Source organism: Kitasatospora sp. YST-16 (assembly GCF_026802215.1).
In the GTDB taxonomy this organism is placed as follows: Bacteria; Actinomycetota; Actinomycetes; order Streptomycetales; family Streptomycetaceae; genus Kitasatospora; species Kitasatospora cineracea.
Genome location: NZ_CP113837.1, coordinates 1530876 through 1645240, shown reverse-complemented (window position 1 = coordinate 1645240; position 114365 = coordinate 1530876). Strand labels below are relative to the sequence as shown.

At 73.8% G+C, this 114365-nt stretch carries 99 protein-coding genes and 1 tRNA gene (2 of these 100 cut by a window edge); 57 read left to right on the top strand and 43 right to left on the bottom strand.

Going from position 1 to position 114365, the window contains the following annotated elements; translation table 11 throughout:
* Positions 1–857 carry the 3' portion of an aspartate-semialdehyde dehydrogenase gene (locus tag OU787_RS07470; RefSeq protein WP_268658891.1) on the top strand. The gene continues 172 nt to the left of window position 1, outside the view, so 857 of the gene's 1029 nt are visible here — the last part of the coding sequence; its start codon lies beyond the left edge, outside the window; its stop codon occupies positions 855–857.
* A gap of 71 nt (positions 858–928) precedes the next feature.
* Here OU787_RS07470 and OU787_RS07465 read toward each other — a convergent pair whose 3' ends face one another.
* Positions 929–1723 carry a hypothetical protein gene (locus tag OU787_RS07465; protein ID WP_268658890.1) on the bottom strand — a complete coding sequence of 265 codons (795 nt, stop codon included), beginning with the start codon at positions 1721–1723 and terminating at the stop codon, positions 929–931.
* Positions 1724–2065: 342 nt separating this feature from the next.
* Here OU787_RS07465 and OU787_RS07460 point away from each other — a divergent pair, with 342 nt between their 5' ends.
* The 4 genes from OU787_RS07460 to OU787_RS07445 all read left to right on the top strand — a co-directional run bounded on the left by OU787_RS07460 (position 2066) and on the right by OU787_RS07445 (position 6004).
* Positions 2066–3247, top strand: coding sequence for an NYN domain-containing protein (locus tag OU787_RS07460; protein ID WP_268661828.1), 1182 nt, complete (start codon positions 2066–2068; stop codon positions 3245–3247).
* A 66-nt stretch (positions 3248–3313) separates the two neighbouring features.
* Entirely contained in the window at positions 3314–4279 is a 966-nt protein-coding gene (locus OU787_RS07455; protein ID WP_380370446.1) for an ABC transporter ATP-binding protein, read from the top strand.
* Positions 4276–5070: an ABC transporter permease gene (locus tag OU787_RS07450; RefSeq protein ID WP_030463817.1), complete on the top strand. Its 795-nt coding sequence runs from the start codon at positions 4276–4278 to the stop codon at positions 5068–5070. The genes OU787_RS07455 and OU787_RS07450 overlap by 4 nt, the downstream gene beginning before the upstream one ends.
* Before the next feature lie 226 nt (positions 5071–5296).
* On the top strand, positions 5297–6004 hold the full coding sequence (locus OU787_RS07445) for a DUF2567 domain-containing protein (protein WP_268658889.1): 708 nt from the start codon (positions 5297–5299) through the stop codon (positions 6002–6004).
* 22 nt (positions 6005–6026) lie between these two features.
* Here OU787_RS07445 and ybaK read toward each other — a convergent pair whose 3' ends face one another.
* The 3 genes from ybaK to OU787_RS07430 form a co-directional block, all read right to left on the bottom strand.
* Positions 6027–6518 carry a Cys-tRNA(Pro) deacylase gene (gene ybaK / locus OU787_RS07440; protein WP_123556537.1) on the bottom strand — a complete coding sequence of 164 codons (492 nt, stop codon included), beginning with the start codon at positions 6516–6518 and terminating at the stop codon, positions 6027–6029.
* A 21-nt stretch (positions 6519–6539) separates the two neighbouring features.
* Positions 6540–7268 carry an LON peptidase substrate-binding domain-containing protein gene (locus OU787_RS07435; protein ID WP_030463814.1) on the bottom strand — a complete coding sequence of 243 codons (729 nt, stop codon included), beginning with the start codon at positions 7266–7268 and terminating at the stop codon, positions 6540–6542.
* Between the two features lie 74 nt (positions 7269–7342).
* On the bottom strand, positions 7343–8995 hold the full coding sequence (locus OU787_RS07430; protein WP_030463813.1) for a hypothetical protein: 1653 nt from the start codon (positions 8993–8995) through the stop codon (positions 7343–7345).
* A 94-nt stretch (positions 8996–9089) separates the two neighbouring features.
* Between OU787_RS07430 and hisD the strand changes: the two genes are divergently transcribed.
* Genes hisD through hisF form a run of 8 tightly spaced genes read left to right on the top strand, consistent with a single transcriptional unit; the run spans position 9090 to position 14844 of the window.
* Positions 9090–10397 carry a histidinol dehydrogenase gene (gene hisD, locus OU787_RS07425; protein WP_030463812.1) on the top strand — a complete coding sequence of 436 codons (1308 nt, stop codon included), beginning with the start codon at positions 9090–9092 and terminating at the stop codon, positions 10395–10397.
* Entirely contained in the window at positions 10394–11494 is a 1101-nt protein-coding gene (locus tag OU787_RS07420) for a histidinol-phosphate transaminase (RefSeq protein ID WP_030463811.1), read from the top strand. Before hisD ends, OU787_RS07420 begins: the two co-directional genes overlap by 4 nt.
* 4 nt (positions 11495–11498) lie before the next feature.
* On the top strand, positions 11499–12092 hold the full coding sequence (gene hisB / locus OU787_RS07415) for an imidazoleglycerol-phosphate dehydratase HisB (RefSeq protein WP_030463810.1): 594 nt from the start codon (positions 11499–11501) through the stop codon (positions 12090–12092).
* A complete protein-coding gene (locus tag OU787_RS07410; protein WP_030463809.1) occupies positions 12092–12235 on the top strand; it encodes a hypothetical protein in 144 nt (47 codons plus the stop codon). The genes hisB and OU787_RS07410 overlap by 1 nt, the downstream gene beginning before the upstream one ends.
* A gap of 11 nt (positions 12236–12246) precedes the next feature.
* Entirely contained in the window at positions 12247–12882 is a 636-nt protein-coding gene (gene hisH / locus OU787_RS07405; RefSeq protein ID WP_030463808.1) for an imidazole glycerol phosphate synthase subunit HisH, read from the top strand.
* 32 nt (positions 12883–12914) lie between these two features.
* Positions 12915–13643 carry a bifunctional 1-(5-phosphoribosyl)-5-((5-phosphoribosylamino)methylideneamino)imidazole-4-carboxamide isomerase/phosphoribosylanthranilate isomerase PriA gene (gene priA, locus OU787_RS07400; RefSeq protein WP_030463807.1) on the top strand — a complete coding sequence of 243 codons (729 nt, stop codon included), beginning with the start codon at positions 12915–12917 and terminating at the stop codon, positions 13641–13643.
* Complete coding sequence (locus OU787_RS07395) at positions 13640–14077, top strand: RidA family protein (RefSeq protein ID WP_051817946.1); 438 nt, start codon at positions 13640–13642, stop codon at positions 14075–14077. Before priA ends, OU787_RS07395 begins: the two co-directional genes overlap by 4 nt.
* Positions 14074–14844: an imidazole glycerol phosphate synthase subunit HisF gene (gene hisF / locus OU787_RS07390; RefSeq protein WP_030463805.1), complete on the top strand. Its 771-nt coding sequence runs from the start codon at positions 14074–14076 to the stop codon at positions 14842–14844. Before OU787_RS07395 ends, hisF begins: the two co-directional genes overlap by 4 nt.
* A 27-nt stretch (positions 14845–14871) precedes the next feature.
* On the opposite strand, the gene OU787_RS07385 is transcribed toward hisF, so the two are convergent.
* The 3 genes from OU787_RS07385 to OU787_RS07375 all read right to left on the bottom strand — a co-directional run bounded on the left by OU787_RS07385 (position 14872) and on the right by OU787_RS07375 (position 16713).
* Entirely contained in the window at positions 14872–15633 is a 762-nt protein-coding gene (locus OU787_RS07385; RefSeq protein ID WP_030463804.1) for a VOC family protein, read from the bottom strand.
* A 95-nt stretch (positions 15634–15728) separates the two neighbouring features.
* Complete coding sequence (locus OU787_RS07380) at positions 15729–16373, bottom strand: TIGR03085 family metal-binding protein (RefSeq protein ID WP_030463803.1); 645 nt, start codon at positions 16371–16373, stop codon at positions 15729–15731.
* A gap of 25 nt (positions 16374–16398) precedes the next feature.
* Positions 16399–16713, bottom strand: a complete 315-nt coding sequence (locus tag OU787_RS07375; protein WP_268658888.1) for a hypothetical protein — start codon at positions 16711–16713, stop codon at positions 16399–16401.
* A gap of 337 nt (positions 16714–17050) precedes the next feature.
* On the opposite strand from OU787_RS07375, the gene OU787_RS07370 reads away from it, so the two are divergent.
* A complete protein-coding gene (locus OU787_RS07370) occupies positions 17051–17368 on the top strand; it encodes a hypothetical protein (protein ID WP_030464592.1) in 318 nt (105 codons plus the stop codon).
* Positions 17365–19059, top strand: coding sequence for a WXG100 family type VII secretion target (locus tag OU787_RS07365; protein WP_030464593.1), 1695 nt, complete (start codon positions 17365–17367; stop codon positions 19057–19059). Before OU787_RS07370 ends, OU787_RS07365 begins: the two co-directional genes overlap by 4 nt.
* Positions 19060–19103: 44 nt before the next feature.
* On the opposite strand, the gene OU787_RS07360 is transcribed toward OU787_RS07365, so the two are convergent.
* Positions 19104–19706, bottom strand: coding sequence for a hypothetical protein (locus tag OU787_RS07360; protein ID WP_030464594.1), 603 nt, complete (start codon positions 19704–19706; stop codon positions 19104–19106).
* Positions 19707–19932: 226 nt separating this feature from the next.
* Here OU787_RS07360 and hisI point away from each other — a divergent pair, with 226 nt between their 5' ends.
* From hisI to OU787_RS07280, 16 genes are all read left to right on the top strand, one after another.
* Positions 19933–20307 carry a phosphoribosyl-AMP cyclohydrolase gene (hisI, locus tag OU787_RS07355; RefSeq protein ID WP_030464595.1) on the top strand — a complete coding sequence of 125 codons (375 nt, stop codon included), beginning with the start codon at positions 19933–19935 and terminating at the stop codon, positions 20305–20307.
* A 44-nt stretch (positions 20308–20351) separates the two neighbouring features.
* On the top strand, positions 20352–21857 hold the full coding sequence (locus tag OU787_RS07350) for an anthranilate synthase component I (RefSeq protein ID WP_030464596.1): 1506 nt from the start codon (positions 20352–20354) through the stop codon (positions 21855–21857).
* Positions 21858–22675: 818 nt separating this feature from the next.
* The gene (locus tag OU787_RS07345) at positions 22676–23221 is read left to right on the top strand and encodes a TIGR02234 family membrane protein (RefSeq protein ID WP_051816928.1); all 546 of its coding nucleotides are present in this window, start codon (positions 22676–22678) and stop codon (positions 23219–23221) included.
* A gap of 146 nt (positions 23222–23367) precedes the next feature.
* On the top strand, positions 23368–23616 hold the full coding sequence (locus tag OU787_RS07340) for an HGxxPAAW family protein (RefSeq protein ID WP_030460103.1): 249 nt from the start codon (positions 23368–23370) through the stop codon (positions 23614–23616).
* Between the two features lie 121 nt (positions 23617–23737).
* The gene (locus tag OU787_RS07335) at positions 23738–24178 is read left to right on the top strand and encodes a DUF2752 domain-containing protein (RefSeq protein ID WP_030460102.1); all 441 of its coding nucleotides are present in this window, start codon (positions 23738–23740) and stop codon (positions 24176–24178) included.
* Positions 24179–24331: 153 nt separating this feature from the next.
* Positions 24332–25144 carry an indole-3-glycerol phosphate synthase TrpC gene (gene trpC / locus OU787_RS07330; RefSeq protein WP_030460101.1) on the top strand — a complete coding sequence of 271 codons (813 nt, stop codon included), beginning with the start codon at positions 24332–24334 and terminating at the stop codon, positions 25142–25144.
* A 9-nt stretch (positions 25145–25153) separates the two neighbouring features.
* On the top strand, positions 25154–25303 hold the full coding sequence (trpM, locus tag OU787_RS07325; RefSeq protein WP_198544994.1) for a tryptophan biosynthesis modulator TrpM: 150 nt from the start codon (positions 25154–25156) through the stop codon (positions 25301–25303).
* Between the two features lie 53 nt (positions 25304–25356).
* Positions 25357–26589, top strand: coding sequence for a tryptophan synthase subunit beta (trpB, locus tag OU787_RS07320; RefSeq protein WP_030460100.1), 1233 nt, complete (start codon positions 25357–25359; stop codon positions 26587–26589).
* A 1-nt stretch (position 26590) separates the two neighbouring features.
* Positions 26591–27400 (top strand): tryptophan synthase subunit alpha, encoded by an 810-nt coding sequence (gene trpA, locus OU787_RS07315; protein ID WP_030460099.1) that lies wholly within the window; start codon positions 26591–26593, stop codon positions 27398–27400.
* A 166-nt stretch (positions 27401–27566) separates the two neighbouring features.
* On the top strand, positions 27567–27737 hold the full coding sequence (locus tag OU787_RS07310; RefSeq protein WP_157852330.1) for a hypothetical protein: 171 nt from the start codon (positions 27567–27569) through the stop codon (positions 27735–27737).
* Between the two features lie 129 nt (positions 27738–27866).
* Positions 27867–28379: a MauE/DoxX family redox-associated membrane protein gene (locus tag OU787_RS07305; RefSeq protein WP_030460098.1), complete on the top strand. Its 513-nt coding sequence runs from the start codon at positions 27867–27869 to the stop codon at positions 28377–28379.
* Positions 28380–28456: 77 nt separating this feature from the next.
* A complete protein-coding gene (locus OU787_RS07300; RefSeq protein WP_030460097.1) occupies positions 28457–29314 on the top strand; it encodes a DsbA family protein in 858 nt (285 codons plus the stop codon).
* Positions 29315–29394: 80 nt separating this feature from the next.
* Positions 29395–30378 (top strand): prolipoprotein diacylglyceryl transferase, encoded by a 984-nt coding sequence (gene lgt / locus OU787_RS07295; protein WP_030460096.1) that lies wholly within the window; start codon positions 29395–29397, stop codon positions 30376–30378.
* Positions 30379–30559: 181 nt separating this feature from the next.
* Positions 30560–31300: a VIT1/CCC1 transporter family protein gene (locus tag OU787_RS07290; RefSeq protein ID WP_030460095.1), complete on the top strand. Its 741-nt coding sequence runs from the start codon at positions 30560–30562 to the stop codon at positions 31298–31300.
* A gap of 428 nt (positions 31301–31728) precedes the next feature.
* Positions 31729–36324, top strand: coding sequence for a glutamate synthase large subunit (gene gltB, locus OU787_RS07285; RefSeq protein ID WP_030460094.1), 4596 nt, complete (start codon positions 31729–31731; stop codon positions 36322–36324).
* The gene (locus tag OU787_RS07280; RefSeq protein ID WP_030460093.1) at positions 36317–37777 is read left to right on the top strand and encodes a glutamate synthase subunit beta; all 1461 of its coding nucleotides are present in this window, start codon (positions 36317–36319) and stop codon (positions 37775–37777) included. The genes gltB and OU787_RS07280 overlap by 8 nt, the downstream gene beginning before the upstream one ends.
* A 156-nt stretch (positions 37778–37933) precedes the next feature.
* On the opposite strand, the gene OU787_RS07275 is transcribed toward OU787_RS07280, so the two are convergent.
* Positions 37934–38296 (bottom strand): nuclear transport factor 2 family protein, encoded by a 363-nt coding sequence (locus tag OU787_RS07275; RefSeq protein WP_030460092.1) that lies wholly within the window; start codon positions 38294–38296, stop codon positions 37934–37936.
* A gap of 96 nt (positions 38297–38392) precedes the next feature.
* Between OU787_RS07275 and OU787_RS07270 the strand changes: the two genes are divergently transcribed.
* The 4 genes from OU787_RS07270 to OU787_RS07255 all read left to right on the top strand — a co-directional run bounded on the left by OU787_RS07270 (position 38393) and on the right by OU787_RS07255 (position 43783).
* The gene (locus OU787_RS07270; RefSeq protein WP_268658887.1) at positions 38393–41095 is read left to right on the top strand and encodes an AAA family ATPase; all 2703 of its coding nucleotides are present in this window, start codon (positions 38393–38395) and stop codon (positions 41093–41095) included.
* Positions 41083–41271 (top strand): helix-turn-helix domain-containing protein, encoded by a 189-nt coding sequence (locus OU787_RS07265; RefSeq protein ID WP_268658886.1) that lies wholly within the window; start codon positions 41083–41085, stop codon positions 41269–41271. Before OU787_RS07270 ends, OU787_RS07265 begins: the two co-directional genes overlap by 13 nt.
* Before the next feature lie 127 nt (positions 41272–41398).
* Positions 41399–42268 carry a helix-turn-helix domain-containing protein gene (locus OU787_RS07260; RefSeq protein ID WP_030460090.1) on the top strand — a complete coding sequence of 290 codons (870 nt, stop codon included), beginning with the start codon at positions 41399–41401 and terminating at the stop codon, positions 42266–42268.
* 57 nt (positions 42269–42325) lie between these two features.
* Positions 42326–43783 carry an aldehyde dehydrogenase family protein gene (locus OU787_RS07255; RefSeq protein WP_030460089.1) on the top strand — a complete coding sequence of 486 codons (1458 nt, stop codon included), beginning with the start codon at positions 42326–42328 and terminating at the stop codon, positions 43781–43783.
* Positions 43784–43814: 31 nt separating this feature from the next.
* Here the strand turns inward: OU787_RS07255 and OU787_RS07250 are convergent, their stop codons facing one another.
* The 11 genes from OU787_RS07250 to OU787_RS07200 all read right to left on the bottom strand — a co-directional run bounded on the left by OU787_RS07250 (position 43815) and on the right by OU787_RS07200 (position 57211).
* A complete protein-coding gene (locus OU787_RS07250; protein WP_030460088.1) occupies positions 43815–44954 on the bottom strand; it encodes an acyl-CoA dehydrogenase family protein in 1140 nt (379 codons plus the stop codon).
* Positions 44951–45778, bottom strand: coding sequence for an HAD family hydrolase (locus OU787_RS07245; RefSeq protein WP_035955181.1), 828 nt, complete (start codon positions 45776–45778; stop codon positions 44951–44953). The genes OU787_RS07250 and OU787_RS07245 overlap by 4 nt, the downstream gene beginning before the upstream one ends.
* The gene (locus OU787_RS07240) at positions 45775–47226 is read right to left on the bottom strand and encodes a condensation domain-containing protein (protein WP_035955179.1); all 1452 of its coding nucleotides are present in this window, start codon (positions 47224–47226) and stop codon (positions 45775–45777) included. The genes OU787_RS07245 and OU787_RS07240 overlap by 4 nt, the downstream gene beginning before the upstream one ends.
* Before the next feature lie 47 nt (positions 47227–47273).
* Positions 47274–48539, bottom strand: coding sequence for an MFS transporter (locus OU787_RS07235; RefSeq protein WP_035955177.1), 1266 nt, complete (start codon positions 48537–48539; stop codon positions 47274–47276).
* 103 nt (positions 48540–48642) lie between these two features.
* The gene (locus OU787_RS07230; protein ID WP_030460086.1) at positions 48643–49392 is read right to left on the bottom strand and encodes a class II aldolase/adducin family protein; all 750 of its coding nucleotides are present in this window, start codon (positions 49390–49392) and stop codon (positions 48643–48645) included.
* Complete coding sequence (locus OU787_RS07225; RefSeq protein ID WP_268658885.1) at positions 49389–50111, bottom strand: dihydrodipicolinate reductase C-terminal domain-containing protein; 723 nt, start codon at positions 50109–50111, stop codon at positions 49389–49391. The genes OU787_RS07230 and OU787_RS07225 overlap by 4 nt, the downstream gene beginning before the upstream one ends.
* A complete protein-coding gene (locus tag OU787_RS07220) occupies positions 50104–50367 on the bottom strand; it encodes a hypothetical protein (protein WP_030460084.1) in 264 nt (87 codons plus the stop codon). Before OU787_RS07220 ends, OU787_RS07225 begins: the two co-directional genes overlap by 8 nt.
* A gap of 26 nt (positions 50368–50393) precedes the next feature.
* On the bottom strand, positions 50394–51869 hold the full coding sequence (locus OU787_RS07215; protein WP_030460083.1) for a class I adenylate-forming enzyme family protein: 1476 nt from the start codon (positions 51867–51869) through the stop codon (positions 50394–50396).
* A 7-nt stretch (positions 51870–51876) separates the two neighbouring features.
* Positions 51877–53094 carry a nitroreductase family protein gene (locus OU787_RS07210; RefSeq protein ID WP_030460082.1) on the bottom strand — a complete coding sequence of 406 codons (1218 nt, stop codon included), beginning with the start codon at positions 53092–53094 and terminating at the stop codon, positions 51877–51879.
* An 883-nt stretch (positions 53095–53977) separates the two neighbouring features.
* Positions 53978–55141 (bottom strand): hypothetical protein, encoded by a 1164-nt coding sequence (locus OU787_RS07205; RefSeq protein ID WP_268658884.1) that lies wholly within the window; start codon positions 55139–55141, stop codon positions 53978–53980.
* A 228-nt stretch (positions 55142–55369) separates the two neighbouring features.
* On the bottom strand, positions 55370–57211 hold the full coding sequence (locus OU787_RS07200; RefSeq protein WP_268658883.1) for a bifunctional metallophosphatase/5'-nucleotidase: 1842 nt from the start codon (positions 57209–57211) through the stop codon (positions 55370–55372).
* A 393-nt stretch (positions 57212–57604) separates the two neighbouring features.
* Between OU787_RS07200 and pyk the strand changes: the two genes are divergently transcribed.
* Positions 57605–59032, top strand: coding sequence for a pyruvate kinase (pyk, locus tag OU787_RS07195; protein WP_030460079.1), 1428 nt, complete (start codon positions 57605–57607; stop codon positions 59030–59032).
* A gap of 162 nt (positions 59033–59194) precedes the next feature.
* Complete coding sequence (locus OU787_RS07190; protein WP_030460078.1) at positions 59195–60124, top strand: hypothetical protein; 930 nt, start codon at positions 59195–59197, stop codon at positions 60122–60124.
* Between the two features lie 88 nt (positions 60125–60212).
* Here OU787_RS07190 and OU787_RS07185 read toward each other — a convergent pair whose 3' ends face one another.
* Positions 60213–60995, bottom strand: coding sequence for a hypothetical protein (locus OU787_RS07185; protein ID WP_030460077.1), 783 nt, complete (start codon positions 60993–60995; stop codon positions 60213–60215).
* Between the two features lie 108 nt (positions 60996–61103).
* A tRNA-Leu gene (locus OU787_RS07180) sits at positions 61104–61186 on the bottom strand.
* 62 nt (positions 61187–61248) lie between these two features.
* On the opposite strand from OU787_RS07180, the gene OU787_RS07175 reads away from it, so the two are divergent.
* A complete protein-coding gene (locus OU787_RS07175) occupies positions 61249–61932 on the top strand; it encodes an ANTAR domain-containing response regulator (protein ID WP_369794951.1) in 684 nt (227 codons plus the stop codon).
* A gap of 76 nt (positions 61933–62008) precedes the next feature.
* Here the strand turns inward: OU787_RS07175 and OU787_RS07170 are convergent, their stop codons facing one another.
* From OU787_RS07170 to OU787_RS07140, 7 genes are all read right to left on the bottom strand, one after another.
* Positions 62009–62725 carry an ABC transporter ATP-binding protein gene (locus OU787_RS07170; RefSeq protein WP_030460075.1) on the bottom strand — a complete coding sequence of 239 codons (717 nt, stop codon included), beginning with the start codon at positions 62723–62725 and terminating at the stop codon, positions 62009–62011.
* Positions 62722–63570: an ABC transporter ATP-binding protein gene (locus OU787_RS07165; RefSeq protein WP_030460074.1), complete on the bottom strand. Its 849-nt coding sequence runs from the start codon at positions 63568–63570 to the stop codon at positions 62722–62724. The genes OU787_RS07170 and OU787_RS07165 overlap by 4 nt, the downstream gene beginning before the upstream one ends.
* On the bottom strand, positions 63567–65516 hold the full coding sequence (locus OU787_RS07160) for a branched-chain amino acid ABC transporter permease (protein WP_063759612.1): 1950 nt from the start codon (positions 65514–65516) through the stop codon (positions 63567–63569). The genes OU787_RS07165 and OU787_RS07160 overlap by 4 nt, the downstream gene beginning before the upstream one ends.
* Positions 65517–65521: 5 nt before the next feature.
* Entirely contained in the window at positions 65522–66451 is a 930-nt protein-coding gene (locus OU787_RS07155) for a branched-chain amino acid ABC transporter permease (protein ID WP_030460072.1), read from the bottom strand.
* A 94-nt stretch (positions 66452–66545) separates the two neighbouring features.
* Positions 66546–67787, bottom strand: a complete 1242-nt coding sequence (locus tag OU787_RS07150) for a branched-chain amino acid ABC transporter substrate-binding protein (protein WP_030460071.1) — start codon at positions 67785–67787, stop codon at positions 66546–66548.
* Positions 67788–68101: 314 nt separating this feature from the next.
* Positions 68102–68761: a Tat pathway signal sequence domain protein gene (locus OU787_RS07145; protein ID WP_268658882.1), complete on the bottom strand. Its 660-nt coding sequence runs from the start codon at positions 68759–68761 to the stop codon at positions 68102–68104.
* An 84-nt stretch (positions 68762–68845) separates the two neighbouring features.
* Positions 68846–69298: a PaaI family thioesterase gene (locus OU787_RS07140; RefSeq protein ID WP_030460069.1), complete on the bottom strand. Its 453-nt coding sequence runs from the start codon at positions 69296–69298 to the stop codon at positions 68846–68848.
* Positions 69299–69447: 149 nt separating this feature from the next.
* On the opposite strand from OU787_RS07140, the gene polA reads away from it, so the two are divergent.
* From polA to OU787_RS07125, 3 genes are all read left to right on the top strand, one after another.
* Positions 69448–72180, top strand: coding sequence for a DNA polymerase I (gene polA, locus OU787_RS07135; RefSeq protein ID WP_268658881.1), 2733 nt, complete (start codon positions 69448–69450; stop codon positions 72178–72180).
* Positions 72181–72223: 43 nt separating this feature from the next.
* Entirely contained in the window at positions 72224–72793 is a 570-nt protein-coding gene (locus OU787_RS07130; RefSeq protein ID WP_268658880.1) for a GNAT family N-acetyltransferase, read from the top strand.
* A gap of 265 nt (positions 72794–73058) precedes the next feature.
* Positions 73059–73550 carry a hypothetical protein gene (locus OU787_RS07125; protein WP_030460066.1) on the top strand — a complete coding sequence of 164 codons (492 nt, stop codon included), beginning with the start codon at positions 73059–73061 and terminating at the stop codon, positions 73548–73550.
* Positions 73551–73557: 7 nt separating this feature from the next.
* Here the strand turns inward: OU787_RS07125 and hrpB are convergent, their stop codons facing one another.
* Positions 73558–76095, bottom strand: a complete 2538-nt coding sequence (gene hrpB / locus OU787_RS07120; protein ID WP_268658879.1) for an ATP-dependent helicase HrpB — start codon at positions 76093–76095, stop codon at positions 73558–73560.
* 5 nt (positions 76096–76100) lie between these two features.
* Positions 76101–77024, bottom strand: coding sequence for a class I SAM-dependent methyltransferase (locus tag OU787_RS07115; protein WP_442788623.1), 924 nt, complete (start codon positions 77022–77024; stop codon positions 76101–76103).
* Between the two features lie 431 nt (positions 77025–77455).
* On the opposite strand from OU787_RS07115, the gene rpsA reads away from it, so the two are divergent.
* From rpsA to OU787_RS07100, 3 genes are all read left to right on the top strand, one after another.
* Positions 77456–78946, top strand: a complete 1491-nt coding sequence (gene rpsA, locus OU787_RS07110; RefSeq protein WP_030460063.1) for a 30S ribosomal protein S1 — start codon at positions 77456–77458, stop codon at positions 78944–78946.
* A gap of 341 nt (positions 78947–79287) precedes the next feature.
* Complete coding sequence (locus tag OU787_RS07105) at positions 79288–81405, top strand: MMPL family transporter (protein ID WP_268658877.1); 2118 nt, start codon at positions 79288–79290, stop codon at positions 81403–81405.
* A 27-nt stretch (positions 81406–81432) separates the two neighbouring features.
* Complete coding sequence (locus OU787_RS07100) at positions 81433–82077, top strand: MBL fold metallo-hydrolase (protein WP_030460061.1); 645 nt, start codon at positions 81433–81435, stop codon at positions 82075–82077.
* 33 nt (positions 82078–82110) lie between these two features.
* Here OU787_RS07100 and OU787_RS07095 read toward each other — a convergent pair whose 3' ends face one another.
* Complete coding sequence (locus tag OU787_RS07095; protein WP_327059358.1) at positions 82111–82995, bottom strand: alkaline phosphatase family protein; 885 nt, start codon at positions 82993–82995, stop codon at positions 82111–82113.
* 207 nt (positions 82996–83202) lie between these two features.
* Here OU787_RS07095 and coaE point away from each other — a divergent pair, with 207 nt between their 5' ends.
* The gene (gene coaE / locus OU787_RS07090) at positions 83203–83799 is read left to right on the top strand and encodes a dephospho-CoA kinase (protein ID WP_030460059.1); all 597 of its coding nucleotides are present in this window, start codon (positions 83203–83205) and stop codon (positions 83797–83799) included.
* 7 nt (positions 83800–83806) lie between these two features.
* On the opposite strand, the gene OU787_RS07085 is transcribed toward coaE, so the two are convergent.
* On the bottom strand, positions 83807–84331 hold the full coding sequence (locus tag OU787_RS07085) for a hypothetical protein (RefSeq protein ID WP_268658876.1): 525 nt from the start codon (positions 84329–84331) through the stop codon (positions 83807–83809).
* 402 nt (positions 84332–84733) lie between these two features.
* On the opposite strand from OU787_RS07085, the gene OU787_RS07080 reads away from it, so the two are divergent.
* The 5 genes from OU787_RS07080 to OU787_RS07060 all read left to right on the top strand — a co-directional run bounded on the left by OU787_RS07080 (position 84734) and on the right by OU787_RS07060 (position 92131).
* Positions 84734–86845, top strand: coding sequence for an MMPL family transporter (locus tag OU787_RS07080; protein WP_268658875.1), 2112 nt, complete (start codon positions 84734–84736; stop codon positions 86843–86845).
* A 152-nt stretch (positions 86846–86997) separates the two neighbouring features.
* Positions 86998–88242: a helix-turn-helix domain-containing protein gene (locus OU787_RS07075; RefSeq protein WP_268658874.1), complete on the top strand. Its 1245-nt coding sequence runs from the start codon at positions 86998–87000 to the stop codon at positions 88240–88242.
* Positions 88243–88296: 54 nt separating this feature from the next.
* Entirely contained in the window at positions 88297–89061 is a 765-nt protein-coding gene (locus OU787_RS07070) for a toll/interleukin-1 receptor domain-containing protein (RefSeq protein WP_268658873.1), read from the top strand.
* The gene (locus OU787_RS07065) at positions 89058–90995 is read left to right on the top strand and encodes a hypothetical protein (protein ID WP_268658872.1); all 1938 of its coding nucleotides are present in this window, start codon (positions 89058–89060) and stop codon (positions 90993–90995) included. The genes OU787_RS07070 and OU787_RS07065 overlap by 4 nt, the downstream gene beginning before the upstream one ends.
* Positions 90992–92131, top strand: coding sequence for a hypothetical protein (locus OU787_RS07060; RefSeq protein WP_268658871.1), 1140 nt, complete (start codon positions 90992–90994; stop codon positions 92129–92131). Before OU787_RS07065 ends, OU787_RS07060 begins: the two co-directional genes overlap by 4 nt.
* A 55-nt stretch (positions 92132–92186) precedes the next feature.
* On the opposite strand, the gene OU787_RS07055 is transcribed toward OU787_RS07060, so the two are convergent.
* The 3 genes from OU787_RS07055 to soxR form a co-directional block, all read right to left on the bottom strand.
* Positions 92187–93074 (bottom strand): sulfurtransferase, encoded by an 888-nt coding sequence (locus OU787_RS07055; protein ID WP_387853638.1) that lies wholly within the window; start codon positions 93072–93074, stop codon positions 92187–92189.
* Between the two features lie 70 nt (positions 93075–93144).
* On the bottom strand, positions 93145–93993 hold the full coding sequence (locus tag OU787_RS07050) for an SAM-dependent methyltransferase (protein WP_030460107.1): 849 nt from the start codon (positions 93991–93993) through the stop codon (positions 93145–93147).
* A 159-nt stretch (positions 93994–94152) separates the two neighbouring features.
* The gene (soxR, locus tag OU787_RS07045) at positions 94153–94650 is read right to left on the bottom strand and encodes a redox-sensitive transcriptional activator SoxR (RefSeq protein ID WP_268658869.1); all 498 of its coding nucleotides are present in this window, start codon (positions 94648–94650) and stop codon (positions 94153–94155) included.
* A gap of 65 nt (positions 94651–94715) precedes the next feature.
* On the opposite strand from soxR, the gene OU787_RS07040 reads away from it, so the two are divergent.
* Positions 94716–95489 carry a transketolase gene (locus OU787_RS07040; protein WP_442788433.1) on the top strand — a complete coding sequence of 258 codons (774 nt, stop codon included), beginning with the start codon at positions 94716–94718 and terminating at the stop codon, positions 95487–95489.
* 91 nt (positions 95490–95580) lie between these two features.
* Positions 95581–96471, top strand: coding sequence for a transketolase family protein (locus OU787_RS07035; protein ID WP_268658868.1), 891 nt, complete (start codon positions 95581–95583; stop codon positions 96469–96471).
* Between the two features lie 94 nt (positions 96472–96565).
* Here the strand turns inward: OU787_RS07035 and treZ are convergent, their stop codons facing one another.
* The 4 genes from treZ to glgX form a co-directional block, all read right to left on the bottom strand.
* A complete protein-coding gene (gene treZ / locus OU787_RS07030) occupies positions 96566–98308 on the bottom strand; it encodes a malto-oligosyltrehalose trehalohydrolase (RefSeq protein ID WP_268658867.1) in 1743 nt (580 codons plus the stop codon).
* Positions 98308–100698, bottom strand: a complete 2391-nt coding sequence (treY, locus tag OU787_RS07025; protein ID WP_268658866.1) for a malto-oligosyltrehalose synthase — start codon at positions 100696–100698, stop codon at positions 98308–98310. The genes treZ and treY overlap by 1 nt, the downstream gene beginning before the upstream one ends.
* A 61-nt stretch (positions 100699–100759) precedes the next feature.
* Positions 100760–101584, bottom strand: coding sequence for an SDR family oxidoreductase (locus OU787_RS07020; RefSeq protein WP_268661826.1), 825 nt, complete (start codon positions 101582–101584; stop codon positions 100760–100762).
* 119 nt (positions 101585–101703) lie between these two features.
* Positions 101704–103812 (bottom strand): glycogen debranching protein GlgX, encoded by a 2109-nt coding sequence (glgX, locus tag OU787_RS07015; RefSeq protein WP_268658865.1) that lies wholly within the window; start codon positions 103810–103812, stop codon positions 101704–101706.
* A gap of 396 nt (positions 103813–104208) precedes the next feature.
* Here glgX and OU787_RS07010 point away from each other — a divergent pair, with 396 nt between their 5' ends.
* Both OU787_RS07010 and OU787_RS07005 read left to right on the top strand, forming a co-directional pair.
* On the top strand, positions 104209–105456 hold the full coding sequence (locus OU787_RS07010) for an SAV2148 family HEPN domain-containing protein (protein WP_030460115.1): 1248 nt from the start codon (positions 104209–104211) through the stop codon (positions 105454–105456).
* A 126-nt stretch (positions 105457–105582) separates the two neighbouring features.
* A complete protein-coding gene (locus tag OU787_RS07005; protein WP_268658864.1) occupies positions 105583–106287 on the top strand; it encodes an exonuclease domain-containing protein in 705 nt (234 codons plus the stop codon).
* Positions 106288–106306: 19 nt separating this feature from the next.
* Here the strand turns inward: OU787_RS07005 and OU787_RS07000 are convergent, their stop codons facing one another.
* From OU787_RS07000 to OU787_RS06990, 3 genes are all read right to left on the bottom strand, one after another.
* Entirely contained in the window at positions 106307–107212 is a 906-nt protein-coding gene (locus OU787_RS07000; protein ID WP_268658863.1) for a polysaccharide deacetylase family protein, read from the bottom strand.
* 210 nt (positions 107213–107422) lie between these two features.
* Entirely contained in the window at positions 107423–108301 is an 879-nt protein-coding gene (locus tag OU787_RS06995; protein ID WP_442788431.1) for an aminoglycoside phosphotransferase family protein, read from the bottom strand.
* A complete protein-coding gene (locus tag OU787_RS06990; RefSeq protein WP_268661824.1) occupies positions 108298–110535 on the bottom strand; it encodes an MMPL family transporter in 2238 nt (745 codons plus the stop codon). Before OU787_RS06990 ends, OU787_RS06995 begins: the two co-directional genes overlap by 4 nt.
* Before the next feature lie 505 nt (positions 110536–111040).
* On the opposite strand from OU787_RS06990, the gene OU787_RS06985 reads away from it, so the two are divergent.
* The 3 genes from OU787_RS06985 to OU787_RS06975 form a co-directional block, all read left to right on the top strand.
* Complete coding sequence (locus OU787_RS06985; protein WP_268658862.1) at positions 111041–113197, top strand: MMPL family transporter; 2157 nt, start codon at positions 111041–111043, stop codon at positions 113195–113197.
* Between the two features lie 306 nt (positions 113198–113503).
* Positions 113504–113707: a cold-shock protein gene (locus OU787_RS06980; RefSeq protein ID WP_030460121.1), complete on the top strand. Its 204-nt coding sequence runs from the start codon at positions 113504–113506 to the stop codon at positions 113705–113707.
* Positions 113708–113900: 193 nt separating this feature from the next.
* Positions 113901–114365 carry the beginning of a DEAD/DEAH box helicase gene (locus tag OU787_RS06975; protein ID WP_268658861.1) on the top strand. The gene runs 1332 nt beyond the window's last position, so the window shows 465 of its 1797 coding nt (coding positions 1–465); it begins with the start codon at positions 113901–113903; its stop codon lies off the right edge, out of view.

Genomic DNA, 114365 nt, shown 5'->3' with positions numbered 1-114365 from the left:
CCGACTACAGCGGCCTGGACATCGTGATCTTCTCGGCGGGCGGCGCCACCTCCAAGGCGCTCGCCCCCAAGGTCGCCGCCGCCGGAGCCGTCGTCATCGACAACTCCTCCGCCTGGCGCCGCGACCCCGAGGTCCCGCTGGTCGTCGCCGAGGTCAACCCCGACGCGATCGCCGAGCGCCCCAAGGGCATCATCGCCAACCCGAACTGCACCACCATGGCCGCGATGCCCGTGCTGCGCCCGCTGCACGAGGAGTCCGAGCTGGTCGCCCTGGTGGTCTCCACCTACCAGGCGGTCTCCGGCTCCGGCCTGGCCGGCGTCTCCGAGCTGCACGAGCAGGCCCGCAAGGTCGTCGACGGGGCCGCCGCCCTCGTCCACGACGGCGCCGCCGTCGAGTACCCGGCGCCCGGCGTCTACCAGCGCCCGATCGCGTTCAACGTCGTCCCGCTGGCCGGCTCGATCGTCGACGACGGCAGCAACGAGACCGACGAGGAGCAGAAGCTCCGCCACGAGAGCCGCAAGATCCTCGGCATCCCCGAGCTCAAGGTCTCCGGCACCTGCGTGCGCGTCCCGGTCTTCACCGGCCACTCGCTCCAGGTCAACGCCCGCTTCGCCCGCCCGCTCAGCCCCGAGCGCGCCACCGAGCTGCTCACCGGCGCCCCCGGCGTCCAGCTCACCGACATCCCCACCCCGCTGCAGGCCGCCGGCCAGGACCCGAGCTACGTCGGCCGGATCCGCGCCGACGAGACCGCCGAGCACGGCCTGTCGCTGTTCCTGTCCAACGACAACCTGCGCAAGGGCGCGGCGCTCAACGCCGTGCAGATCGCCGAACTGGTCGCCGAGGAACTGCGCGGCTGATCCGGGCCGCACCCCTGCGACGGGCCCCCGGGACGACGACCGCCCCGGGGGCCCCTCGCGTCCGCACCGGCTCACTGGCCCGGATGCGCCCCCGCCCCGTCGACCTCCAGCGGCAGCACCTCGGACACCGCGCCCGCCGTCCACTTGTCGCCCGGCGCGTACCACTGGAACGCGCCCGGGCCGCGGGCCGGCACGTTCACCGCGAGCAGGCCGTCGGCGTCCGTGCGGGCGGTGGCCAGGGTGGTCCAGGTGTCGCTGCCCACCGGACGGAACTGCAGGTACGCGGCGGTGCCCTGCTGCGGGACCTCGGCCTTGCGGTCCCAGTCGGCCCGCTGCAGCCGGGCCCGGACGGTGACCGCCCCGCCCTCCGCCACCCGGGCCGGATCGGCGGCGGCCAGGTCGAACCGGGCGGAGCGCTTCAGCGAGAACCCGGCGGCGTTCTTCGAGACGTAGCGGTCGCCGTCGGCGGCCCGGATCCGCAGGTCCACGAACCAGGTGCCGGCCTGGTCGTCGAAGAGCGCCCGCGAACCGGCCGCGACCGTCGCCTCACCGCTGCACCGGGAGGTCGTCCCGCCCGCGGACAGCGGCACGCAGGACATCGGACCGACCTTCAGGGTCGCGTAGTTGGGCCCCCACAGGCCGATCGGATCCACCGCGCGGATCCCCGAACGGTCGCTCGCCGTCACCTCGACCTCGATCGTCCGGGTCTCGTCCGGGCCCAGCTCGACCGTGCGGCCGTGGTTGACCACCACCGAGACCAGCGCGGTGTCCCCGCCGGAGACCTCCGGCGAGGTCGCCGGGACCAGGACGACGGCCACCGCCCCGACCGCAGCCACCGCGCACATCGCCACCGCACTCTTCCGCACGGTGTCCCAGTATCCAGGGTCGGCGCGTGAGGACGGCGTGAGCGAGGGGGGACGGGTGGGGAGACGGGTGGGGAAGCGGCGGGCTGGGGCTGGGGTGGCGGGGGTCGGTGCGTGAGGGCGGCGTGAGCGAGGGGGAGACGGTCGGGGCGGTGGCGGGCTGGGGGCTGGGGGCTGGGGGTGGCGGGGGTCGGTGCGTGAGGGCGGCGTGGGCGAGGGTGGGGGAGGCCCGGGGGAGGTGGGCGGTTCGGCGGGCGAGCGGGGGGTAAAGGTGTGCCCAACGGTCTCCGGGCCGCCGGGCGGCGCCCCACCGCCGGGGGCCGGGCCGAGGAGGAGGTGCCGGAGATGGACCGCTGCGTCGTCCTGGTCGACGCGGGCTACCTGCTGGGCGCGGCCGCCAGCCTGCTCGCGGGGGAGCCCGGCCGGGCCCGGATCGCCGTTGACCACCCGGTGCTGATCGCCGCGCTGCGCGAGCGGGCCGAGGCCGAGACCGGTCTGCCGCTGCTGCGGATCTACTGGTTCGACGCGGCCGTCGACCGCCGCCCGGCCCCCGAGCACCGCCGGCTGCGGGTGCTGCCCCGGGTCACCGTCCGGCTCGGCGCGCTGACCAGGGCCGAGGGCCGCTGGGTGCAGAAGGGCGTGGACGCCGCGATGCACGCCGAACTCAGCGAGCTCGCCCGCAACCACGCCTGCGCCGACGTGGTGCTGGTCACCGGCGACGGGGACCTGCTGCCCGGCGTCGCCTCCGCGAAGGAGCACGGCGTCGCGCTGCACCTGTGGGCGCTGGAGGCCGCCGACGGGGACTTCAACCAGTCCGAGGAACTGGTCGGCGAGGCCGACGAGCGCCGGGTGTTGGACCGGGCCTGGATCCAGCGCTGGGCCCGCCCCCGGGAGGCCGCCGCCGAGCCCGCCGTCGCCGTCGCCCCGGTCGCGGTGCTGCCCGCCCCGGCCCGGCCCCGCACCGTCCCGCTGGTGCCCGCCCCCGCGCCCGCCGCCGTCGTCGCGGCCGCCCGCAGCACCCCGCTGCGGGTCATCCCCACCCCCAAGGACCTGGCCGGGCGGGCCGCCACCGGCCCGCCCGCCGGGCCCGCCGCCCCGGCCGGCCCGGTGCTGCGCTGGTCCTCCGACCGCGGCCTGGTCGACCGCGCCGACGCCGCCACCGCCGCCGACGCGCTGCCCACCCTGGACCGGCTCACCACCTCCGCCCAGCGCTGGGCGGACCGCGAGGAGGACATCACCAGCGTCGGCGGCGACCCGCAGGAGGTCGGCCAGGTCTTCGCCCGCCGCTGGCTCGACCGCCTCGCCGACGCCGGGCGCCCCGCCCTGCTGTGGGCCGACCACCCGCGCATCCCGCACCGCCTGGACGGCGAACTGCTGCGCTACGCCGCCCGGTTCGGCCTGCTCGCGCACAAGGAGGACCAGATCGACGAGCAGGACAGGTACGCGATCCGGGAGGGCTTCTGGAAGGAGCTCGCCGCCCGGGTCCCCGACGCCCGGCAGCCCCCGGAGGCCCTCCGGGAGGACTGACGCCCGGGGCGCGGCCCGGACCCCGCGTGTCCGGAACGCCCCTTACGGCGCGTAGAGTCTTCCGTCGTGAGCAAGGCACCTCAGGGCTGTTGCACGGTCAGCGGCCTGGTCAAGACCTACCGGGCGGGCGGCACCGAGGTCAGGGCCAACGACGGCATCGACCTCGACGTCCGGCGCGGCGAGGTCTTCGGCCTGCTCGGACCCAACGGCGCCGGCAAGTCCACCCTGGTCCGCCAGCTCACCGGACTGCTCCGCCCCGACGCCGGCACCATCGACCTGCTCGGCCACGACATCGTCCGGCACCCCGAACGGGCCGCCCGGCTGCTCGGCTACCTCGGCCAGGAGTCCACCGCCCTCGACGAGCTCACCGTCGCCCTCGCCGCCGAGACCACCGGTCGGCTGCGCGGCCTCACCCGGGCCGCCGCCCGCGCCCAGACCGCCGACGTGATCACCGAGCTCGGCCTCGAACCGCTCGCCCACCGCCCGCTCGCCAAGCTCTCCGGCGGCCAGCGCCGGCTCGCCTGCTTCGCCGCCGTCCTGGTCGGCGAACGCCCGCTGCTGGTCCTGGACGAGCCCACCACCGGCATGGACCCGGTCGCCCGCCGCGCCGTCTGGAGCGCCGTCGACCGCCGCCGGGCCGAACACGGCACCACCGTGCTGCTGGTCACCCACAACGTCATCGAGGCCGAGACCGTCCTCGACCGGGTCGCCGTGGTCGACGCCGGCCGGGTCATCGCCTGCGACACCCCCGGCGGGCTCAAGGCCCTGGTCGACGGCCACGTCCGGCTCGACCTGGTCTGGCGCACCGACGCCCCGCTCACCGTCCCCGCCGTCGCCCAGCTCGCCGAACGCGCCGAACGCACCGGCCGCCGCTGGACCCTGCGCACCACCCCCGACGAGGCCCGCGAACTGGTCGCCGCCGTCACCACCGGCCCCGCCTTCGCCGCCCTCGACGACTTCACCCTCGCCACCCCCACCCTGGAGGACGCCTACCTCCGGCTCGGCGGCCGGCCCGGAGGACTCGCCCGATGACCCTGCTCGACGCCCCCGCGGTCGCCACCGAGCCCGCGCCGCTCGCCCCCGCCGCCCGGCTGCTGCCCGCGCTGGCCGCCGTCTACCGGGCCCAGCTGGCCCGGGCCAGGGTCTCCCGGATCCCGCTGCTGTTCGTCGCCACCTTCCAGTCGATCGGCATCCTGGTGATGATGCGCGGCGTCGTCGACCCCGGCGACAACCCCTCCGCGCACGCCGTGGTGGCCGGCTCCGCCGTCCTGGTCGTCGCCTTCGTCGCGCTCAACCTGCTCGCCCAGTACTTCGGCCGGCTGCGCGCCACCGGCGGCCTCGACCACTACGCGACGCTGCCGGTGCCGCCCGCCTCCGTGGTGCTCGGCACCGCCGCCGCGTACGCCTCCTTCACCGTGCCCGGGGTCTTCGTCACGGCCGGCGTCGGCAGCTGGATGTTCGAACTGCCGCTCGCCCGGCTGTGGATCCTGCTCGCCGTCGTCCCGCTCTCCGGCGCCGCCCTGGCCGGCCTCGGCGCGGCCCTCGGCCTGCTCGCCCCCCGCCAGGAGCTCGCCACCCTGGCCGGACAGCTCGGCATGTCCGCCGCCCTGCTGCTCGGCGTGCTGCCCGCCGCCCGGCTCCCCGAGCCCGTCCAGTGGCTGCGCGACCTGCTCCCCTCCAGCTACGGCGTCGACGCCTTCGCCCTCACCTTCGCCCCGCACCCCGACTGGGCCCGCGTCCTGCTCGACCTGGGCGTCTGCGGCGCGGTCGGCCTGGTCTCGCTCACCCTCGCCACCTGGGCGTACCGGCGCGCCGCGGCCTGAGCCCCCGGGGCCGGGGCCGTCGACGAGCGGAGATCGACACCTTCCCGGCCCGACGTGCGCGTTGTCCGGCCTGGCGGCGTGCGGTCGGTGGCAGCCGTTGGCAAGCGGAGATCGACACCTTCCCGGCCCGACGTGCGCGTTGTCCGGCCTGGCGGCGTGCGGTCGGTGGCAGCCGTTGGCGAGCGGAGATCGACACCTCCCCGGCCCGACGTGAAACGATGGGGCCGTGACCGTACCGAACACACCTGCGGGTAGCACGCCCGGGTCGGACCCCTTCGCCCCGCCCTTCCCGCCGCAGCCGTCCGTCCGCGCGAAGCGGCCGCCGCTCGGTCCCGAGCTGCGGATCGGAGCGATCATCGTCCTCGCCGGAGCGGTCCTCGGCGTGGTGCTCGGCCTGCTCTGGCTCTGGCTCGCCCCCCGGGTCGGCTACGCCGTCCAGGACGACCACATCCTGTACCGGGACCCGGAGGGCGAGGAGCTGATCGGTGCGGTCGGCGTCTTCTCGCTGCTCGGGCTGGCCCTCGGGCTGCTCACCGCGCTCGGCGCCTTCCTGTGGACCCGGGGCCGGGGCGGCGGCATCGCCGTCGCGGTCGGCCTCGCGGTCGGCGGCCTGCTCGGCTCGGTGATCGCCTGGCAGCTCGGCACCCACCTCGGCGCCACCCCCGACCTGCGGGCGCACGCGCTCTCGGTCGGCAACGGCGGCACCTTCGACGGGCCGCTGGAGCTGACCGCGAAGGGGGCGCTGATGGTCTGGCCGATGACGGCGATGATCCTGCTGCTGGCCCTCTCCGCGACGTTCGGCAAGCGCGAGCCGGACCGCCCGCCGTACTGGGAGGCGCCGGAGCCGCTGCACCCCGGCCCGCTGGAGCCGGGCCCGACCCGGCCCGGTCCGGTGCAGCCCGGTCCGGTGCAGGGACCGCCGCCGGCCGAGTAGGCGCTCCCCGGCGGCCCCGGGCTCAGCCCTTGGCGATGGGCGCGGTGAGTGCGGCGGTGAGGCGGACCAGGTCGGCGGGCGCGAGTTCGACCTCGGTGCCGCGCTTGCCCGCGGAGACGAAGACGGTGGGGTGGGCGAGCGCGCCGGAGTCGACGACGGTGCGGAGCCTGCGGCGCTGGCCGAGCGGGGAGATGCCGCCGACCACGTAGCCGGTGGAGCGTTCGGCCGCGGCGGGGTCGGCCATCGCGGCGCGCTTGGTGCCGAGCGCGGCGGCGAGCGCCTTGAGGTCGAGCTGGCCGGAGACCGGGACGACGGCGACCGCGAGGGTGCCGTCGGTCTCGGCGAGCAGGGTCTTGAAGACCCGGTCGGGGGAGACGCCCATCGCCTCGGCGGCCTCGGCGCCGTAGGAGGCGGCGGCCGGGTCGTGGGCGTACTCGTGAACGGTGAACGGGACGCCGGCGGTGTCGAGGGCGACGGTGGCGGGGGTGCCGCCGGGGCTCTTCTTCCTGGCCAAGGGGTTGCTCCTCCAGGGTCTTCAGTTGGGGCTGAACGCCTGGCGGGTGAGGTCGGCGGCGGGCAGCGAGGGAAGTTTCGCCAGGACCGCGCTCTCGTGCCGGAGCAGGGCGAGTTCGCGGGTCAGGCGCTGGGCGGTGTCGGGGCAGGCGAGGAGTTCCTGCTTGTCCTTGGTGGACAGCGAGGTGGCGGCGGCGACCAGGTAGGAGAGCACCTGCGGGTCGTCGGGGAGGTCGGCTTCGCCGCTGAGGGTGGCCTCGCGGGCCCCGGCCAGCCGCTTCTGGTAGGTGCGGAAGGCGCGTTCGACGCCGGCCGCGAGCGCGCCGGAGCCCTCGCCGGGCTCCTCGGCGAGCACCGAGACCTCGCCGACCAGGTAGGGGCCGGTGGCGTCCAGGGCGCGCAGCCGGAACCGGGTGGTGCCGGTGACGAGGAGTTCGTAGCGGCCCTCGGGCTGCTCCCGGACGGAGGCGACGTCGGCGACGCAGCCGACCGCGTGCAGGGCGTCCAGCGGGTCGCCGCCGGGGGCGCCGAGGCCGTCCAGCGGGCCGGCCGGGCCCTCGTGCTCGCGGACCGGTGCGGTCTCCCGGCCGTCCTTGATGGCGACCACGCCGAACCGCCGGGGCTCGTCCTCGGGCTGTTCGAGCAGGTCGGCGACCAGGCGGCGGTAGCGCTCCTCGAAGACGTGCAGGGGCAGCACCAGGCCCGGGTACAGAACCGTGTTCAGCGGGAAGAGCGGGAGCCGATCAGTCACGGCGGACAGCGTAGTTGGCGGCGGGCCGCCGCCGCGCCGCAGTTTGTCGCCGGACGGCGCGGCGGCGGCCGGCGTCAGCCGCGCTGGAGCAGCCGGGTGACGCCCGCGACGGCGGTGGTGGCGAGCACCCAGCCGGTCAGCACCAGGGCGGTGGCGACCCACTGGCCGGTGGGGCCCGGGTCCCAGCCGTTCTGGCCGAGGTCGATCAGCGGGAGGACCTTCCCGGCCGCGTACAGAGCGGGGTTCCACACCACGTGCTCGTCGGCCTTGATCGGGGCGGGCCGGTGCGCGGCGAAGTACGCGGTGCCCAGCGCCCAGGCCAGCACCAGCCAGGCGGCGGCCCGGCCGGGGCGGTAGCCGTAGCCGACGGCGGCGTCCTGGAGGTGGCCCCAGATCCGGCCGGGCAGCGGCAGGGTGCGCCGGCGGCGGCGCTGCTTGGCGTACAGGACGGTGCGGGCGTCCTCGTCGGCGCCGTCGCGGCGCAGGGCGGCGGCGAGCTGCTCGTACGCCTCGGGGCGGAACTCCCGGCCGGAGTCGACCCAGGCGATCCGGCGCTCCAGCGGGAAGGGCTCGGTGGGGCGGAGCGACTCGTAGCTGAAGCCGGTGAGCGAGACGTGGTGCTCGGTGGGCCAGGCGGCGGGGGCGTCGACCAGGTTGCCGATCCGGGCCCGGTTGAGGCTGACGGCGCCGGTGGGCGGGGTGTCACAGGTGAAGCGGAGTTCGGGGGTCTGGATCCGGCTGAGCGCGAGCTCCTCGCCCTCGCCGAGGTGGAACTCGGCGTTGGTGATCAGGACGGCGTTCTCGAAGCGGCCGTCGGAGAGCCGGATCCGGCCCCAGGAGCGGAACGGGGTGTGGGTGGTGTCCCGGTAGGGGGCGGCGGCCGTGGACCCGCCGTAGCCGGAGCCGTAGACGGTCCGCGAGCCGGTCCAGTTGGCGTCCTCGGAGCCGGACAGGTACAGGGTGTGGCCGACGGTGATCCGGGCCGCGTTGATCGCGTTCGGGTTGTCCGGTCCGGCGGCCCGCAGCGAGCCGCCGCGGAGCGAGAGCCGGCCGCCGATCCGAGCCGAGCGCAGGCTCAACTCGCCGAGCAGGTCGAGGCGTTCGGCCTCGCAGTCCTGGTTGATGGAGATCCCGTCGGCGGACACCGCCCGCCCGTACGCGTCGGGGCCGACGGCGGACTGGTTGAGCAGCAGGTCGGTGCCGATCCGGGCGTCGGTGAGCCGGACGCCGCCGGGTATCCCGCAGCGGGCGAGGTGCACGTCGCCCTCGCTGGCCAGCCGGGACGCCTCCAGCCGGGGGAGGGCGCAGGAGACGATCCGCAGGGTGCCGGCGGTGGCCTCGGAGAGCAGCAGCTTGCGGTCGAAGCGGCAGAGCTGGAACTCGACGTAGCAGCCGATCCGGCCGCCGGCCAGGGTGAACTCGCCGGTGACGCGGGCGCCGATGAGCTTGAGCGCGGCGACCTTGCCGGGCGCGGCGGCGGGGCCGTGCAGCAGCAGCCGGGCGATCGCCTCGGCGCGGACCGTCCGATCGGGGCCCCACTCCCCGGCGGCGAACGGGTCGTCCGGGCCGTGCTCCTCGTCGCCCGGACGGGTGGTGTGCCCGGCGGGGGCGGGCAGCAGGAGGTCGGCGGGGCCGCTCCCGGCCCGCAGGTCGTACACCTCGCCGTGCCGGAAGGCCTCCCACAGGCCCCGTTCGGTGTCGGTCCAGTCGTCCGGTGCCTGCTCCACCGCGCCCCCCGATGATCTTGGTCTCGTCTCACCCTTCGTATCACGGACTGAAATGCCGGGCTGCCGGTTTTCGCCACTCCTTACACTTGGGCCTGTGATCTCTCGAATCGACCTCCGCGGCTCCTCCACGGACCCGCGCGACGTGCTGCCCCGTGCCGAGTTCGACGTCGAAGCCGCCCTGGAGAAGGTGCGGCCGATCGCCGAGGACGTGCGCCATCGCGGGGTCGCGGCGCTGATCGAGATCACCGAGCGCTTCGACGGCGTCCGGCTGGAGTCCACCCGCGTCCCGGCCGAGCAGATCGCCGAGGCGCTGGAGCAGCTGGACCCGGAGGTCCGCGCCGCGCTGGAGGAGTCGATCCGCCGGGCCCGCGCCGTCCACTCCGACCAGCGCCGGGTCGGGCACACCACGCAGGTGGTGCCCGGCGGCACCGTCACCCAGCGCTGGGTGCCGGTCGACCGGGTCGGCCTGTACGTGCCCGGCGGCCTCGCCGTGTACCCGTCCTCCGTGGTGATGAACGTGGTGCCCGCCCAGGAGGCCGGGGTGGCCGGCATCGCGGTCTCCTCGCCGCCGCAGAAGGCGTTCGGCGGGCGCGTCCACCCGGCGATCCTGGCCGCCTGCGCGCTGCTCGGCGTCGACGAGGTGTACGCGGTCGGCGGCGCCCAGGCGGTGGCGATGTTCGCGCTCGGCACCGAGGAGTGCGCGCCCGTCAACCTGGTCACCGGCCCCGGCAACATCTACGTTGCCGCCGCCAAGCGCCTGTTCGCGGGCCGGATCGGCATCGACTCGGAGGCCGGCCCGACCGAGATCATGGTCCTCGCCGACGACACCGCGGACGCCGCGGAGGTCGCCGCCGACCTGATCAGCCAGGCCGAGCACGGCCCGACCTCCGGCTCCGTGCTGGTCACCGCCTCGCCGCTGCTGGCCGACGCCGTCGAGGCCGAGCTCAAGACGCAGGTCGCCCGCACCAAGCACTCCGAGCGGGTCGCGGAGGCGCTCGGCGGCCCGCAGTCCGGGATCATCCTGGTCGACGACCTGGAGCAGGGCCTCGCCGTGGTCAACGCCTACGCCGCCGAGCACCTGGAGATCCAGACCGCCGAGCCGCACGCCGTCTCCGAGCGGGTCCGCAACGCGGGCGCGATCTTCCTCGGCCGCTACACCCCGGTCTCGCTGGGCGACTACGCGGCCGGCTCCAACCACGTGCTGCCCACCGGCGGCTGCGCCTGCCACTCCTCGGGCCTGTCCGTGCAGACCTTCCTGCGCGGCGTCCAGGTCGTCGAGTACGACCGCGAGGCGCTGGCCGGGATCGCCGCGCACGTGGTCAACCTGTCCGCGGCCGAGGACCTGCCCGGCCACGGCGACGCTGTCAAAGCCCGATTCGACTGGACGGTACCCGGCGCGTGACGAAGATCGACGACCTGCCCATCCGGGACGAGCTGCGCGGCCAGTCCCCGTACGGCGCACCGCAGTTGGACGTGCCCGTCCAGCTCAACACCAACGAGAACCCGTACCCGCTGCCCGAGCCGCTGGTGGCCCGGATCGCCGAGCGGGTCGCCGAGGCGGCCCGCCACCTCAACCGCTACCCGGACCGGGACGCGGTCGAGCTGCGCACCGGCCTGGCGGCTTACCTGAGCGACACCACCGGCTTCGGCGTGACCAAGGACCAGGTCTGGGCCGCCAACGGCTCCAACGAGGTGCTCCAGCAGCTCCTCCAGACCTTCGGCGGGCCCGGCCGCACCGCGATCGGCTTCGAGCCCTCGTACTCGATGCACGCCCTGATCGCCCGCGGCACCGGCACCGGCTGGGTCTCCGGCCCGCGCAACGAGGACTTCACCATCGACGTGGACGCGGCCCGCGCGGCGATCGCCGAGCTGCGCCCCGACGTGGTGTTCGTCTGCTCGCCGAACAACCCGACCGGCACCGCCGTCGAGGCCGACACCGTGCTCGCCCTGTACGAGGCCGCGCAGGCCGCCGGGCCGAGCATGGTGGTCGTCGACGAGGCGTACGTCGAGTTCTCGCACCGCGCCTCGCTGCTGCCGCTGCTGGACGGCCGCCCGAACCTGGTGATCAGCCGCACCATGTCCAAGGCGTTCGGCGCGGCCGGCCTGCGGCTCGGCTACCTGGCCGCCGACCCGGCCGTGGTCGACGCGGTCCAGCTGGTCCGGCTGCCCTACCACCTGTCGGCCGTCACCCAGGCCACCGCGCTGGCCTGCCTGGAGCACACCGGCACCCTGCTCGGCTACGTCGACCGGCTGAAGTCCGAGCGCGACCGGGTCGTCCTCGGGCTGCGCGAACTGGGCTTCGAGGTCACCGAGTCCGACGCCAACTTCATCCAGTTCGGCCGCTTCGCCGACACCCGTGCGGTGTGGCAGGCGATCCTCGACCAGGGCGTGCTGATCCGCGACAACGGCGTTCCCGGATGGCTGCGCGTCACCGCCGGCACCCCCGCCGAGAACGACGCCTTCCTGACCGCCGTCGCCACCGTGAGCAAGGAGCTGTAACCGCATGTCCCGCATCGGCCGCGTCGAACGCACCACCAAGGAGACCTCCGTCCTGGTCGAGATCGACCTCGACGGAACCGGCAAGACGGACGTCTCCACGGGCGTCGGGTTCTACGACCACATGCTCGACCAGCTCGGCCGCCACGGCCTCTTCGACCTCACCGTCAAGACCGAGGGCGACCTGCACATCGACACCCACCACACCATCGAGGACACCGCCCTCGCGCTCGGCGCCGCCTTCAAGCAGGCGCTCGGCGACAAGGTCGGCATCTACCGGTTCGGCAACTGCACCGTCCCGCTGGACGAGTCGCTCGCCCAGGTCACCGTCGACCTCTCCGGCCGCCCGTACCTGGTGCACACCGAGCCCGAGAACATCGCCCCGATGATCGGCGCGTACGACACCACGATGACCCGGCACATCCTGGAGTCCTTCGTCGCCCAGGCCCAGGTCGCCCTGCACGTGCACGTGCCGTACGGCCGCAACGCGCACCACATCGTCGAGTGCCAGTTCAAGGCGCTGGCCCGGGCGCTGCGCTACGCCTCCGAGCGCGACCCGCGCGCCGCGGGCATCCTGCCCTCCACCAAGGGCGCGCTCTGATGGCCTCGGTGCTGATCTTCCTCGGCCTCTTCTTCGCGGCGGGCGTCTGGTCGTTCTGGAAGCAGGAGAAGCCCAAGAGCGTCATCCTCGTCCTCGGCTTCGCCTCGGCCATGTGCCTGGCCGCCGGCATCATGCGCTACTAGGAGACCGCGAGATGTCCAAGAACGTCGTGGTGCTGGACTACGGGTCCGGCAACCTGCGCTCCGCCCAGCGCGCCGTCGAGCGCACCGGCGCCACCGTCACCGTCACCTCCGACTTCCAGGAGGCGCTGGACGCCGACGGCCTGCTGGTGCCCGGCGTCGGCGCCTTCGAGGCGTGCATGCGCGGCCTGAAGGCCGTCCGCGGCGAGCAGGTCATCGGGCGCCGGCTGGCCGGCGGCCGCCCGGTGCTCGGCATCTGCGTCGGCATGCAGATCCTGTTCGAGAAGGGCGTCGAGCACGGCGTGGAGACCGCCGGCTGCGACGAGTGGCCCGGGGTGGTCGAGCCGCTGGACGCGCCGATCGTCCCGCACATGGGCTGGAACACCGTCGACGCCCCCGAGGGCACCCGGATGTTCGCCGGGATGGACGCCGACACCCGGTTCTACTTCGTGCACTCCTACGGGGTGCGGCACTGGGTGCTGGAGACGCACTCCGAGAAGATCCGCGCCCCCAAGGTCATCTGGGCCACCCACGGGCAGCCGTTCGTCGCCGCCGTGGAGAACGGCCCGCTGTGGGCCACCCAGTTCCACCCCGAGAAGTCCGGCGACGCCGGCGCCGCCCTGCTGACCAACTGGGTCGACACCCTCTGACGTCCCTCCGAAGACTGAGAGTCCTTCAGAACATGACCAACCGCCTCGAACTGCTGCCCGCCGTCGACGTCCGCGACGGCCAGGCGGTCCGCCTGGTCAAGGGCGCCTCCGGCACCGAGACCTCCTTCGGCGAGCCGCTCGCCGCCGCCCTCGCCTGGCAGAGCGCCGGCGCCGAGTGGCTGCACCTGGTCGACCTGGACGCCGCCTTCGGCACCGGCAGCAACCGCGAGCTGCTCCGCGAGGTCACCGGCCGTCTCGACATCAAGGTCGAGCTGTCCGGCGGCATCCGCGACGACGAGTCGCTCGCCGCGGCCCTCGCCACCGGCTGCACCCGGGTCAACCTCGGCACCGCCGCCCTGGAGTCCCCCGAGTGGGTCGCCAAGGTCATCGCCGAGCACGGCGACCAGATCGCCGTCGGCCTCGACGTGGTCGGCACCACCCTGCGCGGCCGCGGCTGGACCCGCGACGGCGGCCAGCTCTACGACGTGCTGGCCCGCCTCGACGCGGAGGGCTGCGCCCGCTACGTGGTCACCGACGTCAACCGCGACGGCACCCTGACCGGCCCCAACCTCCAGTTGCTGCGCGACGTCTGCGCCGCCACCGACCGGCCCGTCGTCGCCTCCGGCGGCGTGTCGTCGCTCGACGACCTGCGTGCCATCGCCACCCTGGTACCGGAGGGCGTCGAGGGCTCGATCGTGGGGAAGGCGCTCTACGAGCAGAAGTTCACCCTCGAAGAGGCCCTGGAGGCTGTGTCCCGATGACCGACGAAACCCCGGCCACCACCACCGCCCGCCCGTCCCGACAGTCCCCCTACGAGGACCAGTACGGATTCGCCCGGGCGGTGGTGGCCGGGGACTTCGTCCTGGTCGCGGGCTGCACCGCCTACGACGACGTCGACGCCGTCGTCGAGGGCGACCCGTACGAGCAGACGCTGGCCGCCTTCCGGACGGCCCTCGACGCGCTCGACGGCTACGGACTCACCGCCGCCGACGTGGTCCGCACCCGGATGTACCTCACCCACGTCCGGGACTGCGACGAGGTCGGCCGCGCGCACAAGGAACTCTTCGCCGGAGTCCGCCCGGTCACCACCATGGTGGTCGTCCAGGGCCTGACCGACTCCCGGATGATGGTCGAGGTCGAGGTCGAGGCCCACCGGCCCGGCCTGGCCCGCACTTTGGAAGGCACCCAGCCGTGACACTCGCAGTACGCGTCATCCCCTGCCTGGACGTGGACGCCGGACGCGTCGTCAAGGGCGTCAACTTCCAGAACCTGCGCGACGCCGGGGACCCGGTCGAGCTCGCCAAGCTCTACGACGCCCAGGGCGCCGACGAGTTGACCTTCCTCGACATCACCGCCTCCTCCGGCTCCCGGGAGACCACCTACGACGTGGTCCGCCGCACCGCCGAGCAGGTCTTCATCCCGCTCACCGTCGGCGGCGGCGTCCGCGCCGTCGAGGACGTCGACAAGCTGCTGCGGGCCGGCGCCGACAAGGTCGGCGTCAACACCGCCGCCATCGCCCGCCCCGAACTCGTCCGCGAGATCGCCCAGCGCTTCGGCCGCCAGGTGCTCGTCCTCTCGGTCGACGCCCGGCGCTGCCCCGAGGGCACCGAGACCGCCTCCGGCTTCGAGGTCACCACCCACGGCGGCCGCCGCGGCACCGGCATCGACGCGATCGAGTGGGCGGTGCGCGCCGCCGAGCTCGGCGCCGGCGAGATCCTGCTCAACTCGATGGACGCCGACGGCACCAAGGACGGCTACGACCTGGAGATGATCCGGGCCGCCCGCAAGGCCGTCTCCATCCCGGTGATCGCCTCCGGCGGCGCCGGCAAGCTCGCCGACTTCGCCCCCGCGGTCGACGCCGGGGCCGACGCCGTCCTCGCCGCCAGCGTCTTCCACTTCGGCGACCTGACCATCGGCCAGGTCAAGGACGAACTCCGGGTCACCGGGCACCCCGTCCGCTGACGGCCGCTCCGGAACCCCGCGGGTGCGCTACCGGCGGGGTTCCGGCTCCAGCAGCGCGAACTGGGCGCCGAACGGGTCCGCCAGCACCGCGATCCGGCCCACCGTCGGCACCCGCTCCGGCGGCACCAGCACGCTCCCGCCCAGCCGGCGCACCTCATCGGTGGCCAGCAGCGCGTCCGGCACCGCGAAGTGCGCCAGCCAGCCCACGTCCACCCGCGGGTGCACGCCCGCGACACCGCCGAAGTCCGCCCCGCCGTCCGCCGGTCGCAGCACCGTGTACTCGGCCCCCGGCACCACCGAGTCCCTGGTCCGCCAGCCGAACAGGCCCTGGTAGAACCGCAGCGACCCCGGGACGTCCGAGGTGTGCAGCTCGGCCCAGCACAGCGCGCCCGGCCCGCCCGCCGCCTCCAGCCCGGCCGTCCCGCCGGCCTGCCAGACCGCGAACCGGCCGCCCGCCGGGTCCGACAGCTGCGCGAACCAGCCCTCGCCGGGCACCTCCGACGGCGGGACGCGCACCGTCCCGCCCGCGCGCCGCACCGCCGCCGCGGTGCCGTGCGCGTCCGCCGCCGCGAAGTACACCGTCCAGGCGGGCAGCGCCTCCGCCTCGGTCAGCGCGCCCACCCCCGCCACCGTCCGTCCGCCGCTGCGGAAGAACGCGTAGCCGTTCGGGCCGGCCGGGTCCAGGGTCCAGCCGAACACCGAGCCGTAGAACGACTCGGACTCGGCGAGGTCCGGACTGCCCAGACCGAGCCAGTTCGGCGAACCGGGCCGGAAGTCGGTGCTCACCATGGCGCGCGCTCCTGAAGGTGCGAAGGACGGGGGGACGGCCCGTCGGGCCACGGCCAGGCTGGCACACCGACCGGACAAAACGGACCGACGCGCCGTCAGGCCCCCGGCTCCGGCAGCGGCAGCACGTGCGCCAGCGTCTCCACCGCCTCCGGCGCGCCCTCCGCCACCACCGTGGCCCGCGCGCCCCGCCCGTACAGGAACAGCACCAGCTCGCCCGGCTCCCCGCTCACCGTCACCACCGGCGTCCCCCGCCGACGCACCGTCACCTCCCGGCCGTCCGGGTGCACCAGCCGCAGCGAGACCGGCGCCTTCGCGTCACCGAACCGGGCCACCATCGGCACCCGCTTCCACAGCGCCTCCGCCAACTCCGGCCCCACCGGCTCCGGTTCGAACGGCACCGCCCGGCGGACGTCCTCCGCGTGCACGAAGAACTCCACCAGGTTCGCCGCCCCGTCGACCCCCGGCAGGTTGAACGGCGAGAAGGCCGGCGGCCCCGACCGGAACGACTTCACCAGCCCCTCGTACCCCCGCCCCGCGACCTTCCCCTGCACCCGCTCCGTCCACCCCGCCAGCGCCCCCACCCGGATCCCCGCCGCCGCGTCCGGCCGCCCCTCCCGCACCACCAGGTGCGCCGCCAAGTCCCGCGCCACCCACCCCTCGCACAACGTCGGCCCCTCCGGCCCCGCCGCCGCCAACAACCGACTCAACCGGGCCCGCTCGCCCTGCGCAAGACTCACCATGCGCCCAGCGTACGGGGCGGGACGGCTAGTGGAGCGGGGCGGTCATCTTGCGGTCCGGCTGCTGGTTGCTGACGGTCACGGTGCAGCTGACATCCCGGTAGCCCTGCTGGTAGTACTTGGTCAGCGGGACGATCGGGCTGTTGTTGTACAGGTCGGTGCCGTTCTTCTGCTGCTGCACCGCATGGAACGACGGCGCGCAGAGCTCCAGCAGGGCCTTGTTCATCCCCCGGTCGTCGGCCAGGCCCTCGGGCATCACCACGTTGGCGGTGGTCTCGGCGTCGTGCGGCTGGTCGCACGGGGTGACGGTGCTGTCCTTCACCCCGCTGATCCAGGGCATCAACAGGCAGGTGCCCGGCGGGTAGAAGGGGTACGGGTAGGTCTTCGACGGGCTGGGGGCGGGGGTGGGGGCGGGCTGGTGGTGGGGGTGGGGGTGCGGCGGCGGGTTTGTTCGGGGCGGGCCACAGGGCGATCGCCCCGGCCGCGACGAGTGCGGCCACCAGGACCGCGAGAAACGCCTTCTGTCGTCCGTTCATGCCAACCCCCCTGGATCCAAGGCCATTCTGAGGGCACAACAGCTGTCACGTCAGTCCTTTTCGGGCATCAGTTTGCTCATCCTTTGCATGCTGATCAGTACGATGACCCGTCTGTCACAGGGATGTACGAGAAAGGCAACTGTCATGGGGGACAGCGGGTTTCAGGTCGAGCCCAGTGCGCTCGACCGGTACTCGTCACTGCTTGCCGAGCAGGCCGAGCAGCTGAACCGGATCGCCGAGGCCACCGCCGCGATCACCATCTCCTCGGACGCCTTCGGGCACCTGCCGAACGCCCAGCACCTGGCGTCGGCGTTCCAGGAGCACGCTGGTGCCAGCCGCGAGAACGTCGGGATGCTCGGCAGTGCGGTGAACGGCAGTTCGCAGGGGCTGGCCGGGGTGTCGCGCAACTACACGGACCACGAGGAGTACGTCGTGGGCACCATGAGCGGGGGCCAGGCGTGAGCGGGACTTCGTCCGGCAAGGGCAAGAGCGGCGGTTCGGGCGGCTCGTCCGGGAAGCGGAACGACTCGCACCAGCGGGTGAGCAACCCGTCCGAGGTCGGCAACCGGCCGCGGCAGACCACCACGGCGCCCGCGCCCGCGCCCGGCCGCAGCACCGGGACGGCGCCGCACGTGGGGGACCCGGGGCAGATCCGTCCCGGGGGGCAGCGGACCGGCGGGACCGGGGCGGCGGGGGACGGCGGCGAGGACGGGGCGCCGGCCGACCCGCGGCAGTCCTGGTTCAGCGGCATGCTCAAGGATGCCGGGAGCAACGCCGTCAGCAGCGCGGCGGGCAGCCTCGGCGGCAAGGCCGGCGACTACCTCGGCGGCAAGCTGTTCGGCTCCGGCGAGGAGCCGGCGGGTGGTGAGCCGGCCGGGGAGTCCGCGGGGGACGCCCCGATGGCCACCGGGATCGCCGGGCCGGCGATCGAGGCGATCCGGCAGGCCCAGGCCGAGCAGCAGCAGCGGGCCCGCGAGGGCGTCACCACGCTGCCGGCCCCGGCCCCCGGGTACGGGACGGGCGGGATCGGCGGCGGGTACGGCGGGGCGAGCACGATGCCCGCGTACGGGTCGATGCCGGGTTACGGCGCGCCGGGCCGGCAGAGCGACGCGTACGCCTGGGCCCACGCGCAGATCGAGCGTTCCATCCAGGACCTGCCGGAGGCCGAGCACAAGTCGCGCGGCGGCCTGGGCGGGGCGCTGGACCAGGCGGTCGAGTGGGCGCTGGAGGAGTCCGGCCTGCTGGACATGCTGGAGAAGGTCACCGGCAACCTGGCGGAGCTGAACGCGGCCACCATGGAGTGGCAGGCCCAGGCGGGCGCGGTGCGCTCGGTGGCGGCGGAGCTGCGGTCGGGCGTGGCGCCGGTGGCGGAGAGCTGGCAGGGGTCGGCGAGCGACGCCTTCGGCGGCCACATGGGCAACGTGGCGGACGCGCTCGACCAGACCGCCGAGGAGATGATGCAGACCGCGCAGATCATCAACTCGGCGGCGCAGGAGTGCGCGATGGCCGAGGGCCTGGTGATCGAGATCATCACCGAGGCGATCGAGGCGCTGATCGCCTCGCTGGCCGCGGAGGCGGTGCTCTCGCTGGTCACCTTCGGCGCGGCCGCGGTGGTCGGCGCGCTGATCGACGAGGCCGAGATCGGCGTCTTCGTCGCCCGGGTGGCGCAGGTCTCCACCAAGCTGGCCAAGGCCCTGGAGGAGCTGCTGAAGGCGCTCCAGGAGATGGGCAAGGCGGTCAAGGCGACCCGGAAGCTCGGTGACATCGCCAAGGTCATGGAGAAGATGAAGAAGGTCGAGACGGCCTTCAACGACGTCCGGAAGCTGGAGGAGGGCACCAGCAAGGCCGCCAAGATCGCCCAGAAGATCGACCAGAAGGTCACCGAGAAGGCCGGGGCCTGGGCCCAGGACAAGATCAAGGAGGGGCTGGGCATCGACCAGGACGACCGCTCGGGCGTCCAGATCGGCGACGGCACCCTCAAGGGGAACCTCAAGGCGGCCGGGAAGTCGGCGCTGGGCGTCGCCGAGGAGGGCCTGAAGAGCGACGTCAACAAGAACGCCGTCGAGCAGGAGCTGCTGAACGACATCGGTCTGAACCAGGAGCCGACGCCCTACCGGGTGGACCGCTCGCGGATCCAGACCGCGTTCGGCTGACCGGCCCGCCGGAGCCCGGCTCGTCGGAGCCGGGCTCCGGGCGGTCAGCGCCCCGCCGCCGCGGCGCGGAACGCCTGCAGGTCGCTCTCGCCGTCGAAGGCCAGCGCCAGCCAGGAGCCGTCCGCGAACAGCAGGTCCTGCCGCTGGGCCCACACGTCGTTCGGGGTGTCCGGGCGCAGCCACCAGCTGCCGGCGGGCAGTTCGAGCAGCGGGGTGGCCCGGTAGTGGTCGTCGGCCTGGCGGGCGGTCCAGCGGCTGAGCACCAGCAGCCGGCGGTCGGTGAGCAGCAGGGTGAACAGGTCGTGGTCGGCCTTGAGCTTCTCGCCCGCGGTGGTGCGCACCGCCCGCCAGAACAGCCGGGCGGTGGAGCCCTCGGGGGCGTGCCAGGAGCCGCCGTGCAGCGGGCGGCGCAGCGCCCGGTAGGCGCGCCGGGTCAGCGAGAGGCCGTAGGGGCGGCGGCCGTAGGCGCTCGGTCCGAAGATGTCGACGAACCAGCGCGGCAGGAAGTAGAGCCACAGGCCGCGCCAGACGGATTTGCAGAAGTTCATCGCCCAGACGAGAGGAGCGAAACCGGCGGCGCGCACGGTGTCGCGGTCCCACCAGAGCGGCAGGAGGCGGTCCAGTTCGACCGCCCACGTGCCGATCATCGGCTCGCCCGGATACAGGTGCTCACCTGCGGTTCGCTGGAGCCGGTAATCCCCGTAAGCGACCGCCGGAAGCGGTTGCTGGTGATAGGCGCTCATTCGACAAATCCCCCATTTCCCCATGCGGTTCGGTTTTCCGCGGGGAGCAGGCTACCCGGTGGGGGAAGCAATTCCGACCGCACCCCGGAAGGCGGTCCGGCAGCCTGTTCGGGCCTGCCAGAATGGGAGTATGTCGACCACTCCCGCCGCCCCCGGCAGCACCGCCCTGGACCCGGCGATCGCCGCCCGCCTCAAGCGCACCCCGGACGGCCTGCTGCCCGCCGTCGCCCAGCAGTACGACACCGGCGAGGTGCTGATGCTCGGCTGGATGGACGACGAGGCGCTGCACCGCACCCTGACCACCGGCCGCTGCACGTACTGGAGCCGCAGCCGCAGCGAGTACTGGGTGAAGGGCGACACCTCGGGCCACGTCCAGCACGTCAAGCAGGTCGCGCTGGACTGCGACGGCGACACCCTGCTGGTCAAGGTCGACCAGGTCGGCGCGGCCTGCCACACCGGCGACCGGACCTGCTTCGACGCCGACGTGCTGCCGCTCGCCCAGTAGCCTGTCCCCCGACCAGCCCGCCCCTCCCAGCCGATCGGTGTCCCATGGAACTTGAGGCTTTCCGCACGCTCGCCGCCGACACCCGGGTCATCCCGGTCACCCGCAGGCTCCTGGCGGACGGCCTCACCCCGATCGGCGTGTACCGCAGCCTCGCCGCCGAGCGCCCCGGCACCTTCCTGCTGGAGTCCGCCGAGCAGGGCCGCAGTTGGGCCCGGTACTCCTTCGTCGGGGTCCGCTCCGGCGCCGTCCTGACCGTCGGCGAGGACGGCGGCGCCCGCTGGCTCGGCGAGCCCCCGGTCGGCATCCCCACCACCGGCGACCCGCTGGAGGTGCTGCGCGCCACCCTGGCCGCCCTGCACACCCCCCGGCACCCGGACGACGGCCTGCCGCCGCTCACCGGCGGCCTGGTCGGCTACCTCGGCTACGACGTGGTGCGCCGCCTGGAGAAGCTCCCGGACCTCACCCCCGACGACCTCAAGCTCCCCGAGCTGACCCTGCTGCTCGCCACCGACCTGGCCGTCCTCGACCACGCCGACGGCACCGTGCTGCTGATCGCCAACGCGGTCAACCACAACGACCTGGCCACCGGCGTCGACGAGGCGCACGCGGACGCCGTCGCCCGCCTCGACGCGATGGAGGCCGACCTGCGCCGCCCCGTCGACCCCGGCCTCGCCACCTACACCCCGACCGCGGTCGACGCGCACTCGCCGTTCGGCGGCGAGCCGTACCGCAAGGCCGTCGACGTGGTGAAGGAGCGGATCCGGGCCGGCGAGGCGTTCCAGGTCGTCCCCTCGCAGCGCTTCGAGGCGCCCTGCCCGGCCTCCGCCCTCGACGTCTACCGGGTGCTGCGCACCACCAACCCCAGCCCGTACATGTACCTGTTCCGCTTCCCCGGGCCGGACGGCGGCGCCGAGGGCGGCTTCGACGTGGTCGGCTCCAGCCCGGAGGCGCTGGTCAAGGTGGCCGGCGGCGAGGCGATGCTGCACCCGATCGCCGGCACCCGGCACCGCGGCGCCACCCCGCACGAGGACGCCGAGCTGGCCGCCGAGCTGCTCGCCGACCCCAAGGAGCGGGCCGAGCACCTGATGCTGGTCGACCTGGGCCGCAACGACCTGGGCCGGGTCTGTGCGCCGGGCTCGGTCGAGGTGGTGGAGTTCATGACCGTCGAGCGCTACAGCCACGTCATGCACATCGTCTCCACCGTCACCGGCAAGGTCGCCGAGGGCCGCAGCGCGTTCGACGTGCTCACCGCCTGCTTCCCGGCCGGCACCCTCTCCGGCGCGCCCAAGCCGCGCGCCATGCAGATCATCGAGGAGCTCGAACCCACCCGCCGCGGCCTGTACGGCGGCTGCGTCGGCTACCTGGACTTCGCGGGCGACTCCGACACGGCGATCGCCATCCGCACCGCGGTGATCCGCGACGAGACCGCGTACGTCCAGGCGGGCGCGGGCGTGGTCGCCGACTCCGACCCGCACGCGGAGGACACCGAGTGCCGCAACAAGGCAGCCGCGGTCCTGCGCGCCGTCGCCACGGCCAACACCCTCCGCTGAGCCGGGGGCCCGGCCGGGCCGAGCCGCAGGCGGGGGAGGGGAACAGCGGCTCGGCCGGGCCGGGGGCCGGTGGGCGGGGGTGTGGTGCCTCCGGCGGGCCGGGGTCGGTTCGGCTGTGTCGGGGAGGAACCGCAGATCGCCGGGCCGGAGGCCGCAGGCCCGGCGCCTCCGGTGTCCCGGGCCTCCGGGGCTGCTCGGGCTCGGCCGGGCCCGGGGATGCGTGCCTCCGGCGGGCCGGGGTCGGTTGGGCTGTGTCGGGGAGAAACCGCGGATCGTCGGGCCGGAGGCCGTCGGCCGGGCCGGGGGTCGGCGGGTGGGGGTGTGGTGCCTCCGGTGGGCTGGGGCCAGCCAGGCTGTGCCGGGGAGGAAGCGCGGATTGCCAGGCCGGAGGCCGCAGGCCCGGGACCTCTGGCGTCCCGGGCCTTCGGCGCTGCTCGGGCTCGGCCGGGCCGGAGGCCGTCGGTCGGGCCGGGGGTCGGCCGGGTGGGGGATGTGTGCTTCTGGCGGGCTGGGGTCGGTTCGGCTGTGTTGGGGAGAAACCGCGGATCGTCGGGCCGGAGGCCGTCGGCCGGGCCGGGGGTCGGCGGGTGGGGGTGTGGTGCCTCCGGTGGGCTGGGGCCAGCCAGGCTGGGCCGGGGAGGAAGTGCGGATCGCTGGGCCGGAGGCCGCGGGCCCGGCGCCTTCGGTGCTGTTCGGGACCGGTCGGGCCGGGCTGGAGGGGTGGTGGGTGGGGGTGGGGTGAGGTCGGGGACACTGGGGGGGTGAGTGAGACCTCTGCTTCCCCGAAGGCCCGTGGCTCCCGTGGCACGTTGGGGCTGATGCTGTTGCTGACCGCGCTGGGCGCCGTGCTGGTGCTGACGGCGGTGGGGCGGACCTGGGCGGAGGGGGTGGCGCCGGGGATGGGCGGCAGCCGGATCGCGGTGCAGGCGAGCGGGAGCAAGCTGACGCAGTTGCCGACCGGGATGGCGCTGGTGGCGATGGCGGCGGCGGTCGCGGTGTTCGCGGTGCGCGGCCGGACCCGGGTGCTGGTGGGGGCGCTGACGGTGCTGGCGGGGGTGGGGGCGGTCGTCGGGGCGGTGATCGGGTACACCGACACCGCCGGGCTGCACGCCGTCGCGGCCGGTCAGCTGGCGCTGTCCAGCGGCCGGGCCGAGGAGATCACCCGGACGGCGTGGCCGTGGGTGGCGCTGGCGGGCGGGGTGCTGCTGGTGGCGGCGGGGGCGCTGACGGCGCGGTTCGGCAGCGGCTGGCCGGCCATGGGCTCCCGGTACGAGGCGCCGACCCGGAAGGCGGCCACGGGGAAGGCGGCCGGCCCGGCGGACCTGTGGAAGGCGCTGGACCGGGGCGAGGACCCGACCGGCTGACCGCCTGCGGCGCAGTGTGCGCGGCACCACGCACGCCCCGGCTTGGGTGTGCCGTGTTCGGCCCGGCACAATGGAGGCGTCAACCCGTCGAGCGCCGTCCCAGGGCCGCCCGACCGGGCCCCGGAGAAACAAGGAGCACCAACAAGATGGCTGCAGCAGCGCACGGCCACACCCCCGCCGCGTGGACCGGCGTGGTCATTTCCTTCGTCGGCTTCTGCGTCGCGGGTGTCGCGATGATCATGCCGAACGTCGTGCTGGTCATCGCGGGCCTCGCCGTGGTCCTGATCGGCGGCGTGGTCGGCAAGGCCATGTCGATGGCGGGCATGGGCAAGCAGCCCAGCAAGAACTTCGCCCCGATCGGCGCCGAGGAGCGCAGCGCGGTCACCGCGGGCTGAGTGCCGGTAGGGCGAGAGCGGAAGCAGCACGGAGCGGACGGCGGGCCACGGGCCCGCCGTTCGGCGTTTCGCGGGCCGGGGTGGGGCCGTCCGGGGGTGCGGCGGGGGCACAATCGTGCCCGTGAACGCTCCCGCCGCCCCGTCCGCCGCCGCCGGTCCGGCGCGCCGTCTGGTCCGTCCGCTGGCGGCGCTGGTCTCGGTCGCGCTGCCGGTCGGGTTCGTCGCGCTGGTGGACCCGAACGCGCCCGGCCACTACCCGGTCTGCCCGTTCCTGCGGGCCACCGGCTGGTGGTGCCCGGGCTGCGGGGGGCTGCGCTGCGTGCACGCGCTGACCAGGGGCGACGTGCTGACGGCCGGGCACGACAACCTGCTGGTGGCGGTGGGGGCGTTCGTCCTGCTGGCGCTCTGGGTGCGCTGGGCGGTGCGGGCGGTGCGCGGCCGGCCGGGCGGGGGGTGGCGGGTCACCGGGCGGCAGGCGGGGGTGCTGGTCCTGGTGCTGCTGCTGTTCGCGGTGGTGCGGAACCTGCCGGTCGGGACGCTGCTGGCGCCGCCGGCGGTGTGAGCCGGGCGCGCGCGGTGTCCGCCGGGCGGTCCGCCGATCGAGACGCGCGCCGGTCGGATGCGGAGTGCGCCCCCCGCGCCCGATACCATCGAAGGGCCGGGACCGCGCTCGACGCCCCCGGCCTCACCACCGAAACACGATGGGGGCGCACGCGTGACTGTGCTCGACGAGATCATCGACGGGGTCCGGCAGGACCTCGCCGAGCGACAGGCCCGGGTCTCCCTGGACGAGCTCAAGGAGCTCGCCGCGAAGGCGCCCGAGGCGAAGGACGGCGTGGCCGCGCTGCGCGGCGACGGCGTCCGGGTGATCTGCGAGGTCAAGCGCTCCAGCCCGTCCAAGGGCGCGCTGGCGGCGATCGCCGACCCGGCCGCGCTGGCGGTCGACTACGCGGCCGGCGGGGCCGCCGCGATCAGCGTGCTCACCGAGCAGCGCCGCTTCGGCGGTTCGCTGGCGGACCTGGACGCGGTGCGCGCGGCGGTGCCCACCCCGATCCTGCGCAAGGACTTCATCGTCACCGCCTACCAGCTGTGGGAGGCCCGCGCGCACGGCGCGGACCTGGCGCTGCTGATCGTGGCCGCGCTGGAGCAGCCGGCCCTGGTCTCGCTGATCGAGCGGGCCGAGTCGATCGGGCTGACCCCGCTGGTCGAGGTGCACGACGAGGAGGAGATCGCCCGCGCGGTGGACGCCGGCGCGCGGATCATCGGCGTCAACGCCCGCAACCTGAAGACCCTCGAGGTCGACCGGAACACCTTCGGCAACGTGGTGGACGCCATCCCGGCGCACGTCGTCAAGGTCGCCGAGTCGGGCGTGCGCGGGCCGCACGACCTGATCACCTACGCCAACCAGGGCGCCGACGCGGTGCTGGTCGGCGAGTCCCTGGTCACCGGCCGGGACCCGAAGGCCGCGGTCGCCGACCTGGTCGCCGCCGGGGCGCACCCGGCGCTGCGCAACAACGGGCGGGGCTGAGCCCCGGCCATGTCGATCGCCACCCGTCTCGCCCCCGGCTGCCGCCCGCGCGGCTGCCGCGCGCCCGCGCGCCGGGCGCTGGGGCGGCGGGTGCGGTACGTGATCGGCTGCGAGCCCGGACAGGTCCCCGGACGCCGATGGCGCGGCACCCGCGGCTGACGATTCGCCGCAGGTTCCCCCTTCCACGCCGTCAATCCTTCATCCGAGGACGGATCATGTCCGAGCACTACCTTCCGGGCGCCCAGGTGCCCGACGCACGCGGTTACTTCGGCGCCTACGGCGGCCGCTTCATCCCGGAGGCGCTGGTCGCCGCCGTGGAGCAGGTCGCCGAGGAGTACGAGAAGGCCAAGAACGACCCGGCGTTCGCCGCCGAGCTGGACGCCCTGCTCAAGGACTACACCGGCCGGCCGAGCCCGCTGACCGACGTCCACCGGTTCTCCGCGGAGGCCGGCGGGGCGCGGGTCCTGCTCAAGCGCGAGGACCTCAACCACACCGGCTCGCACAAGATCAACAACGTGCTGGGCCAGGCGCTGCTGACCAAGCGGATGGGCAAGACCCGGATCATCGCCGAGACCGGCGCCGGCCAGCACGGCGTGGCCACCGCCACCGCCTGCGCGCTGTTCGGCTTCGACTGCACGGTCTACATGGGCGAGGTCGACACCGAGCGCCAGGCGCTGAACGTGGCCCGGATGCGGATGCTGGGCGCCGAGGTCGTCCCGGTGAAGTCCGGCAGCCGGACCCTGAAGGACGCCATCAACGAGGCGTTCCGGGACTGGGTCGCCAACGTCGACTCCACCCACTACCTGTTCGGCACGGTGGCGGGCCCGCACCCGTTCCCGATGATGGTCCGCGACTTCCACCGGGTCATCGGCGTCGAGGCCCGGCAGCAGGTGCTGGACCGCACCGGGAGGCTCCCGGACGCGGTGGTGGCCTGCGTCGGCGGCGGCTCCAACGCGATGGGCATCTTCCACGAGTTCATCCCGGACGCGGGCGTGCGCCTGGTCGGCTGCGAGGCGGCCGGCGAGGGCGCCGAGACCCCCAAGCACGCGGCCACCCTGACCAAGGGCGACCCGGGCGTGCTGCACGGCTCGCGCACCTACGTGCTGCAGGACGAGGACGGCCAGACCATCGAGTCGCACTCGATCTCGGCCGGCCTGGACTACCCGGGCGTCGGCCCGGAGCACGCCTGGCTGAAGGACACCGGACGGGCCGAGTACCGCCCGGTGACCGACGCGCAGGCGATGGAGGCGCTGCGGCTGCTGTCCCGCACCGAGGGCATCATCCCGGCGATCGAGTCCGCGCACGCCCTGGCCGGCGCGCTCGAACTCGGCCGCGAGCTCGGCCCGGAGGCGACCATCCTGGTCTCGCTCTCCGGCCGCGGCGACAAGGACATGCACACCGCTGCCGAGTACTTCGGCCTCTACGACGCCGAGGGGACCAACTGACATGGCCGACACCAAGCTCACCACCGCGCTGGCCGCCGCGAAGGCGGAGGGCCGGGCGGCCCTGATCGGCTACCTGCCGGCCGGCTTCCCGACCGTGGACGGCGGCATCGCCGCGATCAACGCGCTGATCGAGGGCGGCTGCGACGTCGTCGAGGTCGGCCTGCCGCACTCGGACCCGGTGCTGGACGGCGCGGTCATCCAGACCGCCGACGACATCGCGCTGCGCGGCGGCGTGAAGATCAAGGACGTGCTGCGCACCGTCGCCGAGGTCGCCGCGGCCCACCCGGCCGTGCCGGTGCTGGTGATGACGTACTGGAACCCGGTGGACCGCTACGGCACCGCCCGGTTCGCCGCCGACCTGGCCGCGGCCGGGGGAGCGGGCTGCATCCTGCCGGACCTGCCGGTGGAGGAGTCCGAGGAGTGGCGCAAGGCGGCGGCCGAGCACGGTCTGGACACCGTGTTCGTGGTCGCCCCGTCCTCGAAGGACCACCGGCTGGCCGAGGTCACCGCGGCCGGCTCCGGCTTCGTGTACGCGGCCGCCGTGATGGGCGTGACCGGCACCCGGGCCGCGGTCGGCAACCTGGCCGAGGACCTGGTGGCCCGCACCCGCGCCACCACCGCGCTGCCGGTCTGCGTCGGCCTGGGCGTCTCCAACGCCGACCAGGCCGCCGAGGTCGCGGCCTTCGCGGACGGCGTGATCGTCGGCTCGGCGTTCGTCCAGCGCCTGCTGGACGCCGAGGAGTTGGCGGACGGCACGGCCGCCGTCCGGGCGCTCGCGGGCGAGCTGGCGCAGGGCGTCCGCCGGAAGTAGCACCGCAGCGCGCGAAGGGCCGCCCGGGGAGCAACTGCCGCTCCCCGGGCGGCCCTTTGCGTTCCGCGCCTACTCCGCGAGGGTGAAAAACCGGCGGGTGCTGGTACTCCCGTCCCCGCCGGAGCCGTTGGACCCTCCGGTGGTTCGTCGGCGAAAGGGCATCCGGATGGCGCGGGTTCACAGGGCGGTGCTGCTGCGGGCGCTGGCGGCGGGGCTGGCGCTGGCCGCCGCGCTGGCCGGAAGCGGGGGCGTGGAACGGGAGTTGGCGCGCCGCGGGGCGGAGCGGGCGGTGCTGTGCCGGCAGGCCGACCAGGTCTGCAGCCCGCCGGCCCGATGATCCGGAAAATCGGACGTATGACCGTTTAAGGTCGCTCAAACGGCTTAACTCGCCAATGTGGAGGAACCCCCCGCCATCCCCTACGGTTCATCAGGCAGGAAACGGTGGAACGCGCCCGAGGGGGAACTGATGGCCAGTCAGCAGGCCGACCGGGGCCGGGTGAGCGGGATCCGCCGGGCGGTGGACGGCTCGGCGGCCGAGTGGTTCGGGCTGGCGGTGCGGCTGGGCCTGGCGCTGGTCTGGGGCTGGGCGGGGCTGGCGAAGGTGGCCGACCCGGCGGAGGCGGCCCAGGCGGTGCGGGCGTACGAGATCCTGCCCGAGTCGCTGGTCAAGCCGGTCGGCTGGGGCCTGCCGTTCCTGGAGCTGGCGCTGGCCCTGCTGCTGCTGCTCGGCCTCGGGACCAGGATCGTGGCGATCGTCTCGGGCGTGCTGCTGCTGGTCTTCATCGCCGGGATCTCCTCCGCCTGGGCGCGCGGCATCTCGATCGACTGCGGCTGCTTCGGCGGCGGCGGCGCGGTGGACGAGTCGCAGACCGAGTACCTGCAGGAGATCCTGCGCGACTCCGGGTTCCTGCTGCTGGCGGCCTGGCTGGTCTACCGGCCCCGGACGAAGCTCTCGCTGGACGCCTGGCTGGCCGCCTGACCCCCGGCGCGCCCCTCCCCACCGATCCGCGCCCGCGGACCCCGACGACCCGACCCCTGGACTGGCAAGAGCACCCCATGAGCGAGAAGAACCGAGAAGGCAAGCGCAACGCCCGGGACAAGATGAAGGAGGCCCGGGCCGCCGAGGAGGCCAAGGCGCGGCGGAACAAGAAGCTGGCGGTCGGCGGCGTGGTGGCCGTGGTGATCGCGGCCGCCGTGGTGGTCGGCGTGGTGGTGCAGAACCAGCGCTCCAAGCCGGAGACCCCGACCGCCGCCCCGGCCGGCACGATCGGCGACAAGAACCTGGTCATCCCGGTCGGCGCCGCCAACGCCCCGTCCACGCTGACGGTCTACGAGGACCCGCGCTGCCCGGCCTGCGGCAGCTTCGAGCGGACCTTCTCGCCGACCGTCGACCAGTTGGAGGACGCCGGCAAGGTCTACGTCAACTACCACATCGTCTCGTTCATCGACCGCTCGCTGGGCGGCAGCGGCTCCAAGTACGGCGCCAACGCGCTGGGCTGCGCGCAGGACGCCGGGCACTTCCGCGACTACCACGACGTGCTCTACCGCAACCAGCCGGAGGAGACCGAGGACTCCTTCGGCACCAAGCAGACCCTGATCGACCTGGCCAAGCAGGTCCCCGGGCTGGACACCCCCGCGTTCCAGTCCTGCGTCAACTCCAACAAGTTCGGCGGCTGGGTCTCCGCGGTGCAGCAGGACTTCGACAAGTCCAGCTACAAGTCGACCCCGACGGTGCTGCTGAACGGCGAGGCGATCTACCCGAAGAAGGGCGACGAGCAGATCAGCCCGGAGAACCTGGTGAAGTGGGTGGACGCGGCCAACCAGGGCAAGCAGCTCGGCACCCCCGGCTCCCACGGCCAGAGCCCGGCGCCCAGCTCGACCGCCGCCGAGTCCAACACCCCGCCCTCGCCCTGACCGGCCGCCGCCGCGTGACGCTACCGTGACCGGCTCCGGTGCCGGTGTGACCGGTGGGACACGGTAGCGTCGAGAGTGCCATGGATCTCGCATACATTCCGAGCCCGTCGCGGGGCGTCCTCAACCTGGGGCCCATCCCGCTGCGCGCCTACGCCTTTTGCATCATCATCGGTGTCGTCGTGGCCGTGTGGCTCGGCAGCAAGCGGTGGGTCGCCCGCGGCGGCGGCCGCCACACGGTCGGCGACATCGCGGTCTGGGCGGTGCCGTTCGGCCTGGTCGGCGGCCGGCTGTACCACGTCATCACCGACAACCAGCTGTACTTCGGCGAGGGCAAGCACCCGATCGACGCGCTGAAGATCTGGGAGGGCGGCCTCGGCATCTGGGGCGCCATCGCCTTCGGCGCGGTCGGCGCCTGGATCGGCGCCCGCCGCCGCGGCGTCCCGCTGCCCGCCTACGCCGACGCGATCGCCCCCGGCATCGTGCTGGCCCAGGCCTGCGGCCGCTGGGGCAACTGGTTCAACCAGGAGCTGTACGGCCGCCCCACCACCCTGCCCTGGGGCCTGAAGATCGACAAGACGCTCCCGGACGGCACCGTGGTCCAGGGCGTCTACCACCCGACCTTCCTGTACGAGTCGATCTGGTGCGTGCTGGTCGCCGTCCTGGTGATCTGGGCCGACAAGCGCTTCAACCTCGGCCACGGCCGGGCCTTCTGGCTGTACGTGGCGGCCTACACGGTCGGCCGGTTCTGGACCGAGTGGCTGCGGATCGACGAGGCGCACCGCTTCTTCGGCCTGCGCCTGAACGACTGGACCGCGATCCTGGTCTTCGTCGGCTCGGTCGCCGCCTTCGTGCTCTCCGCCAAGCTCCGCCCCGGCCGCGAGGACCCGGACTCGATCGACCCGCAGGCCACCGCGGAGCGCGCCGAGGCCGCGGCGGCCGCCGAGTCCGCCCCGGCCGGGGACGCCCCGGTCGAGTCCGCCTCGGGCGAGGGTCCGGCCGACGTCGCCGAGCCGTCGCAGGACGCCCCCGTCGAGCTCTCCAAGGACTCCGAGAAGCCCTCCTGAGCTGCCGCGCCCGCCCCCGTTGGGGCCGCCCCGCCGAGACCGGCGAGGCGGCCCCAACTGCCTTTGGGCAGGCTTACTTTGCTGGAAACTCGCAGGTCAAACGGCTACGTTCGAGGAGCAGCAAGCCCGGCCGGCGCCCGCCCCGGGGGGAACCGCCGTGCCCGGAAGGGGAGCCGTCCGCATGAGCACCATCACCGCAGACCCGCACACCGACAGCCCGCAGCCCCGGATACCCGACGCCGGCCACCACCGGGACGTCAACGGCGGCTGGCTGCGCCCCGCCGTGTTCGGCGCGATGGACGGCCTGGTCTCCAACTTCGCGCTGATGACCGGCGTGGTGGGCGGCGACGCCGCGCCGAGCACCGTGGTGCTCACCGGCCTGGCCGGCCTGGCGGCCGGCGCGTTCTCCATGGCGGCCGGCGAGTACACCTCGGTGGCCTCCCAACGCGAGCTGGTGGAAGCCGAGTTGGAGGCCGAGCGGATCGAGCTGCGGCGCAACCCGCACGGCGAACTGGCCGAACTGGCCGAGCTGTACGTGGCCCGGGGCGTCGAGCCGGAGCTGGCCCGCGAGGTGGCCCGGCAGCTGTCCGCCGACCCGGACACCACGCTGGCCGTGCACGCCCGCGAGGAGCTCGGCGTCGACCCGGACGACCTGCCCTCGCCGCTGGTCGCCGCGGTCTCCTCGTTCGGCTGCTTCGCGCTCGGCGCGCTGCTCCCGGTGCTGCCCTACCTGCTGGGTGCGACCACGCTCTGGCCGGCCGCGCTGCTGGCGGTGCTCGGCCTGTTCGGCTGCGGCGCCGTGGTGGCCCGGGTGACCGCCCGCAGCTGGTGGTTCTCCGGCCTGCGGCAACTGGTGCTGGGCGGCGCCGCGGCGGGCGTCACCTACCTGCTGGGACGGCTGATCGGCGGGGCGATCGGCTGACCGGCCACCCGGTCGGCCCTGTACGAAAACCCAGACCTCTGTATAGTTATGCCATGGAACGCGTGATGTTCCGCACATGGGCCCGAGCCCGCACCTTGCCCTAGTCTCGACATCCGGCTGTCGACCCCCGCAATCGAAACCGGGGGCGGCGTCGACTTCGAAGAATCCCAGGTAGGGACACCCCAACGGCTGTTCCGGGGGCGTTTCGCCCCCGTTTCACGCCCTTCGGCACCGGGCACACTGGAGGGAACGCGCGACGCTGCGCCACCCCCTCCATCCGCCCCCTGACCTGGGGATCATCCCGAGATGTGGACGTCTGAATCCACTTCCCGGGACAAGCGGCATCATGTAACCTGCACCGACAAATCGCATCAGGGCCAACGTCGTCCCTTTGCATGAAGCAACTGTTTACGACGACGGGAGAGCCGATGCTGTCTGCATCCCTGCCCTCCGGCCACGAGGACGCCAAGGCCACCGGCCCCTACGCCCTCGTCCCGGATGCGCGCCCCCAGGCCCAGGGTCTCTACGACCCGCGCAACGAGCACGACGCCTGCGGCGTCGGCTTCGTGGCCACGCTGACCGGCATCGCCGACCACAAGATCGTCGAGCAGGCGCTGACCGTCCTGCGCAACCTGGAGCACCGCGGCGCCACCGGCGCCGAGCCGGACTCCGGCGACGGCGCGGGCATCCTGACCCAGGTCCCGGACGCGTTCCTGCGCGCCAACACCGACTTCGAGCTGCCGGCCGCCGGCTCCTACGCCGTCGGCATCGCCTTCCTCCCGCAGGACGACGAGGAGGCCGCCGCCGCGGCCACCCGGATCGAGGTCGTCGCGGCCGAGGAGGGCCTGACCGTCCTCGGCTGGCGCGACGTCCCGGTCACCCCCGACCTGCTGGGTGCCACCGCCCGCAGCGTCATGCCGCGCTTCCGCCAGCTCTTCGTCACGCACGGCGAGCGCACCGGCATCGCGCTGGACCGGGTCGCCTTCGTGCTGCGCAAGCGCGCCGAGCGCGAGGCCGGGGTGTACTTCCCCTCGCTCTCCGCCCGCACCCTGGTCTACAAGGGCATGCTGACCACCGGCCAGCTGGAGCCCTTCTTCCCCGACCTGTCGGACCGGCTCTACGCCTCCGCGATCGGCCTGGTGCACTCCCGCTTCTCCACCAACACCTTCCCGAGCTGGCCGCTCGCCCACCCGTACCGCTTCGTCGCGCACAACGGCGAGATCAACACGGTCAAGGGCAACCGCAACTGGATGACCGCCCGGGAGTCCCAGCTCGCCACCGACCTGATCCCCGGCGACCTGGACCGGATCTTCCCGATCTGCACCCCGGACCACTCCGACTCGGCGTCCTTCGACGAGGTCCTGGAGCTGCTCCACCTCGGCGGCCGCTCGCTGCCGCACTCGGTGCTGATGATGATCCCGGAGGCGTGGGAGAACCACGCCACCATGGACCCGGCCCGCCGCGCGTTCTACCAGTACCACTCCAACCTGATGGAGCCCTGGGACGGCCCGGCCTGCGTCACCTTCACCGACGGCACCCAGATCGGCGCGGTCCTGGACCGCAACGGCCTGCGCCCGGCCCGGTACTGGATCACCGAGGACGGCCTGGTCGTGCTCTCCTCCGAGGTCGGCGTGCTCGACATCGACCAGGAGAAGGTCGTCAGGAAGGGCCGCCTGCAGCCCGGCCGGATGTTCCTGATCGACACCGCCGAGCACCGCATCGTCGAGGACGAGGAGCTCAAGGCCGCCCTCGCCGCCGAGCACCCCTACGAGGAGTGGGTCGCGGGCGGGCAGATCCAGCTCGCCAAGCTCCCCGAGCGCGAGCACATCGCGCACACCCACGCCTCGGTCACCCGCCGCCAGCAGACCTTCGGGTACACCGAGGAGGAGCTGCGGGTCATCCTCGCGCCGATGGCCAAGACCGGCGGCGAGGCGCTCGGCTCGATGGGCACCGACTCGCCGATCGCCGCGCTCAGCGAGAAGCCGCGCCTGCTGTTCGACTACTTCACCCAGCTGTTCGCCCAGGTCACCAACCCGCCGCTGGACGCGATCCGCGAAGAGCTGGTCACCTCGCTGCACAGCAACCTCGGCCCCGAGGGCAACCTGCTGGACGCCACCCCGGCGCACTGCCGCTCGGTCGGCATCACCTTCCCGGTGATCGACAACGACGAGCTGGCCAAGCTGATCCACATCAACAAGGACGGCGACCAGCCCGGCCTGAAGGCCGTCACGCTCTCCGGCCTGTACAAGGTCGCGGCCGGCGGCGCGGGCCTGGCCGCCCGGCTCGCCGAGATCGCCGCCGAGGCCGACGCCGCGATCGCCGACGGCGCCCGCATCGTCGTGCTCTCCGACCGGCACTCGGACGCCGAGCACGCGCCGATCCCGTCGCTGCTGCTCACCTCGGCCATCCACCACCACCTGATCCGCACCAAGCAGCGCACCCAGGTGTCGCTGCTGGTCGAGGCCGGCGACGTCCGCGAGGTGCACCACGTCGCGCTGCTGGTCGGCTACGGCGCCGGCGCGGTCAACCCGTACCTGGCCATGGAGTCGGTCGAGGACCTCGTCGCCCAGGGCGTGTTCGTCCAGGGCATCGAGCCCGAGAAGGCGATCCGGAACCTGATCTACGCGCTCGGCAAGGGCGTCCTGAAGGTGATGTCCAAGATGGGCATCTCCACCGTCGCCTCCTACCGCGGCGCGCAGGTCTTCGAGGCCATCGGCCTCGCCCAGGAGCTGGTGGACGCCTACTTCGCGGGCACCACCACCAAGCTCGGCGGCATCGGCCTGGACGAGATCGCCAAGGAGACCGCCGCCCGGCACGCCAAGGCGTACCCGGCCTCCGGCATCGCCGCCGCGCACCGCGCGCTGGAGATCGGCGGCGAGTACCAGTGGCGCCGCGAGGGCGAGCCGCACCTGTTCGACCCGGAGACGGTCTTCCGCCTCCAGCACTCCACCCGCACCAAGCGCTACGACGTCTTCAAGCAGTACACGGACCGGGTCAACGCCCAGTCCGAGCGCCTGATGACGCTGCGCGGCCTGTTCCAGCTGGACGCCCTCGGCCGGACCCCGATCTCCGTCGACGAGGTCGAGCCGGTCTCCGAGATCGTCAAGCGGTTCTCCACCGGCGCGATGTCCTACGGCTCCATCTCGATGGAGGCGCACGAGACCCTCGCCATCGCGATGAACCGGCTCGGCGGCAAGTCCAACACCGGCGAGGGCGGCGAGGACCCGGAGCGCCTGTACGACCCGGCCCGCCGCTCGGCGATCAAGCAGGTCGCCTCCGGCCGGTTCGGCGTCACCTCCGAGTACCTGGTCAACGCCGACGACATCCAGATCAAGATGGCCCAGGGCGCCAAGCCCGGCGAGGGCGGCCAGCTGCCCGGCCACAAGGTCTACCCGTGGGTGGCCAGGACCCGGCACTCGACCCCGGGCGTCGGCCTGATCTCCCCGCCGCCGCACCACGACATCTACTCCATCGAGGACCTGGCTCAGCTGATCCACGACCTCAAGAACGCCAACCCGGACGCCCGCATCCACGTGAAGCTGGTCTCCGAGGTCGGCGTGGGCACCGTCGCGGCCGGCGTCTCCAAGGCGCACGCGGACGTCGTCCTGGTCTCCGGCCACGACGGCGGCACCGGCGCCTCCCCGCTCACCTCGCTCAAGCACGCGGGCGGCCCCTGGGAGCTCGGCCTCGCCGAGACCCAGCAGACCCTGCTGCTCAACGGCCTGCGCGACCGCATCGTCGTGCAGACCGACGGCCAGCTGAAGACCGGCCGCGACGTGGTCATCGCCGCCCTGCTGGGCGCCGAGGAGTTCGGCTTCGCCACCGCCCCGCTGGTGGTCTCCGGCTGCATCATGATGCGGGTCTGCCACCTCGACACCTGCCCGGTCGGCGTCGCCACCCAGAACCCGGTGCTGCGCGACCGGTTCTCCGGCAAGCCCGAGTTCGTGGTCAACTTCTTCGAGTTCATCGCCGAGGAGGTCCGCGAGCTGCTCGCCGAGCTCGGCTTCCGCTCGATCGAGGAGGCCGTCGGCCACGCCGAGCACATCAACGCCCAGGCCGCCATCGACCACTGGAAGGCCGCCGGGCTCGACCTGGCCCCGCTGTTCCACGTCCCGGCGCTGCCCGAGGGCGCGGCCCTGCACAACACCACGGGCCAGGACCACGCGCTCGACAAGGCCCTCGACAACCAGCTCATCGAGCTCGCCGAGGACGCCCTGGAGCGCGGCGAGGCCGTCCGCATCCAGCTGCCGGTCCGCAACGTCAACCGCACCGTCGGCACCATGCTCGGCCACCAGGTCACCAAGCGGTACCGCGGCGAGGGCCTGCCCGAGGGCACCATCGACATCACCCTGACCGGCTCGGCCGGCCAGTCGTTCGGCGCCTTCGTGCCCAGCGGCATCACGCTGCGCCTGGAGGGCGACGCCAACGACTACGTCGGCAAGGGCCTGTCCGGCGGCGTGATCGTGGTCCGTCCCGCCCGGGACGCCGCCGCGATCGGCGCCGACGCGCAGAACCACGTCATCGCCGGCAACACCATCGGCTACGGCGCCACCTCCGGCCGGATCCACCTGCGCGGCAAGGCCGGCGAGCGTTTTGCGGTCCGCAACTCCGGTGCGACCCTGGTGGTCGAAGGCGTGGGCGACCACGGTCTGGAGTACATGACCGGCGGGCGGGTGCTGATCCTCGGCGAGACCGGCCGCAACCTGGCGGCGGGCATGTCCGGCGGCATCGCCTACGTGCTCGACCTCCGCCCGGCCAACGTCAACAGCGGCATGGTGGGCATCGAGGCCCCCGGCGCCGCCGACCGCGAATGGCTGCGCGAGACCGTCCAGCAGCACTACGAGGAGACCGGCTCCACCGTCGCCGCCGAGCTCCTGGCCGACTGGGGCAGCGGGGTCTCCCGCTTCTCCAAGATCATGCCCACCGACTACAAGGCTGTGCTCGCCGCCAAGGACGCCGCTGAGCGCGATGGCCTCTCCGAGGTGGAGACCACTCGCAAGATGATGGAGGCGGCAAATGGCTGACCCCAAGGGCTTCCTGACCACGCCCAAGCAGCTGGCGGAGCGCCGTCCGGTGGACGTCCGGCTCCGCGACTGGAACGAGGTCTACGTCGAGCGCAGCCTCCTTCCGATCATCACCAAGCAGGCCGGCCGCTGCATGGACTGCGGCATCCCGTTCTGCCACAACGGCTGCCCGCTCGGGAACCTGATCCCCGAGTGGAACGACCTCGCCTACCGGGACGACTGGTCCGGCGCGATCGAGCGGCTGCACGCCACCAACAACTTCCCGGAGTTCACCGGCCGCCTGTGCCCGGCTCCGTGCGAGTCGGCGTGCGTCCTGGGCATCAACCAGGACGCGGTGACCATCAAGAACGTCGAGGTCACCATCATCGACAAGGCCTGGGACCGCGGCGGGGTCACCCCGCAGGTCCCGGAGCGCCTGTCCGGCAAGACCGTCGCCGTGATCGGCTCCGGCCCGGCCGGCCTGGCCGCCGCCCAGCAGCTCACCCGGGCCGGGCACACCGTGGTGGTGTACGAGCGCGCCGACCGGATCGGCGGCCTGCTGCGCTACGGCATCCCCGAGTTCAAGATGGAGAAGCGCCACATCAACCGCCGCATCGAGCAGATGCGCGCGGAGGGCACCCGCTTCCGCACCGGCGTCGAGGCCGGCGTCGACATCAGCGGCCAGGACCTGCGCTCGCGCTTCGACGCGGTCGTCGTCGCGGCCGGCGCCACCACCGCCCGCGACCTGCCCGTCCCCGGCCGGGAGCTGAACGGCGTCCACCAGGCGATGGAGTACCTGCCGCTGGCCAACAAGGTCCAGGAGGGCGACTACGTCGACTCCCCGATCTCGGCCAAGGGCAAGCACGTCGTCGTCATCGGCGGCGGCGACACCGGCGCCGACTGCGTCGGCACCGCGCACCGCCAGGGCGCCCTCTCGGTCACCCAGCTGGAGATCATGCCGCGGCCGTCCGAGGACCGCCCGGCCAACCAGCCCTGGCCGACCATGCCGATGACCTACAAGGTCACCTCGGCCCACGAGGAGGGCGGCGAGCGGATCTACTCCGTCTCCACCACCCACTTCGCCGGCGACGAGGACGGCAACGTCCAGGAACTGCACCTGGTCGAGGTCGAGTTCAAGAACGGCAAGTTCGAGCCCGTCCCCGGCAGCGAGAAGGTCATCCCGGCCCAGCTCGTCACCCTCGCCATGGGCTTCACCGGCACCGACGTCAAGAACGGCCTCGTCGAGCAGCTCGGCGTCGACCTCGACGCCCGCGGCAACGTCGCCCGCGACGGCAAGTTCGGCACCAACGTCGACGGGGTGTACGTTTGCGGTGACGCCGGTCGCGGCCAGTCCCTGATCGTCTGGGCGATCGCGGAAGGCCGCTCGGCCGCCTCGGCGGTCGACGCCTACCTGGGCGGCAAGACCCCGCTCCCCGCCCCGATCAAGCCGACCGACCGCTCGCTGGTGGTCTGACCGACCGCCGCCCCACGAACGCCCAGCCCCCCGCGAGGGGGGTACGGCCGACAAACACCGACCCGCCAGAGCCGCCGGGACCCGGTCATCACGACGCCTGCCCACTCCCCGACCAGGTAAGGGCAGGCGTCGTTGTCGTTCCCGGACCCGGCGCGTTCAGGCCGCCGGGACCTTGTCCAGGAAGCCGACCACGGTGGCGATCCGGCCGTCCCCGTCCGCGGTCAGGACGTCGAAGCCGACCACCAGGGGCTCCGCGGCGCCCTCCGGGGCCAGCTCCCAGGTGAAGCGGGCCACGTCGTGGTGGGCGTCGACCGGGCCGAGGCGGAACACCAGGCCCGCGAACTGGGCCTGGACGGCGGCCAGGGCGGCGTCGAACTGCTCGTGGCCGCGGGTCTCGACCAGCGGGTCGGTGTAGCTGCCGTCGGGGGCCCAGGTCTCCTCGACGAGCTTGCGGCGCGCGGCCGGGTCGGTCTCGTTCCAGGCGGCCAGGTAGCGCTCGGCCAGGTGCTGCAGGTCCATCGTGGTCTCCTTCTGAGCTGCGGTTCCCCTTGCAGGACAAGAAGTTACGGAGATCGCCCGGCCGGGGAATCGGTCACCCATAGGTAGGGTCGACCCATGCTGTACGGACGGGGGACGGAACGGGCCGCGGTCGACCGGCTGCTCGCGGCGGCCGGCGGGGGACGGGCCGGGGCGCTGGTGCTGCGCGGCGAACCGGGCATCGGGAAGAGCGCCCTGCTGGACGCGGCCGCCGAAGCCGCCGCCGGATGGCGGGTGCTGCGGGCCGCCGGAGTGGAGAGCGAGGCCCGGCTGCCGCACGCGGTGCTCAGCCAACTGCTGGCCCCCGCCCTGGGCGAACTGGACGGCCTGCCCGGACCGCAACGGGCCGCGCTGGAACGGACCCTGGGCCTGGCCGACGGCCCCGCCGGGGACCGGCTGCTGGTCGGCCTCGCGGTGCTCACCCTGCTCGGCGACCTCGCCGAACGGCAGCCGGTGCTGGCCCTGGTGGACGACCTCCAGTGGGCCGACCCGGAGTCCGCAGCGGTGCTGCGGCTGGCCGCCCGCCGGCTCGGCGCCGAACGCGTCGCCCTGCTGCTCGCCACCCGGGAGGACGACGGCCCCGACCCGGCCGGACTGCCCGACCTGCGGATCGGACCGCTGGCCGAGCCCGACGCGGCCGCCCTGCTGCACCACCTCGCCCCCGAACTCCCCGACCCCGCACGGGTGCTGGCCGCCGCCGCCGGCAACCCGCTGGCCCTGCGCGAACTCCCGCACGGCGCGGACACCGGCGCCCTGCCGCCCGCCGGACGGCTCCGGCTCGCCTACCACGGCCAGGTCAGCCGCCTGCCCGGCCGCACCCAGCGCTGGCTGCTGCTCGCCGCCCTGGAGGAGACCGGAGCCCTGGAAGTACTGCTGCGGGCCGCCGCCGAGAGCGGACTGGACGCCGCCGACCTCGCCCCCGCCGAGGAACAGGGCCTGCTGAAGGTCGACCTGACGGCGGGCCGGGTGGCGTTCCGCCACCCGCTGCTGCGCTCCGCCGTCGCCGACCGGGCCCCGCTCGTCGACCGGCTGGCCGCGCACCGGGCCCTGGCCGCCGCCCACGGGCCCGCCGAACCGCTGCGCCGGGCCTGGCACCGGGCCCTGGCCGCCACCGGCCGGGACGCCGACGCCGCCGGCGAACTCGCCGCCGCGGCCGGGGCCGCCGCCGCCCGCGGCGGGCACACCGGGGCCTCCGCCGCCTACGAGCGGGCCGCCCGGCTCAGCCCCGACCCCGACCTCGCCCGCCGCTGGACGGTCGAGGCGGTCGAGGCCGCGCTGGAGGCCGGCGAAGTGGACCGGGCCGAACGGCTCGCCCTCGCCGCCGACCGGCCGGACGCCGACCCGGTGACCCGCGCCCACCTGCTGTTCGCCCGCGGCGTCGCCGAGTTCTGGCGCGGCGAGCACGGCCCCGCGCACCGCCGGCTGACCGAGGCCGCCGCACTGGTCGCCGACCCGCACCCCGGCCCGGCCGCCCGCGTCCTGGTGCAGGCCGTGCACGTCGCCTGGTACGACGGCCTCCCGGCCGTCCGGGACACCCTGACGGCGCTCACCGCCCTGCCGCTGCCCGTCGACGACCCGCTCGCACCGGTCGTCCGCTACCTGGCGGCGGCGCTCGGGCCGCTGGTGGGGGAGCAGGGGCAGGAGCAGGGGCAGGAGCCGGACGCGGATCCGGCCGGCGCCGGGGGAGCGGGTGTCGGTGTGGAGGGAGAGGGAGTAGAAGGGACAGGCGCTGGGCGAGCGGGCGTTGGGGCCCCGGCAGCAGGCGCGGATCCGGCCGGCGCCGGGGCAACAGACGCTGGGCGAGCGGGCGTTGGGGCAGCGGACGCTGGGCGAGCGGGCGTCGGGGGTCCCACGTTGCCCGAGGCGGAGCGGGCCGCGCGGGCGGCCGGGGCGGCGGTGCCCGTCGACCTGGCGCTGGCCTGCGGGGCGGGGCTGGTGCCCGGCCACGACGCGGAGGTGCTGGACCTGGCCCGTCGGCTGGTCCGGGAGGGGCGGGAGGCCGGGGCCTTCGGGACGCTGCCGACGCTGCTGTTCTTCCTCGCCGAGGCCGAGCTCTTCGACGGCCGCCCCGGCCTGGCCGCCGACCACGCGGCCGAGGCGCTGGGGCTGGCCCGGGACACCGGACAGCCGCTGTGGACCGGGCAGTTGCACGGATTCCTGGCCTACCTGTCCGCCGTCCGCGGCGACGGCGACCCGTGCCGGGAGCAGGCCGCCGCGGCCTTCGCCCGGGGCGGCGCGGGCGCTCCCTGGGCGCGCTGGGCGCTGGGCGTGCTCGACCTGGGCGCGGGCCGGGCCGAGGACGCCCTCGGGCAGTTGGCCGCGCTCACCGGCGGCCCGCACGCGCACCACGTCAGCGCGGTGCGCGCGGTGCCCGACCTGGTGGAGGCCGCGGTGCGGCTGCGCCGGGAGGAGCGGACCGCCGGGCCGCTGGCCGGGTTCGAGCGCTGGGCCGCGCGGGCCGACCGGCCGTGGGCCCGGGCCCTGGTGCACCGCTGCCACGCGCTGCTGGCGCCCGACGAGCTCGCCGAGGACCGCTACCTGGCGGCGCTGGCCGAGCACGCCGAGCAGCCCCGGCCCTGGGAGCAGGCCCGGACCGAGCTGCTGTACGGCGAGTGGCTGCGCCGCGGCCGCCGCAAGGCGGAGGCCCGGCCCCGCTGCGCTCCGCCGAGCAGGCCTTCCGGCGGCTGGGCGCCGGGCCGTGGGCGGAGCGGGCCCGGCTGGAGCTGGACGCCACCGGCGGCCCGGCCGCCGCGGGCCCGGACCGGACGGTGGCCGGGCTGACCCCGCAGGAGTCGCAGATCGTCCGGCTGGCCGCGCAGGGCCTGTCCAACCGGGAGATCGCCGCGCAGTTGTTCCTGAGCGCCCGCACCGTCGGGCACCACCTGTACAAGGCGTACCCGAAGCTCGGCGTGGGCTCCCGCACCGATCTGGCGGGCGTGCTGCCGGCGCTGTCCTGAGCGGAGTCGAAACCCGGGCCCGTACAACGGATTGGCCAAATACCGGAAGGATCTCGCGGAGTGTCGTCGCGCAGTGGCAGACTGCATCCCACGGGGTCCAATCGGCGTTCCTGGGGCGGAGGTTTGCATGACGGGCCTGCAGACGGGCAGCGGTGCGACCGCGCGTCGCATCCAGTTGGGGGCCCAGTTGCGGCGCCTGCGCGAGGCCCGCGGCGTGACCCGGGAGGACGCCGGGTACTCGATCCGGGCCTCGGAGTCGAAGATCAGCCGGATGGAGCTCGGCCGGGTCGGCTTCAAGCAGCGCGACGTGGCGGACCTGCTGACGCTCTACGGCGTCGACGACGAGGAGTCCCGGGCCTCGCTGCTCGGCCTGGTCGGCGGCACCAACGCCCCGTCCTGGTGGCACGGTTACGGGGACGTCGTCCCCGGCTGGTTCCAGACGTACCTCAACCTGGAGGACGCCGCGGACCTGGTCCGCAGCTACGAGGTGCAGTTCGTGCCCGGGCTGCTGCAGACCCCCGAGTACGTGCACGCGGTGATGCGGGCGGGCAGCCCGGCCGCGCCGGAGGAGGAGATCGCCCGCCGGGCCGCGGTCCGGCTGCGCCGGCAGCAGCGCTTCCTGGCCGAGGGGGCGACCGCCCGGCTGGAGCTGATCGTCGACGAGACGGCGCTGCGCCGCCCGTGCGGCGGCCCCGAGGTGATGGGCGGTCAGCTGGCCCGGCTGGCCGAGCTCTCGCGGCGCGAGACGATCAGCCTGCGGGTGCTGCCGCTGGGGATGGGCGCGCTGGCGGCGGACAGCGGGGCGTTCACCGTGCTGTGCTTCCCCGAGCCGGACCTGGCGGACGTGGTCTACGTCGAGCAGTTCACCACCGCGCTGTACCTGGACAAGCCGGTCGAGGTGGCGGAGTACACGACCGCGCTGGAGCGGGTGGCGGCGGCCGCGCTGTCCGAGGAGGAGACCAGGTCGCTTCTCGCGGAGATCCTCCAAGACGCCTGAACCGCAATTAGGATGATGATCCGTCAGTAGGAGATCGTCAGCGCCGAGAGGGATCGGATGTCCTTGATCGCGGAACTCGCCCTGCAGTACATCGACGGCCAGTGGCGGCCGGGCACCGGCTCCTGGGACATCGTGGACCTGGACCCGTACAGCGGGGAGAAACTGGCCTCGTTCACGGTCGCCACCGCCGAGGAGATCGACCTGGCCTACCGCGCCGCCGAGCGGGCCCAGCCCGCCTGGGCCGCCACCAGCCCCTACGAGCGGCGCCTGGTCTTCGAGCGCGCGCTGCGGGTGGTCGAGGAGCGCGAGGCCGAGATCCTCCGGGTGATGACCGTCGAACTCGGCGGCACCCTGGGGAAGTCCGCCTTCGAGCTCGCCCTGGTCAAGGACATGCTGCGGGAGGCCGGCGCGCTGGCCCTGCGGGCCGAGGGGAAGATCCTGCCCTCGCCCGTCCCCGGCAAGGAGAACCGGCTCTACCGGCTCCCGGTCGGCGTGGTCGGCGTGATCAGCCCGTTCAACGCCCCGGTCTTCCTCTCGCTCAAGGCCGTCGCCCCGGCGCTCGCGCTCGGCAACGCGGTCGTCCTCAAGCCGCACCAGGACGCCCCGGTGGCCGGCGGCACCCTGATCGCCAAGGTCTTCGAGGAGGCCGGGCTGCCGGCCGGCCTGCTGAACGTGGTGCTCACCGACATCGCCGAGATCGGCGACGCCTTCATCGAGCACCCCGTCCCCAAGGTGATCGCCTTCACCGGCTCGGACTCCGTCGGCCGGCACGTGGCCACCGTCGCCGCCGCGCATCTGAAGCGGACGGTGCTCGAACTCGGCGGCAACAGCGCGCTGGTGGTCCTCGACGACGCCGACCTCGACTACGCGGTGGACGCCGCCGTCGCCAGCCGCTTCACCCACCAGGGCCAGATCTGCATGGCCGCCAACCGGATCCTGGTCGACCGCGCGGTGCTCGCCGAGTTCAGCGAGAAGTTCACCGCCAAGGTCGCCTCGCTGACCGTCGGCGACCCCGGCGACCCGGCCACCCAGCTCGGCCCGCTGATCAACTCCGCCCAGGCCGAGGCGATCACCGCCGAGGTCGACCGCGCGATAGCGGACGGTGCCCGCCCGCTGCTGCACGGTACGACCGTCGGCACCCTGGTCCGGCCGACCGTCCTCACCGACATCCCCGCGGACGACCCGATCCTGCGCCGCGAGGTGTTCGGCCCGGTCGCCCTGCTGATCCCCTTCGACGGCGAGGAGGAGGCCGTCCGGATCGCCAACGACACCCCGTTCGGCCTCTCCGGCGCCGTCCACACCGCGAACGTCGAGCGCGGCGTCCGGTTCGCCCAGCGGATCGACACCGGCATGATCCACGTCAACGACGGCACGATCGCGGACGAGCCGATCGTGCCGTTCGGCGGCGAGAAGGGCTCCGGCGTCGGCCGGTTGAACGGCGACACCAGCCTGGACGCGTTCACCACCGTCAAGTGGATCTCGATCCAGCACGGGCGCTCGCGCTTCCCGTTCTGACAGTCGCTGCGCAGCCCGTCGCGCCCCCGGGTCAGGCCAGGCCCTGGGCGATGACCAGCCGCTGGATCTGGTTGGTCCCCTCGACGATCTGCAGCAGCTTGGCCTCGCGCATGAAGCGCTCCACCGGGTGGTCGGCGACGTAGCCGGCGCCGCCGAGCACCTGGACGGCGTCGGTGGTCACCTTCATCGCCATGTCGGTGGCGAAGAGCTTCGCCTTCGCCGCCTCCAGCGAGTAGGGCAGGCCGGCGTCCTTCAGGCGGGCGGCGGCCAGCGTGAGCGCCCGCGCGGCGGCGACCTGGGTGGCCATGTCCGCCAGCATGAATCCGACGCCCTGGAAGGAGATGATCCGTTCTCCGAACTGCCGGCGGTCCTTGGCGTACCGCACGGCGTAGTCGACGGCGGCCTGGGCGAGGCCGACCGCGCAGGCGGCGATGCCCAGCCGGCCGCAGTCCAGCGCGCCCATCGCGATCAGGAAGCCCTTGCCCTCGCGGCCGACCAGCCGGTCGGACGGGACCCGCACGGAGTCGAAGCCGATCTGCGCGGTGGGCGAGGACCAGACGCCGAGCTTCTTCTCGCGCTCGTGCACCACCATGCCGGGCGTGCCCGCGGGCACCACCAGGCAGGACAGGCCGCGGGCCCCCGGGCCGCCGGTGCGGCTGAACACGTTGTAGAAGTCCGCGTGACCGGCGTGGGTGACCCAGGACTTGGTCCCCGAGATGCGGTAACCGCCGTCCTCCTTGGTCGCCCTGGTCGAGAGCGAGGCCGCGTCCGAACCGGCCTCCGGCTCGGACAGGCAGTACGCGCCGAGGAGTTCGCCGCTGAGCATGTCGGGCAGCAGTTCCTCGCGCTGGGCCCGGGTGCCGTACGTGGCGGTGCCGAAGCACGCGAGGTTGTGCACGTTGACCGACTCGGCCACGGCCAGCCAGTGGTAGGCGACCTCCTCCAGCGCCTGGAGGTAGACCTCGTAGGGCTGCCCGCCGCCGCCGTACTCCTCGGGGTAGGGCAGGCTCAGCAGCCCGGCCTTGCCGAGCGTGCGCACGACCTCCCGGGGGAACTCGTGATTGGCCTCGAACTCGGCGACCCGCGGGGCGAGTTCGTTGGCGGCGAGGTCCCGGACCAGGTCGAGCAGGTCGGCGGCCTCCTCGCTGGGCAGGATGCGCTGGATCTTCATCGGGCCACCTCGGTGAGCGTCGGGTGCTGCGGCCGCAGCAGGTTCTCCAGGACGACGGCGACGCCGTCCTCGGCGTTGGAGGGCGCGATCAGGTCGGCCTCGGGGTGCAGGGCGGGATCGGCGTTCGCCATGAACACCCCGCGACCGGCCCAGCGGATCATGTCGAGGTCGGTCCGGGCGTCACCGAAGGCGATCACCTCGGCGGGGGCGATGCCGCGCTCGGCGCAGAGCTTCTCCAGCGAGGCGATCTTGCTCACCCCGTGGGTCACCAGGTCGACGACACCGCTGTGGTGGTGGGAGACGGTGACCAGCCCGCCGAGGATCTCCTCGACCTCCGCGGTGTCGATCTCGCGCAGCCGGGGCGAGACGGCGAAGAGCTTGAGCACCGGGACGTCGATGGTCGCCGGGTCGGCGCGGTAGGACTCGCCGATCAGCAGCGGCTCGGGGTAGTCGGGCGCGTAGCCGACGCGCCGGTCCGCCAGCATCCAGCCGATCGCGGCGTCCGGCAGTGCCCGCTTCAGCCGGGCGGCCGTCTCGCGTGCGGTCCCGGCGTCGATCGTGAAGGCCTCCGTCAGTTCCATCGACGGCACCTGCCAGAGTGCGGCGCCGCCGCAGCAGATCGCCTCCCCGGTCAGGTCCAGGGCCTCGACGATGTACTCGACGGCGGCGGCGTGGCGGACGGTCACGAAGACCGTCTCGATGCCGTGCTCGTGGGCCAGGGCGACGGCCCGGCGGGTCCGCGGCGAGACCGAGTAGTCGGGGCGCAGCAGGGTGCCGTCCAGGTCCACGGCGATCAGGCGGGGCAGGTCGGGGACGGCGGTCATGCGGCGAGCTCCTCGATCGGGGTGTCGGGCGCGTCCACGCCGTGCTGCAGGAACGCGTGGATCAGGCGGAGGAAGCGGGTGGCCCAGCCGCGGCCGTAGAGGTCGTGGCGGTAGCGGAGTTCGATCGCGATGCCGTCCTTGCGCCGGTAGCCGATGACCCGCAGGCCGCCCCGCGGTACCTCGGGCATCGGGATGCCGATCGGCTGCACGTCGAGGCCGGTCGGGCGGAGCAGCGGCTCGCGCTCGTCCTCCACCATGTCCATGTCGAAGTTGAGGTAGATCGGGACGCTGCCGGGTTCGCGGAAGCGGACGCCGTACTGCTCGGGGGCGAGTTCCCGGCTGATCAGCGAGAACGGAATCCGCTGGTGGCGCATCGCGTTGAACAGCGTCTGCGCTTCCAGGCGGACGAGTTCGCCGAAGGGCGTCCTCCCGGTGAAGCGGGTGCGGAAGGTGGCCGGGGTGGCCACGTAGCCGACCATCGCGTCGGTCTCCGGCCGGGTCCGGTTGGCGAGCGAGCCGAAGGTCGCCACGTCGCCGGCGGCGTCCTCGCCCACGGTCTCCAGGCGCAGGCGCCACATGGCGGCCTTGAGCGCCGCGGCGAGCACCACGGCCGAGGTCACCCGCTCGCGCACCGCGAACTCCTCGACGGCGGCGCTCAGTTCCGGTCCGACCGGTTCGAGCGACTTGGTCACGCCCGGCTCGGCGCCGGTGGGCGCGTCCGGGTCGGCCAGGCCGGAGGCGGGGATCGGGGTGATGCCGTCGAGCTGCTTGCGCCAGTAGCCGAGCTGGCGCTCCAGCTGCACGTCGCCCAGGTGGCCGTGCTGCCAGAGGGCGAAGTCCGGGAACTGGACGGGGAGTTCGGGGAGCGGCGGTACGTCGTCGCCCTGTTCCGAGGCGTAGATGGTCAGCAGGTCGTTGATCATGATCCGGGCCGACCAGGCGTCGAAGACGATGTGGTCGGTGGTCATCGAGAGCACGTGCAGGCTCTCGCTCACCCGGCCGAGCACGGGGCGGAACAGCGGCCCGGCGGCCAGGTCGAAGGGCTGGTTGGCGTGCTCGGCGAGCAGCGCGAGCACCCGCGGCAGGCGGGTCTCCGCGGGCTCGTCGGGCGCCTCCAGGACGGGGAGGGCGCGAGGCTGCGGCGGGAGCAGCAGCATCACGTGCTCCTCGGAGGACTCCCCGCCCACCTCGGGGAAGACCGTGCGCAGCGTCTCGTGGCGTTCGGCCAGCAGGTTGAGGCTGCGCTCCAGCAGGGCGACGTCGAGCCGCCCGTCGAAGCGCAGGCCGAGCGCGATGTTGTTGTTCACCTGGTGCACGTGCCGGCCCCAGATCAGGCGCTCCTGCTGGGTGTGGGTGGCCGGCACCGCCGCGCCCCGGGTGGCGGGGCGGACCTCCGTGGAGGTGTTGGGTGTCGGCAGGGTGACGTGGAAGGTGGAGGGGATCGTCATGGTGTGGCGGTCCGTTCGCAGGGAGGGGCCCGGAGCGGCCCCGGGCTTCAGGCGGATCGGTTCGACTTCGGGTGCAGCGCGGGATGGGCGAGGAAGGGCAGCAGCAGGACGATCGCGGACAGCGCGCTCAGGGTGGCGAAGCCGAGCCGTTCGAGGACGACGCCGGACAGCGCGGCCCCCGCGGCCGCGGCCAGGTTCATCGCCATGTCGGAGAACCCCTGGGCGGCCGGCAGTTCGGCGACCGGGACGCTCTCGGAGAGCCGGACCGAGGCCGCCACCAGCACCGCCGACCAGGAGAGCCCCAGCAGCGCCAGCGCGACGGCGAGCTGGACGACGTCGCCGCCGCCGGCGGTGCCGCAGAGCCACAGCGAGAGCAGCATCGCGGCGGTGCCCCCGTAGAGCACCGGGGTGCTGCGGAAACGGTCCACGGCCCAGCCGAACACGGTGGAGAACCCGTACATCCCCGCCAGGTGGCCGCTGAGCACCATGCCGATGACACCCAGCCCGGTGCCGGCGTGGTGCATGTGGATGCCGGTCATCGACATCACCGCGATCATCACCAGGTGCCCGGCGACGATGCTGAGGATCGCCAGGACGGCCGGGCGGTTCCCGCGCAGCGCCTTCAGCATGGCGCGCAGCGGCGGCGGCTTCTCCCGCTCCCCGGCCTCGTCCTGCCCGCGTGCCAGCAGCAGCGGGTCGGGGCGCAGGAAGACGGTGATCGCGGTGAACGCGGCGGCGAAGCCGACGACCGCGAACAGGTAGGTGCCGGACAGCGGCGGCAGGCCCAGGCGTTCGGCGATCGCGGCACCGGGCCCGGTGAGATTGGGCCCGATCACGGCGCCGACCACGGTGGTGGTGAGCACCAGGGACATGGCCCGGCCCCGGCGCTGCGGCTCGGCCAGGTCGGCGGCGGCGAACCGGGCCTGCAGGCCGGTGGCCCCGGCGGCCCCGTAGAACACCATGCCGAGCAGGAACAGCGGGAAGCTGTGCACCACCGCGGCCACCACGCAGGCCACCGCGCCCACCGCGGCGGCCAGGTACCCGGTGGCCAGCCCGGGGCGCCGCCCCCGGACGTGGGTGATCGCCGCGATCGCCCCCACCGCGGCCGCGCCGCCGAGCGTCGCCGCGGTCTGCGACAGGCCGGCGACGCTGGCGCTCCCGCCGAGTTCCTCGGCCAGCAGGCTGGTGACGGCGAAACCCGTGGCGATGCCGCTGCCGCTGATCACCTCGGCGACCACGAGGGTCCGGACGGTCCGTCGCTGCACCCGGGCACGGTCGTGGCGCGGCGGGTCGGCGGTGGTCAAGGTCGGCATGGCGCTCCGGCTCTGTGCGTGGGTGCGTGGGTGCGTGGGTGCGTGGGCGGGGAGGGACGGGCCCGGACCGCTCCGGGAGCCGTCCGAGGCGGGGGGACGAAGGTCAGCCGCGGGTCCAGTCGACGGTCTCGGGCCAGTGCCGGCCGACCCGGCGGACGGCGTAGTCCCAGTACGAGCGGACGGAGAGGTCGGCGTAGATGAAGTCCTGCTTGGCGGCCACGTCCTGCTCGGTGGACCAGACGTACGGGACGCCGGTGCCCTCGGCGGTCAGCTGGAGCCGGCAGGCGCGCTCCAGCACCTGCGCGAAGACGGCGGCGTGCCGCACGCTCTTGCCGACGATCACCCCGCCGTGGTTGCGCAGCAGGACGGCCGGGTGGTCCCCGAGGTCCTTGGCGATGGCGTCACCGGTCCCGATGTCCAGGACCGTGTTGCTGGTCTCGGTGAACAGGCCGATCCGGTCCCGGAAGTACGCGCCGTCGTGGGAGATCGGGCGCATCGGCAGGTCGGTGGCCCCGAACAGCAGGGTGTACGGCGCGTGGCTGTGCACGATGCCGTTGACGTCCGGACGCGCCCGGTAGATCGCCTGGTGCAGCGGCAGCTCCGGGGGTGCCAGCGGCGGGGCGGGCAGCGTGTGGTCGACCGAGCAGCGGACCACGTCGGCGGGGGCGGCCTCGTCGAAGCCGACCAGGGCGCCCTTGATGAAGAACTCGTCGCGGCCGGGTATCCGGGCCGAGATCTGGCCCTGGTTGAAGTCGTCGTGCCCGTCGAGGGAGAGCATCCGGGCACCGACCGCGACCTGGAGGACGAGCCGGCGTTCGGCGGGGCTGAGCGGCCGCCCCTCTGCGGTGGTCATGGCGTGCTCCTTGCTGTCAGGTCGTCGTAGACGGTCCGCATGGTGACCAGGCCGGGCGCGGCGGTGCGGGCCCAGCCGGCGGCGGTCAGCGCGCCCCGGGCCGGTACCGCCCAACTGCCGACGTGGTGGCGCACGTGCAGCGACTCGCCGTCCCAGGTGTGGGTCAACTCGTGTTCGCTGACGGGAAGTCCGGCGCGTTCGTCGGCGATGTCGGCCACCGTCCGGCCGCTCGCCCCGGCCCAGGTCTGCGCCAGGACCAGCGCGGTGGCGCTCGGCCGGTGCGCCTTTCCGATCGGGTGCCTCTCCCGGACGGTGGTGGTGGTCGGGCCGAGCGGGCCCCGGGTGAGGGCGGCGGTGAACTCGGCGATGCGCAGCTGGACGTAGTGGGCGAAGGACAGGTTGGTGGCGCGCACCACCGGCACCACCGCCGCCAGCTCCTCCAGGGACGTCCACTGGGCGTCCGTCAGGTTGGAGACGCAGGCGACCAGCGGCACCCGGTACGCCGTGCAGTACGCGAGGACGTCCGGGTGCGCGCCGGGCGCGCTCGCGTCGACCAGGACGTCGGGCACGGCGTCGGCCTGCCAGCCGTCGCGGCGGGAGGCGGTCAGCGACACCCGCGTGCCGTCGGCCCGGCAGGCCGCCAGCAGGGCCGAGCCGAGCCGCCCGCGACCGACGACGCCCAGGGCGGGGCCGCCGGCCGCGGGCACCTCGTCAGGCATCGGCGCCGACACCGCTGGCGACCACCAGGGCCGCGACGCTGTCGATGGTCTCGTAGTGCTCGGCGCCGACCTCCGGGTCCAGGTAGACGCCGAGGACGTTCTCGATGCTGTCGATCAGGCGCATGTAGGAGAGCGAGGAGAAGCTGACCGCGCTCAACGAGTAACCGGCCTCGGCGAGTTCGCCGGCGGTGAAGCTGCCGTCGCCGGCCGCGACCGCGAGGTCGAGGATCTTGGTACGGAGAGAGCTGTTGTCCATGGTGGGCTCCTGGGCTGGGGAGGGGGTCAGTTGTTCCGGGCTTCGGCGAGCAGCCGCCGCAGGCGCTCGACCGACGGCTTGCCGATCGAGTTCACCGGTATCCGGTCCACCAGGTGGAAGACCGAGGGCACCTTGAAGGAGGGCAGCAGCGCCGCGCAGTGGGCGCGCAGGGACTGCACGGTGGGACCGGCCTCGACGGCCAGGACGGCGGCCAGGACCGGGTCGCCGTGCCGGCCCTCGGCCTCGAAGGCGACGACGTCGAGCACTCCGGCGGCCTTCCGCAGCACCTCGGCGATCTCGATCGGGTCGATCTTGCGTCCGCCCACGTTGACCATCCGCCCGGTGCGGCCGGTGAGGTGGAGCACGCCGTCGAGCAGGTGGCCCTGGTCGCCGGTGCGGTAGCGGCCCTCGTCGTCGACCCGCGCTTCGAAGACCCCGGGGGCGTTGAGGTAGCGGGAGCCCATCGACTCGCTCCGGACCCGGAGCCCCTCCTCGTCCGCGATCACCTCCACACCGGGCAGCGGGGTGCCGAGCCCGGTGCCGGTGCCGTCGGCGGCGAAGGTCAGGGGCCCTGCCTCGGCCACGCCGTAGTAGTTGTGGATCGGCACGCCGGTGAGCCGGGTGAACTCCGCACGGACGCCGTCGCGCAGCGGGGCTCCCGAGGAGATCGCGGCGCGGACGCCGGCGAAGCCCCCGGTGGAGGAGCGCCGCACGATCGACTCGTACAGCGCCGGGAAGGCCACCAGCCGGGTGGCCCCGGTGCTCTCCAGCAGCCGCACGATCCGGGAGGCGGTCGGCAGGCCGCGCGACAGGTGCAGCGAGGCACCGGGCAGGAAGGCGGCGAGCAAGGAGGTGTTGAAGGCCAGGCCGTTGGAGAGCGCGGCCAGGCAGGCGATCCGGTCCTCGGCCGAGAGCCCGGTTCCCGCGACCCAGTTGCGGGCCGCCGCCAGCACGGCCGCGCCGGAGAACTCGATGCAGTTGGGCCGGCCGGTGGAGCCGGAGGTGAAGCGGCAGACCTCGGTGTCGGGCAGCAGCGGTGGGGCGGGGGTGTCGAAGCGGCGCACCCGGCTGACCGTGAGGCCGCCGAACCCGCCCCCCGCGAACCCGACCGCGCCGGTGACCTGTTCGGTGACCTGTTCGGTGACCTGTTCGGTGACCTGCTCGACGTCGGCATCCGGTGCGTGGACCAGCAGGTCGAGTCCGCAGTCCTCGGCGATCCGGGCCAGCTCGAACGGTCCGAAGGCCGAGTCGGCCAGGAAGGGAACCGCGCCGGCGAACAGGGCAGCCAGGTAACCCACCACGTAGTCGGTGGAGTTGGCGGCGTAGAAGCCGATCCGCAGTCGCTCGCCGGCCGCGCCGTGCGGGGCCAGCCGGGCGGCGGCGGCCCGGGCCCGGTCGGCCAGTTCGGCGTAGCTGAGCGAGCTGTCGGCGTCGGTGACCGCGACACGGTCGCCGTGCCGGGCGAGGGCGTCCGCGAAGGCGCCGGGAAGGACGGCGTTCATCGCGGCCTCACCGCTCGTTCTGGGCGTGGGCGGTGGCGAGCCGGTCGAACTTGATGCCGGAGTCGTCCGGACGCCCGAGCAGCAGGACGTAGAGGATCTCGTCGCTGTCCGGCAGCCCGGCCAGCGAGTGCCAGAGCGCCGCGTCGAAGCCGCCGACGCCGGTCACACCGATCCCGGCGCGAGTCGCCCCCAGGTACAGCAACTGCCCCAGGGCGCCGCAGCGGAAGGCGAGTTCGCGCAGGTCCTCGCTGCCGGCGGCCGCCTCGGCGGCGGTGCCGCTGAGCGCGGTTCGCGGCGCGTGCAGCAGGACGACGGCTGCGCTGTCGGCCAGGCTGCGCTGCTGCATGCAGGCGCGGACCACCTCGTCGGTGGACGGCAGCCGGCCGGGTCGCCGGGCACCCTCGCCGGTCAGCAGGTGGACGGCGTTGTGCTCGGGTTCCTCCGCCGACCGCAGGACCAGGGTGGCGCCCATCGGGGAGTCGGCCGGCAGGTCCGTCCGCACCGGCGTGGACAGGGCCGAGACGGCCCGCCAGACGTCGGCCGCGGGGACGGTGCCGGGAGCGAACGCCTTGCTGGAGGCCCGCGCGGCGAGCAGTTCCGGCCAGTCGGACGGATCGCCCAGGCCGTCCTGCGCGCCGGTCGGCCGGCCGCTGTCGGGCAGCTGCGCGAGGGGCGCGGGGGCGTCCGGCGCACGGGTGCTCCCGGGGTGCTCCGCCCGTGCGGAGAGGGAGTCCCAGCAGGTCTCCTCCAGCCAGGACCGCCAGGCCGGCTCGCGCCGCTCCCGGTCGGCCTCGTCGTGCACGGTCCAGCGGGCCCAGGCGTCGTCGGCCTCGGCCGCCGGGACCAGGAGGGCGGAGTGCACCTCCCGGCAGTTCTCGCGGGCCTCCAGCAGGTCCGACAGGGGCGAGCGGGGGAAGCGCAGCCGCAGCGTGCCCGGCGCGCGCCGGCCGGTGGTGGCCAGCAGCAGGTTCCCGGCGGCGTGCCCGGCATCGAGCTGGGTGTACAGGTAGCCGCGGTCGCCGTACTTGCGCATCGACAACCAGGGGCGGGTGAGGGCCACGATCACCGCGCCGCCGTCCGCGGGGATCTCCAGCGTCGAGGCACGCAGCGCTCCGGCGACGTCCCCGGCGGCCAGCCGGGTGCAGGTGCGGCGGTCGGAGTCGACCAGGAAGGCGGTCGGCCGGCCGTTCTCCATCGTGAGGACGGCGAACTCGTACGGGTACACGGCCCCGGCGGACGGTACCGCCCGCGCCCCGTGCGACCCGCGAGAACGCGCGCCCCGGCTGGTCAGCACGCCCTCCTCCAGGAGGGACAGCGCGAGTTTCAGACCCGCGGCCGAGGGCGGTTCGGCGGGCGCTAAGGACGGTGCCGCCGGCAGGGCCATCCGGGCCCACATGTCGGTCTCGAAGTCCGGTGGCGCGTGCTCGGCTCTCCGGGCGATCCGCCGTGCGTGAACCGGTCGTGCGGATTTCGTTTCTGCATTGCTTTGCACGTCTGACGAAACCTCATCCCGTCTGGTGGCACTGCCGACCAGGCATGCGAGAGGGCAGGCGAAAGCCCCGGCCTGTTCAGCAGATGGCATGCGGCGGACACGGGGAAATGTGCAAGGACTTCGATCCGACTGTGCCGCCTGCGCCATTGCAAGCTCCGGCAGCCTGTCCCCCGTGAACGGCCTACGAAGTGGATGAATCACCTGTTCCGCGCCCTGAACCAGCGGCGGCTGACGATCATCCTGGGGCACCCGCGTGAGCGCTGTCAAGGATTGGAGTAGACCACATTCCGGTTGGGCCGGGCTTCCGGCGCGGCTGGTCGAGACCCGCCGGAAGAGGTTCCGCGCATGTCTGACGAACCATCAACTTGCCTGTATGTCGGGATATCTTGCGGGAACTGCCGACATCGGGCACAAGCTCGCCCGCCCCGGCCCGCCGGTCGGCGTTCCGGCCCGCACGGGCCGGGACACCCGCCCGGGGGCGACTTGACAGCTCGCGTGTACGCGGCGCGGCCCGGGTGCCGGTCGGGCCGCCGACCGGCGGGCCGGGGCGGTCCCGGTCCGGAACGGAATACGGAAGGAAATCTCCGTTAGATCTCCCGGGAAATCTCCCGGAGAATCACCCGGGAAAGCTCACCGGCCCGAGCTGGCGGCCCGATTCGGTGGCCCATGAAAATCGCCGACGGTGGGTCGGTGGAGAATCGGCTGGGCCGTTTCCTGATCGCCGGTGATTGGTTTCCGGCCCTCGCCGGTGAGTCGCTGTTCGAAGCAGTGGGCACATCCGCTCCGAGACATTTCCGGCGCCCGCCGGGGAGGGGGCGGCGGCCCGGCCGCCGGCGTCAGCCGAGGTGGCCGAGGCGGCCGAGGCGGCCGAGGGGAGCTGGGGCCGGCCGTCGGCGAGGCCCAGGACGGTGCGGGCGCCGAGCGGGCGGGAGAGGCGGAACTCGACCGGCGTGGAGCGCGCGGCGGCGTCGCAGGCCCGGGCGGGAGCGCGGTCGACGCGGCCGATCAGGACGACCGCCAGGTCGGTCTCGTGGACCTCGCCGGGGCGGACGGTGTCGCAACTGCCGTACGAGACCACGGCGGTGACGACCAGGCCGTCGGCGGAGACCGAGTCGAGCACGGTGGAGGAGCCGTCGAAGGTGTTCGCGGTGGGGCCGGCGGCCGGGGCCTGGGAGAGGACGGCGGGGTAGCGGAACGGCCGGTCGTAGCCGGAGAGGGTGAACTCCCAGACCGGGACGGTGGCTTGCCCGCGGGAGGTGGCCACGGTGGTGGTGCCGGGCCGGACGGCGGTGACGGTCAGCCGGCTGTCGCAGTGGGTGGCGCAGACGTCGCTCCGGGCGGTCAGCCGGGCGAAGACCTCCTTCGCGGAGCGCTGCGGCAGGGTCAGCCGGGAGCCGTCCGCGAACCGCACCTCGGCGGTGCCGGAGACGGACACCGGCAGCGTGGTTCCCAGGTCGAGATGCCCGGAGAGGTAGGCGGCCTTGTCCGCGCCACTGCGGAACGCCCCCGCCGGCATCCACTCGGTGGTGTCCTCGACCGGGAAGTAACCGTGCTCCCAAGCCTGTTGGGCGGCCGACCCGGGCCAGGCCGCCGTCACCTCGGCCGCCCGCCGCGCCGCGTCCCCGGTCGCGGCGCGCACCTCCGGCCCGGCCGTGACCAGGCTCGGCCCGGCCGTGACCGGGCTCGGCCCGACCGCCGTGCTCTGCGGGCCGGGTTCGCTCGCACACCCGCCCACCAGCAGCAGCAGCGCCATCGCCGCCGTCGCGACTCGTCCACGCATCTCGCGATCCCCTCAACGCCCCTGTGCGGGTCGTGAGTCGGACGGTCCTCCCGGCGGTTCGGTTCCGGGGGCTCGGAGCGGCAGCGGGTGGTCGGCGTCGGGCAGCCGGACCGGCCCGCAGCAGCAGCGCGGGCACGACCGCCCGGAGTGATCTCCAGGGGTCGTGCCCGCGCGGCCGTCCGATCGAGCTCGGCGGCGGCTGTCGCCGGTCGGGGTCGGAAGTCGGGGTCAGAAGACCGGGACGCCGGCCCGGACCAGGCGCCAGCCGCCGTTGGCGCCGCCGGAGAAGTCGGCCGGGTCGATGACGCCCTTGGCCTTGACCCAGGCGATCATCGTGTTGCGGATCTCGTCGGAGTTGGCCCACACCTGCTGGGCGGCCGCGACGTGCGGGAAGTTGCCGCCGCCGTTGGCGCGGTAGTTGTTGACGGCGAGGACGAACTGCGCGGCCGGGTCGACCGCCGCGCCCTGGTACGACAGGTTGACGATGCGGCTGCCGACCGGCTGCGCGATGTCGATGTCGTAGGACAGGCCGTAGAGCGAGTCGTAGTTGTAGTCGGGGGTGTTGTTGGCCTGGTTGGTCAGGGTGTCCCGGTCGATCGGCGCGCCGGGGGCGACCTGGGCGTAGTACTTGGCGGAGTACTCCAGGTAGTCCTTGAGCTGGGCGCCGGTCAGGATCCGGGCTTCCAGGGTGTTCTCGTAGATGTACAGGCCGGCCGCGTCGCGCAGCTTGACCTCGCCGGCCGGGATGACCGCGGTGCGGTTGAACGGCGCGGCCTGGGCGAGCACCGGCAGCGCGGCGTACTGGCCGCCGGCCAGCGCGGCGCGGACGGCGTCGGCCTGGACCCGGCCGATCAGGTCGATGATCGGGGTGTCCCGGAACCGGGACTCGGCGATGGAGAGGCTCTCCTTGCAGGTGCCGATGACCTGGTTGACGTAGGCGACGACCTTCTGGTGCTGGTCCTTGACCAGCTTGACGATCTTCGGGTCCTCGGTGACGGTGTTGGAGTTCAGCAGCCGGGCGCTGACGCCGGTGACGGTCCAGTGGCCGCGGGAGAACTCGACCTCGAAGTCGAAGCAGGTCAGCCGCTCGCCCCAGAGCGCGGGCTCGGAGAGCACGACGTTCTTGCCGGTCTGCTGGTTGACCACGATCCGCTGCGGGATCTCCTTGTGGGCGTGGCCGACCAGGATGGCGTCCACGCCGGGGACGGTCGCGGCGATCTCGGCGCCCGCGTTCTCCGAGAAGGGCAGCTGGTCGCCCCAGGAGGAGGCGCCGTCCACGCCGGTGTGGGCGGTGATCACGACCACGTCGGCGCCGGCCGCGCGGACCTTGGGGACCCACTTGGCGGCGATCTCGGGGATGCCCGGGAAGGCCAGCTTGCCCTGCACGTTGGCCTTGTCCCAGATGGCGATGCCGGGGTTGGTCAGGCCGAGGATGCCGACCCGGACGGGGCGGCCGTGGCCGAGGTGCAGCTCGCGGATGACGTACGGCGGGAAGGCGGGCTTCTCGCTCTTGGGGTCGACCGCGTTGGCGCCGAGCAGCGGGAACTCCAGCTGGTCCTGGTAGGCGCGCAGCAGCGGGATGCCGTAGTTGAACTCGTGGTTGCCGAGCGCGGCGGCGTCGTAGCCGATGGCGTTCATGGCGGTGGCCATCGGGTGGCGCGGGGCCTTCTTGCCGGTGATCGGCTCGATCCGGGCGAAGTGGTAGGAGAGCTGGGTGCCCTGGATGGTGTCGCCGGCGTCGATCAGCAGGGTGCGGCCGCGGCCCTTCTCCTGCCGGACCTGCTCGACCAGGGTGGAGATCTTGGCGAGGCCGACGTCGTTGTGGGCGTTGTCGTCGTACTCGGAGTCGGTGAAGTACTCCCAGTTGAGGACGTGGCCGTGCAGGTCGGTGGTGCCCATCACGGTGAAGGCGCCCTTGAACGGGACGGGGCCCCTGCCGTGGGACTCGTCCCGGTCGTGGTCCGCGGCGGCGGCGGGGGTGGCCGCGGCGGCGGACAGGCCGCCGACCAGGGCGGCACCGGCCGCGGTGGCGGCGGAGCGGGTGACGAAGTCACGGCGGTTGAGGGACATCGAGGACTCCAAGTCGGGCGGTACGGGCGGTCAGCCGGCGTCCGGGGCGGGGCAGGTGACACCCCGCCACCCGTGGTGACGCGCGTAGAAAACGCGACTGGCAGTCTGCCGGTTTCCGGCCCCCGAGGCCAGACCCATTCGCCATCCAACAGGTGAGATCCGGGTGACCCCCGGGTGGCGCGCCCGCCCGCGACAGGCCCGTCCCGGGGCCGCCGGACGCCCGCACGGCGCCCGCCGGGCGAACTGCCGTGCGTCAACCCGGGCGGCGGGCCCTCACTCCGCGCGCCACCGCCCGCGCGGTGCAGGTCCGTTCACCAAATCTTTTGCCAACTGCCATGGGAGGACTGGCCGGAACCGCGCTGTTACGACCCGGTAATGCCTAGGCTCTGCTGTATGCGCCGAGCAAAAATCGTTTGTACTCTCGGGCCTGCCGCGGACTCGTACGACCAGATCAAGGCCCTGGTCGACGCCGGCATGGACATCGCCCGACTGAACCTCAGCCACGGCTCCCACGCGGAGCACGAGGAGCGTTACCACCGGGTCCGCAAGGCCTCGGACGAGTCGGGCCGCAGCGTCGGGGTGCTGGCCGACCTCCAGGGCCCGAAGATCCGCCTCGCCACCTTCGCCGACGGGCCGGTCCTGCTGGAGCGCGGGGACGAGTTCACCATCACCGTCGACGACGTCCCCGGGGACCGGGAGATCTGCGGCACCACGTACAAGGGCCTGGCCGCGGACGTCTCGCGCGGCGAGCGGATCCTGGTCGACGACGGCCGGGTCTGCCTGGAGGTCACCCACGTCGAGGGCCCCCGGGTGCACTGCATCGTGATCGAGGGCGGACTGGTCTCCGACCACAAGGGCCTCAACCTCCCCGGTGTCGCCGTCTCGGTGCCCGCGCTCTCCGACAAGGACGTCGAAGACCTGCGCTGGGCCCTGCGGACCGGGGCCGACGTCATCGCGCTGTCGTTCGTGCGCAGCGGGAAGGACGTCGAGGCGGTGCACCGGATCATGGCCGAGGAGGGCCGCCGGATCCCGGTCATCGCCAAGATCGAGAAGCCGCAGGCGGTGGAGAACCTCGAGTCCATCGTGGACGCCTTCGACGGCATCATGGTGGCCCGCGGCGACCTGGGCGTCGAACTCCCGCTGGAGCAGGTGCCGATCGTCCAGAAGCGCGCGGTCAAGCTGGCCAAGCGCAACGCCAAGCCGGTGATCGTCGCCACCCAGATGCTGGACTCGATGATCAACGCCTCCCGGCCGACCCGCGCCGAGGCGTCCGACGTGGCCAACGCGGTGCTGGACGGCACCGACGCGGTGATGCTCTCCGGCGAGACCTCGGTCGGCAAGTACCCGGTCGAGACGGTCAAGACGATGGCCCGGATCGTCGAGGCCGCCGAGCAGGACGTCCTCGCGGCCGGCCTGCCCGAGCTCACCCCCAGCAGTAAGCCCCGCACCCAGGGCGGCGCGGTGGCCCGGGCGGCCGCCGAGATCGGCGACTTCCTGGACGCCAAGTACCTGATCGCGTTCACCCGGAGCGGCGACACCGCCCGCCGGCTGACCCGCTACCGCTCGCCGATCCCGGTCCTGGCGTTCACCTGCGAGCCCGCCGTGCGCAGCCAGTTGGCGCTCACCTGGGGCGTGGAGACCTTCCTCGGCCCGTTCGTCACCACCACCGACGAACTGGTCGCCCAGGTCGACTCCGCGCTGCTGAGCCTGGGCCGCTGCAAGCCCGGCGACGTCGTGATCATCACGGCCGGCTCCCCGCCCGGCCTGGCCGGATCGACCAACCTGGTGCGGGTGCACCACGTCGGCGAACCGGCCAACTGACCCTGCGGCCGGGGCCGTTCCGTCCGCTCCGGACGGGGCGGCCCCGGCCGTCGCGTGACGTCCCGTCAGTCACCCGCCGCACCACCGCCACCGCTGTGGGTAGCATGCCTCGGGCGGGCCCCCGGGGTCGGGCCCGCGCCGCGAACGGGGGGTTGGAACCGCTTGATACGCCGCCGCACCGCTGCGCTCTGCGCCGCGGCCGTGCTCACCGCCGGCTGCACCCCCTACGGCGCGGACACCCTGCAGGCGGTGGCCTCCGCGAGCCCGGTGCGGCCGGTGGCCCGGAGCGTGGCGGTGGACCGGACGGCGTGGTGGGGCGGCAGCTCCTACCGGCTCACCGGGGTGACCGCGACCGCGCAGCCCGACGGCCGCACCGAGGTCGAACTGGTCCTGGGCGTCGTGGTCGAGTCGCCGGTGCCCGCCGCCTCCGCGCTGCCCCGGGTGGCGCTGGAGCAGGAGGGCGTCGCGGTCAGCGGCCCGCTGGAGGTCCAGCCGCCGCCGTTCGGCCGGGCCTCGCTGACCGTCACCGTGCAGGACGTCGGCCCGCCCGGGCAGCTGCTCGACCCGAACCGGCTCGCCCTGGTGCTGGCCGCCCCCGGGGCCGCCCGCGCGGTGCTCCCGATCGGGGCCCGCTCCGGGCAGGACCCGGTGGACCTCCGGCCGACCGTGCTGCACCCCTCCGCCGACACCGTGCGCGCCGGCCGCTACCGGCTGGTGCTGTCCTCGGCCCGGCTGCGCGAGGACTGCACCGGCAACCCGGTGCCGGCCCGGGCCGTGCCGCTCGGCACCACGCCCTTCGTGCCCCGCTCGCTGCGCGCCCTGAAGCCCGGTCAGCACAGCGTGGAGGTCCTGTTCGAGGCCCCGGCCGGCACCACCCCCGAGCAGTTGGTGCTGCACCTGACGCTCCCGGACGGCCGCCGGCTCGCCCCGAGCACCCCGGTCGACGCCACCGCCCACCCGGGCCGGCCGGACACCGTCAGCCTGGCGGCCTGGTTCGACTTCTACGGCGACACCGCCGGCACATACACCCTGGAGGCCGCGGACGCGCAGCAGCCGGACGAGCCGACGGTGCTCACGCTGGTGGCGCGGTGAGGGCGTCGGGCAGCGCGACGGCTCCGAGGCGGCGCGGCCTCGGTCGGCACGTACCCGGTCGAGACGGTCAGGACCGTGGCCCGCACCGTCAGTCCTTCGGGCCGACGTGCGCGTCCAGTAGTTCCACGGCAGCCCGGCGGGCGATCGAGACGTTCACCGCTCCGGACGCCCGCCGGTTCGACCTCCACGGCACGCCGACGGCATCAAGGGCGTCGGTGAACAGCCGCACGATGTCGGGCGAGGTGTTGGTGAAGAGGTACCGCGGGTACGCATGGTGCCGGACCTCGCCGCGTACCGTCCGGGTCGCCCGGTTGGTGATCCGGCAGCCGTCGGAGTGGATCAGCCCGCGCAGCAGCTCCCAGGGGTGGCGGTCGGTCAACTCCCGCTGCCAGGGCTCGAGGACGATGGGGCGTTCGTGCTTCTTCCCGGGACCGTGCTGGGGGAAGTGACAGACCAGGTGGGTCGAGTAGACCTTGACGTCGTGGCAGCCGGTACGGCGAACCCGGCAGGGTCGGTTGTGGGGCAGCACCACGCGCATGGTCCGCTCGACGGAGTCCGTCACCCCGGGCCACTTGTCGTCGCAGGTGATCGAGAGAGCCGGGCTGCGGTGCTGCGCGGGGTGCGTGATGTGGCCGTCCCCGAGGTAGAGGCCGAGGAGGTAGCAGTAGGCGGGGCCGTCGAGGGGATCGCCGAAACAGTGAGGGCAGGTCGACCGCTTCCGGCCGGGGAGCATGCCCCGTCCGGCGAGGTCGCGGTGTTTCCACCACGCGACCGTGCCGCTCGGCACGCACAGCCTCCGGGCGACGTCGGCGTTCGAGACCCCCTGTCGCAGCAGGTGGGTCGCCTGGTCCCGGATCGATCGTTCAACCATGGCAGCAGCTTCGCCGGTAGTGGACCCGCGAGGGGCTGACTCGCCGGACTTCACCCCAAGAGGTGAGCCGTGGGCAGTCCTGCCCTTCGAGTGGAAAGTAATCGTGAGTGCCGGGTGCGGGATTCGAACCCGCAAGCCCTCTCGGGCAGATGTGTTTGAGACATCCGTGTATGCCGTTCCACCAACCCGGCAGGGGTGGGTGGCAGAAGGATACCCTGTGCGCGCTCCCGGTTGCAGCTGGGTAGGCTCATGCATGCAGCACCCCGCCGGACCGAGGAGCCCCGTGAGCACCGCCGACGAGCAGGCCCAGCCGCTTGACACCGACTCGCCCCAGATCACCCGAATCGTCATCGCCGAGGACGAGGCACTGATCCGCCTCGACCTCAAGGAGATGCTGGAGGAGGAGGGCTACACCGTCGTCGGTGAGGCCGGTGACGGCGAGACGGCGGTCAAACTGGTCGAGGAGCTCAAGCCCGACCTGGCCATCCTGGACGTGAAGATGCCCGTCCTGGACGGCCTCTCGGCCGCCGAGCGGATCCACGAGCAGCACCTCGCCCCGGTGCTGATGCTCACCGCGTTCTCCCAGCGCGAGCTGGTCGACCGGGCCCGGGACGCCGGTGCGATGGCCTACATCGTCAAGCCGTTCAGCAAGAGCGACCTGGTGCCCGCGATCGAGATGGCGGTCTCCCGCTACACCGAGATGCGCACCCTGGAGCAGGAGATCGCGGACCTCTCGCAGCGGCTGGAGACCCGCAAGCTGGTCGACCGCGCCAAGAGCGTGCTGCAGACCAAGTTCGGCCTGAACGAGCCCGCCGCGTTCCGCTGGATCCAGAAGACCTCGATGGACCGCCGGATGACCATGGCCGCCGTCGCCGAGGCCGTGATCGAGGAGGGCGCCGCCCAGGACCGCAAGAAGGCCGACACCGCCGAGGGCTGAGCCGGCCCCGCACGCGAAGGAGCGCCCCCGCCCGGACACCGGTCCGGACGGGGGCGCTCCCGCGCCCGACGGGCGGTCAGTCCTCGCCCAGGTACTGGCGGCGCACCGACTCGTCGTGCAGCAGCTCCGCGCCGGTGCCGGACAGCGTGATCTTCCCGGTGGTCATCACGTACGCCCGGTCCGAGAGCGAGAGCGCGGCCTGCGCGTTCTGCTCCACCAGCAGGATGGTGGTGCCCGCGGCCTTCAGCTCCACGATGGTCGCCATGATCTTCTGCATCATCAGCGGCGACAGGCCCATCGACGGCTCGTCCAGCATCAGCAGCTTGGGCCGGGACATCAGCGCCCGCCCCATCGCCAGCATCTGCTGCTCGCCGCCCGACAGGGTGCCGGCGGCCTGCTTGCGGCGCTCGGCCAGGATCGGGAACAGCGTGCAGGCCCGCTCCACGTCCTCGGCGATGCCCGCCGCGTCGCGCCGCAGGAACGCGCCGAGCAGCAGGTTCTCCTCGATGGTCATCCGCGGGAAGATGTGCCGGCCCTCGGGGGAGTGGGCCAGGCCCAGCGCGACGATCCGGTGCGCGGGCACCGTGTCGATCGCCTGCCCCTCGAACAGGACCTTGCCCGCGGTCGGCCGCAGCAGCCCGGACAGGGTGCGCAGGGTGGTGGTCTTGCCGGCGCCGTTGGTGCCGATCAGGGTGGTGACCTCGCCCTGCTCGACGGTGAACGAGATGCCCTTGACGGCCTCGATCTTGCCGTAGGCGACACGGAGGTCCTCGACCTCCAGCAGAGCGGTCACTGGCCGTCCTCCTGAGCTGCGGTGGTTCCTTCGAGCGGGGCGCCCAGGTAGGCGGTGACGACCCGTTCGTCGTTCTGCACGGTCTCCCGGTCGCCCTCGACGATCTTCTGGCCCTGCACCAGCACGGCGGTCCGGTCGCACAGGTTGAAGATGAACTTCATGTCGTGCTCGATCACCAGCACCGCGATGCCCAGGTCCCGGATGGCGAACACCAGTTCCTCGGCGGCCCGGGTCTCCTGCGGGTTCATGCCCGCGGTCGGCTCGTCCAGCAGCAGCAGGCCCGGCTCGGACGCCAGCGCCCGGGCGATCTCCAGCTTGCGCTGCTCGCCGTAGGGCAGGTTCCGGGCCAGGTGGTCGGCCTTCGCGCCGAGCCCGCAGAACTCCAGCAGCTCCCGGGCCCGCTCCCGGCCCTCCCGCTCGGCCCGCCGGTAGCCCGGGCCGCGCAGGATCGCCGAGAACAGCCCCTCCTTGGTGCGGGTGTGCCGGCCCACCAGGACGTTCTCCAGCGCCGTCATGTTGGCGAACAGCCGGATGTTCTGGAAGGTCCGGGCGATCCCGGCCTGGGTCACCAGGTGCGGCTTCGGCGGCAGCACCCGGCCCTTGTACGTCACGGTGCCCTCGGTCGGGACGTACAGCCCCGTCAGGCAGTTGAAGAAGGTGGTCTTCCCGGCCCCGTTCGGGCCGATCAGACCGACGATCTCACCCTGGCGGACCGTCAGGTCCACGTTGTTGACCGCGGTGAGGCCGCCGAAGCGCATCACCACGCCGGAGGCCTCCAGCACGGTCTCGGCGGACGGCGCGGGCGCCGCGGCGGCGGGGGCGGTGTCGGTGGTCACGGCGCTCACGCCCCTGCCTTGGTCGGTACGTCGTCGGTCGGGGCGGCCTGCGCGGGCAGCTGCGCCTCGTGGAACTCCAGCTGCTGCCGCCGGCCGGCGATCAGGCCCTCCGGGCGGAAGCGCATCAGCAGGATCAGCGCCACGCCGAACGCCAGCAGCTGGTAGGACTGCAGGAACTCCAGCTTCGCCGGGATCAGGAACAGCAGCGCCGCGCCCACCAGCGGGCCGCTGATGGTGCCCATGCCGCCGAGGATCACCGCGGCCAGCAGGAACGCCGAGTTCGGCGGCGTCGGGCTGCTGAACAGGTACTGGTCGGGCGAGATCGCGCCCGACACGTGCGCCTGCACCGCGCCGGCCAGGCCGGCCAGCGTCGCGCCCAGCGCGAAGGCGATCAGCTTCACCCGGAAGCCGTTGATGCCCATCGCCTCGGCCGCCGTCTCGTCCTCGCGGATCGCCACCCAGGCCCGGCCGATCCGGGAGTTGGCGACCCGGCCGAACACCGTCACCACGATCGCGGTGGCCACCAGCATCAGCAGCAGGTAGTTGCCGTTCTTGCCCAGGTGCAGGCCCGCGAAGTCGTGCGCCGAACCGAAGTCGAAGCCGAACAGGTTGACGTCCGGGATCGCCGCGATGCCGTTCGGGCCGTTGGTCAGGCTCGGGCCGGAGCGGCCGTCCAGGTTGTTCATGGCGATCCGGAAGATCTCGCCGAAGCCCAGCGTCACGATCGCCAGGTAGTCGCCGCGCAGCCGCAGCGTCGGCGCGCCGATCACCACGCCGAACACCAGCGCCGCCAGCGCGCCGATCAGCACCGCCACCGGGAACGGCAGGTGCACGCCGCTGAACACCGAGAACTGCGAGCCCGACACCAGCGCCGCCGCGTACGCGCCGACGCCCAGGAAGGCCACGTAGCCGAGGTCCAGCAGGCCGGCCAGGCCGACCACCACGTTCAGGCCGAGCGCCACCGTGGCGAAGATCAGGATGTTCGTGCCGATCAGCACGTACGTCTCGCTGCCCTGGGTGAACGGGAACGCGCCCGCCGCCGCGAACGCCGCGCCGGTGGTCACCGCCCGGTTCCGGGCGGTCAGTTCGCGCAGCCGGCCGATCGCGCCCGAGGCGAGCAGCGCCGCGGTGCCGAAGGCCGTCAGCAGCAGGAAGCCGACGAACAGCTCGCCGTACTCGGTGGAGACGCCGAACTCGACCACGCCCAGGCCCACCGCGAACACCGCGGTGACCACCAGGATCTCCGCCCAGGCGGGCAGCTTCCGGGCGGCGGGCAGCGGGCGCTCGATCCGGCCGATCCGCAGCAGGCCGTCCAGCAGCCGCCACAGCCGGAACCCGGCGATGGCCAGCGGCAGCGCGACGAAGAACCACAGGTTCTCGGTGAAGATCGGCCGGATGCCCGGCGGCACCGCGTGCAGCGCCCAGCCCTGGCCGAAGCCGACCCGCAGCACCACCGAGACCAGCAGCGCCGCGTACAGGCTCCAGTGCAGCTCGGGGTGGCGGACGGTGCGGCGGCGGTCCAGCGGCAGGCCGAGCGCGCCGAGGACGGCGAGCAGCGAGCCGGCCGCGGCCAGCCAGCCGCCCGGGTCCAGGTTGACCAGGCCGTTCAGCTCGACGGCGATCGCCACCACCGCGTACCAGCACACTGCCATGGTGCCCAGCGCGGCGAGCAGCACGCCGTTGTGGCCGCCCGAGGGGCTCAGCCAGCGCAGGCCCTTCAGGCCGGCCGCGGCCAGCGCCAGCAGCGCGGTCAGCAGGCCGCCGGCCAGCGCCAGCCACTGCAGGCCGGCCGGGGAGCCGTAGTACGTCAGGTCGCCGGGGAAGTCCGGCGTCCAGGTCCAGGACATGGCCGCGGAGGCGGCGGCGAGCACGCCGCCGAGCACCGCCGCGCCGTAGCCGAGCCGGGCGGGCAGCGGCAGGACGGGGGAGGTCTCGTGGGTCGTCGCAGTCGTCATCGTCCTCACACCCGATCCGCGACGCGCTCGCCGAGCAGGCCCTGCGGCCGCACCAGCAGGACCACGATCAGCAGCACGAACGCCCACACGTTGGCCCAGGCGCCGCCGCCGAGCTGGTGCATGCCCGGGACGTCCTGGATGTACGCGGTGGCCAGCGACTCGGCGACGCCCAGCACCAGGCCGCCCAGCATCGCGCCGTAGATGTTGCCGATGCCGCCCAGCACGGCCGCGGTGAACGCCTTCAGGCCGGCCAGGAAGCCCATCGTGAAGTCGACCTGGCCGTACCGCAGGCCGTGCGCGACGGCCGCGACGGCGGCGAAGGCCGCGCCGAGCGCGAACGCCACCACGATGATCCGGTCGGTGTCGATGCCCATCAGCTTCGCGGTGTCCGGGTCCTGCGCGGTGGCCTGCATCGCCCGGCCGGTGCGGGTCAGCCGCACGAAGGCGGCCAGCACCAGCATGCACAGCGGCGCGGCGACCAGCAGGAACAGGTCGTTGCGCTGCAGGTGGAAGGAGCCCAGGCCGATCGGGTCGCCCTCGAACTGCGGGAAGGACAGCGCCTTCTTGGCGCCCGGGTAGAACGCCCACACCACCTGCTGCAGCGCGATCGACAGGCCGATCGCGGTGATCAGCGGCGCCAGCCGGGGCGCCGTGCGCAGCGGCCGGTAGGCGAACCGCTCGGCGGCGGCGGCGGTGAGCACGGAGGCGAGCACACCGCCGAGGATCATGACCGGCAGCGCCAGCCAGAGGGAGGTGCCGTGCGGCAGCGCCGCGTAGGCGGTCAGCGCGCCGAAGCCGCCGATCATGAATATCTCGCCGTGGGCGAAGTTGATGAGCTGGACGATGCCGTAGACCATCGTGTAGCCGATGGCGATCAGGCCGTACATCAGGCCGAGCATCAGTCCGTTGGCCAGGTTTTGCGGCAGTTCGTGCACCGCGGGCCTCCGTGGATAGGGGGGTACGAGGAGGCGGAGGGCACTTGTGGTGCCCTCCGCCGTCACGGCTGTCTTGCGGGGGGAACGGTGCGGATCAGCCGGAGTAGGTACCGCTCTTGACCTTCTTCCACGCGCCGCCCTGGACGCTGTACACGGTGAGCTGCTTGTTGGTGGTGTCGCCGTACTCGTCGAAGGAGACCGGGCCGGTGACGCCGGTGAACTTCACCTTGCCGAGCTCGTCCAGCACCTTGGTGCGCAGGTCGTCCGGGACCTTGCCGCCGTTGTGCTCGACCGCGGCCTTGACCGCCTCGATGACCGACCAGGCGGCGTCGTAGGAGTAGCCGCCGTAGGCCGCGTACGGGTCCTTGTAGCCGGCCTTGGCGTAGTTGGCGACGAACTCCTTGGCGGTGTCCAGCTCCTCGACCGGGACGCCGACCGAGGTGGCCAGGTCGCCCTCGCCGTTGCCGTTGGCGAGCTTGATGAACTCCGGGTCGTAGATGCCGTCGCCGCCGAACAGCGGGACCTTGGCGCCGCCCTTCTTGATCTGGTCGCTCAGCGGGCCGGCGTCCGGGTACTCGCCGCCGTAGTAGACCGAGTCGGCGCCGGAGGAGGCGACCTTGGTGGCGACCGCGGAGAAGTCCTTGTCGCCCGGGTTGATGTGGTCGGCGCCGACCACGGTGCCGCCGAGCTGCTTGAACTCGGCCTGGAAGATGGCGGCCAGGCCCGCGCCGTAGGTCTTCTTGTCGTCGATGACGTAGACCTTGGTCTTCTTCGCGTCGTTGTACAGGTACTGGGCGGCGAACTTGCCCTGCACCACGTCGGTGGTGGCGGTGCGGAAGTACGACTTGTACTGGCGGGCGAACTGGTTCTCGCCCCACTTCGGGCCGAGCGACAGCTCCGGGCTGGTGTTGGCCGGCGAGACCTGGGCCAGCTTGGCGTCGTCGAAGACCTTCTGCATGGTCTGCGAGACGCTGGAGTTGAGCGGGCCGACCACGCCGACGACGCCCTTGGTGTCGACCAGGGCGGTGGCGTTCTGCTTGCCGGTGGTCGGGTTGGCCTGGTCGTCCTTGGCCTCGATGGAGAAGGTCACGCCGGGGACGTAGTTCTTCTCGTTGGCCTGCTTGGTGGCGAGTTCGACCGAGTTGCGGATGCCCAGGCCGAGGGCCGACAGGCTGCCGCTGATCGGCGCGTCGACGCCGATGACGACCTTCGTCCCGCCGCTCGCCTTGTCGGATCCGGAGCCGGAGCCGGAGTTGCCGCCGCGCGAACCGCAGGCGGAGAGGGTGAGCGCTCCGGTTACCGCAACGGCCACGACGAGAAGTGAGCTCTTTCGCACGACGAGGGTCTCCTTCTGGATCTGGAGGACACGCGCACAGGGCTGGCGGTGCCGGTAGCGACGGCCCGGCCCGAGAACCGGACGGAGCGGTGACTGGGCGTGACTCTAGACCGCCGCTGCCGACTCGGGCAGTGGGACGGGAGAGGCTGTGATTCTCTTGTTATGACCACGGCGGATGTTGATCTCACATCATGGTCGAAAACCCCAGGTGGAGCCCGAAATTCCGGGATCCGTCCCGAGTAGCGGATGGCCTCCTTCCTCAACTCCCTGGTCACGCAAGGGTTCACCGATTATCGGACAGGTTTGTCCGGAGCTCACGGGGTGGTCGTGGGCGTCCGATAATCGGTACCGTCGCAGGCGGAATGCAGGGCGGCGGAGAGATCGCGGGCATAGGCGTCCCCCAGGATCTGACTCACGGTCTCCATTGCACGCGTATTACGCAGCGTTACATCGAGGAAAGGAAGGGTCGCGTCCGCCGGGGCTCCCGAGCAGTCCGTCACCTCCAGCCCCACCCGCAGCTCGATCGCCGTGCCGGACGGCACCGTCTGCGGCAGCCAGCCCGACACCCGCACGGTCAGGCCCGGGTAGCCCTGGCTCACCCCCAGCACGTCCACCGCGGCCGGGCCGGTGTTGCGCACCGTCAGCCGGAGGGCGAAGGAGTCCTGGTACCGGGGGGCCGGGCCGCCGTACTGGAACCTGGTCGACTGCGAGGGGAAGGGCGGCAGCTGCTGGTGCGGCGGGGGCGAATTCGCCGCCTGCTCAGGATGGTTCGCGGCGTGCGCGATCGTCAGCCCCAGCGCCGCGATCAGCAAGAAACTTGCCAGCAGGTACTTCTGACGCCTGCTCAGCAGCCGCGGCGGGCGCTCCGGCGGCGGTTCCGGGCGCAGCACGAGCGGCGTCCAGGTGCCCTCGCCCGGCTCGACCGGACCGAGGAACCCCCCTGGGCCGCTTGGCAGTTCGCGCTCTCCGGACATGGCGGCGCCCCCTCGTCCAGCCCAGGTTGCCCTTGGCGGGGCCCGGCCAAACTCCGAGGGGGCGCGTGCGGGACCGCGGTGCCGCTACAGGTCGCGCAGCATGCAGGTCAGCCGGCAGGAGGTGATCCGGCGGCCGGTGTCGTCCGTCACCGCGATCTCGTACGTCGCCGCGGTGCGGCCCTTGAAGACCGCCGTCGCCACGCCCGTCACCAGGCCCGAGGTGGCCGACCGGTGGTGCGTCGCGTTCAGGTCCACGCCCACCGCGTAGCGGCCCGGGCCGGCGTGCAGCATCGCGCCGATCGAGCCCACCGTCTCGGCCAGCGCTGCCGACGCCCCGCCGTGCAGCAGCCCGTACGGCTGCTGGTTGCCCTCGACCGGCATCGTCCCCACCACCCGGTCCGGGGACGCCTCGACGATGGTGATGCCCAGCTTCTCGCCCAGGTGCCCGCCGGAGAAGGTGCTCGGGCTCACCCCCAGCTTGGCGAAGTGGTCCAGCACGTCCTGGGGCACTTTCAGTACGGGCGCCGAGTCGGTCATGGTGCTCCTGCTTCCGGGGGTTCGCTTCGTTGCGCGTCGATCGTACGACTGTCTACCCGCCGGTAGGGAGGCCCCGCGCCGCGCCGGGGATGTCGGCGCCGGGCCATAGGATCGGGGAGGCAGAGCAACCGGCAGGAACGGGACGTGACGTGGCGACACAGGGTGCGGGCAAGAGTGCGGCCGAACGGCCCCGGCTGATGCTGCTGGACGGGCATTCGATGGCCTACCGGGCCTTCTTCGCCCTGCCGGTGGAGAACTTCTCCACCGCCACCGGACAGCACACCAACGCGGTCTACGGCTTCGCCTCGATGCTGGCCAACACCGTCCGCGACGAGCGGCCCACCCACCTCGCGGTCGCCTTCGACCTCTCCCGGCAGACCTTCCGGTCCGCCGAGTACCCCGAGTACAAGGCCAACCGCTCGGCCACGCCGGACGAGTTCCGCAGCCAGATCCCGCTGATCGGCGAACTCCTGGACGCCATGCGGGTGCCCCGGATCACCGCCGAGAACTTCGAGGCCGACGACGTCATCGCCACCCTGGCCACCGCCGCCGCGGCCGAGGGCTTCGAGGTGCTGGTCGTCACCGGCGACCGGGATTCGCTGCAGCTCGTCAACGAGCACGTCACCGTGCTGTACCCCACCAAGGGCGTCTCCGAGCTGACGCGCTACACCCCCGAGAAGGTCGCCGAGAAGTACGGCGTCCGCCCCGACCAGTACCCGGACCTCGCGGCCCTGCGCGGCGACCCGTCGGACAACCTGCCCGGCATCCCCGGCGTCGGCGAGAAGACCGCCGCGAAGTGGGTCAACCAGTTCGGCTCCTTCGAGGAACTGGTCAACCGGGCCGACGAGGTCAAGGGCAAGGTCGGCGAGAAGCTCCGCGAGCACCTCGACTCCGTCAAGCGCAACCGCTTCCTCACCGAGCTCGTCCGGGACGTCGAACTCCCGCTCGGCGTCGCCGAACTGGCCCGCGCCCCGTTCGACAAGGACGAGGTCGCCCGGCTGATGGAGGCGCTCGAGTTCCGCAACCCCAACTTCCGCGACCGGGTGGCCGGCATCGACCCGGCCGGCGCCGAGTCCGCCGCCGCCGTCGAGGTCCCGGCCGGCCCCGCCGTCGACGGCGACCTGCTCACCGTCCCCGGCGCGCTCGCCGCCTGGCTGGAGGAGCATACCGGCGAGGCCGGGCGCACCGCGCTCGCCGCCGACTACAGCTGGGCCCTGGGCACCGGCAAGGTCGAGCAGGTCGCCCTCGCCACCGGCACCGCCGCCGCCTGGTTCGACCCGGCCGCGCTCGGCGAGGACGACGACCGCGCCTTCACCGCCTGGCTCGCCGACCCCAAGCGCCCCAAGGCCCTGCACATCGCCAAGCAGGTCATGCGGGCCTTCGCCGAGCAGGGCTGGCAGTTCGCCGGCGTCACCGCCGACACCGCGCTCGCCGCCTACCTGGAGAAGCCCGGCCGCCGCGCCTTCACCCTCGACGTCCTCGCCGAGGAGTACCTGGGCCGCTCGCTCGCCCCCGCCGCCGAGGCCGAGACCGGCCAGCTCAGCTTCGACTCCGACGAGCCCGACCCGACGGCCGGCGCCCAGGCCCTGATGACCCGGGCCCGCGCCGTCCACGACCTCGCCGTCCTGTTCGACACCCGGCTCGCCCAGGTTGGCGCGGTCGAGCTGTTCCACGACATGGAACTGCCGATCGCCGAACTCCTGGCCCGGATGGAGCGCCACGGCATCGCCGCCGACCGCGCGTGGCTGCAGGGCCTGGAGTCGCAGTTCGCGGTCGAGATCCAGCGCTGCGTCGAGGAGGCGCACGCCGCGGCCGGCCGCGAGTTCAACCTCGGCTCGCCCAAGCAGCTCCAGGAGGTCCTGTTCGGCGACCTCGGCCTGCCGAAGACCAAGAAGATCAAGACCGGTTACACCACCGACGCGGACGCCCTGACCTGGCTCGCCACCCAGACCACCAACGAGCTCCCGGTGATCCTGCTCCGCCACCGCGACCAGGCCAAGCTCCGCACCACCGTCGAGGGCCTGCTCAAGACCGTCTCCCCGCAGGGCCGGATCCACACCACCTTCAACCAAATGGTCGCCGCCACCGGCCGGCTCTCCTCCCAGGACCCGAACCTGCAGAACATCCCGGTCCGCACCGAGGAGGGCCGCGCCATCCGCCGCGCCTTCGTGGTCGGCGCGGGCTACGAGACGCTGCTCACCGCCGACTACTCGCAGATCGAACTGCGCATCATGGCCCACCTCTCCGAGGACGAGGCCCTGATCGAGGCCTTCGCCAGCGGCGAGGACCTGCACACCACAGTCGCCTCCCAGGTCTTCTCGGTCGCCCCGGCGGACGTCGACGCCGAGATGCGCCGCAAGATCAAGGCCATGTCGTACGGCCTCGCCTACGGCCTGTCCGCGTACGGCCTCTCCCAGCAGCTCGGCATCAAGCCCGCCGAGGCCCAGGGCCTGATGGACACCTACTTCGAGCGCTTCGGCGGCGTCCGCGACTACCTGCACAACGTGGTCGAGGAGGCCCGCGCCGTCGGCTACACCGAGACGCTGCTCGGCCGCCGCCGCTACCTGCCCGACCTCACCAGCGACAACCGGCAGCGCCGCGAGATGGCCGAGCGGATGGCCCTCAACGCCCCGATCCAGGGCACCGCCGCCGACATCGTCAAGATCGCCATGCTCCGGGTCGACGAGGCCCTGCGCGCCGCCGGCCTCACCACCCGGATGCTGCTCCAGGTGCACGACGAGATCGTCCTGGAGGTCGCCCCCGGCGAGCGCGAGCAGGTCGAGGCCCTGGTCCGCGAGCAGATGGCCGGCGCGTACCCGCTGCGCGCCCCGCTGGACGTCTCGGTCGGCGCCGGGGCGAACTGGGAGGCCGCGGCGCACTGATATTGCGTTGCGGGCGTCCGGCCGGCCCTCCGAGACTGGCCGGATGCCCACCTTCTCCGACAAGCCCACCCTGCTGGGCGAGAAGGTCCTCCTGCGGCCCGTGCGGCCGGAGGAGGACCTCCCGATGCTCCGCGTCATGCTCAACGACCCGGACGTGCTGCGCTACACCTCCAACGTGTACACCCCCGTCGCCCCCGAGTGGGACGAGGCGATGGAGCGCCGCGTCGTCGAGTGGTACACCACCCGCAACGAGCAGAGCGACCGCCTCGACCTGATCGTCGTCGACCGGGCCACCGGCCGCGGCGTCGGCGAGGTCGTCCTCAACGAGTGGGACGAACCCAACCGCGCCTGCAACCTCCGCATCGCGATCGGCCCCGACGGCCGCGACCGCGGCCTGGGCACCGAAGCCGTCCGCCTGCTCACCGACCACGCCCTCCGCGCCCTCGGCCTCAACCGGGTCTCGCTCTCGGTCTACGCCTTCAACGCCCGCGGCCGACGCGCCTACGAGAAGGCCGGCTTCAAGGTCGAGGGCGTCCGCCGCCAGGTGCTGCGCTACGGGGACGAGTGGATCGACGACATCGACATGGCCGCCCTCGCGGACGACTGGACCTGACGGCCCCGTCCCCGCGGGCGGCCGCTAGTGCCGCGTCAGGCAACCTTCGCCCGTCGCGACGCCCGGCACGCGCCCTCCTTGCCCGCCATCGGGCAGGAGGGGCCCGCTCGCCGCACCGGCCGAAAACCCGAGTACATCCAGTACGAGGGCTTCCGGCCGGCACGCCGAGAGCACGCACCGGACACCGCTCCTTCCCGGCGAAGGTTGCCTGACGCGGCACTAGGCTTCGCACACCGAGGACCGGCGCGAACGCAGAGGTGGGGCCGTGAAGGCGTGGCAGGGGAAGGGCCGTCGGGCCGGGATCGTGGCGGCGGTGGCCGCCGCAGCGGTCGGCGGGGCGGTGTGGGCGGCGGTACCGGGTTCCGGTCCGCACCCGGCGTCGGACCCGGCGCCGCAGGCCGCCCCGGCGACACCGTCCCCCGGGACCACGACGGCTGCGCCCGAGGTGTCCCCGTCCCCGAGCGCCACGCCGAGCCCCACCCTCACCGGACCCCCTGCTGACGACTCCCCGGCGGCGGCCGCCACCCCGCACCCGACCGCCACCAAGCCCAGGGCGGCGAAGACCACTCCGCGCACCGAGGTCAGCCCCAAGCCCGCGCTGCCGGGCGAGGAGGGCACCTACGCCCGGCGTCCGGGCTGCTTCTACGACCCGCAGGGCCGGTTGATGACCTGCGACCCGGTCCTCACGGCGACGCCGCTGCCCAACCCGGCCGTCCCGGGCATCCCGTACGCCTCGCCGTCCCGGCAGACTCCCTGACGGCCCGTCACTTGCGCGGGTTGGCCCGGCGGGTGGCCTCCGCCGTGGTGGGGTCCTCGGGCCAGGGGTGGCGGGGGTAGCGGCCGCGGAGGTCGGCCCGGACCGCGGGGTAGCCGGTGCGCCAGAAGGCGGCCAGGTCGCCGGTGACGGCGGCCGGGCGGCCGGCGGGGGAGAGCAGGTGGACGGTGAGCGGGACGCGGCCGCCGGCCAGGGCCGGTGCGGCGGACCAGCCGAACAGCTCCTGGAGCTTGACGGCGAGGACGGGCCGCTCGGGGTCGCTCGCGTAGTCGACCCGGATCCGGCTGCCGCTGGGGACGGTGATCCGCTCCGGGGCGAGCTCGTCCAGCCGTCCGGCCTGGCCGCTCGCCCAGGGCAGCAGGCGTGGCAGGGCGGCGGCGGTGTCGATCCGTTCGAGGTCGGCGCGGCGGCGGGCCCGGGAGAGTTCGGGCTCCAGCCACCGGTCGGCGGCGGCCAGCAGCGCGGCGTCGTCGACGTCCGGCCACGGGTCGCCGACCGTCCGGTGCAGGAAGGCGAGCCGTTCGCGCAGCCCGCTCGCGGCGGGCGGCCAGGTCAGCAGCGCCGAGACGCCCTCCCGTTCGAGCCCGTCCAGCAGCGCGGCCCGCAGCAGCGCCGGGTCGGGGGCGGCGAGCGGGGCGGCGGCCAGTTCGATCGCCCCCAGCGCCTCCACCCGGCGGGAGGTCACCTCGCGCTGCCGGGCCGACCAGTGCACCTCCTCGCGGGCGGTCAGCAGCGGCCCGGCCGCCCGCCGGGCGGTCGCCTCGTCCACCGCGACCGCCCGCAGCACCCGCGCGGACGGCGACCCGGCGGGCCGGTCGGCGACCGCGACGGCCAGCCATCCGCCGGCCGGCAACCGCGTCCCGGCCGGCAGTTGGGCGGCCGTCCCGGAGGCCATCAGGTACGCGCCGTCCCCGCCGTCCCGGGCCCGCGCCACCCGCTCCGGGTACGCCAGCCCGACCACCAGCCCGGCCGCGACGGCGTCGGACGGCCCGGACCCGCCGCCTGCCCCGCCGCCGGACTCCCCGTCGGACCCGGCGGGCAGCGCGCGTTCGAGGCGGCGGGCCTCGTCCTTCCAGCGCCGGGCGTACGGGTCGCCGGCGGCCCGGCGGACGGTGCGGTGGATCTCGGCCAGGTCGTCGCCGAGGGCGCGCGGCGGCTCCTCGGAGAGCAGCGCGACGAGTTCGGCGGCGCGGCGCGGCCCGACCGCGGGGGCGCCGTCGAGCAGCGCGCGGGCCAGCCGGGGGTGCAGGCCGGTGCGGGCGATGGCGCGGCCGCGGTCGGTGGGGCGGCCCGCCCCGTCGACGGCGGCCAGGGCGCGCAGCACCTCGCGGGCGGCGGCCATCGCCCCGGCCGGCGGCGGGTCGGGCAGGGTGAGCCCGGCGGCGTCGGGGTCGCCCCAGCAGGCGGCCTGCAGGGCGAAGGAGGTGAGGTCGGCGAGCGCGATCTCGGGGGTGGGGAAGCGGGCCGCGCGGGCGTCCTCGGCCTCGGCCCAGCACCGGTAGACGGTGCCGGGGGCCTCGCGCCCGGCCCGCCCGGCGCGCTGCCGGGCGGCGGCCAACGAGGTGCGGACGGTGACCAGGGCGGACAGGCCGCGGGCGTGGTCGGTGCGCGGTTCCCTGGTCAGTCCGGAGTCGACCACCACCCGCACGCCGGGCACGGTCAGCGAGGACTCGGCGACCGAGGTGGCCAGCACCACCCGCCGCCGCTCCCCGGCGGCCAGCGCCGCGTCCTGCACGGCCTGCGGCGCCTGCCCGTGCAGGTGCAGCACCTCGACCCCGTCCGGGGACAGCTGCCCGGCCACCCGGGCGATCTCGCCCACGCCGGGCAGGAAGCACAGCACGTCGCCGTCCCGTTCGGCCAGCGCCCGGCGGACCGTCGCCGCGACGTGCGCGAGCAGCGCCGGGTCGACCCTCGTGCCGTGCGGCGGGCGGACGGCCGACGGCGGCGGCGCCCACACCGTCTCCACCGGGTGCGAGACGCCCGCGGCGGCCACCACCGGTGCGCCGCCCAGCAGTTCGGCCCAGGCCGCGGTGTCGGCGGTCGCCGAGGCCAGCAGCAGCCGCAGTTCGGGGCGGAGCGCGGCCCGGACGTCCAGCAGGAAGGCGAGCGCGGTGTCGGCGTCCAGGTGCCGCTCGTGGCACTCGTCGAGCACCACCGCGTCCACGCCCGGCAGTTCGGGGTCGCGCTGCAGGCGCTGCAGCAGGACGCCGGTGGTGACCACCTCGACCCGGGTGCCGGGCCCGACCTTCCGCTCGCCGCGGACCGTGAACCCGACCGAGGCGCCGACCGGCTCCTCCAGCAGCCAGGCCATCCGCCGGGCCGCCGCCCGCACCGCGAGCCGGCGCGGCTCGGCGACCAGCACCCGGCGGGGCGGGCCGCCGAGCAGCCCGGCCAGGGCCAGCGGCACCAGGGTGGTCTTGCCGGTGCCGGGCGGCGCGGACAGCACCGCCGCGCCGCTGCCGTCCAGCGCCGCGGCCAGCTCGGGGAGCACCGCGGCGACCGGCAGTGAGAGCCCCCCGGGACGCACCGCGGTCAGCCGTTCCGGCGGGCGACGAAGATCGCCGTGCCGGGGATGTGCGCGCCGCGCAGCGGGCTCCAGCCGCCCCACTCCTGCTCCAGCTCCTCCGGCCACTCCGGCTCGACCAGGTCCAGCAGCACGAACCCGGCCGCGACCAGCTCCCGCACCCGGTCGCCCAGCGTCCGGTGGTGCTCGACGTAGGTGGCGACGCCCTGCTCGTCCTGCTCGACGTACGGGGTGCGGTCGAAGTACGAGGAGGTGGCGGTCAGCCCCTCCACCCCCGGCTCGTCCGGGAACGCCCAGCGGATCGGGTGCGTCACCGAGAACACCCAGCGCCCGCCCGGCCGCAGCACCCGGTGCACCTCGCGCATCAGCCGCCCGGTGTCCGCGCTGAACGGCACCGCGCCGTACGCCGAGCACGCGTGGTCGAACGAGCCGTCCGCGAACGGCAGCACCGCGGCGTCCGCCTGCACCACGGCGACGGGCTCCAGCCCGCGGCCGAGGTCGATCCGGCGCGAGTGCTGCAACTGCCGGTAGGAGATGTCCAGCGCGACCGGGCGCGCGCCCCGGGCGGCCAGCCAGCGCGAGCACTGCGCGGCGCCCGAGCCGATCTCCAGCACGTCCGCGTCCTTGAGTTCCGCCGGGTCGCCGAGCAGCCGCGCCTCGGCCTCGTCCACCCCCTCCGGGCACCAGGTGAACCGGTCGTCGCCGAGGAACTCCCCGTGCTCGTCCTGGTAGTCGTCCGCGTTCCGGTCCCACCAGTGCCGGCTGGCCCGGCTCGACTCCTGCTCCCCGGCGTCCCGCCGCAGCGCCTCGTCGCCGTCCTCCTCCCCGTCCGCCGGCTGCGGGACGGAGGGCACGTCGTACCCGGACGGGTCGTACCCGCCGGGCTCGTCGTCGCGGGGCTCGTCGGGACCGGGGGCGGTGGAGTGGGTCATGGAATCCGTCACGTAGGCTATGGGCTTGCGGAAGCGCCGCTGCCGCGGAGCCGGCCCTGTACGGGGACCGGGTCGGGCGGTGGCATTCGGGGTAGGGCCGCTGCTCCTGGTCGGTGCGAGAAGCGCCGTTGGAGGATATGGCCTGATCCGTCCCGGCCTCTACCGGTCTCGTCGGCTTCGACGTTGACCGTGCCGGGGTGTCCCCGTATGCTACAAGTTGCGCTGCGGGCCTGCGCGCCTCGGACGGAGCAGGTCGCGCTCGCATCTGTCGAAGACCCCACGGTCGTCAGACGGACGCCGGGATCCTCCACTCGCATGGGGATTCTTCCGGTGGGCCGTTCTCTGGCCTGTACGGCTTTCGGTGGGAGCGATCAGGGCCCCCCGCGTGGCATTACCTACGACTTCATGTCCGTACCGGAGCCCTTTTCCTAATGACGAGCCCCACCGACACCTCTGTCAGCACCACCCCGCAGGTCGCGGTCAACGACATCGGCGACGCGGACGCGTTCCTCGCCGCGATCGACGAGACCATCAAGTACTTCAACGATGGCGACATCGTCGAGGGCATCATCGTGAAGGTCGACCGTGACGAGGTGCTCCTCGACATCGGTTACAAGACCGAGGGTGTCATCCCCTCCCGCGAGCTCTCGATCAAGCACGACGTTGACCCGCACGAGGTCGTCAAGGTCGGCGACGAGATCGAGGCCCTGGTTCTCCAGAAGGAGGACAAGGAGGGTCGCCTCATCCTGTCCAAGAAGCGTGCGCAGTACGAGCGCGCCTGGGGCACGATCGAGAAGATCAAGGAAGAGGACGGCATCGTCACCGGTACCGTCATCGAGGTCGTCAAGGGTGGTCTCATCCTCGACATCGGCCTCCGCGGCTTCCTCCCGGCCTCGCTGGTCGAGATGCGCCGCGTCCGCGACCTCCAGCCCTACGTGGGCAAGGAGCTCGAGGCGAAGATCATCGAGCTGGACAAGAACCGCAACAACGTGGTCCTGTCCCGCCGCGCCTGGCTGGAGCAGACCCAGAGCGAGGTCCGCCAGACCTTCCTCACCACCCTGCAGAAGGGCCAGGTGCGCTCCGGCGTCGTCTCCTCGATCGTCAACTTCGGTGCGTTCGTGGACCTCGGCGGCGTCGACGGTCTGGTGCACGTCTCCGAGCTGTCCTGGAAGCACATCGACCACCCGAACGAGGTCGTCGAGGTCGGCCAGGAGGTCACCGTCGAGGTTCTCGACGTGGACATGGACCGCGAGCGCGTCTCCCTGTCGCTGAAGGCGACCCAGGAGGACCCGTGGCAGCAGTTCGCCCGGACCCACCAGATCTCGCAGGTCGTCCCGGGTAAGGTCACCAAGCTGGTTCCGTTCGGTGCGTTCGTCCGCGTGGACGAGGGCATCGAGGGCCTGGTCCACATCTCCGAGCTGGCCGAGCGCCACGTCGAGATCCCGGAGCAGGTCGTCCAGGTCGGCGACGAGATCTTCGTCAAGGTCATCGACATCGACCTCGAGCGCCGCCGCATCAGCCTCTCGCTGAAGCAGGCCAACGAGTCCCTCGGTGCCGACCCGGCGTCGGTCGAGTTCGACCCGACCCTGTACGGCATGGCCGCGTCCTACGACGACCAGGGCAACTACATCTACCCGGAGGGCTTCGACCCCGAGGCGAACGACTGGCTGCCCGGCTTCGAGAAGCAGCGCGAGGAGTGGGAGCGGCAGTACGCCGAGGCCCAGGCCCGCTTCGAGCAGCACCAGGCCCAGGTCATCAAGTCCCGCGAGGCCGACGCCGCCGCTGCGGCCGAGGCCGGCGAGGAGGCCCCGGTGTCCGGTGGCGGCTCGTACTCCTCCAGCAGCGACGAGGGCTCCGGCGCGCTCGCCTCGGACGAGGCCCTGGCCGCGCTCCGCGAGAAGCTGGCCGGCGGCCAGAGCTGAAGCCCCGCGCTTCGGCAGCTGCCTAGCTGACTGACAGCAACCCCCCGTTCCAGGGTCTCCCTGGGCGGGGGGTTGCTGCTTTTCGCTGCCCGTCCGCCCGTGCGCGCAGTGGGCATGGACGGGGCGTGGCGCTTAAGTGGCGTTTATGTGAAGGGAATTGTGAGATGAGGCTCATCGTCCGTCTATAGGACGAAAGCGAAGTCGCACATACATTGAGGGGACTTGTCCGAAAGGCTCCCCGCATGCGCAGCTCCCGCTCCACCGCAGCAGAGGTCCAGGTTTCCCAGGTTTCCGGCCGGTTGGCCGCGCTGGGGCGAGTGTGTTTCCGGCACCGGCGTTGGGTGTTGGCGTTCTGGGCGCTGGTGCTCGCGGTGGGGGTGGTGTTCGGCGGGCGGGTGTTCGAGGGGTCGGTGGCGGCGACCGGGAGCGGCGGGTCGGAGTCCGCGGCGGGGACGGCGGTGGTGCAGGCCGCAGATCCGGTGCAGGGCACGGTGACGGCGGTGGTGGACGGGCCGGCCGTCGACGGGACCGGGGTGAAGGCGGCGGTCGAGCGGGCGAGCGCGGAGGTGGCGAAGCTGCCGGGCGTGGTCTCGGTGGCGGACACGTACGCGTCGGGCGGGCAGCTGACCGCGAGCGACGGCAAGGCGTCGCTGGTGAGCGTGCGGATGGCGGACGGGTCGACGCCGAAGCAGCTGGCGGCGGTGACCGACCGGCTGGAGGCGATCGACGCGGACGGGGCGCACACCGTGGTCGGCGGCGACCTGGTGCTGCAGCAGGAGGTGAAGGACCAGACCGCGAAGGACACCCGGTTCGGCGAGATCGTGACGCTGCCGCTGACCCTGGTCGTGATGGTGCTGGTGTTCGGCGGGCTGGCCGCGGCGGGGCTGCCGGGGATCGGGGCGATCGCCTCGGTGGGCGGGGCGCTGCTGGCGATGTTCGGGTTCAGCAAGCTGATGGACATCGACACCTCGGTGCTGCCGATCGCCACGGTGCTGGGCCTGGGCCTGTCGATCGACTACGCGCTGCTGATGGTGAACCGGTTCCGGGAGGAGCGCGGCCACGGCGCGGACATCGCGCAGGCGGTGGAGCGGACGGCGGCGACGGCCGGCCGGACGGTGGCGTTCTCCGGGCTGACGGTGGCGGTCGCGCTGAGCGGGCTGTTCGTGTTCACCAGCCCGGTGTTCCGGGCGGTCGCGGTGGCGGGCGTGAGCGTGGTGGTGATCGCGGTGGCGGCGGCGCTGACGCTGGTGCCGGCGCTGCTGGGCTTCATGGGGCGGCGGATCAAGGCGCCGTCCGCGCCGGTCCCGGACGAGGGGTTCTTCTCCCGCACGGTGCGCCGGGTGCAGCGCCGGGCGGTGCCGGTGATGCTGGCGTGCGTGGCGCTGCTGCTGGCGGCGGGAGCGCCGTTCCTGGGCTCGCACTTCCGCAACTCGGGCGCCGACGTGCTGCCGAAGAGCTTCGCGTCCCGGCAGGTCGCGGAGACGGTCGAGGCGCGCTTCCCCGGCCAGGTGCCGGCGGCGGTGCAGGTGGTCGTGGAGGGGACGGCGCAGCAGGCGCAGGAGTACGCGGACACCGTGGTGGCGAAGCTGCCGGGAGTGGCCGGGGTGCGGGCGGTGTCGCCGGTCTCGGACCGGGTGCAGACCGTGGACGTGCTGGTGAAGGGCGACCCGCAGGGCACGGAGGCGAAGCGGGTGGTCGGCGAGCTGCGTTCGGAGCGCGGCGGGCTGGACACGTACGTGACGGGCGACGCGGCGTCGCTGGTGGACTTCCAGCACGAGATCGGCTCGCGCGGGCCGTGGGCGCTGGGGCTGGTCGCGGCGGGGACGCTGGTGCTGCTGTTCCTGATGACCGGGTCGGTGGTGCTGCCGGTGAAGGCGCTGCTGATGAACGTGCTGTCGCTGGGGGCGTCGCTGGGCGCGCTGACCCTGGTGTTCCAGCACGGGTACTTCAGCTCGCTGCTGGGGTTCACGCCGACCGGCGGCCTGGAGACGGTGATCCCGGTGCTGGTGTTCGCCTTCGCGTTCGGGTTGTCGATGGACTACGAGGTGTTCCTGCTGTCGCGGATCAAGGAGCTGCACGACCAGGGCTACGACTGCGCGAAGTCGGTGGAGCTGGGCCTGCAGCGCAGCGGTCGGATCATCACCTCGGCCGGGTTGCTGATGGTGATCGTGTTCGCCGGGTTCGCGGCCGGGCAGATGCTCATGGTCAAGCAGATGGGCATCGCGCTGGCGGTGGCCGTCGCGGTGGACGCCACCCTGGTGCGGACCCTGCTGGTGCCCGCCACCATGACGCTGTTCGGCCGGCTCAACTGGTGGGCGCCCGCCCCGCTGCGCCGCCTGCACCGGATCATCGGCCTGCACGAGAACGTCGAACTGCCGCCGCTGCGTTCCGTGGTGCTGCCCGCGCCCCGGCTGGTGAAGCCGCACGTGAAGCCGCGCGGCCTGGTGGGCGCCCCCTAGCCGCGACCCGGTCGTACGCTGGGCCGCATGCGACTGACGAAGTACGGCCACGCCTGCGTCCGGATCGAGCACGCCGAGGGGGCGGTGCTGATCGACCCTGGCATGTTCAGCGGGCCCGAGGTGGTGGCGGGCGTGGACGCCCTGCTGATCACCCACGAGCACGCCGACCACTTCACCGAGGGGCAGGTCCGGGCCGCCGTCGAGGCCAACCCGGGTCTGCGGGTGTACACCAACTCCTCGGTGGCCCGGCAGCTGGAGGGCATCGGCACGAAGGTGACGGTGGTCGGCGACGGCGACGCGTTCGACCTGGACGGGCTGCCGGTGACGGTGCACGGCGAGTGGCACGCCGAGATCCACCCCGACATCCCGCGGATCCCGAACATCGGCTTCCTGCTCGGCGCCCGGGCCTTCCACCCGGGCGACGCGCTGACCGTCCCGCCGGACACCGTCGACACCCTGCTGCTGCCGCTCGGCGCGCCCTGGCTGCGGGCCGGCGAGCTGGTCGACTACCTGCGCGACGCCCGGCCCCGGCAGGCGGTGGCGATCCACGAGGCGACGCTCAGCGAGGCCGGGCAGGCCATCCACGGGCGGCTGCTCGGCCCGCAGGGCCCCGGCACCGGCGGCGTGGAGTACCGGACGCTGACCGCCGGGGAGTCGCTCGACATCGCCTGAACCGCCGTGCTCGGGGCCGGAGTCGACGCTCCGTCAGGAGACGGGCACCGGCGCGCTGGTGAACGGCCGCCCGTCGAGCGTCCAGTGCGGGTCCGGGACGATCTCCAGCGCCGCGTACACGTGCGCGGCCACGTCGGTGTGGTGCAGCGGGCCGAGCACCGGGGCGCCCGGGGTGATGCCGGGGCCGCGGGCGGCGATCCAGGCGGTGCGCTCCAGGGCGGTGCGGCCGCCGTGGCCGCCCGCGTCGACGTGGCCGTGGTCGGTGACCACGATGACCGTCCACTGCTCGTCGGGGCGGCCGGGGCGGGCCTCCAGCGCGGCGAGCAGGCGGCCGAGCCGGGCGTCGGCGGTCTCGATCGCCCGCCGGTAGTCCGCGCCGCAGCCCCGGAAGTGCGCGGTCTCGTCGACCGCGCCCAGGTAGACGAAGGACGCCTGCGGGTCGTCGTCCGAGCGGCCCAGCACGTACTCGGCCTCGGCGGTGACCCGCTCGTCGCACACCTCCCACGCCTCCGGGGTGTCCTCCAGCGGCGCGATGTACGCGAGCCGGCCGGGGGCGGCGAACAGCGGGCCGCCGTCGCGGGCCAGGAACAGCGGCTCCCAGCCGCCGGCCGCGAAGGTGCGGCGGCGGTGCGCCTTGGCCAGCCGGGTGGTGAAGTCCGGGAACACGTCGAGGCGGTGGCCGCCCAGGTGGTTGCCGTACACGCCGTGCTTGGCCGGGCCGACGCCGGTGGCGATGGTCGCCCAGCACGGGCCGGACATGGTCGGGGTGGCGTCGTCCACCTCGACGGGGGCGAGGAAGCCGGCCGCGGCCACCGCGTCCAGGTGCGGGGTGTGCAGGGCGGGCAGCAGGTCGAGGCGGACGCCGTCGATGCCGACGACCAGGACGCGGCGCGGCCCGGCGGGCCAGGGGCTGGACACGGGGTGCTCCTGTGGGGGACGGGTGAGGGTCTCCGGCACCATAGACGGCCGTCCGGCGCCCGGAATCCTGTCCGGACAACCCGGGCCAGGCGCCGCAAGGGGCGGCCGCCGGAGAGTTCCCGCGATGTTCGCCCGCCGTTCGTCCCCGCCGTCCGTCCCGGCCGGGGCCGCTGCGGCGAGGGCGGTACGGGCCGGTAACCTGGCGGCATGCTGAGGATCGGACTGACCGGCGGGATCGGCGCGGGCAAGAGCGAGGTCTCCCGCCAACTGGCCGCGCACGGCGCGGTGATCGTCGACTCGGACGTGATCGCCCGCGAGGTGGTCGCCCCCGGGACGCCCGGACTGGCCGCCGTCGCCGCCGAGTTCGGGCCCGGCGTGCTGCTCCCCGACGGCGCGCTGGACCGCCCCGCGCTCGGCCGGATCGTCTTCGCCGACCCGGACCGGCTGGCGAAGCTGAACGCCGTCGTCCACCCGCTGGTGCGGGCCCGCTCCGCCGAACTCGAGGCCGCCGCCGGGCCGGACGCGATCGTCGTCCACGACGTCCCGCTGCTCGCCGAGAACGGCCTCGCCCCGCTGTACGACCTGGTCGTGGTGATCGACGTCCCCGACGCGGAACGGCTGCGCCGGCTGGTCGCGCTGCGCGGCATGGCCGAGGACGAGGCGAAGGCCCGGATGGCCGCCCAGGCCACCCGGGAGGCCCGCCTCGCGGTCGCCGACCTGGTGCTCGACAACAGCGGCGACCTGGAGCAACTGACCGCCCGGGTCGACGAGTTGTGGCAGCAGCTGGAGCGGCGCCGGGGCTGAGCGGCGGTCAGGGCAGCAGGTCGAACACCGTCTCGGCGAGCACCGCGCCGGTGCCGGCCCGGGCCCGCAGGTAGGTGTTGCGGTCGGCGTAGCCGTCCAGGTCGGACGGGACGGCCACCTCGACCGAGAAGGCGCCCGCGGCGTCGGACGCGGTGTCCCGCAGGTCCCGGTGCAGGTACTCCACGTCGTTCTCGCCCTTGACCACGAAGGAGACCCGGACCACCGCGCCGGGCGGGAAGCCCTGCCCGGAGAGCACCGTCCGCGTCCCGCCGCGCCCGGAGTCCGGCGAGGCCAGCAGGGCCGGGGCCGCGCTCGGCCGCGGGCCGGTCGGTGCTCCGCCGGTCGGCGTCCCGCCGGGCAGGGTGTCGACGGCCGGTGCGGTGGGCCCCGGGACGGTCACCGTGACGGTGGGGCCGGGCACGGCGACCGTCACGGTCGGCTGCGGACGGCTGCCGGGGGCGGGCCGGGACTGGCTGAGGTAGCCGCCCGCGAAGCCGGCCCCGAGGGTGGCGACGCCGACCAGCGCGGTCACCACGGCGCTCCACCCCTGCAGGTCGAACCGGCCGGACGGGGCCGCTTCTGCGGGAGGCGGTTCCCCGGGAGGCGGTTCCCCGGGAGGCGGTTCTGCGGGGTGCGCTTCCGCGGGAGGCGGCGGCGCGGGGTGCGGTTCCGCGGGGATCGGCGGCGCCGCGGGGACCGGCGGCGGCAGGGCCGGGTGCGGGGGCGTTCCGTCGGGCGGGGTCGGTGCGGTCAAGGAAGTCCCCTCGTGCTGGTCGGCGGAGTCCTGCCACCCGGGGGCGGGTCGGTCCCCGAACGATTCGTCCCCGCACGGGTCCTGGGCGCAAACGCCGACCGGCGCGCCGCCGGGTGCGGGGCGCGATGGTGGAAGGAGCGCGCGGGGCCGGACGGGCCCGGTGCCGGAGGGACGGTCGTGATGAGCCCCGGCAGGAGAGCGGCCGCGCTGCCGTGCGGGCGGCGCGGGAAGTGGGTGGTGCTCGCCCTGTGGCTGCTGGTGCTGCTGGTGGCGGCGCCGCTGGCGGGGAAGCTCAACGGCGCGGAGGACAACCAGGCGTCCAGCTGGCTGCCCGCGAACGCCGAGTCCACCCGGGTGCTGGACGCCCAACTGCGGTTCCAGCCGGTGCAGACCGCGGACGCGGTGGTGGTGTACCAGCGCGACAGCGGCATCACCGTCGAGGACCGCGCCGAAGCGGCGCGCGACGCCCGGGAGTTCGCCGGGGCCCCGCACGCCACCGCGCCGGTCGTCGGCCCGACCGAGTCCGCGGACGGCCGGGCGCTGCAGACCGTGGTGCCGGTGGTCACCGGCGACAGCGGCTGGAACAACCTCGGCCCGGCCGTCGACAGCCTGCGCGCCACCGCCGCGGCCGGCGCGCAGCCCGGTCTGGCCACCCACGTCACCGGCCCGGCCGGGATCGGGGCCGACCAGTCGAAGGCGTTCCAGGGCATCGACGGCACCCTGCTGTACGCCACCGTCACGGTGGTCGTCGTCCTGCTGCTGCTCACCTACCGCAGCCCGGTGCTGTGGCTGCTGCCGCTGCTGTCGGCGGGCGCGGCGCTCACCGTCGCCGAGGGCGTGGTGTACCTGTTCGCGGCGCACGCCGGGCTGACCGTCAACGCGCAGAGCGCGGGCATCCTGATCGTGCTGGTGCTCGGCGCGGGCACCGACTACGCGCTGCTGCTGACCGCCCGCTACCGGGAGGAGCTGCGCCGGCACCGGGACCGGCACGAGGCGATGGCGGCGGCGCTGCACCGGGCCGGCCCCGCGGTGCTGGCGAGTTCGGCGACGGTCGCCGCGTCGATGCTGTGCCTGATGGTCGCCGAGATGAACTCCACCAGCGGCCTCGGCCCGGTCTGCGCGATCGGCGTGGTGGTGGCGCTGCTGGCGATGCTGACCCTGCTGCCCGCGCTGCTGGTGGCGTGCGGGCGCTGGGTGTTCTGGCCGGTGCGGCCCGGGTACGGCACGCCCGAGCCGACCGCCACCGGCCGGTGGGCGCACATCGGCGGCTGGATCGCGGGCCGGCCGCGCAAGGTGTGGGTGGGCACCGCGCTGGCGCTGGCGGCCTGCACGGCCGGGCTGGTCTCGCTGAACGCGGGCGGGCTGAGCGCCGCCGGGACGTTCACCGGCCGGCCCGACTCCGTCACCGGGCAGCAGGTGCTGGCCGCGCACTTCCCCGGCGGGACGGGCGCCCCGCTGTCGGTGGTCAGCGACGCGGCCCCGCTGGACGCCGTCCGGCAGGCCGCCGCGAGCACCCCCGGCATCGCCGGGATCGGGCCGCCGGTGACGGCCGGCGGCGAGGCGTACTTCCCGGCCGTCCTGGCCGACCCGCCGGACTCCGCCGCCGCCAAGGCCACCGTCGACCGGGTCCGGGAGGCCGTGCACGCGGTGCCGGACGCCGACGCCGAGGTCGGCGGCTCCACCGCGGTGGTGCTGGACGCCGGGCGGGCCGCCGCGCACGACAACAGGGTGGTCATCCCGCTGGTGCTGGCGGTGGTGCTGCTGATCCTGGCCGCGCTGCTGCGCGCGGTGGTCGCGCCGCTGGTGCTGATCGCCACCGTGGTGCTGTCGTACGCGGCGGCGCTCGGCATCAGCGCGTTCTTCTTCGCGCACGTCTTCCACTTCGAGGGCCAGGACCAGGCGTTCCCGCTGTTCGTGTTCGTCTTTCTGGTGGCGCTGGGCATCGACTACAACATCTTCCTGATGACCAGGGTGCGCGAGGAGTCCGCCCGCCTGGGCACCCGCCGGGGCGCGGTCGCGGGCCTGGCCGCCACCGGCGGCGTGATCACCTCCGCCGGGCTGATCCTGGCCGCGACCTTCGCCGTCCTCGGCACCCTCCCGGTGGTGGGCTTCGCCGAGATCGGCTTCGCCGTCGCCCTCGGCGTCCTGCTGGACACCCTGGTGGTCCGCTCGGTACTGGTCACCGCCCTCACCGCCGACCTCGACCACCGCATGTGGTGGCCCGGCCACCCGCACCGGACCGGGCCGGCGGAGGCCCCCCGGGCTGGCAGAACGGACAGAACCGTTCCCTGACCGTACGGTGGGCGGATTTTGGCGACAGGCAACCCTCACAGAACGCTACTGGGTGATTCCAACGCGTGGCAGACTCCTTCCTCGGGACGCCAGGAGCGTCCCGGTTCCCCGGTCCGATGGCGAGCGGGGATATTCTCGGAGGGGGTTATGGCATGTCCATGGCATTATCGTTCGGCGCCGAACTCCGGCGATTGCGGCAGGAGAGGGGACTGTCGCTCGACACCCTCGCCGCGCGGCTGAAGTACACCAAGGGCTACCTCAGCAGGGTCGAACGCGGCGAACGGACAGCATCGGTAGACCTCGTCCGGCGATGCGACGCAGTTCTCCGGGCTGACGGACGCCTGCTCGCGCTGGTCGAGCGGGAGGACCGGAACGATCGGCCGGGCCTCAGCGGGCGCCGTGAGCTGATCGCCGCCGGGGCCCTCTCGCTGCTGGCCCTGTCGGTACCGACCGATCGCACGGACCGTGGTGCGGAGCACCGGACCGCGGACCCGTCCGAATTCAGCGTCCCGGTTCTGCTGCGGCAGGGGTACGATCACGCCCGTCGGCTCGGGCAGTGCGTCGACCCGGCCTTCCTGCTGCCGATGCTGACGGAGCAGGCCCGGACCACGGCGCGGCTCGCAGCGTGCTCCCGGGGGCGCACCCGGTCCGAACTCCTCCTGCTGGCTTCCCGCTTCGCCGAGTTCACCGGCTGGATGGCGCAGGAGGCCGGTGACCCCGCTGCCGCGCTGGCGCACACCGAAGAGGCGGTGGGCCTCGCCGAGGAGGCCGGGGATCCGCACCTCGCCTCCTACGCGCTGGTCCGCCGGGCGCTGGTGACGTTCTACGACAACGACGCGGCCCGGACCATCGACCTGGCAGCCGCAGCGGCGGGGGACCGCAAACTCCCGCCCCGGATCAGGGGCCTGGCCGCGCAGCGGGAGGCCCAGGGGTACGCCCTGGCAGGAGACCACCTGCGGTGTTTGCGGAGCCTGGAACAGGCCCACGGCCTCCTGTCCGCCGCCGGGGACGACGGAGAGGAGTCGAGCCCGGTCATCGGAACGAGCAACCTCGCCAACCCGGCTGCGATGGTCAGCGGCTGGTGCCTGTACGACCTGGGCCACCCCCGGGAAGCGGCGGAACTGCTCGCCCGCGAGTGCCGGCGCATCCCGGCGCACGCCTTGCGCACCCGGGCCCGGTACGGCCTGCGGCAGGCGCTGGCCCACGCCGCCGCGGGGGAGGTCGAGCAGTCGTGCGCGGTCGCCGAGGACCTGCTCGGCATCGCGGGTGAGGTGAGGTCCGCGACCATCACGGCCGATGTGCGCCGACTCGACCGCGAGCTCAGGCGGTTCCGGACGAACCGGGCCGTCCGGGAACTCCAGCCCGCACTGCTCGGCGCTCTGGCCGACAGCTGCTGACCGATCGTCAGAAGTCGAGTTTTCCATCCATCGTGTAGAAGGGGCTGTTTCGTCATGTCCACTGTCTTCGTCAACTACCGCACGGGAGACGGCGACGAGGTCGCCGCGTTGCTGGAGCACGAGCTGTCCGCCAGGTTCGGCAGCGAGCAGGTGTTCCGGGCGAGCAAGTCGATTCCGGCCGGGAGCCGGTTCCCGCAGGCACTGATCACCGCGGTCCGGCGCAGCCACGTGCTGCTCGCGGTGATCGGCCGCCGGTGGTTCGACCCCAGGACGCCCGGAGGCCGGCCGGCCGTGGAGGACCCGGACGACTGGACGCGCCGGGAGATCATCGAGGCGTTCGAGACCGGGGCGCTGGTCATCCCCGTGCTGGTCGACTCCGTGCGGATCGACCGGAGCCTCCTGCCGCTGGAGCTGTCCGTCCTCGCCGACTGCCAGTACCGCCGGCTCAGCATGCGCAATTCGCACGCCGACCTCGACCGGATCGGGGACGACCTGTCCCGGCTCGTACCGGTGCTGGCCAAGGTGGACACCAGGCCGCCGCTGGCGGGAGGCACCAAGGACAAGGAGAAGAAGGAGAAGAAGGGGAGGGGTGAAAGCGGGACCAGGATCCGGACGCGGGACGGTCTGGGCCAGGTGGGCCGCGACCTGTCCGGGACGGTGGTCACCGCCCCGCGGGGCCCGGTCCACACCGGCAGCGGGGCTCAGCACAACGGCCCGCAGTTCAACGGCGACGGGGACATCCAGTACGTCGGCCGGGTCCGGGAACTCCGGCAGCAGGTGGGTCGGCCGGCCGGGCCCGAGGACGGTCAGGACAGGTGAGCGGTCCCGGCCACACCTGGGTCACCGATCCCGGAGGCCCCGTCCACGCAGGCTCGGGCGACCAGCACATCCACTACGGCTACGGCGCGGGTGAGTTCCTGGGGTCACGGGCCGAACGGCTCCGGATCGCGGAGGACCACCGGCACTGGCTGAGCCGGCGCTTCGTTCCCCCGGGCAACCTGGGCCGGGCCGCCGAGCGGCTCGCCAAGCCGGGGGCGACGGTCCTGCTGACCGGACCGGTCGGCACCGGCCGGAGAGCCGCCGGAACCTTCCTCCTGCACGAACTCTCCGACGAGGGAGGGCAACTCGAGGAACTCTCGGTCAAGGACGACGACCGAGCCGCGATCTCCGCCGGAGACCGGCTGCTCCTCGACCTGTCGGCGATCGCGGACCAGGACCAGGAGCGGGCCCTGCAGAAACTCGGGGTCTACCGCTCCGCGACCGAGCAGGCCGGTGCCCGGCTGGTGGTGATCCTCCCCGATCCGATCGAGCCGATGCTCCCCTCGGAGATCCAGCAGCAGGTTGTCCGGATCGGGCGGCCCCGACCGGACATCGTGCTGCACCGCTACCTCCGGCTGGACGGGATTCCGTTCACCTCGGAAGACCTGAAGCGGCCGGATCTCGACCTCCTGCTGGCAACGGCCCCCATGCGGGAGATCGCCAGACTGGTCCGGACGATCGGTCAGGCGCGGGAGAGCCGGAGGCACGGCAGTGGGTTCGAGGACTGGTGTACCGCCGCACTCCACGTGGTCACCGACTGGGGTGACACCGCCGCCCGGCAGGTGGGCGCGCTGGAGGACGGTTCCAGGCGCGCGCTGCTCCTCGTGGGCGCGATGTTCGACGGCGCTCCGGTCGACGCTGCGGTGGCCGGCACCGGCGACCTCCTCCGGCTCCTCGGACGCGACCGCGACAGCGCGTCGGCCCTGGACGGCCCCGACCTCCGGGTCCAGCTCGGCGAGTTGGATATGGCGCGGGACCCGGACGGCCGGGTCGAGTTCAAACAGTTCGCCTACAGCGGCGCAGTACGGTCGCACTTCTGGACCTACTTCCCCGGGCTGCGGGACGGCCTGCGGGACTGGATGGGCGACGCCGTCCGGCTACCGGGGCTCGGCCGTCCCGAGCGGCGCGATCTGGTGGTCCGCTTCGCGGAGCAGGCCCTGGCCATGGGCCGGCCGGAGGACCTGTACACCCTCGTCGAACGGTGGACCTTCCCCGGCAAGCCGATGCCGGCGGAGGCGGCGTTGCTGCTCGCCGAGGGGCTCGACCACGAGAAGCACGCTGCGGGCGTACGGGATCGGATCTACACCTGGACCACGACGGGCAACCCGACGCCGCACCTCAAGCAGGTACTGACCGATGTGTGCCGGCACGTGCTGGCCGCGACCCATCCGTCCATGGCACTGACCCGGCTCTACCACCTGGCGAGCCAGCAGGGATCGGCCGCAGCGGCCGAGGCGGCACTCGAACTGGCCCGCAGCGACCGCCGGCTGTTCCGGCACCTGTCCGAACGGGTCCCGCTCCGTGCCGGACCGGAGCCGCGCCGCGGCGAGGACCTGCTGATCGGACTGCTCGATCCGCGCCACCTGCTGATCGAGCCGACCTCGGAAGAAGTCGAGACGGTCTGGCGCAACGTCATGTCAGGTACGGAGCCGGTCCGTTGGGCCCGCGTGGCGTACGAGTGGCTCACCGCGGCCGCGACCGAACGCGGTTGGGAAGCAGCGCCGGACGTCCTGGTCCGGGCGGCCCGGCACCGGAACGACCTGCTCACCCGGCTCTACCTGGTGGCCCTGGGATGGGAGCGGGCCGGCTCGGAAATCCCCGGTGCCGGTCGCCGGGCGGTCACCGAACGGCTGCGGCAGGCCGTCGACCGGGCGCAGGGCACCGGCCCGCGCCGCCACGACAACGAAACGACGAATTCTTCGGAGGTCTCGTGAACACCCGTCATCGGGCCCAGCTGTTCTTCGCGGTACTGCTGAGCGGCCTGACACCGATTTTCCTCGGTCGGCACTTCGGCTGGTCGATCTGGCTGTGCGTCTTCGGCAGTGCGGTGCTGGTGGCGTGCACGGGGCTGCTCATGATGGCCCGGATCCCCCGGGCGGCCGCATCGGAGGTGCCGCCCGTGCAGCGGCCGGTGCCCGAGCCGGAGCCGCCGACCGAACCGCCGTTCCGCGAAGTGCCCCTGCAGAACCTGCCGCTCCCGAGCTCCCGGCCGGACTACGACTTCCGGTTCTCCGCGACCGTTCTGTGGCGGCCGACCCAGCCGCTGTCGTTGACCTCGCACGCCAACCTGGCCGGCCTTGCCGCGGACGCGATCCTCGTGCGGGCCCGGCAGGTCTCCGCGAACGAGGATCCCGGCCGGCCCGATCTGCTGGCGATGCGGCTCACGGGGCTGCTCGGCAGTCCCGCGTACGACGGCGGTGGCCTGGTGCTGGCCATGGCCGCCGGGATCACCGTGACCCTGACCGGTGAGGACACCGAGCGGCTCGAGAAGATGACGGTCCTCCGCAAGGTGGAGGAAGCCTGGGAGCAGCACCGCCAGTACGAGCGCGGCCGCCGGGACTACTTCGCCGGTGAGGTGTTGAAGAGCCCGGGTTCCGCGGTGGTGTGGTGGCTGAGCAGGCACGAGGACGAGATCGAACAGGCGGTGCAGCTCATCGGGCCGCTCGCGGAACTGTCCGCAGCGGCCAACGACTCCGATGTGCCCGAGGTCTTCCGGTGCTATGTCGGCCGACGGCCCGGTGCTCCCGGAGACCCCTGCGGGGCCTCCGGGTTGGACGACGAGCTGGCGGACCTGCTGACGCAGGAGAAGCAGGCGGCGAGCGGCACCGGCGACGACGGTTTCGCCGAGAAGATGGCCGACCTGATGAACGACCTCGGTCTCTCTCCCGACAGCGCGGAGGGCCTGGTGTGGCTCGACCGGGTCGGACGCGCCACGCACGCGGCCCGGCCCGACCGGGAAGCGGCCGGGCCGGACCCGGAGGACCTGGCCGGCACCGGTGGAACGTCCGACCAGTACGACCGGGAACCGCCCCGGCCCGGAGCCCCGTGGCAGGACTTCCAGAACGACTGACCGTTCCTGTCCGGTCCCGCACGCCACCGACGTGCAGGACCGGACAAGGCTCCGTTCACTCGCCGGTGGCCGCCGGGAGGCCGGTCTCCGGGCGGCCCCAGTCGGACCAGGAGCCGTCGTAGACGGCGGGGGCGGGGTGGCCGGTGAGGTGGGCGGCGAAGGCGAGGATGCAGGCGGTGACGCCGGAGCCGCAGGTGGTGACGAGGTGGGGGCGGCCGGCGGTGGCGGCGGTGAGGCGGGCGCGCAGGGCGGGGAGGGGGAGGTAGTGGCGGCCGTCGGGGGTGAGCAGGTCGGTGAAGGGGAGGCTGGTGGAGCCGGGGAGGTGGCCGGGGCGCAGGTGGGGGCGGGGTTCGGGGGCGGCGCCGGTGAAGCGGGCGCGGCTGCGGGCGTCCAGGACGGCGGTGGCGGGGTCGGTGAGGGCGGCGGCCACGGCGTCCCGGTCGGCGAGCAGGGCGGGGCGCGGGCGGGCGGTGAAGTCCCCGGCGGGGGCGGGGGCGGGCCGGTCGGTGCTGACGGGGTGTCCGGCGGCCTGCCAGGCGGGCAGGCCGCCGTCCAGGACGGCGGCCCGGTCGAAGCCCATGGCGCGCAGCATCCACCAGGCGCGCGGGGCGGAGTAGATGCCCGCGCCGTCGTAGAGCACCACGGTGGAGCGGTCGTCGACGCCGAGGGCGCGCAGTTCGCGCTGGAGGTCGGCGGGGGAGGGCAGGGTGTGCGGCAGCGGGGAGGCGTGGTCGGACAGCGCGCCGTCGAGGTCGAAGGCCCGAGCGCCGGGGATCCGGGCGGGGGCGTGCCGGTGCGCGCCGATGCCCGCGTCCAGGACGACCAGGTCGGGGTGGCCGAGCCGGGCGGCGAGCCAGGACGGGTCGATCAGCGGCGGCGGTGCGGTCACGGCGGGCGGCTCCCTGCTGGCTCTCTCGGTCCCCCGGTGCGGGGGCGGGCCCATGATCGCACCGCCGCGGACGGCCGGGTGCGGTCAGGGCCTGCAGCCCGCGGTCAGGGCTTGCGGCCCGCGGTCAGGGCTTGCGGCCCACGCCCGCCCAGATGGCGACCTCGGCGTCGGTGTCCTGCGGGTCCTGGTCGGGGCGCCACAGCGGGGCGGTGACCAGGCCGGGTTCGAGCAGGTCGAGGCCGTCGAAGAAGCGCAGCACCTGGCTGCGGGTGCGCATGCTGAGCTGCGCGGTGGCGGACTTGTAGACGGCGGGGCCCTTCTCGGCCTCGGCGGGATCGACGAAGTCGCCGGTGGCGTGCGAGAGGGCCAGGTAGCTGCCGGAGGGCAGGGCGTCGACCAGGGTGCGGACGATCGCGTACGGGTCGTCGGCGTCGTCGATGAAGTGCAGGATGGCGAACAGCTGGAGCGCGACGGGCTGCCGCAGGTCGAGCAGGTCGCGGACGGCCGGGTCGGCGAGGATCGCCTCGGGCTTGCGGAGGTCGGCCTGCAGGACGCTGACGCTGCCCTGCTGGGCGCCGGCCAGCAGGGCGCGGCCGTGCACCAGCACGATCGGGTCGTTGTCGAGGTAGGCGACCTTGGCGCTGGGGTCGACGGCCTGGGCGATCTCGTGGGTGTTCCCGGCGGAGGGGATGCCGGTGCCGATGTCGAGGAACTGGCGCACGCCCAGCTCGGCGAGGGTGCGCACGGCGCGCTGCAGGAAGGCCCGGTTGGCGCGGGCGCTGATCCGCACCAGCGGGCTGAGCGCGAGGACCTGGTCGGCGGCGGCCCGGTCGGCGGGGAAGTTGTCCTTGCCGCCGAGGTAGTAGTCGTACATCCGGGCCGGGTGCGGGACCTCGGGGCGCAGCTCGGCGGAGGGCGGCGGGGTCTGGTCGCCGGACATCCAGTCGAGGGCGATTTCCTGATGGTCGGTCATATCTGGCTCCCCCGTCGGTGGAACGCGCTTCCGGGGGCAGCATAGACGGCCCGGCGGGTGCTGCGGCAGCGGGCCGGGAAAGAAGTGGATCAGCCCGTCCGGCGGACGGGGGGCGACGGCCGTCGGCCCGCGGCGCCGCCCTCCGTCCGCCGGGCGGTCTCAGTCCTCCGCGTCCGGGTCGGGCCCGGGTTCGGGGCCGGTGTCCGGGTCCCGGGTGAGCAGGTAGCGGGCGCCGGGGCCGGTCCGCCCGGCCCGGTCGTCGGCGTTGTAGAGGCCGCAGCGGGTCAGCGAGAGGCAGCCGCAGCCGATGCAGCCGGTCAACTTGGCGCGGGTGTGCTGGAGTTCGGCGATCTGCCGGTCGATCCGGTGCTGCCAGGCGGCGGCGACGGCGTCCCACTCGCCGGTGGTGGGGGCGCGGTCCTCGGGGAGCCGGGCGAGCGCGGTGCGGGCCTCGTCGAGGCTGAGGCCGACCTGCTGGGCGGCCCGGACGAAGGCGATCCGGCGCAGGGCGGAGCGGGCGTAGCGGCGCTGGTTCCCGGTGGTGCGGGTGGAGCGGATCAGCCCGAGGCTCTCGTAGTAGCGCAGCGCCGAGGCGGCGAGGCCGCTGCGTTCGGCGAGCTGGCCGATGGTGAGGACGTCGTGCCGGGAGGGTGCCATGCCCGCAGGGTACCGGGGCGGGCCCGCTTGACCTGAAGTGCACTTGAAGTCAGAGGCTGGTCCCCATGACGAACCACTCCGCGGCGCACGCCGCGACCGCGCCGACCCGCGCGCCCGGCGGCCCCGGCGGCCCCGGCCCCGGCGGCCCGAGCCCTGTCGGCACCGACCGGGCCGGCCTGCTGGACCTGGTCGCCCTGATGACCGGCGACGAGAAGCACTCCCCGGCGGCGCACTCCACCCTGGACGCGCTCTGGGTGCTGTACGACCGGGTGCTGGACGTGCACCCGGGCAACGTCGACGCGCCGGACCGGGACAGGTTCCTGCTGTCCAAGGGCCACGGCCCGATGGCGTACTACGCGGTGCTGGCCGCGAAGGGCTTCTTCCCGGTGGAGCTGCTGCACAGCTTCGGCGCGTACGACTCGCCGCTGGGCCACCACCCGGACCGGCTGCTGGTGCCCGGCGCGGAGATCGGCTCGGGCTCGCTGGGGCACGGCCTGCCGCTGGCGGTGGGGACGGCGCTGGGCCTGCGGGCGCAGGGCCTGACCGGTCCGGCGGTGTGGGTGCTGATCGGGGACGCCGAGTTCGACGAGGGCTCCAACCACGAGGCGGTGGCCTTCGCCGGGGCGTACGGGCTGGACCGGCTGCACACCCTGGTGATCGACAACTCCTCGGCCACGCACGGCTGGAGCGGCGGCATCGCGGCCCGGTTCGCGGGCGAGGGCTGGTCGACGGCCACCGTGGACGGCCGCGACCACGAGCAGCTGTACCGGGCGTTCACCGCCCCGCACCCGGGCCGCCCGCACGTGGTGGTGGCCCGCACCGAACCCAAGTACAGCTGACCGCAGGGGAGAAGAGACCATGCAGAGCGTCCGTCCGGGCGTCCGCCCGAGTGCCCGTCCGCGCATCCGTCCGCGGGGCCAGGAGGCGACCATGCGCGAGCAGTTCGGCGCCACCGTCACCGAACTGCTGGAGTGCGACCCGCGCACCGCGCTGGTGCTCGCCGACATCGGGGCGGCGCAGTTCCCCGACGCGGCCCGCGACCACCCCGACCGGGTGGTCAACGTCGGCATCCGCGAGCAGCTGCTGATCGGCGTGGCGGGCGGCCTGGCGCTCACCGGGATGCGGCCGATCGCCCACACCTTCGCCAGCTTCCTGATCGAACGGCCCTTCGAGCAGGTCAAGTTGGACCTGGTGCACCAGGGCGTCGGCGCGGTCCTGGTGAGCGCCGCGGGCTCCTACGACTGGCCGGCCGGCGGCCGCACCCACATGTCCCCGGGGGACGTCGCCCTGCTCGACACCCTCCCCGGCTGGCACGTCCACGTCCCCGGCCACCCCGCCGAGGCGGACCTGCTGCTGCGCCACGCGGTCGCCGCCGACGACACCCTCCAGTACGTCCGGCTCTCCGCCCACCAGAACGCCGAGCGCCAACCAGTCGTCCCCGGAAGGTTCCTGACGGTCCGTCAGGGAGCGAGGCTGGCGGGCGTGGTACTGGCGGTCGGCCCGATGCTGGACGCCGTGCTGGAGGCCACCGAGACGCTGGACGTCACGGTGCTGTACGCGGCCACCGTCCGCCCGTTCGACGCGGTGGGCCTGCGCGCCGCGCTGGGCGGCCGGGCCGACGTGGTGCTGGTGGAGCCCTACCTGGCGGGCACCTCGGAGCGCGCCGCGCACCGCGCGCTGGAGGGCCTGCCGCACCGGGTGCTCGGGCTGGGCGTGCCGGTGGCCGAGCACCGGCACTACGGCTCGATCCCCGAGCACCTGGCCGCGTACGGCCTGGACGCCGCCGGACTGCACGCCGCGATCGCCTCGTACCTGTGGTGACGCGCCCGGCCCGGCAGCGCCTGCGCGGTGCGCACCCCGCCCCCGGCCCGGCAGGGCCTGCGCGGTGCGCACCCCGCGCCCGCCCGGGCGGGCGCTACGCGGTGCGCACCACCGCGACCGCGTCCGGGCCGAGCAGCAGTTCCCCGGCCGCCGCCCCGCCGGCCGCGACGTCGCCGAACGCGGCCTCCAGCGCGGCGAGTTCGCCCTCCAGCGGGACGGGCAGCGGCTGCCCGGAGCCGCCGAGCCGCACCAGCACCCGGTAGCGGCCGCGGTGCACCGCCAGCCAGCCCGCCGCCGCGTCGTGGCGGACCCGGACCGCCGCCAGGTCGCCGTCCGCCAGCTCCGGGGCGGCCCGCCGCAGCCGGATCAACTCCCGGTGCCAGGCGAGCAGTTCGGCGTGCGGGGGGCGCTGCGGTTCGGTCCAGTCCAGGGTGGAGGCGGCCACCGTCGCCGGGCTCTGCGGGTCCGGCACGTCCTCGGCCCGCCAGCCGTGTTCGGCGAACTCCCGCCGCCGCCCCTGCCGGACGGCCTCGGCGAGCTGCGGGTCGGTGTGGTCGGTGAAGTACTGCCAGGGAGTGCCCGCGCCCCACTCCTCGCCCATGAACAGCATCGGCGTGAACGGCGAGGTCAGCACCAGCGCGGCCGCCGCCGCCAGCCGCCCCGGCGGCAGCGAGGCGGCGAGCCGGTCGCCGGTGGCCCGGTTGCCGACCTGGTCGTGGGTCTGCGCGTAGCCCAGCAGCCGGTGCCCGTGCTCCGGCGGGAACGAGCGGCCGTGCGAGCGGCCCCGGAACGAGGACCAGCTCCCGTCGTGGAAGAACCCCCTGGTGAGCGTCTTGGCCAGGGCCGCGTACGGGTCGGCGGCGAAGTCCGCGTAGTAGCCCTGGGACTCGCCGGTCAGCAGGCAGTGCAGCGCGTGGTGGAAGTCGTCGCTCCACTGCGCGTCCAGGCCCTGCCCGCCCGCCTCCCGGGCGGTGGTGGTGCGCGGGTCGTTCAGGTCGGACTCGCCGACCAGGAACAGCGGCCGGCCGGTGGCCTGCGCCAACTTCCCCACCTCGGCCGAGAGTTCCTCCAGGAAGTGCCGGGCCCGGGTGTCCACCAGGGCGTGCACCGCGTCCAGGCGCAGCCCGTCGATCCGGTAGTCGCGCAGCCAGGCCAGCGCGCTGCCGATCAGGAAGGCCCGCACCTCGTCCGAGCCCGGCGCGTCCAGGTTGACCGCCGAACCCCACGGCGTCCGGTGCCGGTCGGTGAAGTACGGGCCGTACTGCGGAAGGTAGTTGCCGGACGGGCCGAGGTGGTTGTGCACCACGTCCAGCACCACGCCCAGCCCGCGCCGGTGCGCCGCGTCCACGAACCGCTTCAGCCCGTCCGGGCCGCCGTACGGCTCGTGCACCGCCCACGGGTCGACCCCGTCGTAGCCCCAGCCGGAGCGGCCCGGGAAGGCGCACACCGGCATCAACTCGACGAAGTCCACGCCCAGTTCGACCAGGTGGTCGAGCCGGTCGGCGGCCGCGTCGAACGTCCCCTGGGGAGTGAAGGTGCCCACGTGCAGCTCGTACACCACCGAGCCCGGCAGCGGGCGGCCCCGCCAGGCCGTCTCCGACCAGGCGAACGCGCCGTGGTCGACGTGGCGGCTCAGCCCGTCCGGCCCGAACGGCTGCCGGGCCGAGCGCGGGTCCGGCAGCGCCGTCCCGCCGTTCAGCCGGAACCCGTAGTCGCCCTCCGGGCCCTCCCCGTGCCACCAGCCCGGCCGGTCCGGGTCGCGCTCCAGCAGGTACGGGATCGCCCCGACCTCGACCTCGACCACCTTGGCGTCCGGCGCCCACACCTGGTACCGCATCACGACCCCTCCACGAGCAGTGCTACCGGCAACTGCCGGAACAGATACGACAGTTCGACCGTGCCGCCGGTGAACCGGCGCTCGGTCAGCAGGTCCGTCCAGCGGCCCGGCGGCAGCTCCAGCACCGTCCCGCGCCAGCCGCCCGCCCGGTGCAGCCCGTACGGCAGCCGGGTCGCCGCGCCCAGCACCCGCTCGCCCCGGCCGAACGCCACCAGGTGCTCGGCGGCCGGCCCGTCCGCCGCCAGCGGCCGGTAGGAGCCCAGCGCGCCGGAGCGGCGCAGGTGCAGGGCGGTGGTGGTCAGGTGCAGCTTCTCCCGGGCCAGGTCGCCCGGCCGCGGCTCCGGCGAGTCGGTCAGCCGCACCGCCAGCGCGCCCAGGTCCACCGGCGCCCGGTTGTCCGGGTCGACCAGCGTGTACAGCGGCTCCTCGCCGCCCTGGAACACGTCCGGCACGCCCGGCACCAGCAGGTGCAGCAGCGCCGCCGACAGCGAGTTCACCCGGGCGAACGGCGCGATCAGCCCGACGAACCCGGCGATCCGCGGACACAGCCCCGGATTGGCCAGCGCCCCCCGCACGTACTGCGCCAGCCAGCCCTCGAACCCGGCGTCCGGCTCCTTCCACGAGGTGCGCCGCTTCGCCTCCCGCACCGACTTCAGCGCCACCGCCAGCAGCCGCTCCGGGGACAGCGGCCAGGCCGCCAGCAGCGTCTGCCACAGCAGCCAGGCCGTCGAGCGGTCCGCGCACGGCCCCGCCGCCAGCGTCCAGGCCGCGCACTCCGCCGCCCACGCCTCCGGCAGCTCCGCCAGCACCGCGAGCCGGGCCCGGGCGTCCGCGCTGCGCTTGGTGTCGTGCGTGGACAGCGCCGTCATCGCCCCCGGCCACAGCCGCTCCTGCCCGGTGCACCAGCGGTGGAACTCCGCCACCGACACACCCGGCCGCTCCGGCAGGCCGCCCACCTCGTTCAGCGACAGCAGCGCGTTGAACCGGTAGAACGCGGTGTCCTCCACGCCCTTGGCCGCCACCGCCGACGCGGTCTGCCCGAACCGGTGGCAGAACTCGTCCCTGGCCGCCGACCGGCCCAGCCGGCCCAGCGCCAGCTCCCGCACCAGCCGCTCCGTCCCCGACACGTCCGCCGGGGGCGCCAGCGCCGCGACGGCCTCCGGCGGGGCCGGCTCGCCCGGCACCACGTACGGCCGGTACACCGGGTAGCGCGTCAGCAGGTCCGCCAGCGCCCGGCGCACCGCCAGCGGCGAGTGGTCGGCCAGCTCCGGGCCCTCCGCGCAGATCCGCCCGACCAGGCGCACCAGCCGGTCGGTCTCCGCCGCCAGCGCCCCGCCCGGCGCGACCATCTCGGCCCGCCCGGCCCGGCCCGCCGCCGCCGGGTCCGCCGCGTCGCCCACGTCCCGCCGGTAGGCCGCGAACAGCTTCTCCGCGCCCCGCCGGTCGGTCAGCACCCCGTCGATCCGGCGCAGCGCGTCGTACCCCGTCGTCCCCGCGCACGCCCAGTCCGCGGGCAGCGCCTCGTCCCCGGTCAGGATCTTCTCCACCACCGTGTACGCCCCGCCGGTCGCCTCCGCCAGCCGCCGCAGGTAGCCGCGCGGGTCGGCCAGCCCGTCCGGGTGGTCGATCCGGAAGCCCGCCAGCACGCCCTCGCGGTGCAGCCGCAGCAGCACCCCGTGGGTGGCCTCGAACACCTCCGGGACCTCCACCCGGACGGCGATCAGGTCGTTGACGGTGAAGAACCGCCGGTAGTTGACCTGCTCGTCGGCCAGCTGCCACCAGCACAGCCGGTACCACTGCCGCTCCAGCAGCTCCGGCAGCGGCAGGTGCGCGGTGCCGGGCCGCAGCGGGAACTCGTGCTCGTGGTAGCGCAGCACCTCCCCGTCCACCACCAGCTGCTCCAGCACCGCGCCCAGCCGGTCGCCCAGCAGCGGCAGCAGCAGCCGCCCCCGCTCCGGCGCGTCCACCGGGCCCGGCTGCGCGGACCAGTCGATGTCGAACCAGGCCGCGAACGGGTCGTCCGGGCCGTTCTTCAGCACCTCCCACAGCGGCCCGTTGAGCCGCTCCGGCACCGGCAGCGCCATGTGGTTCGGCACCACGTCCGCGATCAGCGCCAGCCCGTGCGCCGCCGCCTCCGCGGCCAGCTCGCGCAGCGCCCCCTCGCCGCCCAGCTGCTCGCTGATCCGGCTGTGGTCGAGCGTGTCGTACCCGTGCGTCGAGCCCGCCACCGCCTCCAGCAGCGGCGACAGGTGCAGGTGCGAGACCCCCAGCGCGGCCAGGTACGGCACCGCCCGGCGGGCGTCGTGCAGGGTGAACCCCGGCTGCAGCTGGAGCCGGTAGCTGGCCGTCGGGGCGTCGGCAGTCTCGGGGCGTGCGGCGGCGGACGTCATACCCGGATGCCTACCCGAGGCGCCCCGGGGATACCGCCCGCACTGCGCCGAACGGGCCGGTTCAGACCGGATCGGGCGCCACCGCCCCCTCCTCCGCCAGCGCCCGCGCCGCCGCCAGCTCCGCCGCCTCCCCGGCCAGCGCCGCCTCCACCATCGCGTACGCGTCCGGCCCCACCGGGACCCGCACCGGGCCGGCCGGCGCCGCGACGGCCCGCAGCACCAGCTCCGCGAACGCCTCGGGCCGGTTCAGCTCCGCGTCCCCCGCCATGCCGCGCAGCGCCCGGTGCATCGGCTCCAGCGTCCGCCCGTACTCCGGCAGCTTCACCGCCGTCTCGGCCAGCGAGTTCCCGTACGAGGTGGCGAACCCGCCCGGCTCGACCACCGTCACCCGCACCCCGAACGGCGCGGCCTCCGCCGCCAGCGCCAGGCTCATCCCCTCCAGCGCGAACTTCCCCGCCACGTACGCCCCCAGCCCGGGGAAGGCCATCCGGCCGCCCACCGAGGAGACGTTCACCACGTGCCCGCCGCCCTGCGCCCGCATCAGCGGCAGCACCAGCCGCGCCAGCCGCCACGGCGCCACCGCCAGCACCTCCAGCTGCTCGCGCAGCTCCGCGTCCGAGACCTCCTCCACCGCCCCGAACAGGCCCACCCCGGCGTTGTTCACCAGCACGTCCACCCCGCCCAGGCGTTCCCGGGCCAGCTCCACCGCCGCCGCGCAGTCCGCGGCGCTGCGCAGCTCCAGCCGGGCCGGCACCACCCGTCCCGGGAACCGGGCCGCCAGCGCGTCCAGCGGCGAGGCCCCCCGGCTGGTCGCCACGATCCGGTCCCCACCCGCCGCCACCGCCCGCGCCAGCGCCAGCCCCAACCCCGACGAACATCCGGTCACCAACCACCGACGAGACACTTCGTACCCCCTCCGGTCCGCGGTTCCGCAGTGCGGAGGGGGCTACCCGGCCCGGCCCGCCCCCAGACCTGAAGGTCGGGGACGAACCGGAGCGCGGGGGGTCACGCCGGGCGCTGGAGGACCATCAGTGCGCGGTCGAGCAGGCGCAGGGTGTCGCCGGCCTTGACCCGGGGGCCGGTGCCGCGCGGGGGGAGGGTGGGCAGCGAGGTGTCGACGACCAGCTGCCAGGCCTCGCCGTGGTCGGCGGGGACGGTGAAGGCGAGCGGCTCGGAGTGGGCGTTGAACAGCAGCAGGAAGGAGTCGTCGACGATCTTGCCGCCGCGGCGGTCGGGTTCGGAGATGGCGTTGCCGTTGAGGAAGACGGTGAGCGACCTGGCGTACGAGGTGGACCAGTCCTGCTCGGTCATCTCCTCGCCGGACGGGGTGAACCAGGCGATGTCGGTCAGGTCGTCGTGGGTGCCGGAGACCGGGCGGCCGTGGAAGAAGCGGCGGCGGCGGAAGACCGGGTGGTCGCGGCGCAGCCAGATCATGCCCTGGGTGAACTCCAGCAGCCCGGCGTCCGCGGCGGCCCAGTCCACCCAGGTGAGCGCGGAGTCCTGGCAGTAGGCGTTGTTGTTGCCGCGCTGGGTGCGCCCGTTCTCGTCGCCGTGGCAGAGCATCGGGACGCCCTGGGAGAGCATCAGGGTGGCGATGAAGTTGCGCTGCTGGCGGGCCCGCAGGTCGAGGACGGCCGGGTCGGTGGTGTCGCCCTCGGCGCCGCAGTTCCAGGAGCGGTTGTGCGACTCGCCGTCCCGGTTGTCCTCGTGGTTGGCCTCGTTGTGCTTGCCGTCGTAGGAGACCAGGTCGCGCAGCGTGAAGCCGTCGTGGCAGGTGACGAAGTTGATCGAGGCGATCGGGCGGCGGCCGTCGTCCTGGTAGAGGTCGGAGGAGCCGGTCAGCCGGGAGCCGAACTCGGCCAGCGTGGCGGGCTCGCCGCGCCAGAAGTCGCGGACGGTGTCGCGGTACTTGCCGTTCCACTCGGTCCACAGCGGCGGGAAGTTGCCGACCTGGTAGCCGCCCTCGCCGAGGTCCCAGGGCTCGGCGATCAGCTTGGCCTGGGAGACCACCGGGTCCTGCTGGACCAGGTCGAAGAACGAGGACAGCCGGTCGACCTCGTGGAACTGCCGGGCCAGCGTGGCGGCCAGGTCGAAGCGGAAGCCGTCCACGTGCATCTCGGTCACCCAGTAGCGCAGCGAGTCCATGATCATCTGGAGCACGTGCGGGCTGCGCATCAGCAGCGAGTTGCCGGTGCCGGTGGTGTCCTCGTAGAAGCGCTGGTCCTTGGCGAGCCGGTAGTACGAGGCGTTGTCCAGGCCACGGAAGGAGAGCGTGGGGCCCAGGTGGTTGCCCTCGGCGGTGTGGTTGTAGACCACGTCGAGGATCACCTCGATGCCGGCCGCGTGCAGCGCCTTGACCATCGACTTGAACTCCTGCACCTGCTGGCCGCGGTCGCCGGTGGAGGAGTACGAGGAGTGCGGGGCGAAGAAGCCGATCGTGTTGTAGCCCCAGTAGTTGGTCAGGCCCAGGTCGCGCAGCCGGTGGTCGCGGACGAACTGGTGCACCGGCATCAGCTCGATCGCGGTGACGCCCAGCTTCGCCAGGTGCTCGATCACCGCCGGGTGGGCCAGGCCCGCGTAGGTGCCGCGGATCTCCTCCGGGATGCCCGGGTGCAGCTCGGTCAGGCCCTTGACGTGCGCCTCGTAGAGCACGGTGCGGTGGTAGTCGGTGCGCGGCGGTCGGTCGGTGCCCCAGTCGAAGTACGGGTTGGTCACCACCGAGTGCATGGTGTGCGGCGCCGAGTCCAGGTCGTTGCGGCGCTCGGGCGCGCCGAAGTGGTAGTCGTACACCGACTCGTCCCAGTCGATGTGGCCGCTCATCGCCTTCGCGTACGGGTCGAGCAGCAGCTTCGAGGCGTTGTGCCGCTGGCCCAGGCCCGGCTGGTACGGGCCGTGCACCCGGAAGCCGTAGCGCTGGCCGGGCTGGACGCCCGGGAGGTAGGCGTGCCGGACGAAGGCGTCGGTCTCGCGGAGCTCGACGGCCGTCTCGGTGCCGTCCTCGGCGAGCAGGCAGAGCTCGATCCGGTTCGCGCTCTCGGAGAACACCGCGAAGTTGGTGCCGACCCCGTCATAGGTGGCGCCGAGCGGGTACGGTTGCCCCGGCCAGACCTGCATGTGTCCTCAACTTCCTTGTGCCAGACGCGAACTGGCGCTCCTACGGGGGTTTCCCGGCGGAGCGCCCGGCCATGTGCGGGGCGGCAACCAGGTGACGCACGGCACACCCGCATACTCCCCGGCGGCGGCCCGAACTCCCCGCCCATCCGCGCGTGGTTCGCCCGAACGGGTGTCCCGGCGGGCCGGGCTGGCGGCGTGGCGTGGCCGGGCGGTGACGGACCGTCGGGGACGGGCCCGCTTGCTGTCAAGAGGGCTGCGGCCCGGCGGCGGCGGGCGATACCCTTGATCGACAGGCCCTGGGCCCCGGCCCGCGCGGCGTGCGACCGGGGCCGTGCTGGGGGGATTCGGCGGACGCACCGTCACCCGAGGGGCGGCGGACGAGAGGTGAGGTGGCGGATGGGGTTCCCCGCCGGCGGCGACGGCACGGACCCGCGGGCCGGCAGCAGCGAGGCCCCGACGCTGGTCGTCCGCGGCGGCCGCGGCCCGCTGCCCCCGCAGCCCGGCTCCGCCGAGGGGATCCCGCCCGCCTGGGCCGCCGACCAGTGGGACGACGCCTACCGCCGGGTCCGGCTGGCCGGCCGCGCCTACGTCTGGCTCAACCTGGTCGAGCAGCGGCTGCGCGCCCTGGTCGACGAGGTGCTGCGCCCCGTCTACGCGCCCGCGCACGGCGAGGAGTGGGTCACCGCCGCCGCCGGCCCGGCCGGCGAGGAGTGGGTGCACCGGGCCGCGGCCGTCCGCGAGGTCTCCCGCCGCAAGGGCTACCTGCTCGACCCGGCGGACGACGACCCGCTGGTCTTCCTCACCCTGCCGCAGCTGCGCGAACTGATGGTGCAGCACTGGCCGTGCTTCGAACCGCACCTGGTGGACCGCCGGGAGATCGAGCTGGCCCTCGACGAGCTGGAGGTCGCCCGGCACGTGGTCTCCCGCAACCGGGCCCTGTCGCAGACCGTCCTCGACCAGACCGAGCGGGCCGCCGCCCGGCTGCTCGCCCTGCTCGACGGCGCGCACGGCGGCGTCCCCGCCGACGTGGTCGAGGAACTCGTGGCCGGCCGCTACGCCGACGTGGTCGCGGTGCACGCCGACCGGGTCCGGCTGCAGCGCGACCTGCCGGTCGAGGACCTGCTCGACGGGGCCCGGCGGCTCGACGCGGTCGGCATCGGCCTGGGCATGCTCTGCCAGAACTACACCGGCAAGCGGCTGGTCCGCCTCGCCTCCGAGGGCTGCCGGGTGCGGCTGCTGTTCCTCAACCCGGCGAGCAGCGCGGTGCGCCGCCGCGAACGCGAACTGGGCATCGGGCGCGGCGAGTTGGGGCGCGCGGTGGAGATGAACATCATGCACGTGCGACGGGTCCGGGCCCGGCTGCGCGACCAGGGCGGCTTCGAGATCCGGGTGTTCGACGAGCTGCCCCGGTTCACCGCGTACCTGGTCGAGGGGCCGCGCACCACCGGCGCCGGCGGCCGCCGCCGCTCCACCGACCTCGGCGTCGTCCAGCCCTACCTGCGCCGGGCCCGCGGCATCGAGTCGCCCGCGCTGGTGCTGCGCGGCGGCGCCGGACAGGAGTCCGGCGGCACCGAACCCGGGCTGCTGGAGGTCTACCGCGAGGAGTTCGAGGACCTGTGGGGGGACTCCCGGCCGGTGTCCTAGCGCCCGTCCGGGGCCGGGCCCCGGCGGTTGGCCGCCCCGCCGCGGGGCAGGAGTGCCGCGGGCGCTGTCACTGCGCCGCGCGATGATGGACCCACCTTGGCAGTGCTGACGGAAGGACACACCCCCATGACCTGGTGGAAGGGGCCGCTCACCGGTTTCGACCTGGAGACCACCGGCACCGACCCGGAGGAGGCCCGGATCGTCACCGCCGCCGTGGTCGACACCCGCGGGGCCGGCGTCGAGCGCGCCACCACCTGGCTGGTCGACCCGGGCGTCCCGATACCCGCCGAGGCCGCCGCGATCCACGGCATCACCGATGCCGAGGCCCGCGCGCACGGCCGCCCCGCCGCCGAGGCGGTCGAGGAGATCGCCCGCGCCCTGGCCGAACGGCTGGCCGCCGGGCGGCCCATGGTCGCCTTCAACGCGCCGTTCGACCTCTCGCTGCTGGAGGCCGAACTGCGCCGCCACGCCCTGCCCACGCTGGCCGACCGCCTCGGCGGCCCGGTCACCCCCGTGGTCGACGCGATGGTCGTCGACCGCGCCCTGGACAAGTACCGCAAGGGCTCGCGCACCCTGCAGCGGGTCTGCGAGGTCTACGGCGTCGAACTGCGCGACGCGCACGAGGCCGGCAGCGACGCCCTGGCCGCCGTCCGGGTCGCCGTCGCGCTCGGCCGCCGGTACCCGCAGGCCGGCGACCTGCCGCTGGACGAACTGCACCGGCGCCAGGTCGGCTGGTACCGGGACTGGGCGGTCGACCTGCAGAGCTGGCTGCGCCGCAAGGACCCGGCGGCCGTGGTCGACCCGCGCTGGCCGCTCAAGGAAGCGTCCTGACCCCCTCGGTGACCCGCCGTCAGGACTGCGGGAAGTCGAAGGCGTAGCCCTGCGCGACCAGCCACGGCAGCAGCTGCTTGAGCGCCGCCACGGTCTGGCTGCGGTCGCCGCCGCCGTCGTGCATCAGCACCACCCCGCCCGGGCGCAGGTTCTGCTGCACGTTGGAGACGATCGCCTGCACGCCCGGGCGCGACCAGTCGCGCGGGTCGACCGTCCAGCCCAGCGACTTCATGCCCAGGTCGGCGCCGATCCGCTCGTTCTCGGCGGTGAAGTCGCCGCCCGGGGCGCGCCACCAGGTGATCGTCGGGCTGTTGCCCGCCGCGTTCTCGATCATCGACTTGGCGTCGGCGATCTCCGCGACCTGCTGCTCGTGCGGGCGGGTGTGCATCGGCTGCGGGTGGTCCACGGTGTGGTCGCACAGCCGGTGGCCCTCGGCGAGGATCCGCTGCACGGCCGCCGGGCGGGCCTTCGCGTTGTCGCCGATCTCGCAGAAGGTGGCCTTGGCGCCGTACTGCGCCAGCAGGTCCAGCACCTGTCCGGTGGCCGGGCCCGGGCCGTCGTCGAAGGTCAGCGCGACCGTCCTGCCGCCCGAGGCGGTGTGCCGCAGCACCCCGGTGGCCGGGGCGGGCGAGGAGGGCTGCGAGGGCGTGGCGGCGGTGCTGCCGGCGCTCTGCGAGGGGATCGCGGTGGTCCGCGGCGCGGACGGGGCGGGGGAGGCGTACGGGGAGGCCGGCGCGGTGCTGCTCGCGGACGGCTCGGGGGTGCGGTCGGGCGCGGTCGGGGTCTGCGTGCCCTCGCCCGGGGTGGGCCGGGCCGCGACCGAGGAGTCCCGCCCGCCGCGCCGGTCGTGCCCGTGCTCGCGCTCGGCACGGCCGGGCGGTGCGCGGCGTCCCCCGCCGCGGAGGGGGAGCCCTGCGCGCCGCACGCCACCAGCAGGGCGGACGTGCCGAGCAGCGCCGAGGCACCCAGCAGGAGGGAACGACGGGGGGCGGGTATGCGGGACTTCACCATGGGGCGACTCCTGACGTCGTACCGGCCGCCTCGGGGGCGGGGCGTCCGGTACGACGCCAGGCACGAGCGGGGTGGTTCCGTCCGGATGTGCGCTGCGCCACACGGCGGGCACGGACGGAAGCGGTCAGAACGCGAACCAGCGTACTGCCGTCGCCCCGTCGCGCAGGGAGTCCACCCGGCGGCGGAACTCGGCGCCCGCGGCCGGGTTCCCGGCCGCCTGCTGGGCCACCCACGCGGCGCTCGCGGTCTCCCGGGCGCCGCGCAGCACCGCGAAGCCGGGCCACTCGCGCACGTCCCAGCCGTAGGCGGCGTGGAACGCGTCGACCTCCTCGGCCGGTACGCCGTAGCGGTCCTGACTGAGCGCCAGCACCACCAGGTCGTGCTCGCGCAGGTCCGCGGCCGTGTACTCCAGGTCGAGCAGCACCGGGCCGTCCGCGGTGACGTGCACGTTGCGCGGCAGCGCGTCGCCGTGGATCGGGCCGGGGGGCAGGACGGGGTCCAGTCCGGCGATCGCGGTGACAAAGCTCTCTTTCCGGACACGGAGGAAGTCCGCGTCGGCCGGGTCGACGTGGCCCGCCGCGGCGGCCAGCCAGCTGTCCACCGGAGCCAGCAGGTCGCGCCGGCCCAGCGGGACGGGGGCCGCGGGCAGCGCGTGCAGCGCCGTCAGCAGCGGCGCCAGGTCGACCGGCCGGGCCGGGCGGACGGCCGCGGGCAGCCGGTGCCACCACGTCACCGGGTGCCCCTGCACCACCGCGACGGCCGCCGCGGCCGGGCGCACCACCGGCACCCCGGCGCCGTCCAGCCACGAGGCCAGCGCCAGCTCGCGCTCGGCCCGGGCGGCCTCCCCGGGCGTGCGGCCGACCTTGGCCACCAGGCCCTCGGCGGGCAGCTCGAAGACGGCGTTCTGCCCGAGCGCGAGCAGCGCCGCCCCGGCCGGGTCGATCCCGGCCGGGGCGGCTGCTTCCTGCAGGAGGGCCAGCGCCCTCGGTTCGTCGAAGATCACCCGTCCATTGTCGGGGAACCTCCTCGGGACTCAGCGGTGGGCGCCGGCCGGGGCCGGTGCGGGGCGGGGGCGGCCGGGAGGCCGGCCGGGGCGGGCTCGGCGCCGACCCGGGGGAGCCGGTGCAGCCAGCGCGGCAGGTACCAGTTCCTCTCGTCGAGCAGCGTCATCACGGCGGGGAGCAGCACGGCCCGGATGACCGTGGCGTCGATCAGGACGGCGACGGCGAGGCCGACGCCCATCTGCTTCATGGACTGCATCGAGAGCGTCCCGAAGACGGCGAACACCCCGACCATGATCACGGCGGCGCTGGTGACCACGCCGGCGGTGCTGCGGATGCCGTGGGCGACGGCGGCCCGGGTGGGCAGGCCGGCGTCCCGGGCCTCCTTGATCCGGGAGACCACGAAGACGTGGTAGTCCATCGAGAGGCCGAAGAGGATCACGAACAGGAACAGCGGGACCCAGCTCTCGACCGCGCCGACGCCCGCGGTGCCGATCAGGGCGGCGCCGACGCCGTGCTGGAAGACCAGCGCGAGCACGCCGTAGGCCGCGCCGACGGAGAGCAGGTTGAGCGCGACGGCGGTGAGGGCGACGGACAGCGAGCGGAAGGAGAGCAGCATCAGCAGGAAGGCGAAGGCGACCACGAAGCCGAACACCGGGAGCATCGCGTCGGACATCTGCCGGTTGAAGTCGACCGAGCCGGCGGTGCTGCCGGTGACCGGGGCCTCGGTGCCGGGCACCGCGCCGACGGTGGCGGGGACGACCTCCTCGCGCAGCACCTTCAGGGCGGCGGCCGAGACGGCGTCGTTGCCGCTGCCGTAGAGCGGGATGTCGACCGTGGCGACGTTCTGCCCGGCGTGCACGGTGACCTCGGTGGGGCCGTGCATCCGCCCGGTGGCCAGGGCGCGGGACTGCAGGTCGGCCAGCGCCCGGGTCATCTCGGGGGAGGTGATGTCCCTGGCCTTGACCACCACGGTGGCGGGGGCGGGGCTGCCGGGGAAGGCGGCCTCGACCCGCTGCGCGGTGGCGACCAGCGCGTTGCCCCGGGGCAGCTGCTGCTGGAAGGTGAGGTTCGCGGTGTGCATGGTCAGCAGCGGGGCGGCGACGGCGAGCAGCAGGCCGGTGGCGAGGACGGCGGCGGCCAGCGGGCGGCGCAGCACGGGGGTGAGCACCGCGTTCCAGAACCGGCTGCCGTCGCCGGCCCCGCGCCGCAGGCGGTGCAGGAACGGGACGCGGCCCTTCGCCACCCGGTCGCCGAGCATCGAGAGCAGGGCGGGCAGCACCGTCAGCGAGCCGAGCACGGCGGTGACCACGACCACGATGGTGGCGAAGGACATCGCCCGGAAGTCGGCGATGCCGGTGAGGAACATGCCGGCCATGGCGACCACCACGGTGACGCCGGAGACCAGGACGGCCCGGCCGCTGGTGGCGGCGGCGATCCGCAGCGCGGTGGCCGGGTCGTGGCCGGCGGCGCGCTCCTCGCGCTCGCGGCGCAGGTAGAACAGGCAGTAGTCGACGCCGACGGCGAGGCCGACCAGCAGCATCACCGAACTGGCGTCGTCGCTGGTGTGCAGCAGCCCGGAGCCGAGGGCGACCAGGCCGCCGGCGGCGACGAACGCGGTGATCGCCAGCACCACCGGCAGGACGGCGGCGACCACGGCCCCGAAGGCGATCAGCAGGATGCCCAGGGCGAGCGGCACGGCCGTCCACTCGGCGCGGGCGAAGTCGTCCTTGAACTGGTCGCTGAACCACTTGCCGGAGCTGGCCTCGCCGTACTCCTCGACCACGAAGCCGGGGTGCTGCCGCCGGGCCTCGGCCACCGCGTCCATCACCGCGGGGACGTTGGCCACCGCGGCCTCGCGGTCCGCCCCGTCGACGGTGAACCGGAGCAGCGCGGAGTGCCGGTCGGCGGAGACCGCCCCGGTCTCGTAGGGGCCGAGCTCCCCGGCGGTGCGGCCGGTGGCCCGGACGGCGGCGGCGACCTGGTCGACGGCGGCGTGGAAGGCCGGGTCGTCGGCGGTCAGCGAGGGGTGCTGGACCAGCACCGTCTCGCCGGCCGGGGACTTGACGCCCGCGTCGTCGAGGATCTTCGCGGCCCGGGCGACCTGGCCGGGCATCGACTCGGCGTCGGTGACCTTGTGGGCGCCGTGCATCCCGCCCAGGTAGGAGGCCAGGACGACGAACAGCAGCCAGCCGAAGACCGCGGTCTTCCGGTGGCGGGCGCTCCACGCGCCCATCGTGGCGGCGATTCCTTGCTTCACTGCGGGTTCCCCCCAGGGTTTCGGGCGGTCGTGGACCGCCCCGGCCAGTGGGCCGCGGGCACTGCCGCGCGGCACAACCCACGCTAGGAACCGGCGCGCTGACGGACCATCCGGGCAGTCACCGTCTTTCCCCTGAACCTGCCCCCAGGGCCGGCATGGGGGTTAACCCCACCCCCGGGGTCGGGATCTCCTCCTTGGGGGCGGTCGGACGTCCACCCTGAGGGGGAGCGATCTCCACCCGGAGCACGAGGTGGGGGACCCCGGGGCCGGGTGACCATAGTGCGGGGCCGGTTTCACCGCCGCCCCCGGAGGGCACCCGCAAACCCACTTGCCGGGCGGCAAGTAAGGTCCCGTAGGATGCCCACTAGTCCTTACCTGCCGACCGGCTAGACGCCCCGATGGGGTCCGTGCGCCGGTCAGAGCCGTTGCCCGGTCCCCGTCCCCCGGCGGCGGTGAACCATGCCCAGGAGGCATTTCGAGCATGTTCCACCGACTTGGACACTTCGTCGTCAAGCGGGCCTGGTGGGTGATCATCGCCTGGGTGATCGCCTCCATCGGCTTGGCGGCCTTCGCACCCAAGATGAGTGCTTCGACCGACGAGTCGGAGTTCCTGCCGAAGCACTACGAGTCGATCCGGGCCTCGGTGCTCCAGGAGGAGAAGTTCCCGGCCGAGTTCTCCCCGGCCGCGATCCTGCTCTTCGAGCGCACCGACGGCGGCGCCCTCACCGACACCGACAAGGCCGACATGGCCAAGGTCGTCAAGGGGCTCACCGACGAGCACATCCCGCTGGTCGAGCAGGTCATCCCGCCGTCCCCGCAGAGCACCTCCAAGGACGGGCACTACGCGATGTCGATGGTCTCCATCGACAAGACGAAGATGCAGACCGACGAGTACAGCGACGCCGCCAAGAAGCTCCGCGACGACGGGAAGAAGCTCGCCGAGGGCACCGCGCTGAAGTATCAGGTCGGCGGCCAGGCCGCGATGGCCCTGGACCAGAAGGAGTCCTCCAGCGCCACCGACGCGATCACCATGGTCGCCACCGTGGTGCTGATCGTGGTCATCGTCGGCGTGATCTTCCGCGGCATCCTGGTCGGCTGGCTGCCGGTGCTGCTCTCGCTGTTCCCGATGATCGCGGCCAGCGGCCTGATCGCCTTCGTCACCAAGCTGTTCGACCTGAAGAGCTCGCCGATCGCCTCCGCGATCCAGATCGTGGTGATCCTCGGCGTCGGCACCGACTACTTCCTGTTCCTGATGTTCCGCTACCGCGAGCGGCTGCGGGCCGGTGACGATCGCAAGTCGGCCGTGGCCAACGGCGTCGGCCGGGTCGGCGAGGCGATCGCCTCGGCGGCCGGCGCGGTCACCGTCGCCTTCGCCGTGCTGCTGCTGTCCGAGCTGGGCATGTTCACCGCGCTCGGCCCGGCGCTGGCCATCTCGGTGATCGTCACCGCGCTGGCCTCGCTCACCCTGACCCCGGCGCTGCTCGCCGTGATCCCGGCCAAGGCCACCTTCTGGCCCGGCCGCAAGTGGATGGAGGAGCCCAAGGGCGCCCGCTTCCACAAGCTCGGCAACGCCGTCGGCCGCCGCCCCGGCCTGATCGCGGTGGTCTCCGGCGGCCTGCTGGTGATCCTCTCGCTGGCCGGCCTCGGCTACCAGGGCACCTTCGACATGGCCAAGAGCATGATGCCGAAGGACAAGGAGTCCATGGTCGTCATGGACTCGCTCAGCAAGGGCTTCTCGGCGGGCGCCGCCGACCCGACCCACGTCTTCCTGACCACCGGCGGCGGCAAGCTCGACCCCGGCGCGCTGGACGGCTTCGGCGCCAAGCTGGGTCAGGTGCCCGGCGTGGCGGGGGTCGCCCCCGAGCAGAAGATCAGCCAGGACGGCAGCACCGCCGACTTCACGGTGACCCTCAAGGACGCCGCGGCCAGCAACGCGGCGATCGACGCGGTCACCGACCTGCGCTCGACCGCCCACTCGGCCGCCCCCGGCGGCACCGAGGCCGTGGTCGGCGGCACCTCGTCGGTGTACAAGGACATCAACCTGGCGATGACCCACGACTACAAGCTGGTCTTCCCGGTGGCGGGTCTGCTGATCCTGCTGATCCTGGGCCTCCAGCTGCGCAGCGTGGTCGCGCCCTGGTACCTGATGGCCTCGGTCGGCCTCGGCTTCGCGGCCACCCTGGGCGCCACCACGGTGGCCTTCCTCAAGATCGGCACCGAGCCCGGTCTGATGTTCATGCTGCCGATCTTCATCTACCTGTTCGTGGTGGCGATCGGCACCGACTACAACATCCTGATCATCGCCCGGCTCCGGGAGGAGGCCCGCGAGGGCCGCAGCCCGCGCGAGGCGGCCAAGGAGGCGGTCCGGCACGCCGGCCCGACCGTCGCCGCGGCCGGCTTCATCCTGGCGGCGTCCTTCGCCACCTTCATGCTGGCGGGCAACGTCCTGTTCGCCGAGCTGGGCTTCGCCCTGGCCATCGGCATCGTGCTGGCGGCCTTCGTGATGGCGATGTTCTTCACCCCGGCGATCACCGCCCTGCTCGGCAAGAAGGCCTGGTGGCCCGGTCACGGCGCGATGCCCGACCACGGCCCCGAGGCGATCGGCGAGCGCGAGCCGGAGCCGGCCGGCCGGTTCTGACCCGGTGACGCCGGTTCCGACCCGGTGACGGGGGAGGGGGCACGAGGTCCGAACGGACCTCGTGCCCCCTCCGCGCGGTGGCGAAACACGGTGTGACCAGCGCAACCATTGCCGCCATTGACGAGGGCCGACGTGCTATTGTCGAAGCAGTTGCAGTATTGGTTCCCATGAACGTGTGTGTGCGCCTGCTGGTTCCAACCACAGGCGCATTTGTTTTGTCCGGTGTTTAGTCTCCGGATGGGGATCGCGGCTACGTGGGGCGCACGAGGTGTGCGTCCCAATGCCCCAGTGAAAGTGGAGACGGTTATGGCTACCGGCACCGTGAAGTGGTTCAACAGCGAAAAGGGCTACGGCTTCATCGAGCAGGACGGCGGCGGCGCCGACGTCTTCGCCCACTACTCGAACATCCAGTCCACCGGCTTCCGTGAGCTCGTCGAGGGCCAGAAGGTCGAGTTCGACGTCACCCAGGGCCAGAAGGGCCCGCAGGCGGAGAACATCCGCGCCATCTGAGTCCCGGCTCACGCCGACGCACAGATGTCATAGGCGAGGGCCCGTACCTCCACCAGGTACGGGCCCTCGTCCATGCCGCCCGACGGCCGGGGCGGCCCCTCCTCCCCCTTTCCGACGGCCGATCCGATCTCCCGGCTCCCGCGCCCCTTCTCTCCGCGCGCCGGCCGGCGGCCCCCAGGAAGTGGGAACACGCATGCCCGAGCAGTCCCGTCCGCGCACCGACCAGCCCCGCGGCGACCAGCCCCGCGCCGACCGCCCCCGCAGCGGGCAGTCCGCTCGCACCGAGCGGCCGCGCACCCGCAGCGGACAGCCGCGCACCGGCGGCGGCCAGCCCCGCACCGGCGCCGCCCGCAGCGGCGCGCCGCGCACCGAGCAGCCGCGCCGTCCGCGCGGCCGCGGCGCCGCCCCCGCGGCCGCGCCCGCCGCGGACTTCACGCCCGTGCAGGGCACCCCGTCCCGCCCGCCGGCCGCGAGCTTCGCCGAACTGGAGCTGTCCGCCGGGCTGTTGAAGGAGCTCGGCGCGCAGGGCGTCACCGAGCCGTTCCCGATCCAGGCCGCCACCCTGCCGGACGCGCTGGCCGGACGCGACGTGCTCGGCCGCGGCCGCACCGGCTCCGGCAAGACGCTGGCCTTCGGCCTGCCGCTGCTGGTCCGCACC

What these genes read in the sequence shown, in the direction of transcription:
- OU787_RS07460 (WP_268661828.1), top strand. Translation starts at nt 2,066, where the DNA reads ATGGACCGCTGCGTCGTCCTGGTCGACGCGGGCTACCTGCTGGGCGCG.
- OU787_RS07450 (WP_030463817.1), top strand. Translation starts at nt 4,276, where the DNA reads ATGACCCTGCTCGACGCCCCCGCGGTCGCCACCGAGCCCGCGCCGCTC.
- hisB (WP_030463810.1), top strand. Translation starts at nt 11,499, where the DNA reads ATGTCCCGCATCGGCCGCGTCGAACGCACCACCAAGGAGACCTCCGTC.
- OU787_RS07410 (WP_030463809.1), top strand. Translation starts at nt 12,092, where the DNA reads ATGGCCTCGGTGCTGATCTTCCTCGGCCTCTTCTTCGCGGCGGGCGTC.
- hisH (WP_030463808.1), top strand. Translation starts at nt 12,247, where the DNA reads ATGTCCAAGAACGTCGTGGTGCTGGACTACGGGTCCGGCAACCTGCGC.
- priA (WP_030463807.1), top strand. Translation starts at nt 12,915, where the DNA reads ATGACCAACCGCCTCGAACTGCTGCCCGCCGTCGACGTCCGCGACGGC.
- OU787_RS07395 (WP_051817946.1), top strand. Translation starts at nt 13,640, where the DNA reads ATGACCGACGAAACCCCGGCCACCACCACCGCCCGCCCGTCCCGACAG.
- OU787_RS07385 (WP_030463804.1), bottom strand. Translation starts at nt 15,633, where the DNA reads ATGGTGAGCACCGACTTCCGGCCCGGTTCGCCGAACTGGCTCGGTCTG.
- OU787_RS07380 (WP_030463803.1), bottom strand. Translation starts at nt 16,373, where the DNA reads ATGGTGAGTCTTGCGCAGGGCGAGCGGGCCCGGTTGAGTCGGTTGTTG.
- OU787_RS07370 (WP_030464592.1), top strand. Translation starts at nt 17,051, where the DNA reads ATGGGGGACAGCGGGTTTCAGGTCGAGCCCAGTGCGCTCGACCGGTAC.
- OU787_RS07360 (WP_030464594.1), bottom strand. Translation starts at nt 19,706, where the DNA reads ATGATCGGCACGTGGGCGGTCGAACTGGACCGCCTCCTGCCGCTCTGG.
- hisI (WP_030464595.1), top strand. Translation starts at nt 19,933, where the DNA reads ATGTCGACCACTCCCGCCGCCCCCGGCAGCACCGCCCTGGACCCGGCG.
- OU787_RS07350 (WP_030464596.1), top strand. Translation starts at nt 20,352, where the DNA reads ATGGAACTTGAGGCTTTCCGCACGCTCGCCGCCGACACCCGGGTCATC.
- OU787_RS07345 (WP_051816928.1), top strand. Translation starts at nt 22,676, where the DNA reads ATGCTGTTGCTGACCGCGCTGGGCGCCGTGCTGGTGCTGACGGCGGTG.
- OU787_RS07340 (WP_030460103.1), top strand. Translation starts at nt 23,368, where the DNA reads ATGGCTGCAGCAGCGCACGGCCACACCCCCGCCGCGTGGACCGGCGTG.
- trpM (WP_198544994.1), top strand. Translation starts at nt 25,154, where the DNA reads ATGTCGATCGCCACCCGTCTCGCCCCCGGCTGCCGCCCGCGCGGCTGC.
- trpA (WP_030460099.1), top strand. Translation starts at nt 26,591, where the DNA reads ATGGCCGACACCAAGCTCACCACCGCGCTGGCCGCCGCGAAGGCGGAG.
- OU787_RS07310 (WP_157852330.1), top strand. Translation starts at nt 27,567, where the DNA reads ATGGCGCGGGTTCACAGGGCGGTGCTGCTGCGGGCGCTGGCGGCGGGG.
- OU787_RS07305 (WP_030460098.1), top strand. Translation starts at nt 27,867, where the DNA reads ATGGCCAGTCAGCAGGCCGACCGGGGCCGGGTGAGCGGGATCCGCCGG.
- OU787_RS07300 (WP_030460097.1), top strand. Translation starts at nt 28,457, where the DNA reads ATGAGCGAGAAGAACCGAGAAGGCAAGCGCAACGCCCGGGACAAGATG.
- lgt (WP_030460096.1), top strand. Translation starts at nt 29,395, where the DNA reads ATGGATCTCGCATACATTCCGAGCCCGTCGCGGGGCGTCCTCAACCTG.
- OU787_RS07290 (WP_030460095.1), top strand. Translation starts at nt 30,560, where the DNA reads ATGAGCACCATCACCGCAGACCCGCACACCGACAGCCCGCAGCCCCGG.
- gltB (WP_030460094.1), top strand. Translation starts at nt 31,729, where the DNA reads ATGCTGTCTGCATCCCTGCCCTCCGGCCACGAGGACGCCAAGGCCACC.
- OU787_RS07280 (WP_030460093.1), top strand. Translation starts at nt 36,317, where the DNA reads ATGGCTGACCCCAAGGGCTTCCTGACCACGCCCAAGCAGCTGGCGGAG.
- OU787_RS07275 (WP_030460092.1), bottom strand. Translation starts at nt 38,296, where the DNA reads ATGGACCTGCAGCACCTGGCCGAGCGCTACCTGGCCGCCTGGAACGAG.
- OU787_RS07270 (WP_268658887.1), top strand. Translation starts at nt 38,393, where the DNA reads ATGCTGTACGGACGGGGGACGGAACGGGCCGCGGTCGACCGGCTGCTC.
- OU787_RS07260 (WP_030460090.1), top strand. Translation starts at nt 41,399, where the DNA reads ATGACGGGCCTGCAGACGGGCAGCGGTGCGACCGCGCGTCGCATCCAG.
- OU787_RS07255 (WP_030460089.1), top strand. Translation starts at nt 42,326, where the DNA reads ATGTCCTTGATCGCGGAACTCGCCCTGCAGTACATCGACGGCCAGTGG.
- OU787_RS07250 (WP_030460088.1), bottom strand. Translation starts at nt 44,954, where the DNA reads ATGAAGATCCAGCGCATCCTGCCCAGCGAGGAGGCCGCCGACCTGCTC.
- OU787_RS07245 (WP_035955181.1), bottom strand. Translation starts at nt 45,778, where the DNA reads ATGACCGCCGTCCCCGACCTGCCCCGCCTGATCGCCGTGGACCTGGAC.
- OU787_RS07240 (WP_035955179.1), bottom strand. Translation starts at nt 47,226, where the DNA reads ATGACGATCCCCTCCACCTTCCACGTCACCCTGCCGACACCCAACACC.
- OU787_RS07235 (WP_035955177.1), bottom strand. Translation starts at nt 48,539, where the DNA reads ATGCCGACCTTGACCACCGCCGACCCGCCGCGCCACGACCGTGCCCGG.
- OU787_RS07230 (WP_030460086.1), bottom strand. Translation starts at nt 49,392, where the DNA reads ATGACCACCGCAGAGGGGCGGCCGCTCAGCCCCGCCGAACGCCGGCTC.
- OU787_RS07225 (WP_268658885.1), bottom strand. Translation starts at nt 50,111, where the DNA reads ATGCCTGACGAGGTGCCCGCGGCCGGCGGCCCCGCCCTGGGCGTCGTC.
- OU787_RS07220 (WP_030460084.1), bottom strand. Translation starts at nt 50,367, where the DNA reads ATGGACAACAGCTCTCTCCGTACCAAGATCCTCGACCTCGCGGTCGCG.
- OU787_RS07215 (WP_030460083.1), bottom strand. Translation starts at nt 51,869, where the DNA reads ATGAACGCCGTCCTTCCCGGCGCCTTCGCGGACGCCCTCGCCCGGCAC.
- OU787_RS07205 (WP_268658884.1), bottom strand. Translation starts at nt 55,141, where the DNA reads ATGCGTGGACGAGTCGCGACGGCGGCGATGGCGCTGCTGCTGCTGGTG.
- OU787_RS07200 (WP_268658883.1), bottom strand. Translation starts at nt 57,211, where the DNA reads ATGTCCCTCAACCGCCGTGACTTCGTCACCCGCTCCGCCGCCACCGCG.
- pyk (WP_030460079.1), top strand. Translation starts at nt 57,605, where the DNA reads ATGCGCCGAGCAAAAATCGTTTGTACTCTCGGGCCTGCCGCGGACTCG.
- OU787_RS07185 (WP_030460077.1), bottom strand. Translation starts at nt 60,995, where the DNA reads ATGGTTGAACGATCGATCCGGGACCAGGCGACCCACCTGCTGCGACAG.
- OU787_RS07175 (WP_369794951.1), top strand. Translation starts at nt 61,249, where the DNA reads ATGCAGCACCCCGCCGGACCGAGGAGCCCCGTGAGCACCGCCGACGAG.
- OU787_RS07160 (WP_063759612.1), bottom strand. Translation starts at nt 65,516, where the DNA reads ATGACGACTGCGACGACCCACGAGACCTCCCCCGTCCTGCCGCTGCCC.
- OU787_RS07145 (WP_268658882.1), bottom strand. Translation starts at nt 68,761, where the DNA reads ATGTCCGGAGAGCGCGAACTGCCAAGCGGCCCAGGGGGGTTCCTCGGT.
- OU787_RS07140 (WP_030460069.1), bottom strand. Translation starts at nt 69,298, where the DNA reads ATGACCGACTCGGCGCCCGTACTGAAAGTGCCCCAGGACGTGCTGGAC.
- OU787_RS07130 (WP_268658880.1), top strand. Translation starts at nt 72,224, where the DNA reads ATGCCCACCTTCTCCGACAAGCCCACCCTGCTGGGCGAGAAGGTCCTC.
- OU787_RS07115 (WP_442788623.1), bottom strand. Translation starts at nt 77,024, where the DNA reads ATGACCCACTCCACCGCCCCCGGTCCCGACGAGCCCCGCGACGACGAG.
- rpsA (WP_030460063.1), top strand. Translation starts at nt 77,456, where the DNA reads ATGACGAGCCCCACCGACACCTCTGTCAGCACCACCCCGCAGGTCGCG.
- OU787_RS07100 (WP_030460061.1), top strand. Translation starts at nt 81,433, where the DNA reads ATGCGACTGACGAAGTACGGCCACGCCTGCGTCCGGATCGAGCACGCC.
- coaE (WP_030460059.1), top strand. Translation starts at nt 83,203, where the DNA reads ATGCTGAGGATCGGACTGACCGGCGGGATCGGCGCGGGCAAGAGCGAG.
- OU787_RS07080 (WP_268658875.1), top strand. Translation starts at nt 84,734, where the DNA reads ATGAGCCCCGGCAGGAGAGCGGCCGCGCTGCCGTGCGGGCGGCGCGGG.
- OU787_RS07075 (WP_268658874.1), top strand. Translation starts at nt 86,998, where the DNA reads ATGTCCATGGCATTATCGTTCGGCGCCGAACTCCGGCGATTGCGGCAG.
- OU787_RS07070 (WP_268658873.1), top strand. Translation starts at nt 88,297, where the DNA reads ATGTCCACTGTCTTCGTCAACTACCGCACGGGAGACGGCGACGAGGTC.
- OU787_RS07055 (WP_387853638.1), bottom strand. Translation starts at nt 93,074, where the DNA reads ATGGGCCCGCCCCCGCACCGGGGGACCGAGAGAGCCAGCAGGGAGCCG.
- OU787_RS07050 (WP_030460107.1), bottom strand. Translation starts at nt 93,993, where the DNA reads ATGACCGACCATCAGGAAATCGCCCTCGACTGGATGTCCGGCGACCAG.
- soxR (WP_268658869.1), bottom strand. Translation starts at nt 94,650, where the DNA reads ATGGCACCCTCCCGGCACGACGTCCTCACCATCGGCCAGCTCGCCGAA.
- OU787_RS07040 (WP_442788433.1), top strand. Translation starts at nt 94,716, where the DNA reads ATGACGAACCACTCCGCGGCGCACGCCGCGACCGCGCCGACCCGCGCG.
- OU787_RS07035 (WP_268658868.1), top strand. Translation starts at nt 95,581, where the DNA reads ATGCGCGAGCAGTTCGGCGCCACCGTCACCGAACTGCTGGAGTGCGAC.
- treZ (WP_268658867.1), bottom strand. Translation starts at nt 98,308, where the DNA reads ATGCGGTACCAGGTGTGGGCGCCGGACGCCAAGGTGGTCGAGGTCGAG.
- treY (WP_268658866.1), bottom strand. Translation starts at nt 100,698, where the DNA reads ATGACGTCCGCCGCCGCACGCCCCGAGACTGCCGACGCCCCGACGGCC.
- glgX (WP_268658865.1), bottom strand. Translation starts at nt 103,812, where the DNA reads ATGCAGGTCTGGCCGGGGCAACCGTACCCGCTCGGCGCCACCTATGAC.
- OU787_RS07010 (WP_030460115.1), top strand. Translation starts at nt 104,209, where the DNA reads ATGGGGTTCCCCGCCGGCGGCGACGGCACGGACCCGCGGGCCGGCAGC.
- OU787_RS07005 (WP_268658864.1), top strand. Translation starts at nt 105,583, where the DNA reads ATGACCTGGTGGAAGGGGCCGCTCACCGGTTTCGACCTGGAGACCACC.
- OU787_RS06990 (WP_268661824.1), bottom strand. Translation starts at nt 110,535, where the DNA reads ATGGGCGCGTGGAGCGCCCGCCACCGGAAGACCGCGGTCTTCGGCTGG.
- OU787_RS06985 (WP_268658862.1), top strand. Translation starts at nt 111,041, where the DNA reads ATGTTCCACCGACTTGGACACTTCGTCGTCAAGCGGGCCTGGTGGGTG.
- OU787_RS06980 (WP_030460121.1), top strand. Translation starts at nt 113,504, where the DNA reads ATGGCTACCGGCACCGTGAAGTGGTTCAACAGCGAAAAGGGCTACGGC.